General features: G+C 72.6%; 84 protein-coding genes, 1 tRNA gene, 2 rRNA genes, 1 other RNA gene and 2 pseudogenes (1 of these 90 running past the window's edge). 55 read left to right on the forward strand and 35 right to left on the reverse strand.

Annotation, left to right across the window (positions count from 1 at the left end):
* Positions 1–157: ribosomal RNA gene (locus ACH4LD_RS00005) — 23S ribosomal RNA — on the forward strand; the annotation flags it as partial.
* An 82-nt stretch (positions 158–239) separates the two neighbouring features.
* A 5S ribosomal RNA gene (gene rrf / locus ACH4LD_RS00010) occupies positions 240–356 on the forward strand.
* A 96-nt stretch (positions 357–452) separates the two neighbouring features.
* Here the strand turns inward: rrf and ACH4LD_RS00015 are convergent.
* The 5 genes from ACH4LD_RS00015 to ACH4LD_RS00035 are packed head-to-tail and all read right to left on the reverse strand — an operon-like array spanning position 453 to position 6,138.
* The gene (locus tag ACH4LD_RS00015; RefSeq protein WP_398052979.1) at positions 453–1,763 is read right to left on the reverse strand and encodes a DUF58 domain-containing protein; all 1,311 of its coding nucleotides are present in this window, start codon (positions 1,761–1,763) and stop codon (positions 453–455) included.
* The gene (locus ACH4LD_RS00020) at positions 1,763–2,752 is read right to left on the reverse strand and encodes an AAA family ATPase (RefSeq protein WP_398053586.1); all 990 of its coding nucleotides are present in this window, start codon (positions 2,750–2,752) and stop codon (positions 1,763–1,765) included. The genes ACH4LD_RS00015 and ACH4LD_RS00020 overlap by 1 nt, the downstream gene beginning before the upstream one ends.
* Positions 2,752–3,948, reverse strand: coding sequence for a DUF4350 domain-containing protein (locus tag ACH4LD_RS00025; RefSeq protein WP_398052980.1), 1,197 nt, complete (start codon positions 3,946–3,948; stop codon positions 2,752–2,754). Before ACH4LD_RS00025 ends, ACH4LD_RS00020 begins: the two co-directional genes overlap by 1 nt.
* On the reverse strand, positions 3,945–4,733 hold the full coding sequence (locus tag ACH4LD_RS00030) for a DUF4129 domain-containing protein (RefSeq protein ID WP_398052981.1): 789 nt from the start codon (positions 4,731–4,733) through the stop codon (positions 3,945–3,947). The genes ACH4LD_RS00025 and ACH4LD_RS00030 overlap by 4 nt, the downstream gene beginning before the upstream one ends.
* A gap of 4 nt (positions 4,734–4,737) precedes the next feature.
* Positions 4,738–6,138: a glycerophosphoryl diester phosphodiesterase membrane domain-containing protein gene (locus ACH4LD_RS00035; protein WP_398052982.1), complete on the reverse strand. Its 1,401-nt coding sequence runs from the start codon at positions 6,136–6,138 to the stop codon at positions 4,738–4,740.
* 140 nt (positions 6,139–6,278) lie between these two features.
* Between ACH4LD_RS00035 and mtnA the strand changes: the two genes are divergently transcribed.
* The 7 genes from mtnA (at position 6,279) to ACH4LD_RS00070 (ending at position 15,197) form a co-directional block, all read left to right on the forward strand.
* A complete protein-coding gene (gene mtnA / locus ACH4LD_RS00040) occupies positions 6,279–7,424 on the forward strand; it encodes an S-methyl-5-thioribose-1-phosphate isomerase (RefSeq protein WP_132785956.1) in 1,146 nt (381 codons plus the stop codon).
* A 118-nt stretch (positions 7,425–7,542) separates the two neighbouring features.
* Positions 7,543–8,232, forward strand: coding sequence for a two-component system response regulator MtrA (gene mtrA / locus ACH4LD_RS00045; RefSeq protein ID WP_191870552.1), 690 nt, complete (start codon positions 7,543–7,545; stop codon positions 8,230–8,232).
* A 1-nt stretch (position 8,233) separates the two neighbouring features.
* On the forward strand, positions 8,234–10,345 hold the full coding sequence (mtrB, locus tag ACH4LD_RS00050) for an MtrAB system histidine kinase MtrB (RefSeq protein ID WP_398052983.1): 2,112 nt from the start codon (positions 8,234–8,236) through the stop codon (positions 10,343–10,345).
* Positions 10,335–12,167, forward strand: coding sequence for an LpqB family beta-propeller domain-containing protein (locus ACH4LD_RS00055; RefSeq protein ID WP_398052984.1), 1,833 nt, complete (start codon positions 10,335–10,337; stop codon positions 12,165–12,167). Before mtrB ends, ACH4LD_RS00055 begins: the two co-directional genes overlap by 11 nt.
* Before the next feature lie 146 nt (positions 12,168–12,313).
* Positions 12,314–13,240 carry a ComF family protein gene (locus tag ACH4LD_RS00060; RefSeq protein ID WP_398052985.1) on the forward strand — a complete coding sequence of 309 codons (927 nt, stop codon included), beginning with the start codon at positions 12,314–12,316 and terminating at the stop codon, positions 13,238–13,240.
* A 312-nt stretch (positions 13,241–13,552) separates the two neighbouring features.
* Positions 13,553–14,251, forward strand: coding sequence for a ribosome hibernation-promoting factor, HPF/YfiA family (hpf, locus tag ACH4LD_RS00065; RefSeq protein WP_374938323.1), 699 nt, complete (start codon positions 13,553–13,555; stop codon positions 14,249–14,251).
* 202 nt (positions 14,252–14,453) lie between these two features.
* Positions 14,454–15,197: a response regulator transcription factor gene (locus ACH4LD_RS00070; protein WP_132785959.1), complete on the forward strand. Its 744-nt coding sequence runs from the start codon at positions 14,454–14,456 to the stop codon at positions 15,195–15,197.
* 4 nt (positions 15,198–15,201) lie between these two features.
* Here the strand turns inward: ACH4LD_RS00070 and ACH4LD_RS00075 are convergent, their stop codons facing one another.
* Positions 15,202–16,377, reverse strand: coding sequence for a winged helix-turn-helix domain-containing protein (locus ACH4LD_RS00075; protein WP_398052986.1), 1,176 nt, complete (start codon positions 16,375–16,377; stop codon positions 15,202–15,204).
* 85 nt (positions 16,378–16,462) lie between these two features.
* Positions 16,463–17,032: a GNAT family N-acetyltransferase gene (locus ACH4LD_RS00080; RefSeq protein ID WP_103810059.1), complete on the reverse strand. Its 570-nt coding sequence runs from the start codon at positions 17,030–17,032 to the stop codon at positions 16,463–16,465.
* A gap of 253 nt (positions 17,033–17,285) precedes the next feature.
* Here ACH4LD_RS00080 and secA point away from each other — a divergent pair, with 253 nt between their 5' ends.
* Positions 17,286–20,096, forward strand: coding sequence for a preprotein translocase subunit SecA (secA, locus tag ACH4LD_RS00085; protein ID WP_398052987.1), 2,811 nt, complete (start codon positions 17,286–17,288; stop codon positions 20,094–20,096).
* A gap of 267 nt (positions 20,097–20,363) precedes the next feature.
* Here the strand turns inward: secA and ACH4LD_RS00090 are convergent, their stop codons facing one another.
* Positions 20,364–20,843 carry an Rv3235 family protein gene (locus ACH4LD_RS00090; protein WP_398052988.1) on the reverse strand — a complete coding sequence of 160 codons (480 nt, stop codon included), beginning with the start codon at positions 20,841–20,843 and terminating at the stop codon, positions 20,364–20,366.
* A gap of 338 nt (positions 20,844–21,181) precedes the next feature.
* On the opposite strand from ACH4LD_RS00090, the gene ACH4LD_RS00095 reads away from it, so the two are divergent.
* On the forward strand, positions 21,182–21,694 hold the full coding sequence (locus ACH4LD_RS00095; protein ID WP_398052989.1) for a DUF6912 family protein: 513 nt from the start codon (positions 21,182–21,184) through the stop codon (positions 21,692–21,694).
* Between the two features lie 57 nt (positions 21,695–21,751).
* Entirely contained in the window at positions 21,752–22,420 is a 669-nt protein-coding gene (locus tag ACH4LD_RS00100) for an HAD family hydrolase (protein WP_398052990.1), read from the forward strand.
* Between the two features lie 439 nt (positions 22,421–22,859).
* On the opposite strand, the gene ACH4LD_RS00105 is transcribed toward ACH4LD_RS00100, so the two are convergent.
* The gene (locus tag ACH4LD_RS00105; protein WP_132785964.1) at positions 22,860–23,426 is read right to left on the reverse strand and encodes a DJ-1/PfpI family protein; all 567 of its coding nucleotides are present in this window, start codon (positions 23,424–23,426) and stop codon (positions 22,860–22,862) included.
* Between the two features lie 599 nt (positions 23,427–24,025).
* Here ACH4LD_RS00105 and ACH4LD_RS00110 point away from each other — a divergent pair.
* Positions 24,026–28,972, forward strand: coding sequence for an NAD-glutamate dehydrogenase (locus tag ACH4LD_RS00110; protein ID WP_398052991.1), 4,947 nt, complete (start codon positions 24,026–24,028; stop codon positions 28,970–28,972).
* A 249-nt stretch (positions 28,973–29,221) separates the two neighbouring features.
* Positions 29,222–30,640: a hypothetical protein gene (locus ACH4LD_RS00115; protein ID WP_398053587.1), complete on the forward strand. Its 1,419-nt coding sequence runs from the start codon at positions 29,222–29,224 to the stop codon at positions 30,638–30,640.
* 82 nt (positions 30,641–30,722) lie between these two features.
* Here ACH4LD_RS00115 and ACH4LD_RS00120 read toward each other — a convergent pair whose 3' ends face one another.
* The 4 genes from ACH4LD_RS00120 to ACH4LD_RS00135 all read right to left on the reverse strand — a co-directional run bounded on the left by ACH4LD_RS00120 (position 30,723) and on the right by ACH4LD_RS00135 (position 36,503).
* Positions 30,723–32,387, reverse strand: a complete 1,665-nt coding sequence (locus ACH4LD_RS00120) for a glycosyltransferase family 2 protein (protein ID WP_398052992.1) — start codon at positions 32,385–32,387, stop codon at positions 30,723–30,725.
* On the reverse strand, positions 32,384–34,594 hold the full coding sequence (locus ACH4LD_RS00125; RefSeq protein WP_398052993.1) for a CDP-glycerol glycerophosphotransferase family protein: 2,211 nt from the start codon (positions 34,592–34,594) through the stop codon (positions 32,384–32,386). The genes ACH4LD_RS00120 and ACH4LD_RS00125 overlap by 4 nt, the downstream gene beginning before the upstream one ends.
* Positions 34,595–34,696: 102 nt before the next feature.
* A complete protein-coding gene (locus ACH4LD_RS00130; RefSeq protein WP_398052994.1) occupies positions 34,697–35,596 on the reverse strand; it encodes an ABC transporter ATP-binding protein in 900 nt (299 codons plus the stop codon).
* On the reverse strand, positions 35,589–36,503 hold the full coding sequence (locus ACH4LD_RS00135) for an ABC transporter permease (RefSeq protein ID WP_103810068.1): 915 nt from the start codon (positions 36,501–36,503) through the stop codon (positions 35,589–35,591). The genes ACH4LD_RS00130 and ACH4LD_RS00135 overlap by 8 nt, the downstream gene beginning before the upstream one ends.
* Before the next feature lie 201 nt (positions 36,504–36,704).
* Here ACH4LD_RS00135 and ACH4LD_RS00140 point away from each other — a divergent pair, with 201 nt between their 5' ends.
* On the forward strand, positions 36,705–37,343 hold the full coding sequence (locus tag ACH4LD_RS00140; protein WP_132785970.1) for a TetR/AcrR family transcriptional regulator: 639 nt from the start codon (positions 36,705–36,707) through the stop codon (positions 37,341–37,343).
* Between the two features lie 157 nt (positions 37,344–37,500).
* Here the strand turns inward: ACH4LD_RS00140 and ACH4LD_RS00145 are convergent, their stop codons facing one another.
* On the reverse strand, positions 37,501–39,117 hold the full coding sequence (locus tag ACH4LD_RS00145; RefSeq protein WP_398053588.1) for a glycosyltransferase family 2 protein: 1,617 nt from the start codon (positions 39,115–39,117) through the stop codon (positions 37,501–37,503).
* Positions 39,118–39,161: 44 nt separating this feature from the next.
* Complete coding sequence (locus ACH4LD_RS00150) at positions 39,162–40,433, reverse strand: glycosyltransferase 87 family protein (RefSeq protein WP_398052995.1); 1,272 nt, start codon at positions 40,431–40,433, stop codon at positions 39,162–39,164.
* Between the two features lie 225 nt (positions 40,434–40,658).
* Between ACH4LD_RS00150 and ACH4LD_RS00155 the strand changes: the two genes are divergently transcribed.
* Positions 40,659–42,143 carry a glycosyltransferase family 39 protein gene (locus ACH4LD_RS00155; protein ID WP_398052996.1) on the forward strand — a complete coding sequence of 495 codons (1,485 nt, stop codon included), beginning with the start codon at positions 40,659–40,661 and terminating at the stop codon, positions 42,141–42,143.
* On the opposite strand, the gene ACH4LD_RS00160 is transcribed toward ACH4LD_RS00155, so the two are convergent.
* Positions 42,091–42,582: a MarR family winged helix-turn-helix transcriptional regulator gene (locus ACH4LD_RS00160; RefSeq protein WP_398052997.1), complete on the reverse strand. Its 492-nt coding sequence runs from the start codon at positions 42,580–42,582 to the stop codon at positions 42,091–42,093. The two genes, ACH4LD_RS00155 and ACH4LD_RS00160, sit on opposite strands and share 53 nt — an antisense overlap.
* A gap of 75 nt (positions 42,583–42,657) precedes the next feature.
* Here ACH4LD_RS00160 and ACH4LD_RS00165 point away from each other — a divergent pair, with 75 nt between their 5' ends.
* The gene (locus ACH4LD_RS00165) at positions 42,658–43,071 is read left to right on the forward strand and encodes an organic hydroperoxide resistance protein (RefSeq protein ID WP_103810415.1); all 414 of its coding nucleotides are present in this window, start codon (positions 42,658–42,660) and stop codon (positions 43,069–43,071) included.
* A 57-nt stretch (positions 43,072–43,128) separates the two neighbouring features.
* On the opposite strand, the gene ACH4LD_RS00170 is transcribed toward ACH4LD_RS00165, so the two are convergent.
* The 7 genes from ACH4LD_RS00170 to ACH4LD_RS00200 form a co-directional block, all read right to left on the reverse strand.
* Entirely contained in the window at positions 43,129–45,330 is a 2,202-nt protein-coding gene (locus ACH4LD_RS00170) for a CDP-glycerol glycerophosphotransferase family protein (protein WP_398052998.1), read from the reverse strand.
* Positions 45,331–45,336: 6 nt separating this feature from the next.
* Positions 45,337–47,538, reverse strand: coding sequence for a CDP-glycerol glycerophosphotransferase family protein (locus tag ACH4LD_RS00175; RefSeq protein ID WP_398052999.1), 2,202 nt, complete (start codon positions 47,536–47,538; stop codon positions 45,337–45,339).
* Positions 47,539–47,663: 125 nt separating this feature from the next.
* Complete coding sequence (locus ACH4LD_RS00180; RefSeq protein WP_398053000.1) at positions 47,664–49,871, reverse strand: CDP-glycerol glycerophosphotransferase family protein; 2,208 nt, start codon at positions 49,869–49,871, stop codon at positions 47,664–47,666.
* A 157-nt stretch (positions 49,872–50,028) separates the two neighbouring features.
* Positions 50,029–50,937 (reverse strand): carbohydrate ABC transporter permease, encoded by a 909-nt coding sequence (locus ACH4LD_RS00185; RefSeq protein WP_132785977.1) that lies wholly within the window; start codon positions 50,935–50,937, stop codon positions 50,029–50,031.
* Positions 50,934–52,214 (reverse strand): carbohydrate ABC transporter permease, encoded by a 1,281-nt coding sequence (locus ACH4LD_RS00190; protein WP_398053589.1) that lies wholly within the window; start codon positions 52,212–52,214, stop codon positions 50,934–50,936. The genes ACH4LD_RS00185 and ACH4LD_RS00190 overlap by 4 nt, the downstream gene beginning before the upstream one ends.
* Positions 52,215–52,284: 70 nt before the next feature.
* Positions 52,285–53,667 carry an ABC transporter substrate-binding protein gene (locus ACH4LD_RS00195; protein ID WP_398053001.1) on the reverse strand — a complete coding sequence of 461 codons (1,383 nt, stop codon included), beginning with the start codon at positions 53,665–53,667 and terminating at the stop codon, positions 52,285–52,287.
* 275 nt (positions 53,668–53,942) lie between these two features.
* A complete protein-coding gene (locus ACH4LD_RS00200) occupies positions 53,943–57,686 on the reverse strand; it encodes an FHA domain-containing protein (RefSeq protein ID WP_398053002.1) in 3,744 nt (1,247 codons plus the stop codon).
* Positions 57,687–58,082: 396 nt separating this feature from the next.
* Between ACH4LD_RS00200 and ACH4LD_RS00205 the strand changes: the two genes are divergently transcribed.
* The 4 genes from ACH4LD_RS00205 to ACH4LD_RS00220 all read left to right on the forward strand — a co-directional run bounded on the left by ACH4LD_RS00205 (position 58,083) and on the right by ACH4LD_RS00220 (position 63,572).
* On the forward strand, positions 58,083–59,816 hold the full coding sequence (locus tag ACH4LD_RS00205; RefSeq protein WP_398053003.1) for a serine/threonine-protein kinase: 1,734 nt from the start codon (positions 58,083–58,085) through the stop codon (positions 59,814–59,816).
* A gap of 111 nt (positions 59,817–59,927) precedes the next feature.
* Positions 59,928–61,154, forward strand: a complete 1,227-nt coding sequence (locus ACH4LD_RS00210) for a serine/threonine-protein kinase (RefSeq protein WP_398053004.1) — start codon at positions 59,928–59,930, stop codon at positions 61,152–61,154.
* A gap of 81 nt (positions 61,155–61,235) precedes the next feature.
* A complete protein-coding gene (gene prfB / locus ACH4LD_RS00215) occupies positions 61,236–62,342 on the forward strand; it encodes a peptide chain release factor 2 (RefSeq protein ID WP_132785983.1) in 1,107 nt (368 codons plus the stop codon).
* A gap of 294 nt (positions 62,343–62,636) precedes the next feature.
* A complete protein-coding gene (locus tag ACH4LD_RS00220; RefSeq protein WP_398053005.1) occupies positions 62,637–63,572 on the forward strand; it encodes a hypothetical protein in 936 nt (311 codons plus the stop codon).
* A gap of 76 nt (positions 63,573–63,648) precedes the next feature.
* Here ACH4LD_RS00220 and ACH4LD_RS00225 read toward each other — a convergent pair whose 3' ends face one another.
* Positions 63,649–63,849, reverse strand: a complete 201-nt coding sequence (locus tag ACH4LD_RS00225) for a hypothetical protein (protein WP_398053006.1) — start codon at positions 63,847–63,849, stop codon at positions 63,649–63,651.
* 262 nt (positions 63,850–64,111) lie between these two features.
* Between ACH4LD_RS00225 and ftsE the strand changes: the two genes are divergently transcribed.
* The 5 genes from ftsE to ssrA all read left to right on the forward strand — a co-directional run bounded on the left by ftsE (position 64,112) and on the right by ssrA (position 68,133).
* Positions 64,112–64,801 carry a cell division ATP-binding protein FtsE gene (gene ftsE / locus ACH4LD_RS00230; protein ID WP_030610589.1) on the forward strand — a complete coding sequence of 230 codons (690 nt, stop codon included), beginning with the start codon at positions 64,112–64,114 and terminating at the stop codon, positions 64,799–64,801.
* Between the two features lie 42 nt (positions 64,802–64,843).
* Entirely contained in the window at positions 64,844–65,761 is a 918-nt protein-coding gene (gene ftsX / locus ACH4LD_RS00235; protein WP_103810085.1) for a permease-like cell division protein FtsX, read from the forward strand.
* 68 nt (positions 65,762–65,829) lie between these two features.
* On the forward strand, positions 65,830–67,017 hold the full coding sequence (locus ACH4LD_RS00240) for a S41 family peptidase (RefSeq protein WP_398053007.1): 1,188 nt from the start codon (positions 65,830–65,832) through the stop codon (positions 67,015–67,017).
* 68 nt (positions 67,018–67,085) lie between these two features.
* Positions 67,086–67,628, forward strand: coding sequence for an SsrA-binding protein SmpB (smpB, locus tag ACH4LD_RS00245; protein ID WP_103810087.1), 543 nt, complete (start codon positions 67,086–67,088; stop codon positions 67,626–67,628).
* 135 nt (positions 67,629–67,763) lie between these two features.
* Positions 67,764–68,133, forward strand: a transfer-messenger RNA (tmRNA) gene (ssrA, locus tag ACH4LD_RS00250).
* A gap of 65 nt (positions 68,134–68,198) precedes the next feature.
* On the opposite strand, the gene ACH4LD_RS00255 is transcribed toward ssrA, so the two are convergent.
* Positions 68,199–69,545, reverse strand: a complete 1,347-nt coding sequence (locus tag ACH4LD_RS00255) for an MFS transporter (protein WP_398053008.1) — start codon at positions 69,543–69,545, stop codon at positions 68,199–68,201.
* A gap of 84 nt (positions 69,546–69,629) precedes the next feature.
* Here ACH4LD_RS00255 and ACH4LD_RS00260 point away from each other — a divergent pair, with 84 nt between their 5' ends.
* From ACH4LD_RS00260 to ACH4LD_RS00270, 3 genes are all read left to right on the forward strand, one after another.
* Positions 69,630–70,607 (forward strand): LysR family transcriptional regulator, encoded by a 978-nt coding sequence (locus tag ACH4LD_RS00260; RefSeq protein WP_398053009.1) that lies wholly within the window; start codon positions 69,630–69,632, stop codon positions 70,605–70,607.
* A 647-nt stretch (positions 70,608–71,254) separates the two neighbouring features.
* Complete coding sequence (locus ACH4LD_RS00265) at positions 71,255–72,028, forward strand: hypothetical protein (protein ID WP_398053010.1); 774 nt, start codon at positions 71,255–71,257, stop codon at positions 72,026–72,028.
* Between the two features lie 22 nt (positions 72,029–72,050).
* Positions 72,051–74,201: a bifunctional polysaccharide deacetylase/glycosyltransferase family 2 protein gene (locus ACH4LD_RS00270; protein WP_398053011.1), complete on the forward strand. Its 2,151-nt coding sequence runs from the start codon at positions 72,051–72,053 to the stop codon at positions 74,199–74,201.
* A gap of 12 nt (positions 74,202–74,213) precedes the next feature.
* Here the strand turns inward: ACH4LD_RS00270 and ACH4LD_RS00275 are convergent, their stop codons facing one another.
* The 3 genes from ACH4LD_RS00275 to ACH4LD_RS00285 are packed head-to-tail and all read right to left on the reverse strand — an operon-like array spanning position 74,214 to position 75,648.
* A complete protein-coding gene (locus ACH4LD_RS00275; RefSeq protein ID WP_398053012.1) occupies positions 74,214–74,549 on the reverse strand; it encodes a hypothetical protein in 336 nt (111 codons plus the stop codon).
* Positions 74,550–74,581: 32 nt separating this feature from the next.
* Positions 74,582–74,785 carry a DUF397 domain-containing protein gene (locus tag ACH4LD_RS00280; protein ID WP_398053013.1) on the reverse strand — a complete coding sequence of 68 codons (204 nt, stop codon included), beginning with the start codon at positions 74,783–74,785 and terminating at the stop codon, positions 74,582–74,584.
* Positions 74,786–74,796: 11 nt separating this feature from the next.
* The gene (locus ACH4LD_RS00285) at positions 74,797–75,648 is read right to left on the reverse strand and encodes a DUF5753 domain-containing protein (protein ID WP_398053014.1); all 852 of its coding nucleotides are present in this window, start codon (positions 75,646–75,648) and stop codon (positions 74,797–74,799) included.
* 224 nt (positions 75,649–75,872) lie between these two features.
* On the opposite strand from ACH4LD_RS00285, the gene ACH4LD_RS00290 reads away from it, so the two are divergent.
* Positions 75,873–76,337, forward strand: coding sequence for an ATP-binding protein (locus ACH4LD_RS00290; RefSeq protein WP_398053015.1), 465 nt, complete (start codon positions 75,873–75,875; stop codon positions 76,335–76,337).
* 13 nt (positions 76,338–76,350) lie between these two features.
* Here the strand turns inward: ACH4LD_RS00290 and ACH4LD_RS00295 are convergent, their stop codons facing one another.
* The gene (locus tag ACH4LD_RS00295) at positions 76,351–77,502 is read right to left on the reverse strand and encodes a uroporphyrinogen-III synthase (protein WP_398053016.1); all 1,152 of its coding nucleotides are present in this window, start codon (positions 77,500–77,502) and stop codon (positions 76,351–76,353) included.
* 86 nt (positions 77,503–77,588) lie between these two features.
* Positions 77,589–78,962, reverse strand: coding sequence for a nitrate/nitrite transporter (locus ACH4LD_RS00300; RefSeq protein ID WP_398053017.1), 1,374 nt, complete (start codon positions 78,960–78,962; stop codon positions 77,589–77,591).
* A gap of 302 nt (positions 78,963–79,264) precedes the next feature.
* Here ACH4LD_RS00300 and ACH4LD_RS00305 point away from each other — a divergent pair, with 302 nt between their 5' ends.
* The 6 genes from ACH4LD_RS00305 to ACH4LD_RS00330 all read left to right on the forward strand — a co-directional run bounded on the left by ACH4LD_RS00305 (position 79,265) and on the right by ACH4LD_RS00330 (position 86,508).
* Entirely contained in the window at positions 79,265–79,858 is a 594-nt protein-coding gene (locus ACH4LD_RS00305) for a CGNR zinc finger domain-containing protein (RefSeq protein WP_398053018.1), read from the forward strand.
* 229 nt (positions 79,859–80,087) lie between these two features.
* On the forward strand, positions 80,088–80,672 hold the full coding sequence (locus ACH4LD_RS00310; RefSeq protein ID WP_009188888.1) for a sigma-70 family RNA polymerase sigma factor: 585 nt from the start codon (positions 80,088–80,090) through the stop codon (positions 80,670–80,672).
* A gap of 50 nt (positions 80,673–80,722) precedes the next feature.
* Positions 80,723–81,502: an anti-sigma factor family protein gene (locus ACH4LD_RS00315; protein ID WP_398106150.1), complete on the forward strand. Its 780-nt coding sequence runs from the start codon at positions 80,723–80,725 to the stop codon at positions 81,500–81,502.
* A gap of 276 nt (positions 81,503–81,778) precedes the next feature.
* A complete protein-coding gene (locus ACH4LD_RS00320; protein ID WP_398053019.1) occupies positions 81,779–84,112 on the forward strand; it encodes a HelD family protein in 2,334 nt (777 codons plus the stop codon).
* Between the two features lie 377 nt (positions 84,113–84,489).
* Positions 84,490–85,905, forward strand: a complete 1,416-nt coding sequence (locus ACH4LD_RS00325; protein ID WP_398053020.1) for an NAD-dependent malic enzyme — start codon at positions 84,490–84,492, stop codon at positions 85,903–85,905.
* Between the two features lie 321 nt (positions 85,906–86,226).
* Positions 86,227–86,508: an HU family DNA-binding protein gene (locus ACH4LD_RS00330; RefSeq protein WP_014673024.1), complete on the forward strand. Its 282-nt coding sequence runs from the start codon at positions 86,227–86,229 to the stop codon at positions 86,506–86,508.
* 181 nt (positions 86,509–86,689) lie between these two features.
* On the opposite strand, the gene murA is transcribed toward ACH4LD_RS00330, so the two are convergent.
* Entirely contained in the window at positions 86,690–88,030 is a 1,341-nt protein-coding gene (gene murA, locus ACH4LD_RS00335) for a UDP-N-acetylglucosamine 1-carboxyvinyltransferase (protein ID WP_103810102.1), read from the reverse strand.
* Between the two features lie 278 nt (positions 88,031–88,308).
* Between murA and ACH4LD_RS00340 the strand changes: the two genes are divergently transcribed.
* The 10 genes and pseudogenes from ACH4LD_RS00340 to ACH4LD_RS00385 all read left to right on the forward strand — a co-directional run.
* Positions 88,309–88,881, forward strand: coding sequence for a YqgE/AlgH family protein (locus ACH4LD_RS00340; RefSeq protein WP_132786001.1), 573 nt, complete (start codon positions 88,309–88,311; stop codon positions 88,879–88,881).
* A gap of 29 nt (positions 88,882–88,910) precedes the next feature.
* Positions 88,911–89,192, forward strand: coding sequence for a DUF3039 domain-containing protein (locus ACH4LD_RS00345; RefSeq protein WP_030651613.1), 282 nt, complete (start codon positions 88,911–88,913; stop codon positions 89,190–89,192).
* 205 nt (positions 89,193–89,397) lie between these two features.
* Complete coding sequence (locus ACH4LD_RS00350) at positions 89,398–91,035, forward strand: beta-N-acetylhexosaminidase (RefSeq protein WP_398053021.1); 1,638 nt, start codon at positions 89,398–89,400, stop codon at positions 91,033–91,035.
* Between the two features lie 252 nt (positions 91,036–91,287).
* Positions 91,288–92,181 carry a xanthine dehydrogenase family protein subunit M gene (locus ACH4LD_RS00355; RefSeq protein ID WP_103810105.1) on the forward strand — a complete coding sequence of 298 codons (894 nt, stop codon included), beginning with the start codon at positions 91,288–91,290 and terminating at the stop codon, positions 92,179–92,181.
* A complete protein-coding gene (locus ACH4LD_RS00360) occupies positions 92,178–94,349 on the forward strand; it encodes a 2Fe-2S iron-sulfur cluster-binding protein (protein WP_398053022.1) in 2,172 nt (723 codons plus the stop codon). Before ACH4LD_RS00355 ends, ACH4LD_RS00360 begins: the two co-directional genes overlap by 4 nt.
* The gene (locus ACH4LD_RS00365) at positions 94,346–96,655 is read left to right on the forward strand and encodes a xanthine dehydrogenase family protein molybdopterin-binding subunit (protein ID WP_398053023.1); all 2,310 of its coding nucleotides are present in this window, start codon (positions 94,346–94,348) and stop codon (positions 96,653–96,655) included. The genes ACH4LD_RS00360 and ACH4LD_RS00365 overlap by 4 nt, the downstream gene beginning before the upstream one ends.
* Entirely contained in the window at positions 96,652–96,780 is a 129-nt protein-coding gene (locus tag ACH4LD_RS00370; protein ID WP_398053024.1) for a hypothetical protein, read from the forward strand. Before ACH4LD_RS00365 ends, ACH4LD_RS00370 begins: the two co-directional genes overlap by 4 nt.
* 33 nt (positions 96,781–96,813) lie before the next feature.
* Entirely contained in the window at positions 96,814–97,416 is a 603-nt protein-coding gene (locus ACH4LD_RS00375) for an AAA family ATPase (RefSeq protein WP_398053025.1), read from the forward strand.
* A gap of 128 nt (positions 97,417–97,544) precedes the next feature.
* On the forward strand, positions 97,545–98,702 hold the full coding sequence (locus tag ACH4LD_RS00380; RefSeq protein ID WP_398053026.1) for an SUKH-4 family immunity protein: 1,158 nt from the start codon (positions 97,545–97,547) through the stop codon (positions 98,700–98,702).
* 92 nt (positions 98,703–98,794) lie between these two features.
* Positions 98,795–99,196: pseudogene (locus ACH4LD_RS00385) on the forward strand (Scr1 family TA system antitoxin-like transcriptional regulator); the annotation flags it as partial.
* Positions 99,197–99,316: 120 nt separating this feature from the next.
* On the opposite strand, the gene ACH4LD_RS00390 reads toward ACH4LD_RS00385, so the two are convergent.
* The 3 genes from ACH4LD_RS00390 to ACH4LD_RS00400 form a co-directional block, all read right to left on the reverse strand.
* Complete coding sequence (locus ACH4LD_RS00390) at positions 99,317–102,112, reverse strand: tetratricopeptide repeat protein (RefSeq protein ID WP_398053027.1); 2,796 nt, start codon at positions 102,110–102,112, stop codon at positions 99,317–99,319.
* Positions 102,109–102,537 carry a hypothetical protein gene (locus tag ACH4LD_RS00395; RefSeq protein WP_132786010.1) on the reverse strand — a complete coding sequence of 143 codons (429 nt, stop codon included), beginning with the start codon at positions 102,535–102,537 and terminating at the stop codon, positions 102,109–102,111. The genes ACH4LD_RS00390 and ACH4LD_RS00395 overlap by 4 nt, the downstream gene beginning before the upstream one ends.
* A gap of 251 nt (positions 102,538–102,788) precedes the next feature.
* Positions 102,789–102,860, reverse strand: a tRNA-Cys gene (locus ACH4LD_RS00400).
* A 177-nt stretch (positions 102,861–103,037) separates the two neighbouring features.
* Here ACH4LD_RS00400 and ACH4LD_RS00405 point away from each other — a divergent pair.
* From ACH4LD_RS00405 to dapE, 5 genes are all read left to right on the forward strand, one after another.
* Positions 103,038–104,489, forward strand: coding sequence for an MFS transporter (locus ACH4LD_RS00405; RefSeq protein ID WP_398053028.1), 1,452 nt, complete (start codon positions 103,038–103,040; stop codon positions 104,487–104,489).
* Positions 104,490–104,763: 274 nt separating this feature from the next.
* Complete coding sequence (locus ACH4LD_RS00410) at positions 104,764–106,563, forward strand: DEAD/DEAH box helicase (protein WP_398053029.1); 1,800 nt, start codon at positions 104,764–104,766, stop codon at positions 106,561–106,563.
* A gap of 764 nt (positions 106,564–107,327) precedes the next feature.
* Positions 107,328–107,969: an IclR family transcriptional regulator gene (locus ACH4LD_RS00415; RefSeq protein WP_103810113.1), complete on the forward strand. Its 642-nt coding sequence runs from the start codon at positions 107,328–107,330 to the stop codon at positions 107,967–107,969.
* 298 nt (positions 107,970–108,267) lie between these two features.
* Positions 108,268–109,647, forward strand: coding sequence for an amino acid permease (locus ACH4LD_RS00420; protein ID WP_398053590.1), 1,380 nt, complete (start codon positions 108,268–108,270; stop codon positions 109,645–109,647).
* Entirely contained in the window at positions 109,644–110,789 is a 1,146-nt protein-coding gene (dapE, locus tag ACH4LD_RS00425) for a succinyl-diaminopimelate desuccinylase (protein WP_398053030.1), read from the forward strand. The genes ACH4LD_RS00420 and dapE overlap by 4 nt, the downstream gene beginning before the upstream one ends.
* On the opposite strand, the gene ACH4LD_RS00430 is transcribed toward dapE, so the two are convergent.
* On the reverse strand, positions 110,680–112,248 hold the full coding sequence (locus ACH4LD_RS00430) for a PucR family transcriptional regulator (RefSeq protein ID WP_398053031.1): 1,569 nt from the start codon (positions 112,246–112,248) through the stop codon (positions 110,680–110,682). The two genes, dapE and ACH4LD_RS00430, sit on opposite strands and share 110 nt — an antisense overlap.
* A gap of 102 nt (positions 112,249–112,350) precedes the next feature.
* Here ACH4LD_RS00430 and ACH4LD_RS00435 point away from each other — a divergent pair, with 102 nt between their 5' ends.
* The 4 genes and pseudogenes from ACH4LD_RS00435 to ACH4LD_RS00450 all read left to right on the forward strand — a co-directional run.
* Positions 112,351–113,097 (forward strand): chorismate synthase, encoded by a 747-nt coding sequence (locus ACH4LD_RS00435; RefSeq protein ID WP_398053032.1) that lies wholly within the window; start codon positions 112,351–112,353, stop codon positions 113,095–113,097.
* Positions 113,094–114,206 (forward strand): o-succinylbenzoate synthase, encoded by a 1,113-nt coding sequence (menC, locus tag ACH4LD_RS00440; protein WP_398053033.1) that lies wholly within the window; start codon positions 113,094–113,096, stop codon positions 114,204–114,206. Before ACH4LD_RS00435 ends, menC begins: the two co-directional genes overlap by 4 nt.
* Before the next feature lie 11 nt (positions 114,207–114,217).
* Positions 114,218–114,415 (forward strand): annotated as a pseudogene (locus ACH4LD_RS00445) (EF-hand domain-containing protein); the annotation flags it as partial.
* Positions 114,416–114,586: 171 nt separating this feature from the next.
* Positions 114,587–115,343, forward strand: partial view of a S16 family serine protease gene (locus ACH4LD_RS00450; protein WP_398053034.1) — the 5' portion only. It continues 35 nt past the right edge of the window; the window shows 757 of its 792 coding nt (coding positions 1–757); it begins with the start codon at positions 114,587–114,589; its stop codon lies beyond the right edge, outside the window.

The raw sequence follows: 115,343 nt of genomic DNA on the forward strand, positions 1-115,343 counted from the left end.
GCTGAAAGCATCTAAGCGGGAAGCCTGCTTCGAGATGAGGACTCCCACCCACTTGATGGGGTAAGGCTCCCAGTAGACGACTGGGTTGATAGGCCAGATATGGAAGCCTGGTAACGGGTGGAGTTGACTGGTACTAATAGGCCGAGGGCTTGTCCTCAGACGCTCGCGTTCACTGTGTTGGTTCTGAAACCACGACCATGTCGCCCTTCGGGGCGTTCCGGTTGATTGTTTCATAGTGTTTCGGTGGTCATAGCGTGAGGGAAACGCCCGGTTACATTCCGAACCCGGAAGCTAAGCCTCACAGCGCCGATGGTACTGCAGGGGGGACCCTGTGGGAGAGTAGGACACCGCCGAACAATTCTTGAGGAAACCCCCGCACCTTCGGTGCGGGGGTTTTCTGCGTTTAGCGGCCATTCGACGTCCCCGAGGGGACACCGGTGGGCCGGAGTTTTTCAGAGCCGCCCCGCCGCTTTCAGAGCCAGGTATGCGTCCGCGAGCGCCGGCGCCAGATCCTCGGGTGTCGCGTCCACCACCGTCACCCCATGGCGGCGAAGCTGTTCGGCAGTGAGCCGGCGTTCGTTCTGCGCCTGAGCTGCCGCCGCCGCTTCGTACACCGCCTCGGTGGTACCCCTGGCCCGCGCCATACCGGCAATGTGTGGATCCGCCACTGAAGCGACCAGAACCGTATGGCGTTGAGTGAGCTGAGGGAGAACGGGAAGCAGTCCCTGCTCCACCGGTGCCGCGTCCAGTGTCGTGAGGAGCACGATCAGGGAGCGGCGGGGAGCGGTGCGGAGCGCGGCGGCGGTCAGGCCGCGAGCGTCGGTCTCGACGAGTTCCGGTTCGAGTGTCGCCATGGCATTGACCAGGGAGGGCAGCGCATCGCCCGCCGCGCGTCCCTGGACCAGGGCGCGGACCCGGCGGTCGTAGGCCAGCAGCGCCACGCGGTCGCCTGCGCGTGAGGCGAGAGCCGCGAGCAGCAGAGCCGCGTCCATGGAGGCGTCCAGGCGTGGTGCGTCGCCCACCCGGCCGGCCGAGGTACGGCCGGTGTCCAGGACGAGCAGGATGTGCCGGTCGCGTTCGGGGCGCCAGGTACGGACGGCGACGGCCGACTGCCGGGCCGTGGCGCGCCAGTCGATCGAGCGGGTGTCGTCGCCGGGGACGTACTCTCGCAGGCTGTCGAACTCCGTTCCCTCCCCGCGGGTCAGGACGCTGGTGCGGCCGTCGAGTTCACGCAATCGGGCGAGTTTCGACGGGAGGTGCTTTCGGCTGGTGAACGGGGGCAGGACCCGTACTGTCCAGGGGACCTTGTGGGCGCCCTGGCGGGAGAATAGTCCGAGGGGGCCATAGGAACGGATCGTCACGCGGTCGGCGTGGCGGTCGCCGCGGCGGGTGGGGCGCAGTCGGGTCGTCACGCGTCGGCGCTCGCCCGGTGGCACGGTCAGCCGGTGCCGGGAAGCGTCGATCTCGGTGCCTGGCTGCCAGCTGCTCGGTGGCCACGCGTCCCGCAGCCGTGCCCGCAGCGGGCGGCGGGAAGGGTTCGTGATCGTGAGGGTGATGTCGACCGTGTCACCGAGACGGGCCGAGCTGTCGCCCGAGCGGGCGAGCTGGAGACGGCGTACCGGCGCGGCCAGTGCGTAGTCGCAGGCGCAGGCCAGGGCCAGCGGGCCGTTGACCGCGAGGATGCCCGTCCAGCTCGGTTCCAGGATGCCGACGGGGATCGAGCCGAGGGCCGCGAGGAGGGCGGCGCGTCCGGTGAGTGCCATCAGCGGGGGACCGGGACGTGCGCGAGGATGGCGTTGATGACCGAGTCCGCGGTCACGCCTTCCATTTCGGCCTCGGGACGCAGCTGCACCCGGTGGCGCAGCGTGGGCAGGGCGAGGGCCTTCACGTCGTCGGGGATGACGTAGTCGCGGCCGGTCAGCCAGGCCCAGGCGCGCGAGGTGGCGAGCAGGGCGGTGGCCCCGCGTGGGGAGACGCCCAGGGTGAGGGAGGGCGACTCGCGGGTGGCGCGGCAGATGTCCACGACGTAGGCGGTGATCTCCGGGGAGACGGTCGTCCTGGCGACCGCGGTACGGGCCGCCTCCAGGTCGGCGGGGCCGGCGACCGGGCGTACGCCGGCGGCGCGCAGGTCGCGGGGGTCGAAGCCCGAGGCGTGCCGGGTGAGTACGTCGATCTCGTCCTGTCGGGAGGGCAGAGGCACCGTCAGTTTGAGGAGGAAGCGGTCCAGTTGGGCTTCGGGGAGGGGATAGGTGCCCTCGTACTCGACCGGGTTCTGCGTCGCGGCGACGAGGAACGGCTCGGGGAGCGGGCGGGGGGTGCCGTCGACCGTGACCTGGCGTTCCTCCATGGCCTCCAGCAGGGACGACTGGGTCTTGGGCGGGGTGCGGTTGATCTCGTCCGCGAGGAGGAGGTTGGTGAAGACCGGGCCGGGCTGGAAGGAGAACTCGGCGGTGCGGGTGTCGTAGACGAGGGACCCGGTCACGTCGCTCGGCATCAGGTCGGGGGTGAACTGGACGCGTTTGGTGTCGAGTTCCAGTGCGGATGCGAGGGCCCGGACGAGCAACGTTTTGGCGACCCCGGGGACTCCTTCTAGTAGTACGTGTCCGCGGCAGAGGAGGGCGACGACGAGGCCGGTCACGGCGGGGTCCTGGCCGACCACGGCTTTGGCGATCTCTGCGCGCAGGGCTTCCAGGGAGGCCCGGGCGGTGCCCGGGTCCCCGCTCTGCCCGGCGTTGTCAGTGGTCGGGTCCATCATGAACGGCGTACCTCTCTTTCGAGGGCGTCGAGTTGGTCGGTGAGGGCGATGAGGGCCGTGTCGTCGCCGGGTGGCGGTCCGAAGAGGAGGGAGTGCAGGGCCTGTCCGTCGCCGGCCAGGTGGGTGGACAGGGCGGGAAGCAGGGCCTCGGGCGTGTGCGCCTGGGTGACGGGGACGCCGACGAGGGGGGCGAGGCGGGTGCGGGTGGCGGAGCGAAGAGCGGCGGCGGCGCGGTCACGGGCGTTGGCTCTGCGGTAGAGGCGGGCGCGGCCTTCGGCGGTCTCGGAGGCGCGGATCGCGACGGGGAGTTTCTCGGGCACGAGGGGGCCGAAGCGGCGTGCCCGCCAGAAGGCGGCGAGGGCCGCGGCGATGAACAGTTGCAGGGTGGCCCAGAGCCATCCCGAGGGGAGCAAGTCGAGGAAGCTCTTCCGCTCGCCGTTCTCGGTGGCGGAGGCGTCGGACAGCGAGGGGAGGTACCAGACCAGATGGGGGCGGGAGCCGAGGAGCTGAAGGGCGAGCGAGGCGTTGCCCTGCTCGTCGAGGCGGTCGTTGTAGAGGATGTCGGGCGCGCCGAGCACGACGGTGTCACCGCCTCCGGAGGCCGCGGGGACGCGCAGGAGGGTGGCGAGGCGTTCGCTGGGGTAGCAGGAGTCGGCGTCGAGGTGGGCGGTGGTGTAGCGGACGCCGCCGGTGTCGGCGGGGCCCGCGCGCCGGGCCTCGGGCAGCGTGCAGTCCGGGTCGAGGGTGGAGCGGTCGCTGGTGGCGGGGTCCGCGGCGACCCCGGGGGCGAGCCGTTCGACGGACCAACTGCCGGCCGCGACGAGGACGGTCCGTCCGCCGGAGGACGCGGTTGCCGCGTGCAGCTGGGTCTGTTGGCGGTGGGTCAGCAGGTCGGGTACGGCGACGAGCAGGGTGGTGTCCGGACCGGTGGCGGCGCGGGCCGCGCCGAGGGTGGTGACCACGCGGGTGGAGACGCCCCGTTCGGCGAGGAGCCGGGCGACGGCGCGGCTGCCGTAGGGGTCGGGGGAGCGCGGGTCCAGGTCGCCGTGCCGGGTGGTGGAGCGTACGGCGGCCATGGCGACGGCCGCGGTCAGGAGCAGGACGACGGCGAGTGTGATCCCTCGTGTCCGGGTCCACACCTGGCGGCCGGTGGGTGCGGCGGATGTGGTCGCCGGGGCGGCCTCGGTGGTCACTCGGTGGCCCCCTGGCGGGTGTTCTCGGCCTTGGCGGTGGCGCTGGCGGGGCTGCTGGCGAGGGTCGGTCTGGTGTGTTGCAGGTCGCGGTCGAGTTCGGCGAGGCGGTGGTACGACGGCTCGCCGGCCGTGCGCCCGCCGTATGTGATGTCGTCGAACTCACGGGCGGCGGCGCGCAGTCGGTCCGTGTGCGCGGGCAGGACGCGTCCGGCCTCGGCGGCTGCTTCGTCGGCGGTGCGGCCGGGGCGTGCGTCGAGCAGGGCCCGTTCCTCCAGGGAGCGGACCAGGGCCCGCATGCGTTCCTGGACGGCCTGGTTCCAGTGGCCCTGGGCCGCGTGGGCCTCGCTGGCGGCGCGGTGCTCGGCGGCGCTGCGGGGGCGCTCGTCGAAGAGGACGGTGGCCGAGGCGGGCCCGCGGTGGGGGGTGCCCAGGCGCCACCACAGGGCGGCCAGGACGGCGACGACGAACAGGATGACGACGACCAGGCCGACCGTGCCGCCGGGGGTTGCCGAGGCAGCCGAGCCGAGGGCCCGGTCGAGCCAGTCCCAGAACGCGTTCAGGGCGCGCTGGAGCAGGCTGGGGTCGTTCTCGTGGTACATCCCCTTGGACAGCTCGCGCCGGGCCGCCTCGCGCGCGGGATCACGCCCGATGGTCACCGGTGGCTCGTCTCCCGAGCCACCGGCCGCCAGCACGACCCGGTCCGTCGCGCGCAGCAGCCGGCCCGCGACCGCGGTGGCGGTGCCCGGTGGGGGCGCCGCCGTGAGAACTCCCCCCGTGAGGCTCACCGCATCAGCTCCCGGGGACGGGGCCGGGGACGCCGGTGCCGTAGCCCTGGACGCCTGCGGCGCGGGCCAGTTCGAGGTCGAGGGCCTCGCGGCGGATGCGCTGGTCGATGTAGAGGAGCACGGTGACGCCGGCGCTGATCGGAAGGGTGAGCGTGGTGCCGATCAGGGAGCCGATGCCCCGGATGATCAGGAACGCCCAGCCGACGTGCCCGCCGTTGGTGCCGAGGAAGTTGTCCATGCCGTCACCGCTGACGGCGGCGCCGATGACGGCGAAGGGGATGGTGACGATCGCCGAGACGATGTTGGCGATGAGCCAGGCGAGCAGTTGGATGCCGAAGACGCGCCACCAGGAGCCGCGCACCAGCTTCGCGGAGCGGCTCATGGCCTTGGTGACGCTCTGGCGTTCCAGCATCAGGGCCGGAGCGGCCAGGTAGTAGCGGATGGCCAGCCATACCGCGACGACGACGCCTCCGAGGATGCCCAGGGCGAACAGGGCGGCCCCGCCGGCGTCGCTGCCGCCGCTCAGCAGGACCAGGAAGCCGGGCAGTGCGCCGACGACGATCACTCCGATGGTGATCAGGCCGAGCAGGACGAGCAGTCCGGCCAGCCTCGGGATCTGCGGACGAGCCTCGCGCCAGGCCTCGCCGGTGCTGACCGGTCTGCCGAGCACGGCGCGGCTGGTGATGGTCGTGAGCAGGGCGGTGGCGACGATGACGGCGGCCGCGGAGATCACCGTGACGATGCCGGTTCCGATCATGGAGTCGCGCAGGGAGCGGTAGGCGTCGTCGAGGGTGGCGGTCCGGCTGTCGAGCGACGTGCGGGCGAGGGCGTCGTTGACGAAGAAGCCCTGGACGAGGACCAGGCAGGTGTCCGTGACGACGGCGACGGCCAGCGCGATGCCGAGGACCGTGCGCCAGTAGGTGCGCATGGTGGAGACGGCACCGTCGAGGATCTCGCCGACGCCCAGTGGGCGCAGCGGGATGACGCCGGGCTTGGCCGCCGGCGGGGGGCCTCCCCAGCCGCCGCCCCAGGCGGGGTGGCCGCCGGGGTTGCCGTAACCGCCGTGGCCGGGGGGCGGGCCGCCGTAGCCGCCGCCGGGGACACCGTAGCCGCCGGGGCCGGGGCCGGGGCCGCCGGGCTGCCGGCCGCCCCAGCCCGGGCCGGGCGGCGGGGGCGGCGGTGCCTGGTTCGGGCTGGGGGCACCGGTGGGCGCGGACCACTGGCCGGCCGGCGGCTGCGCCTTGGACCACTGCGAGCCTGGGCCCTGCGCGTCCGTGCCCGGCTGCGGCGCGGGTTCGGTGGGGCCGGGGCGGTCTGCGGGCTCGGCGGGGCCGGACGCACCGGGTTCCCGCCCCTCGGACGACGGGGCGGATCCGGGCGAGGCCCAGCCCGGAGTGTCAGTCATCGAAGCTCCTTCTCGGTGCCCGTCCGCGGTCGCGGCGGCAGGTTGGCAGCCATCGTGCCATGGGCCGGTCACCGGGGGACCGGCCACGGTGGGGGCTGGACTCCTTCAATTGTCCGCCGGATCCGGGGCAGACTGACGGCATGGTTGATCAGCAGGCGCGAACCGGCGGGGACAAGCGGCCGACCGAGATACCGGCGATCCGATGGGAGGAGCCACCAGAAGGTCCCGTATTGGTCCTTCTTGATCAGACGAGGCTTCCGGCCGAAGAGGTCGAGTTGGTGTGCACGGACGCGGCGGCGCTGGTGGAGGCGATCCGTTCGCTCGCCGTGCGCGGGGCGCCGCTGCTCGGGATCGCGGGGGCGTACGGCGTCGCGCTCGCCGCCGCGCGGGGCTTCGACGTGGCCGAGGCCGCGCGGGCGCTGGAAGAGGCCAGGCCCACCGCGGTGAACCTGTCCGTAGGGGTGCGCCGGGCGCAGGCGGCGCACCAGGCGGCGCTGGCCCGGACCGGCGATCCCACCGCGGCCGCCGTGGCGGCGCTGGCCGCGGCGCGGGCACTGCACCAGGAGGATGCGGAGGCCAGTGCCCGGATGGCGGCCCATGGTCTGGCGCTGCTGGACGAGCTGCTGTCCGGGGGCGGGCACCGGATCCTGACCCACTGCAACACCGGGTCGCTGGTGTCGGGTGGGGAGGGCACGGCCTTCGCGGTGGCCCTCGCCGCGCACCGGGCGGGCCGGCTGCGGCGGCTGTGGGTGGACGAGACGCGTCCGCTGCTGCAAGGCGCTCGCCTGACGGCGTACGAAGCGGCCCGCAGCGGTATGGCGTACACCCTGCTCACGGACAACGCGGCGGGTTCCCTGTTCGCGGCGGGCGAGGTGGACGCGGTGCTGATCGGAGCGGACCGGATCGCGGCCGACGGTTCGGTGGCGAACAAGGTGGGGAGCTATCCGCTCGCCGTGCTCGCCCGGTACCACCATGTGCCGTTCATCGTGGTGGCGCCGCTGACGACGGTCGACCCGGACACTCCCGACGGGGCGTCCATCGAGGTCGAGCAGCGTCCCGGCTTCGAGGTGACCGAGGTCGCGGCGCCCCAGGCGGCGGGAGCGGGGGGCGGGATTCCGGTGGCACCGCTGGGGACGCAGGCGTACAACCCGGCGTTCGACGTCACCCCGCCCGAACTGGTGACAGCGATCGTCACCGAGGAGGGAGTGGTCTCGCCCGTGACGGCCGAGGCGCTTGCGGAACTGTGCGCCCGGCCGCCGGCTGGTGCTCCGCCGGCGTCGGCCTGACATCGGTGAGCGGCATCCTCGTCGATGGACAGGGGCAGACAGTGACGGCCCCGTACGACTATCGTCACCGGCCAGTGACCTCCCTCACCAGGGCGCCTGTCGCTGTTATGAGAATGGGATGATGTCGTTTATGAAGGGACGAGTCCTTGTCGTCGACGACGACACCGCACTGGCCGAGATGCTCGGCATCGTGCTGCGTGGTGAAGGTTTTGAGCCGTCTTTCGTAGCCGACGGCGACAAGGCGCTGGCCGCTTTCCGTGAGACGAAGCCCGATCTGGTGCTGCTCGACCTGATGCTGCCCGGTCGGGACGGCATCGAGGTGTGCCGGCTGATCCGGGCGGAGTCCGGCGTGCCGATCGTGATGCTCACGGCCAAGAGCGACACCGTCGATGTCGTCGTGGGCCTGGAGTCGGGCGCCGACGACTACATCGTCAAGCCGTTCAAGCCGAAGGAGCTGGTGGCCCGGATCCGGGCGCGGCTGCGCAGGTCGGAGGAGCCGGCGCCGGAGCAGCTCACCATCGGTGACCTGGTCATCGATGTCGCCGGGCACTCGGTGAAGCGGGACGGGCAGTCGATAGCGCTGACCCCGCTGGAGTTCGACCTGCTGGTCGCGCTCGCGCGCAAGCCCTGGCAGGTGTTCACCCGTGAGGTGCTGCTGGAGCAGGTGTGGGGCTATCGGCACGCGGCGGACACGCGGCTCGTCAACGTGCACGTCCAGCGGCTGCGCTCCAAGGTCGAGAAGGACCCGGAGCGGCCGGAGATCGTGGTGACCGTCCGTGGTGTCGGTTACAAGGCCGGACCGAGCTGACATGTCCGGGGACAGCGCCGCTTCGGCTCCCGGCGGTTCTGGGACACGTCCGGGGCGGCCTGTCGGCCGGACGGCGGCGGGTGCGCGCTGGCGGGCGATGTTCGACGGCGGGCTGCTAGAGGGCGGAGTCCAGGGCAGCCCGGTACTTCGCCTGTTCCTGCGCTGGGTGCGCCGTCCGCTGCTACCGGTGATGCGGCTGTGGCGGCGCAACATCCAGCTCAGGGTCGTCGCCACCACCCTGCTGATGTCGCTCGGTGTCGTTCTGCTGCTGGGCTTCGTCGTGATCGGGCAGGTGCGCAACGGCCTGCTCGACGCGAAGGTCAAGGCGTCGCAGAGCCAGGCCACGGGCGGGTTCGCGGTGGCCAAGCAGAAGGCCGACGAGGCGGTCGGCGGGACCGGTACGGGAGCCGGGGCCGGTACCGATGACGGCACGGCGACCGGGGACGGGCGACAGTCGCAGAACGTCATCCAGTGGATGAGCGACCTGGTGGAGTCGCTGTCCAGCGGTGGCGCGGGCGCCTTCGACGTGGTGACGCTGCCCGTGGGCGACGACAGCGGCGGCGGACGCAGCCCCCGCGGCTCCGGGAACGTCAACCCGACCTCCAGCGTGCCCGCCGCCCTGCGCGAGCGGGTCAACAGCGGTACGTCGGCCGTCCAGAGCAACACGCGGATCGTCTATTACGGCGGCAAGGACTCGCAGCCGGGGCTCGTCATCGGCAAGCAGGTCAACGACCCCAACGGCCGCCCGTACGAGCTGTACTACCTCTTCCCGCTCACGCAGGAGGAGAAGTCCCTGAGCCTGGTCAAGGGCACGCTCGCCACCGCGGGGCTGTTCGTCGTCGTGCTGCTCGGCGCCATCGCCTGGCTGGTGGTGCGGCAGGTCGTCACACCGGTGCGGATGGCCGCCGGGATCGCGGAGCGGTTGTCGGCCGGGCGGCTGCAGGAGCGGATGAAGGTCACCGGTGAGGACGACATCGCGCGCCTGGGCGAGGCCTTCAACAAGATGGCGCAGAACCTGCAGGGCAAGATCCAGCAGCTGGAGGACCTGTCGCGGATGCAGCGGCGGTTCGTCTCCGACGTCTCGCACGAGCTGCGCACGCCGCTGACCACCGTCCGGATGGCCGCGGACGTCATCTACGAGGCGCGTGAGGACTTCGACCCGGTCACCGCGCGGTCGGCCGAGCTGCTCGCCGACCAGCTGGACCGGTTCGAGTCGCTGCTCGCCGACCTGCTGGAGATCAGCCGTTTCGACGCCGGGGCGGCGGCGCTGGAGGCCGAGCCGATCGACCTCAGGGAGGTCGTCCGGAGGGTCGTGAGCGGTGCGGAGCCGCTCGCCGAGCGCAAGGGCACGCACATACGGGTGCTCGGTGACCAGCAGCCCGTGGTCGCCGAGGCGGACGCCCGGCGAGTGGAGCGGATCCTGCGCAACCTCGTCGTCAACGCCGTCGAGCACGGCGAGGGCAAGGACGTCGTGGTCAAGCTGGCCGCCGCGGGCGGGGCCGTGGCCATCGCGGTGCGCGACTACGGCGTGGGACTGAAGCCCGGTGAGGCGACCCGGGTCTTCAGCCGCTTCTGGCGGGCCGACCCGGCACGCGCGCGTACCACCGGCGGTACCGGCCTCGGGCTGTCGATCGCCCTGGAGGACGCGCGGCTGCACGGCGGCTGGCTGCAGGCATGGGGCGAGCCGGGCGGCGGCTCCCAGTTCCGGCTGACGCTGCCGAGGACGGCGGACGAGCCGCTGCGGGGCTCGCCGATACCGCTGGAGCCCAAGGACTCCCGCCGCAACCGCGGCCTCGACGACGCCGGCCTGCCCAGGGCGGGCGAGGAGAAGCGGGCGACCGTTCCGGTGCAGCAGAACGGCGTCCAGGCGCCCGCGCTGCCGCCGCGGTCGGAGATCACGCCGCGGCTGGCCACTGCGACGCCGGCCGCCGACCCGACCGCCCTGCCGGGCAACGGCAACGGCGCGCGCGTCGTGCCCCGGCCCACCGCCGGCGTACGGCGTCCGGCCGACGGGCCCGGCGCGCGTCCGGCGCGCGGCGCGAGCGCGGACCGGGCGGACGCGGCCACGCCGGAGGACTCGACCGAGCCAGGGGAGGCATTTCGTGGCCGCTGACCGCGAGGGGGGCGCACGGCGGCGGTCGTGGCGCGCGGTGGCGTACGCCGCCTTGGGTGTCGTACTGCTGGCCGGTTGCGCCTCGATGCCCGACAGCGGGGACCTGCGGGACGTGGAGTCCACGCCGCGACAGGACACCGGGGTCCGGGTGTTCGCCATGCCGCCGGCCGACGGCGCCGGTCCGGGCGAGATCATGCAGGGCTTCCTGGAGGCGCTGACCAGCGACGACCCGGGGTACGACACGGCTCGTAAGTACCTGACGGACGAAGCGGCCCGCGCCTGGCGGCCCGAGCAGTCGACCACTGTCCTCGCGAACGGGCCGACCATCGAGACGGACTGCCGTCCGGGCGGCCGGGAGGAGACCAACAGCGTCACGTGCGTGCTGGCCGGCAGCCAGGTCGCCACGGTCGACGCGCAGCAGGCCTACCAGCCCGCCGACGGCACCTACCGCAAGAAGCTGCACCTCACGAAGGACCCGAAGAACGGGCAGTGGCGCATCGACGGGCTGCCCAACGGGGTCGTGATGGGCAAGTCGGACTTCCAGCGGAACTACACGTCCGTCGACAAGTACTACTTCGCCTCCAACGCGTCCGTCGGGGAGAGCGGCCAGCCGGTGGCGGTAGCCGACCCGGTGTTCGTGCGCAGCAAGGTCGACCCGATGACCCAGCTGGTCCGCTCGCTGCTGAAAGGACCCACCACCTGGCTCCGACCGGTGGTCAGGTCGAGCTTCCCGACCGGTACGGGGTTGCAGAAGGGCGTGTCGGGGCTGGCACCGGACGACCAGAACAAGCTGACGGTGCCGCTGAACCTCAAGCCGTCCCGGGTGGCGCCGAGCAAGTGCACCGAGATGGCGACGCAGATGCTGTTCACGTTGCGGAACCTGGCGCCGACGCTGGACTCCGTCGAACTGCGGGGGACGGGCGGCGACCGGCTGTGCGAGCTGACCGGGGAGCGCGCCGAGTCCGCCGCCTGGCACGGGTCGTACAAGCGGCCCGATTACCTGTACTTCCTCGACGGCAAGCACCGGATGGTACGGATGCAGGCCGGGAGCACCGGGACGGCGTCCGCGCCGGTGCCGGGCCCGCTGGGCGAAAGCGGCAGGGGGCTGCAGTCGGTGGCGGTGTCGCGGGACGAGCACACCGCGGCCGGGGTCGCCGACGAGGGCAGGACGCTGTACGTGACGTCGCTCGCGTCGGACGGATCGCTCGGCGATCCGCTGGTGACCAGCGCCGGTACGACCCCCGACCACCGGCTCGCCACTCCGAGCTGGGACGCCCGCGGCGACCTGTGGGTGGCCGACCGTGACCCGCACCGGCCGCGCCTGTTCGTCCTGGAACAGGGCGCCGACAAACCGGAGCCGGTCGCCGTCCCGGACCTGTCCGGCCGGATCGAGGACGCGCGGGTGGCCGCCGACGGGGCGCGGATCGCGCTGGTCGTGGAGAAGGACGGCAAGCAGTCCCTCTTCATCGGGCGGATCCAGCGCGACGACGGAACCGGGCAGGGCATCTCGGTGGACGGGCTGCGGTCGGCGGCACCGGACCTGGAGCAGGTCAGCGCCATCTCCTGGGCCGGGGACAGCAGGCTGCTGGTCGTGGGGCAGGAGCAGGGGGGCGTGCAGCAGATGCGGTACGTCCAGGTCGACGGCTCCACCCTCGACGGCCCGGCGCCGGGCGCGCTCACCAGCGTGAAGGCGATCGCCGCGTCCGAGGACGAGCGGGTGCCGCTGGTGGCCTACTCGGAGGACGGGATCGTACGGCTGCCGTCCGGGGCGCAGTGGCAGAAGGTCGACAAGGACGGGTCGGCGCCGGTCTACCCGGGCTGAGCACGGGACGGCTGAGACGCTCTGGCCGTGCTGAGCGCGGGACCGCTGTGAGCAGGACGGCCCTCCCGTAGTCGCGCGCCGAGTTGTCCACAGGCCGTTGTCCACAGGGGTGGCCGGCCCGCGGCCGCGTTGGCACAGTGGTGGTCATGCGGGGGTGGTGGCAGGACCTCACCGACCTGGTGCTGCCGGCCGACTGCGCGGGCTGCGGTGCACCTCGTACGGCGCTCTGCCCGCGGTGCCGGGTCGCGCTGCACGGGAGCGCGGCGTGGCGGGTGCGGCCGGTGCCGGAGCCGGCCGGGCTGCCGGTGGTGCACGCGGTGGCTCCCTACGCATCGGAGGTGCGCGCGCTGCTGCTCGCGCACAAGGAACGGGGCGCGCTGACGCTCACGGGAGCGCTGGGCACGGCGCTGGCAGGGGCCGTGCGGGCGGGCCTGGGCGCGGACGACGGAGCCGGTGTCCGGCCGGGCGGCGGTGCTCATGCCGGCGTGGACCGCGGTGCCCCCGTCGGTGCCGGGCCGGCCGGGTGGCCGGGACGCGGGCCCGTGCTGCTGGTTCCCGTGCCCTCCGCCCGGTGGGCCGTGCGGGCGCGTGGGCATGATCCGGTGCGGCGGATGGCGCTCGCGGCGGCCGGGGAGCTGCGGCGCACCGGGACGCCGGCCCGGGTGGCGGCCGTGCTGCGCCAACGGCGGGCCGTGGCCGACCAGGCGGGGCTGGACGCGCGGCGGCGTCTGGAGAACCTCGCCGGGGCACTGGAGGTGAGAGCGGGAGGCGGCCGGCTGCTCGGTGCGGGTTCCGTCGTGCTCGTCGATGACCTGATGACGACGGGGGCCAGTCTCGCGGAGGCGGCGCGGGCCCTGCGGGAAGCGGCCGTGTCCCGTCGCGAGGACAGGTCGGCCGTGTACGAGGCCGCAACTCGGGAAGGTAGGGAGGAACGATGGATCGGTGCGCCGCCGGGCAGAAGGGAGTCGGTGCATAGTGCACCGGAAAATGCGGTGCCGAACGCCCCGCGGTGGATCCTCCATGCCGCCGTGATCGCGGCTCCTCACGATTCTTTCGAAATGAACAGGAACTGATCGTCAACTTGCATCGTTCCAGCTAGTGACAGGGGTAATTCACCTGAATGGAGGTACGTCGCAGTAGAGGGTGACGGCATCCGTCCGGGCGAGATATGTTCGGGTGTGAGGAAAGGCGCAGGCCACACCTCTCATATCCGAATGCCGTGCTGCGGGTTTTACGCAATCACCCGCATCGGTGGGGTGGAGATCTCGCCCATGGGGGAGGAGGAGGTGGAAGTCACCGAGTCCGAGGTCCGGTGATCACCGGACCTGGTGCGAAAGGGAGATGCTCCGCCGATGCAGCGGAGCGATCCGGGAACGGAGTTCTGCGTGGACATCGTCGTCAAGGGCCGCAAGACCGAGGTGCCCGAGCGGTTCCGCAAGCACGTGGCCGAGAAGCTGAAGCTGGAGAAGATCCAGAGGCTCGATGCCAAGGTGATCAGCCTCGACGTCGAGGTGTCCAAGGAGCCGAACCCCCGACAGGCCGACCGCTGTGACCGAGTGGAGATCACGCTCCGCTCCCGCGGTCCGGTGATCCGGGCGGAGGCAGCGGCCAGCGATCCGTACGCGGCGCTCGACCTGGCGGCGGAGAAGCTGGATGCGCGGCTGCGCAAGCAGCACGACAAGCGGTTCTCGCGCCGCGGCGCACGCCGGATCTCGGCGGCAGAGGTCCCCGACCACGTGCCCGGCGCGGCGACACTGAACGGCAGCGGCCTCCCCGTCCAGGAGGAGGAGACGGACGGAGTGCCGACCAAGAAGATCGGCTCGCTGGAGGTCAAGGGCGAGGGCCCCCTCGTCGTCCGCGAGAAGACCCACGTCGCCTCCCCGATGACGCTCGACCAGGCCCTCTACGAGATGGAACTGGTCGGCCACGACTTCTACCTGTTCGTCGACTCCGAGACGAAGGAACCCAGCGTCGTCTACCGGCGACACGCCTACGACTACGGCGTGATCCACCTCAGCACCGACCCGATGATCGCCGAGGCGCAGACGCAGCCCCCCGCGGCGGGTGGCACGCTGGGCGGCTGATCCCCCGGCTGAAGCTGTGCGGGTGCCCCTGGAGCGCGTGTGCGCCCCCAGGGGCACCGGTGTGCGACCACTTCGCGCCCCGCACGTCACCTCGGTGCCGCCCGGGCATGAAATCATGGCCGCACCGGCCCAACCGGTGGGCCGCTGCCTTGGGTTGGCGATGGCACAGGATCACAGGCCACAGCCTTCAGGGGGAGGAACGATGGCGGACACCTTCGGACCGATGCGGGACGGGGACGCCGACGACGATGTCATCGGCAGGGACCCGGACGCGGGCTCGTCACGCGAGCCGATCAGAGTCCTGGTCGTGGACGACCACGCCCTCTTCCGGCGCGGCCTGGAGATCGTGCTCGCGGCCGAGGAGGACATCCAGGTCGTCGGTGAGGCGGGCGACGGGGCGGAGGCCGTCGACAAGGCCGCCGACCTGCTGCCCGACATCGTGCTGATGGACGTCCGCATGCCCAAGCGCGGCGGCATCGAGGCCTGCACCTCCATCAAGGAGGTCGCCCCCAGCGCGAAGATCATCATGCTGACGATCAGCGACGAGGAGGCCGACCTCTACGACGCGATCAAGGCGGGCGCGACCGGATACCTCCTCAAGGAGATCTCGACCGACGAGGTGGCCACCGCCATTCGCGCGGTGGCCGACGGACAGTCGCAGATCAGCCCGTCGATGGCGTCGAAACTCCTCACCGAGTTCAAGTCGATGATCCAGCGCACCGACGAGCGCCGGCTGGTGCCCGCGCCCCGGCTGACCGACCGAGAGCTGGAGGTCCTCAAGCTCGTCGCGACGGGCATGAACAACCGGGACATCGCCAAGGAGCTGTTCATCTCCGAGAACACCGTGAAGAACCACGTCCGCAACATCCTGGAGAAGCTGCAACTGCACTCCCGGATGGAGGCCGTGGTCTACGCGATGCGGGAGAAGATCCTGGAGATCCGCTAGCGCCTCATCCGAGCAGCCCCGCGAGTTCCCTGCTCAGGGGCTCACGCAGCTCGGGCGCGTCCACGCGCTCCACACGGACGTCGGTGCAGTTCACCCATGTCGCCGCCTCGACCAGGGCCTGGGCGACCGCCGGGACCGCCTTCGGACCGTCCAGGGTGACCTGCTTGGCCACCAGCGTGCGGCCCTCCCGGGCCGGGTCGACACGCCCGACCAGCCGGCCGCCCGCGAGCACCGGCATCGCGAAGTAGCCGTGGACCCGCTTGGGCCGGGGGACGTACGCCTCCAGCCGGTGGGTGAAGCCGAAGATCCGCTCCGTGCGCGCCCGCTCCCAGACCAGCGAGTCGAACGGCGACAACAGGGTGGTGCGGTGCCGGCCGCGCGGTGGCGTCGCCAGGGCCGCCGGGTCCGCCCAGGCCGGCCTGCCCCAGCCCTCGACCTCGACCGGCACCAGACCCGAGTCCGCGATCACCGCGTCGACCTGCTCGGCCTTGAGACGGTGATAGTCCGCGATGTCCGCGCGCGTGCCGACCCCGAGCGACTCGCCCGCCAGCCGGACCAGACGGCGCAGGCACTCGGAGTCGTCCAGCTCGTCGTGCAGCAGCGAGACCGGCACCGCGCGCTCGGCCAGGTCGTACACCCGCTTCCAGCCGCGCCGCTCCACGCACACCACCTCGCCGTACATCAGCGCGCGCTCCACGGCGACCTTCGTGCCCGACCAGTCCCACCAGTCGTTCGTCTTCTTCGCGCCGCCCAGTTCGGTGGCGGTCAGCGGGCCCTCCGTGCGGAGCTGCTTGATGACCTGGTCGTAGGCGCCGTCGGGGAGTTCGTGGTGCCAGTGCGGGCGGTCGCGGTAGGCGCGGCGGCGGAAGGCGAAGTACGGCCACTCCTCGATGGGGAGGATGCAGGCCGCGTGCGACCAGTACTCGAAGGCGTGGGCGTCCGTCCAGTAGGCGGCCTCCACGGCCTTGCGGCCGACCGCGCCCAGCCGGGCGTAGGGCACGAGTTCATGGGAGCGGGCGAGCACCGAGATCGTGTCGAGCTGGACCGCGCCGAGGTGGCGCAGCACCCCGCGGACGCCCGCGCGCCGGTCGGGCGCGCCGAGCAGGCCCTGGGCCCGCAGAGCGATCCGGCGGGCGTCGTCCGCGGTGAGAGTGGTGGTCGGGCGCGGAAGGGTCGTCATGCCTCGGACGATAGAGGGTGCCACTGACAGCCCGCGACGAGCTGTCCATTCCTCGGGAACGGCGAATCGGGAACGGCGAACAGGGTCAGGAACGCGCGGGCAGGTACGGGGCCGTGGAGGGCAGGCCCAGGTCGGAGGGGAGCAGGGAGCCGACCCAGCAGTCGCGGCGCACACCCTTGTTGTTGAGGCCGGAGCGCAGGGTGCCCTCGATGGTGAAGCCCGCGTGTTCGGCTACCGCGCGGGAGGCGTGGTTGCCGACCTCGGCCCGCCATTCGACACGGTCGACGCCGACCTCGGTGAAGATCCACCGGCAGGCGGTGAGCGTGGCCTCCACGACGTATCCGTTGCCGCGGTGTTCCTTGGCCGCCCAGAAGCCGACCTCGGCCGTGCCCGGGGAGCGCATCGTCAGGGCGAGCATGGCGACCAGCTCGCCGCCCCTGAGGAAGACGCCGAAGGTGAACGTCGAGCCCTGGGACCAGCCGTCCGGGACGATCTGCTCCGTGAAGCCGATCGCGTGCTCCGGGAGGTAGGGGGAGGGGACCAGTGTCCAGCGCTGGATGTCGGGGTCCTGCGCTGCCGCGTACACCGCGTCGGTGTCGGCGGGGCCGACCGGGCGCAGCAGCAGACGGTCCGTGGTGAGCGTGACGTGTTCCATCGCCCGATTCTGCTCGGGACGTCCTGTCCCGGCCATGGATTTTCGCGATCTGTGAGCGGGTGATCACGTTTCGCGTAATTCCTCGCGCCGACGCGGCACCATCCGGTCGCCCCGTCCGTTGTCCTGGGTGACGCAGCCGTCGGGCCGCCAGGCCTCCCGGCGCAGCCGGGTCCTCGCATACGATGGCCGTTGCTCAGTACGTCAGAAGGAAAACCGACCGTCCCAGGCCCGACCGGCAAGGAGACCAGCCCCCGTGTCCGTCCTCTCGAAGATCATGCGTGCAGGCGAAGGCAAGATCCTGCGCAAGCTGCACCGCATCGCGGACCAGGTCAACTCCATCGAAGAGGACTTCGTCGACCTCTCCGACGCCGAGCTGCGAGCCCTCACCGCGGAGTACCAGCAGCGCTACGCCGACGGTGAGAGCCTGGACGACCTCCTCCCCGAGGCGTTCGCCACGGTGCGCGAGGCCGCCAAGCGCGTCCTCGGCCAGCGCCACTACGACGTGCAGCTGATGGGCGGCGCCGCGCTCCACCTCGGCTATGTGGCCGAGATGAAGACCGGTGAGGGCAAGACGCTCGTCGGCACGCTGCCCGCGTATCTGAACGCCCTGTCCGGGGACGGCGTCCACCTCATCACGGTCAACGACTACCTGGCCGAGCGCGACTCCGAGATGATGGGCCGCGTCCACAAGTTCCTGGGCCTGAGCGTCGGCTGCATCCTCGCCAACATGACGCCGGCCCAGCGCCGCGAGCAGTACGCGTGCGACATCACCTACGGCACGAACAACGAGTTCGGCTTCGACTACCTGCGCGACAACATGGCGTGGTCGAAGGACGAGCTGGTGCAGCGCGGCCACAACTTCGCCATCGTCGACGAGGTCGACTCCATCCTCATCGACGAGGCCCGTACGCCGCTGATCATCTCCGGCCCGGCCGACCAGGCCACCAAGTGGTACGGCGACTTCGCCAAGCTGGTCACGCGCCTCAAGCGCGGCGAGGCCGGCAACCCGCTCAAGGGCGTCGAGGAGACCGGCGACTACGACGTCGACGAGAAGAAGCGCACGGTCGCCATCCACGAGTCCGGTGTCAGCAAGGTCGAGGACTGGCTGGGCATCGACAACCTGTACGAGTCGGTGAACACCCCGCTCGTGGGCTACCTGAACAACGCCATCAAGGCCAAGGAACTCTTCAAGAAGGACAAGGACTACGTCGTCATCGACGGCGAAGTCATGATCGTCGACGAGCACACCGGCCGTATCCTCGCCGGCCGCCGCTACAACGAGGGCATGCACCAGGCGATCGAGGCGAAGGAAGGGGTGGACATCAAGGACGAGAACCAGACGCTCGCCACGATCACCCTGCAGAACTTCTTCCGCCTCTACAAGAAGCTCTCCGGCATGACCGGTACGGCGATGACCGAGGCCGCCGAGTTCCACCAGATCTACAAGCTCGGCGTGGTCCCGATCCCGACCAACAAGCCGATGATCCGCAAGGACCAGTCGGACCTGATCTACCGCACCGAGGTCGCCAAGTTCGAGGCGGTCGTCGACGACATCGCCGAGAAGCACGAGAAGGGCCAGCCGATCCTCGTCGGCACGACCTCCGTCGAGAAGTCGGAGTACCTCTCGCAGCAGCTCAGCAAGCGCGGCATCCAGCACGAGGTGCTGAACGCCAAGCACCACGAGCGCGAGGCGCAGATCGTCGCCCAGGCCGGCCGCAAGGGCGCCGTGACGGTGGCCACCAACATGGCCGGCCGTGGTACGGACATCAAGCTCGGCGGCAACCCCGAGGACCTCGCCGAGGCGGAGCTGCGCCAGCGCGGCCTCGACCCCGAGGAGCACATCGAGGAGTGGGCCGCCGCCCTGCCGTCCGCCCTGGAGAAGGCCGAGCAGGCCGTCAAGGCGGAGAAGGAGGAGGTCGAGGAGCTCGGCGGCCTCTACGTCCTCGGCACCGAGCGGCACGAGTCGCGGCGCATCGACAACCAGCTGCGCGGCCGTTCCGGCCGTCAGGGCGACCCGGGCGAGTCCCGCTTCTACCTGTCGCTGGGCGACGACCTGATGCGCCTGTTCAAGGCCCAGATGGTCGAGCGCGTGATGTCGATGGCCAACGTGCCGGACGACGTGCCGATCGAGAACAAGATGGTCACGCGCGCCATCGCGTCCGCGCAGGGCCAGGTCGAGACGCAGAACTTCGAGACCCGTAAGAACGTCCTGAAGTACGACGAGGTCCTCAACCGGCAGCGCGAGGTCATCTACGGCGAGCGCCGGCGGGTCCTGGAGGGCGAGGACCTGCAGGAGCAGGTCCGGCACTTCATGGACGACACCATCGAGGCGTACGTCCGTGCGGAGACCTCCGAGGGCTTCCCCGAGGACTGGGACCTGGACCGGCTGTGGGGTGCCTTCCGGCAGCTCTACCCGGTGAAGGTCACCATCGAGGAGCTGGAGGAGGCGGCCGGCGACCGGGCCGGTCTCACCGCCGAGTTCATCGAGGAGTCCATCAAGGAGGACATCTACCAGCAGTACGAGGCCCGCGAGGCGCAGCTCGGCTCCGAGATCATGCGTGAGCTGGAGCGCCGGGTCGTGCTGTCGGTCCTGGACCGCAAGTGGCGCGAGCACCTCTACGAGATGGACTACCTCCAGGAGGGCATCGGCCTGCGCGCGATGGCGCAGAAGGACCCGCTGGTCGAGTACCAGCGCGAGGGCTTCGACATGTTCACCGCGATGATGGACGGCATCAAGGAGGAGTCCGTCGGCTACCTGTTCAACCTGGAGGTCCAGGTCGAGCAGCAGGTCGAGGAGGTCCCGGTCGAGGAGGCCCAGCCGGTGGGCGAGGGCGTCCAGGACACGGTTCCGGCGCAGGCGGGCGCGCGTCCCGAGATCCGCGCGAAGGGGCTGGACGTTCCCCAGCGCCGGGATCTGCACTTCTCGGCGCCGACGGTGGACGGTGAGGGCGGCATCGTCGAGCGTGACCTGGAGGAGGACGAGCCGGTGCGATCCGAGTCGGACGGTCTCACGCGGGCCGAGCGGCGCCGGCAGGCCAAGGGCGGGCGGCGTCGCAAGAAGTAACGGTCGCCCGCGGCACTCCAGCGGTTGAGCGGGGCCGGGTTCCTTCACTGGGACCCGGCCCCGTCGTGATGCCGCCGTGCGGTGCCCTGCGCCGCGGCCGGTCGGGGGGCGGGTTCGCCCGCCGGGCGACGGCTGCCGCGGTTCCACCGGGGGCGCGGGGGACCGCGCGATCGGCCATGGTTCCCCTGGGGGCGCGGGGGGCCGCGCGACCGGCCACGGCGCGCCCGCACCTCGACGACTGTCCGCCCTCGACGACTGTCCGCAGCCCTACGTCCTGCCCGTTTCCACCGCCGTGCAGCGCCAGCGGAGGTCCTTGCCCAGTTCCAGCCGGAAGGCCATGGCGCGCAGCTGGTCCCCGGCGGCGATCCGGGCGAAGACCTCCAGGGCGCCCTGGCTGGGGACGTAGTAGCCGATGTCCTGGACGATCGGCCGGGGGCCGAGGGTGCGCAGGGGGCTGTGTTCGGCCAGGCGGGCCAAGTCGTCGTAGGCGCGGCCCGCGGTGTGCCGCAGCATCCAGTGGACGGGCCGCTGACCGCTCAGGACGGCCAGCAGGCGCTCGGCGAAGAGGTCGGTGGGCCGGGGCTGCCGTGCGGCCGTTACGGGCTGCGTACGGGCTGCCTCCGGCCGTGTGGCCGTCGGACGGCTGGGCGTGCGGGGCGGGGCGCCGCCGGGGCGGCGGGAGTCGCGGCGGGTCGGCGGGCGGTGCCGCGGGCGGGGCTGGGCGGTACGGCTCATGACCTTGTTCATGGGGGCGTCCCCGTTCGCCGGGCCCGGGGGATACCGGGCGGTAACCAGATGGTGGGGATCTTGTATGCGGCCCAGGAGAGGGTGGCAAGGAAGCGCCGGGGTGCGGGAGAGGGCACGGAAGGTTCACCTATCCGAGGGACCGGGGGAGCCCCGCGCCCCAGGGTCAAGCGGCCGAGGAGGGTGAATCGACGGCCTGGAGTGGACGCCTCCACGGGGGCGGGCAGGGGCCCGAAAGGGGACGGCCGCACGTATCCTGAAGGCCCTCCGGGAGACGCGCCAGCCGCCCTCCCCGGGGCCCCAGCGGAGCCTTCGACCAGGAACAGGAAAGAGCGGCCAGCATGCGCGTCTACGTCCCCCTGACCCTCCCCGCCCTCGCCGAGGCGTACAAGACGGGTGAGCTGGGGACCGGCCCCTTCGTCGCGTACGCCGTCACGCCCGCGCTGCGCGAGTGGTACCTGTCCGAGGACATCGAGGAGCTGGAGTACGCCGCGCTCAGCCGGGCCGCGCTGGCCTCGCTGCGGCTGCTCGCGGCGGACCCGGACGCGGTACGGCGCCGGGTCGTGGTCGCCGTGGACGTGCCCGACGGTGCCGCGAGCGTCGACCCGGACCGCGCGCTCGAACCCGCCGCGCTCGGCGAGGTCACCGTGAAGGTCGCGGTGCCGCTCGCGAAGGCGGCCTCCGTGCACGTCGACGCCGAGGACGCGGAGCCGGACGTGGCCGCCGCGGCGGACGCGCTGGAGGCGGCGGACGGCGGGGACGACGACGCGCAGTTCGTCGTGGACGGGGCGGACGACCACGAGCTGCTGTGGTACGCCACGCAGGAGATCCCCAACCTGGTCGGGCTGGGCTGAGCTGCGCCGATCCCGGTGGTGCCCTGATTGTCAGTGGGGGCGGGTACGGTCTTGGACATGGGGACGCAGGGAAGCGCGCACATCGTCTGGGACTGGAACGGGACGCTGTTCCACGACAATGACGCGATCATCGGGGCGACGAACGCGGCCTTCGCGGAGCTGGGGCTGGCGCCGATCACGCTGGAGCAGTACCGGGCGCTGTATTGCGTGCCGGTGCCGAAGTTCTACGAGCGGCTGCTCGGCCGGCTGCCGACCGACGCCGAGTGGGAGCTGATGGACGGGGTCTTCCACCGCTACTACGCCGAGCACCAGGTGCGGTGCCGGCTGACCGAGGGGGCGGAGGACCTGCTCGCGGGGTGGCGTTCGGCGGGGCACAGCCAGTCGTTGCTGAGCATGTACGGACACGAGGACCTGGTGCCGCTGGTGCGGGGCTTCGGGATCGAGGCGCACTTCATACGGGTCGACGGGCGTACGGGGCCGTCCGGTGGCAGCAAGGCCGAGCACATGGTGCGGCACCTGGAGGCGCTGGCGGGGATGGTGGCGCCCGAGCGGACCGTGGTGATCGGGGACGCGGCGGACGACGCGGTCGCCGCCCGGCACGTGGGGGCGCGGGCCGTGCTGTACAGCGGGGGGTCGCACAGCCGGGTGAGTCTGGAGGGGGTCGGGGTGCCGGTGGTGGACACGTTGGCCGAGGCGGTGGCCGAGGCGCGGAGGATAGCGGCGTAGCCCCGCGGGGCGTCGGTGGCCCTGCGCGGGCGCCACGTCAGGTGCTGTGACCGGCCGGGGACGGGCGCACCGGCCGCCGCGGCTCCCCGGGGGCGCGGGGAACCGCACGACCGGGACCGGCCACAGCGGACCTGACGCCGTCGGCGTGCCGCGAGCGTGCCGGTATACCGCGGGCGTGGACCTCACGCCGCCGGCGTACGGCGGACCTGACGCCGTCGACGTACGGGCGGGCACGCGCCTGACGCCGTCGGCGTGCCGCGAACGTGGACCTCATGCCGCCGGCGTACGGCGGGCCGCACTCCGGCGACGTACGGGCGGGCGCGGCCCTGACGCCGTCGGCGTGCCGCGAACGTGGACCTCACGCCGCCGGCGTACGGCGGCACCGGCCTGACTCCGTCGGCGTACCGCGAGCCGGGCGGCGGTGCCGCGCGAGCGTTGCTCAGCTCACCGGGGCCTTGGAGCGGAGCACCTTCAGGAACTCCCGCATCCACGCCGGATGGTCCGGCCAGGCGCGGGATGAGACCAGGGTGCCGTCGACGACCGCCTCGGTGTCCTGGAAGCCCGCGCCGGCCGCTTGCATGTCCGGCTCCAGCGCCGGGTAGGCGGTGACCCGGCGGCCCCGCAGGGAGTCGATCGCGGCGGTGAGCAGCGGGCCGTGGCAGATCTGGGCGACCGGTTTGTCGGCGTCGAAGAAGGCCTTGAGGATCTTGCGCAGTTCGGGATCGTTGCGCAGGTACTCCGGAGCCCGGCCGCCGGGGATGACGAGGGCCGCGTAGTCGCCCGGGTCGACCTCGGAGAAGGCCAGGTCGGCGGGCCAGGTGTAGCCGGGCTTCTCGGTGTAGGTGTCGAAACCGGGTTCGAAGTCGTGCACGACGAAGCGGAGGGTCTTGCGGGTGGGGGCGGCGATGTGGACGTCGTAGCCTTCTTCGCGCAGTCGCTGGTAGGGGTAGAGCACCTCCAGGGACTCCGCCGCGTCGCCGGTGACGATGAGGATCTTGGTGGGCATGTCGGCTCCTCCGGGGAGACTCCGCACAGTGTCCTGGGCACCGTGCCTCCGCCGGGCGCCCCTTGCCAAGAGGGCCCGGCGCTTTTCAGGGTGCGACCCCGGACCCGGGGGCGCGACCGGGTGACCCGGAAGGGAACCAGCCGCCGGATACGCCACCCGCCCCCGCCCCGCCGCTGTGCAGAACGTCAAACTTCACCCCTCGGTTTTGTACACATACGGCTCATGACGGGCCCGGGGTAAGTGGCGATAGCCTTGTGGCGTGATCAGCGCGATATCTCGCGGGGGCGATCCTGCTCCTGCCCTGCGCCCGGGTTGCACGGAACACCTCCGTGACCGGGCCGCGGTCGCTGGTCTTCGCGGGCGGGACGGGGGCGCGGACGCCTCCAGGACGCCGAGGACGGCCCGGGGCACGGCGGTGCCGAGAGCAGCGTCACACTCCACGGACGTGCCGAGAATGGCCGAATTCCCCCCGCTCATCTCACCTCGCGGCATAGCGTCGGACCGGACCGGACACCCCGGGCCGTGGCGTCGAGCCGGAGGGAAAGAGACCGTACTTCCTTCTACGTCACGCAACGGCGCGCGACAGGAGCCAGAGGACAATGCAGACCAAGCTGGACGAAGCCAAGGCCGAGCTGCTCGAACGGGCCGCCCGGGTAGCTGAGAACAGCCCGGTCGGGGGGCACCTACCGACCGGGACGACGAGCGAGGGCACCCCCGGCACCCCGGACAGCGAATCCGTGCTCGCGTTCCTCCAGCGCTACTACCTGCACACCGCCCCGGAAGACCTCGCCGACCGCGACCCGGTCGACGTCTTCGGCGCCGCGGTCTCGCACTACCGTCTCGCCGAGACCCGTCCCCAGGGCACCGCGAACGTCCGGGTGCACACCCCGACGGTGGAGGAGAACGGGTGGACCTGCAGCCACACCGTCGTGGAGGTCGTCACCGACGACATGCCCTTCCTCGTGGACTCGGTCACCAATGAGCTGACCCGGCAGGGGCGCGGCATCCACGTCGTCATCCACCCGCAGTTCGTCGTCCGGCGGGATCTGACCGGCAAGCTGATCGAGGTGCTGCCGGACCGGTCCACCGGGCTCACCGGAGACCTCCCGCACGACACGCACGTCGAGTCCTGGATCCACGTCGAGATCGACCGCGAGACCGACCGCGCGGACCTGAAGCAGATCACCGCCGACCTGCTGCGCGTGCTGTCCGACGTCCGCGAGGCCGTCGAGGACTGGGAGAAGATGCGGGACGCGGCGACCCGCATCGCCGACGGTCTGGAGGGCGAGCCCGTCCCCGCCGACCTGCCCGGGCCGGAGGTCGAGGAGGCCCGCGAGCTGCTGCACTGGCTCGCCGACGACCACTTCACCTTCCTCGGCTACCGCGAGTACCAGCTGCGCGACGACGACACGCTCGCCGCCGTGCCCGGCACCGGTCTCGGCATACTGCGCTCGGACCCGCACCACGCCGAGGACGACCAGCACCCGGTCAGCCCTTCCTTCGAGCGTCTCCCGGCCGACGCCCGGGCCAAGGCGCGCGAGCACAAGCTGCTCGTGCTGACCAAGGCCAACAGCCGGGCCACCGTGCACCGGCCGTCGTACCTGGACTACATCGGCGTCAAGAAGTTCGACGCGGACGGCAACGTCGTCGGTGAGCGGCGCTTCCTGGGTCTGTTCTCCTCCGCCGCGTACACGGAGTCCGTGCGCCGCGTCCCGGTCATCCGTCGCAAGGTGGACGAGGTGCTGCGGCGCGCCGGGTTCTCGCCCAACAGCCATGACGGCCGCGACCTGCTCCAGATCCTGGAGACCTACCCGCGCGACGAGCTGTTCCAGACGCCCGCCGCGGAACTGCAGTCCATCGCCACGAGCGTGCTCTACCTCCAGGAGCGCCGCCGGCTGCGGCTGTACCTGCGCCAGGACGAGTACGGCCGCTACTACTCGGCCCTCGTCTACCTCCCGCGCGACCGCTACACCACCGGCGTGCGCCTTCGGATCATCGACATCCTGAAGGAGGAGCTGGGCGGCATCAGCGTCGACTTCACCGCCTGGAACACCGAGTCGATCCTGTCCCGGCTGCACTTCGTCGTCCGGGTCCCGCAGGGCACCGACCTGCCCGAGCTGTCGGACGCCGACAAGGAGCGCATCGAGGCCCGTCTGGTCGAGGCCGCCCGCTCCTGGTCCGACGCGTTCGCCGAGGCGCTGACCGCCGAGTGCGGCGAGGAGCGCGCGGCCGAGGTGCTGCGCCGCTACAACAACGCCTTCCCCGAGGGGTACAAGGCCGACCACAGCCCGCGTGCCGCGGTCGCCGACCTGGTCCACCTGGAGCAGCTCAGCGAGGACAAGACCTTCTCGCTGAGCCTGTACGAGCCGGTGGGTGCCGCGCCCGAGGAGCGCCGCTTCAAGATCTACCAGAAGGGCGGCTCGGTCTCCCTCTCCAAGGTGCTGCCGGTGCTGAGCCGGCTCGGCGTCGAGGTCACCGACGAGCGGCCGTACGAGCTGCGCTGCGCGGACCGCACGACCGCCTGGATCTACGACTTCGGTCTGCGCATGCCCAAGGCGGCGGGCGGCGGGGAGTACCTGGGCGACGACGCCCGCGAGCGCTTCCAGGAGGCCTTCGCCGCGACCTGGACCGGCCAGGCCGAGAACGACGGCTTCAACGCGCTCGTGCTCAGCGCCGGGCTGACCTGGCGGCAGGCGATGGTGCTGCGCGCCTACGCCAAGTACCTGCGGCAGGCCGGCTCGACCTTCTCGCAGGACTACATGGAGGACACCCTCCGCAACAACGTCCACACCACCCGGCTCCTCGTCTCCCTGTTCGAGGCGCGGATGTCCCCGGAGCGGCAGCAGGCCGGTGTGGAGATCACCGACGCGCTGCTGGAGGAGCTGGACGCGGCCCTGGAGCAGGTGGCCAGCCTGGACGAGGACCGCATCCTGCGGTCCTTCCTGACCGTCATCAAGGCGACCCTGCGCACGAACTTCTTCCAGGACGCGCCCGGCGGCAAGCCGCACGACTACGTCTCCATGAAGTTCGACCCGCAGGCCATCCCGGACCTGCCCGCGCCGCGCCCGGCGTACGAGATCTGGGTGTACTCGCCGCGCGTGGAGGGCGTGCACCTGCGCTTCGGCAAGGTCGCCCGAGGGGGTCTGCGCTGGTCCGACCGGCGTGAGGACTTCCGTACGGAGATCCTCGGCCTGGTCAAGGCGCAGATGGTGAAGAACACCGTCATCGTGCCGGTCGGCGCCAAGGGCGGCTTCGTCGCCAAGCAGCTCCCCGACCCGAGCGTGGACCGCGACGCCTGGCTCGCCGAGGGCATCGCCAGCTACAAGACGTTCATCTCGGCGCTGCTCGACATCACCGACAACATGGTGGCCGGCGAGGTCGTGCCGCCGCGGGACGTGGTCCGGCACGACGGCGACGACACCTACCTGGTGGTCGCCGCGGACAAGGGCACCGCGACCTTCTCGGACATCGCCAACGAGGTCGCGAACACCTACAACTTCTGGCTCGGCGACGCCTTCGCCTCCGGCGGCTCCGCCGGCTACGACCACAAGGGCATGGGCATCACCGCGCGCGGCGCCTGGGAGTCCGTGAAGCGGCACTTCCGCGAGCTGGGCGTGGACACGCAGAGCGAGGACTTCACGGTCGTCGGCATCGGTGACATGTCCGGTGACGTGTTCGGCAACGGCATGCTGCTGTCCGAGCACATCCGCCTGGTCGCCGCCTTCGACCACCGGCACATCTTCATCGACCCCACCCCGGACGCGGCCGTCTCCTACGCCGAGCGCCGCCGCCTGTTCGAGCTGCCCCGCTCCAGCTGGGCCGACTACAACACCGAGCTGCTGTCGGCGGGCGGCGGGATCTTCCCGCGCACGGCCAAGTCGATTCCGCTCAACAGCCACATCCGCGAGGCGCTGGGCATCGAGGGCAAGGTCACCAAGATGACCCCGGCCGACCTGATGAAGACGATCCTCACGGCGCCGGTGGACCTGCTGTGGAACGGCGGCATCGGCACGTACGTGAAGGCGTCGTCGGAGTCGAACGGGGACGTCGGCGACAAGGCCAACGACGCCATCCGCGTCGACGGCCAGGACCTGCGGGTCAAGGTCGTCGGCGAGGGCGGCAACCTGGGCCTGACCCAGCTCGGCCGGATCGAGTTCGCCCTGCACGGCGGCAAGATCAACACCGACGCGATCGACAACAGCGCCGGTGTGGACACCTCCGACCACGAGGTGAACATCAAGATCCTGCTGAACGGCCTGGTCGCGGACGGCGACATGACCGTCAAGCAGCGCAACAAGCTGCTCGCCGAGATGACCGACGAGGTCGGCGCGCTGGTCCTGCGCAACAACTACGCGCAGAACACCGCCCTGGCCAACGCCCTGTTCCAGGCGAAGGACATGCTCCACGCCCAGCAGCGGTTCATCCGTCACCTGGTGCGCGAGGGCCACCTGGACCGGGCGCTGGAGTTCCTGCCCACCGACCGGCAGATCCGTGAGCGCCTCGCCCAGGGCCAGGGCCTGACCAGCCCGGAGACCGCCGTCGTGCTCGCGTACACGAAGATCACGGTCGCCGAGGAGCTGCTGCACACCTCGCTGCCGGACGACCCGTACCTGCGCGGACTGCTGCACGCCTACTTCCCGACGGCCCTGCGCGAGCGGTTCGCCGACGCGATCGACAACCACCCGCTGCGCCGCGAGATCACCACGACCGTGCTGGTCAACGACACGGTCAACACGGGCGGTACGACGTATCTGCACCGGCTGCGCGAGGAGACAGGCGCCTCCCTGGAGGAGATCGTCCGCGCCCAGACCGCGGCCCGCGCGATCTTCTGCTCGGCGCCCGTGTGGGACGCCGTCGAGGCCCTGGACAACCAGGTCGACGCGGCCGTTCAGACCCGCATCCGCCTGCACTCGCGCCGCCTGGTCGAGCGCGGCACCCGCTGGCTGCTCAACAACCGGCCGCAGCCGCTCCAGCTCGCCGAGACGGTGGAGTTCTTCGCCGAGCGGGTCGAGCGGGTCTGGCAGGAGCTGCCGAAGCTGCTGCGGGGCGCGGACGCGGAGTGGTACCAGCACGTGTACGACGAGCTGTCCGCGGCGGGCGTCCCGGACGAACTCGCCACCCGCGTGGCCGGCTTCTCCTCCGCCTTCCCGACGCTCGACATCGTGTCGGTGGCCGACCGCATGGGCAAGGAGCCGCTGGACGTCGCCGAGGTCTACTACGACCTCGCCGACCGGCTGAACATCACCCAGCTCATGGACCGCATCATCGAGCTGCCGCGCGCCGACCGCTGGCAGTCCATGGCCCGCGCCTCCATCCGTGAGGACCTGTACGCGGCGCACGCGGCCCTCACCGCGGACGTCCTCGCGGTGGGCAACGGCACCTCGACGCCGGAGCAGCGGTTCAAGGCGTGGGAGCAGAAGAACAGCGCGCTCCTGGGCCGTGCCCGCACCACGCTGGACGAGATCCGCAGTTCGGACTCGTTCGATCTCGCCAACCTGTCGGTGGCGATGCGCACGATGCGGACGCTGCTGCGGACGCACTCGTAGCCGTACGGCAGGAAGAGGGCGCCCCGGGGACCATCTCCCCGGGGCGCCCCTCTTCTTGCCCGCTTCTCGTCCGAATCGTGCGGCGAACTTACCTTTTCCTGCTCTTCGGGATGCTTCGGATAGGGTCGGCGTGTGCACACCGCGCCGTCTGACACCGAACAGGTGAGCCGTACGGCACCACCGGGCGGCTCCGTGTCGCGCGTGGGCCGTGAGCTGCCGCAGATCGCCGCCGCGCTCGTCGTGGTGCTGATGTTCTGGGTCGTCGTCCGCCTGCCGTGGGCGGGCGACCTCGGCATGCACGCGGCCACGGTCCAGCGCTTCCGGCACAGCCTGCTGCATCCCGGCAACCCGCTGGTCGACGCCGACACGCCGAGCCCGTACGACTCGCCCTGGATGCTGCTGCTCGGCACCGTCGCCAAGCTGACGGGCCTGTCGGTCTTCGTGGTCCTGCGCCTGGCCGCGCTCACCGGACTGGGCCTGCTGGTCACGGGCGTCCGACGCTACGTCCGTACGCTGAGCGGCCACCGCGCCGCCCCCGCGCTGGCCTTCCTGAGCCTGGTCCTCCTCTGGGGGCCGCTGTTGTTCAACTGGAGCGGCTTCCTCGGGCTGAACTCCCTCGCGCTGACGGTGTCGTACCCCAGTGTGTTCGCGCTCGGGCTCGCCTTCCACTTCTGGGCCTGGCTGACGCGGGCGGTGCGCGGGGAGGTGACCTGGGGGGTGTGCCTGGGCCTGGGCGCGCTGTGGGCGGTGATCCTGCTGTGCCACCAGTTCACCGGCGTGGTCGCCTCGTTGGGCGGGCTGGCGATGGTGCTCGCGGCGCGACCGGCGCGCGGGGCGCTGCTCCGGCTGGGCGCCGGGTTGCTCCTGGGCCTGCTGGTGCTGTGGCTCTGGCCGTACTACGACTTCTTCTCGCTGTTCTCCGCCGGCGCGGACCTGGAGGCCGTCCACCGGCCGCTGTACCAGCACCTGGCCGGGCGGTTCGGGCTGGTGCTGCTCGGGGTGGTGGCGCTGGCCCTCCGCCTGCGCCGCGACCACCGCGACCCCTTGGTCCTCTTCTTCCTCTTCGGCGCGCTGGTGTTCGCGGCGGGGGGTCTGACCGGCCACTACTCCTGGGGCCGGGCCCTGCCCGCCGCGCTGATCCCGGCGCAGCTCGCGGCGGCGCTGGAGGCGGTGTCGGCGGGGCGGGCCGTGGTGCGGCGGGTGTGGGCGTGCGTGCTGCTCGCCGCGCTGGCGGTGGGGGCGTGGACGCAGGCCGGGACGCTCGGGTACGCGGTGCCGCGGGACGCGCTGCCCGGGGCGGTCGCGGCGAAGTACCGGACGCCGTGGGCCGGTTACCAGTGGATCATGCGGGCGGGGGTGCGGTACGGGGACGTGGTGATGGCGCGCAAGTTCCCGGCTCGGCAGATCCCCGCGTACGGTCCGTACACCGTGGCGCCCGGGTACCCGGATTTCTTCCTTCCGGACGCCGGACGGAGGCAGGCGGCGGTGGACCGGTACTTCTCGCCGGCGGCGGGCGCGGAGGAGCGGCGGGGGATTCTGCGGGAGTACGGCGTGAAATGGGTCGTGGGGGGCACCGAGGCACCGTGGCTCCACCGGACGGCCGTGGGCCCGGGCGGCCAGGTCCTGTACCGAGTGCTCCCCGAAGCAGGCGGCACGGCAGCTCCCTAGGGGCGCGGGGAACTGCGCGAGCGGCCACGACGGTCCCGTGGTCGCCCACGCACGCACACCGCAACGGCGCTCAAGGCCCGAATTACTTCAGCACACTCGCCACCAGCCGCGCAGCGTTCCGTACCCGGGGCCGGGCCAGACGGCGGACGGCGGGCCGGGTGATCCGGGCCGTCACCCCGACCGGACGCCAGCGGAGCTGCAGGCGGCCGGGGTTGCGGCCTTCCGGTTCGACGGTGAGTTCGTGGGGGGCCGCGCCGGAGTGGTAGTCGATGCGGGCCGTGCGGGCCGGGAAGTCCAACGGGGCCAGGAGCAGCCCGGAGTTGGACACGCCCTGCTGGTCCAGGCGGACCACGGGGTGTCGTACGCCCTGGAAGCCGTGGAGCGGGACCGGCGCGGACGCGAGGTCGAGGCGGACCGTGCCCTCGAAGACGCCGGGGCGGACCGGGTCCAGACGGAAGGGGGTCGTCATGCGGCGTCGGCCGGGGCTCAGGAGCAAGGACGCCCGCTGGGGCCCGACCGGCAGGCGCAGACCGGGGTCGTAGGTGCGGATCGCCAGGGTCACGGTCGCCCCCGCACCGGGCGTCAGCTCCGTGATCTCATGACGGAACAGGGCGGTCGGGAACGGCCGGGTGTCCAACTCCAGCTCCGAGAGGTCCAGTTCGCGACGGGCGCGGTCCGTGGAGGGCACGGTGTCACCCCAGTACGGGACCCCCGAACCGTCGGCCGTCACCCGCCGCGGCGCCACCGCGTGCCCCAGTCCGCGCGCCGCCAGCCGGGCCTCGTCCGTGCGGCCGTCCCGCAGCAGCTCCAGCACCACCCGCTCGGCGCGCGGCAGCCGGCCGTACGCCTCGGGGGAGAGCGTGTCCAGGTAGGGGTTCATGATCTCCGCGAAGGACGTCAGCCATTCCTCGTCCCGGTACGGCAGGTCACCGGCGTACATCCGGAAGTCGTGCTTGAGGAACTTGTAGTCCTTGTCCTCCCGCAGCCCCGCGTGCCCGCTGCTCACCAGGAACTCGTCGATCAGCCGCTGGACGTGCACGCGGTCGCTGACGTTGGAGATCTTGTGCCGCTGGTTGGAGATGGACGCGGAGGACGCGTCCGCGAACGGCTCGATGTACCAGACGTACACCGGGTCCGGGATGATCGTGAACGCGTCCGCCAGGCAGTACGCCTGTGCCGAGAACAGCTGGTCCTCGTAGTGGATGCCCTCGGGGAAGCGGAGTTGGTGCCGGTCGAGGAAGGCGCGCGCGTACATCTTGCTCGTCGACAGGTGCTCGAAGAGGAGACGGGGGTCCGCCTCGATGCCCTCCAGTGTGCGGCGCTCGGCGACCAGGTGCGGCATCCAGGTCGAGCGGCGGCCGTTGTCCACCCGGACCCGGCGGACCGCGCCCATGGTGAAGTCGACGTCCCGCTCGCGGTGCGCGGCGAGCAGCGACTCGACGGCGCGCGGCGGGAGTTCGTCGTCGCTGTCGAGGAACATCAGGTACGGCGCCCGGGCGATCTCGATGGCCCGGTTGCGCGGGGCGCTGCACCCGCCGCTGTTCTCCGGCAGCCGGATGTAGCGGATGCGGTGGTCCTGGGCCGCCAGCTCCCTGGCCACCGTGGGCGTCTCGTCCGTCGAGTGGTCGTCGCTGATGACGATCTCGATGTTCGCGTGGGTCTGCGCGCGCAGCGAGGCGACCGCGCGGGGCAGGCGGGCCGCGTCGTTGAAGACGATGACCGTGACCGTGACGTCGGGGCGGGTCATGCCGTGGCCTCCTCGGGCGTCGGGGCGGGGGTGCGGTCCTCGATGGGGAGCACGGGCGGCAGCGCGTCCTCCGGTTCCCCCAGGAACACCCGGCGTACGACGCGTTCGGCGGCGCGCCCGTCGTCGTACTCGCAGAACCGGCGCCGGAACGCGGCCCGCGCCTTGGCCGCGCTCTCGTCGCGCCAGGCGCCGGAGAGGAAGATCTCGGCCAGCTCCTCCTGGGTGCGGGCGACCTGGCCGGGGTGCTCGGCCATCAGGTCGAAGTAGACGCCCCGGGTGGTGCGGTACGTCTCCCAGTCGTCGGCGTAGATCACGATCGGGCGGTTCAGGTTGGCGTAGTCGAACATGATCGACGAGTAGTCCGTGACCAGCGCGTCGGCGGCCAGGCACAGCTCCTCGACGGGGTCGTAGGAGGAGACGTCGATGATCCGGCCGGAGCGGCGCAGACCGGTCAGCGGGGAGGCGGCGCCGCCGTAGAAGTAGTGGGCGCGGACCAGCAGGACGGTGTCGTCGCCGAGGCGGTCGGCGAGGGCGGCGAGGTCGAGGCGGGGGGTGTAGCCGGCCTCGTAGTCGCGGTGGGTGGGGGCGTAGAGGACGGCGGTCCTTCCCGGGGCGATGCCGAGGCGGTCGCGGGCCGCGCGGACGTCGGCGGCGGTGGCCGTGTAGAAGACGTCGTTGCGCGGATAGCCGTGGTCGAGGGACGTGTAGCGGGACGGGTAGGCGCGCTCCCACATCCGGGTGGAGTGGCTGTTGGCGCTGACGCTGTAGTCCCACTTGTCGATCCGGGTCAGCAGGGCGGCGAAGTCCAGCCCCTTGGCGGCGGCCGGGTGGTCCATCTGGTCCAGGCCCATCCGCTTGAGCGGGGTGCCGTGGTGGGTCTGGAGGTGGATGGCGTCCGGGCGTTTGACCACCGCGTTCGGGAAGTTGACGTTGTTCGTCAGGTACTTGGCGGTGGCGAGGGTCTCCCAGTAGCGGCGGGTGCCGGGGACGACGTGGTCGGTGCCGGGCGGCAGCAGGGCCTCGTTCTGCTTGTTCACCACCCACACCGGGCGGATGTGCGGGGCGAGTTCGGCGAGCTTGGCGGCGATGGCGGCCGGGTTGCAGGCCACGCCGCGCTCCCAGTAGGCCGCGAACACGGCGAGGTGCGGGTCCACCGGGCGGCTCAGGGCGCGCTGGTACTGGTGGTCGCGGATCCTGGTGCTCAGCTGCCGCTTGCGGGTGCGTACGGCCTTGCGGGCGGCGCGGCGGGTTCGGTTGGCGGCCTGGAACGCGCGGTACCTGGTGTACGCGCCCTCCTCCAGCAGCGCGTGCCGTACGCCTTCCAGGCCCGCGGGGTGCCGGTGGCCCTCCGGGCGCCAGCGGACCGCGGCCACGGAGGCGCGGCGGAAGAACTCGCGGGCCACCGGGTCGGGCAGCTCCTCGCGGGCGAAGGTGCGGATGAGGTCGCGCACCATCAGGTCGTACAGCACCGTGCGGGGGGCGCGGCGGTCCCTGGCGAGCGCGAGCAGGGACTCGTAGCGGTCGATGAGCCGGAGCCGGTCCTCGGGGGCGCGCGGCGGCAGGCTCTCGGGGCGCAGCACACGGTGCTCGTACGCCGTCTGGTTGAGGCAGGCGACCCGGCCGGCGTGCAGCAGGGCGGCCTGGGCGGCGCGCTGCTCGTCGTCGGTGTTCAGCCGCTCCTCGTGGGCCCGCCAGAACGCGGTGCGCAGGGCGCGGTTGCCGAGCAGCGGGGTGAGTCGCAGCAGGTCGGCGGCCTCGTCCAGGGGCCGGCCCGCCCGGCCGACGGCGGCGAGGTGGCGGCCGTCGCGGGAGGGTCTGGCGGCGGTCTGCCAGGTGGTGGTGACGTGGTCGAAGAGGAGGACGTCGACGGGCTCCGCGGTGGCGGTGGCGTCCAGTTCGGCGGTCCGCTCGGCGATCAGGCGGGCCGCTCCGGCCGGCAGGCCGTCCTTGGCGTGGACGAAGTGCAGCCAGCGGCCGGACGCGCGGGCGGCGCCGGCCGCGCGGGCCGCCGGATCACCGGTGCCGTCCGGCAGCGGGACGACGATCGTCTCGGGCGCGTGGTGCTCGGCCGTCTCCTGGGCCCAGTCACCGACGGCGGCGACGATCACCTCGACGTCGGTGAGGGGGTGGGCCTCCAAGGAGTCCAGCAGATCGGTCAGATGCCCCTGTGCGTTCGGCCCGTGGACGATCACGCTCAACTGGGGCATCGCGATGGACTCCTTCGACTCGTCGTCTCCCGGCGCACCCTTCATAACATACTGTCATTAAGCGGATGAAAGGGATAACTACGGTTGGCGTAAGAGCTGCGCTCAGGAAGGAAGACCGGCTTTCGGGGCATCCGGTTGCGGTGTGTCCGTTTTTATGGCAACCGGCTTCGCTTTCGGGGCATCCGCCTTCGGTGCGGGCTTCTTGGGGGCCGGTTTCTTGTCGCCGGTGAACGCCTCGTACTCCTTCATCACGTCCTCGGTCGGCCCGTCCATGCGCAGCTCGCCGCGTTCCAGCCACAGGACCCGCTCGCACGTGTCACGGATCGACTTGTTGTTGTGGCTGACCAGGAAGACCGTGCCCGCGTGCTGCCGCAGCTCGCGGATCCGCGCCTCGGAGCGCTTCTGGAAGGAGCGGTCGCCGGTGGCCAGCGCCTCGTCGATCAGCAGGACGTCGTGGTCCTTGGCGGCGGCGATGGAGAAGCGCAGGCGCGCCGCCATGCCCGAGGAGTACGTGCGCATCGGCAGGGTGATGAAGTCGCCCTTCTCGTTGATCCCCGAGAAGTCGACGATGTCCTGATAGCGCTCCTTGATCTGCTCCCGGGACATGCCCATGGCGAGCCCGCCGAGGAAGACGTTGCGCTCGCCCGTGAGGTCGTTCATCAGAGCCGCGTTGACGCCCAGCAGGGAGGGCTGGCCGTCGGTGTAGATACGCCCGTTCTCCACCGGGAGCAGGCCGGCGACCGCCTTCAGGAGGGTCGACTTCCCGGAGCCGTTCGTCCCGATCAGCCCGATCGCCTCACCCTTGTGGGCGACGAACGACACCTTCTTCACGGCGTGCACCTTGCGCACGCCGGCCGCCTTCTCGGTCTGCTTGCGGCGGAGGATGCGGTTGAGGGCGGCGGTGGCGGAGCCCCGGCCGGCGCCGGTGCCGTTCACCCGGTAGACGATGTCGACGCGGTCGGCGACGACGGTGGGGACCTTCTCTTCGCTGCGCTCAGCCACGGCCGTACGTCTCCTCAGCCTTCCAGAAGTAGATGAAGCCGCCGATGCCCGCGGCCAGGGCCCAGCCGATCGCCGCCGCCCACACGTGCGGGGGCAGCTGGCTCGCGTGGAAGCTGTCGATCAGCGCGAACCGCATGAGGTCGATGTAGACGGCGGCCGGGTTGATCTCCAGCAGGACGGTGACGACGTGCGGCAGGTCGTCCTTGTCGGCCAGCTTGTCGATGCTCCACATCACGCCGGACACGTACATCCAGGTGCGCAGCACGAACGGCATCAGCTGGGCGATGTCCGGGGTCTTCGCGCCCATCCGCGCCATGATCATCGACACGCCGGCGTTGAACGTGAACTGGAGCGCCAGGGCCGGGAGGGCCAGCACCCAGGAGACGGCGACCGGAACGCCGAAGCAGAGCAGGATGACGACCAGCGCGGCCATCGAGAACAGCAGCTGCTGGAGCTGCTGGAGGCAGAAGGAGATCGGCAGGGCGGCGCGCGGGAAGTGCAGGGCGCGGACCAGGCCGAGGTTGCCGGAGATCGCGCGGGTGCCCGCCATGATCGAGCTCTGCGTGAACGTCCAGATGAACACGCCCGTGACCAGGAACGGGATGTAGTCGGGCACGCCGTGCTTGGTGCCGAGCAGCACGCCGAAGATGAAGTAGTAGACCGCCGCGTTCAGCAGCGGGGTCATGACCTGCCAGACCTGGCCGAGCTTCGCCTGGCTGTACTGCGCGGTGAGCTTGGCGGTGGCGAAGGCGCTGATGAAGTGGCGCCGGGCCCACAGCTGGCGGACGTACTCCGGCAGGGTGGGGCGGGCGCCGCTGACCGACAGGCCGTGCCGGGCGGCCAGCGCCGCGAGATCGTCGTCTGCCGGGGCCCGGGTGGGGGGCGGTGTGTGGAGGACCTGGCTCACATCCGCTGCTTTCGCTCGGGGGAGGGGGTGCTGCGCCCGACTGTCGCCGGATCGCCGCGTCCGTGCCCGTCGTCCGGCGTTTCCTTACGCTTCTCTTCACGTTCTCTTACGTCGGGACGGGACCGTATCGTCGCAACGCGAGCGTAGGCCCAACAGACGTCGGAACGCAACCGTTTCGTCGTAACGCCCTATGCTGTGGGTATGACGACGAACGCCGCCGAGTCCGCCGACGAGCCGCCGGCGCGTGCGCGCCGCCGGGCGCCCGCCGGGGCGGCCGTGCTCCGGGAGGACGTGACCGAGGCGATCCGCGCGGCCGTCTTCGAGGAACTGGCGGCCGTCGGTTACGCGCGCATGTCCATCGAGGGGATCGCCCGGCGGGCCGGGGTCGGCAAGACGGCGGTGTACCGGCGGTGGCGTTCGAAGCTCCACCTGGTCCTGGACGTCGTCTCGGCGATGGCGGTGACCGGGTTCCCGGTGCCCGACACCGGCTCCCTGGAAGGTGACCTGCGGCTCCTGTACGAGCTCACGTCCCGTGCCCTGCGCCATCCGGTCGCGTCCCAGATCATCCCCGACCTCCAGGCCGAGGCGGCCCGCAGTCCCGAGATCGCGGACGCCTTCCAGAAGGCGCTGCGCGACGGGCAGCAAGGGGTGGCCAGCGGGATCGTGGCGGCGGCCGAGGAGCGGGGCGAGGTCCGTGCGGGCGTCGATCCCGACCTGGCCCTGGACCTGATCTCCGGGCCGCTGTACTGGCGCTCGGTGGTCATCCGCTCCCCGAAGCTACCGAAGGGGTACCTGGAGAAGCTGGCGCGGGCCACGGCGGGTGCGCTCAAGGCGCTGTGAGGCGCCCCGAAGGGGTGAGGGCAACCGCGCGAGCAGCAACGGGGGGCCCGCGGCCGGCGTACGGCCCGGGCCCCGGCGCCGGGTCGCCCGCGACCGCGCCGCCTCCGGATGCCGCGGTACCCGTCGTGCCCGTCGTGGCAGTCGTACCCGCCGTGTCTCAGTGAAGCAGCCGGCGGAGCCGGCCGCGGGCCACGGTCAGCAGGCCGTGGAGCCCGGTGGCCACCCGCAGGGCCAGTGCGCCGGAGTGCGTGGCGTACGGCTGGGCCAGGAGCACGCCGTGCAGGGCGCTCGGCACGGCGCGCCGGCGCAGCCGGCCGGCGCCCGTGAGGGCGTGCGCCGTGACCTCGCGCCGGGTGCCGTCCGGGAAGCGGAGGGTCAGCCGCAGGTCCCAGGTGCCCGAGCCGAGCCCCGCCAGGTCGACGGGTACCTCGGCGGACCAGCTGTCCGGGCCGGAGGGCGTGAGTGCCACCGTCGTGCGCCCGCGCCCGCGCTCGTCCTCGCGCGCGTGCCATGCCACGTCCACCTCGGGCGGGCCGGCCTCGGCCACCTTCCCGTACAGCTCGTGCAGCCGCAGACGCAGCAGCGAGGCCCGCGCGCGGGGGCGCAGTTCCGCGTCGACCGCGAGCGGCAGCGCGGCGACGGGCCGGGTCAGCAGGGGGGCCAGGGAGACCTCGGGGAGGTCGGCGGACCAGACCGGTTCGCCCTCGGGGGTGCGGGCGTACGGCGGGAGCAGGCGGGCCGGGCGGGCGGCGAGCTCGCGCAGGCGGGGCAGGTCGCGTGGCTCTGGGGAGGCCAGGACGACCCGGGCGAGCAGCGGGCCGGTGGCGGCGGGGTCCGGCTCCCGGGCGGCCGCCCCGTGGCGCGCGAGGTACGCCCGGGTCTGCGCCCACCAGGCACGCTGGTAGTGCGCGTCGCGCAACCCCAGCTCGCGCGCGTACATGCGCACGTCGTGGTCGAGGAACTTGGCGCGGGCAGCCCGCGCCAGCTCCTTCTGCCCGGCGTCCCGCAGGACGTCGTACGCCAGCGCGCACGCCTGGAGACGCGCCGTCCAGTTGTCGATGCCGCCCCGGTCCAGGGAGAGCGACAGCCGCCCGGCCGACCGGCGCACCTGCCAGACGTAGACCCGGTCCGGGACCAGCGCGATGCGCGGAGACGCGGCCAGCACGCGCGCGGTGAAGACGAAGTCCTCGTAGAGGAAGCGGCCCTCGGGGAAGCGGATGCCTCGGTCGCGCAGGAAGTCGGTGCGGTACAGCTTGTTGACGCACAGCGTGTCGTGGACCAGCCGGGGGTGCTGCGAGGGGCGCGCGAGGACGGTGTGCGCCGTGTAGAGGGGCGCCTGCCACGGCTGTTCGCGCCCCGACGGCAGCTCCCGGCGCACACACAGACCGCTCGCGACCTGGGCGCGCGCCTCCGTGGCCGCGGCCAGCAGCGCGTCCACCGCGCCGGACGGCAGCACGTCGTCGCTGTCCAGGAACATCACGTACGGCGCGGTCGCCGCGTCGATCCCGGTGTTGCGCGGACTGCCGCAGCCGCCGCTGTTCACGCTCCGGCGCACCACCCGCAGCCGCGGCTCACCGGCGGCCAGCGCGGCGAGCAGTGTGTCGCTGCCGTCCGTGGAGCAGTCGTCCACGGCGATCACCTCGGCGACCGCGGGCCCCTGCGCCAGCGCCGAGCGGACGGCCTCGCGCACATGGGCGCGGTCGTTGTAGCCGATGACGACCACGGCGACCTGAGCCGCCCGTGCCGGGTGCGGGTCTGGCGGTTCTCGATGCATGGGGTCCACGGGCCGGGAGCGTAGGAACTTTCAGTAAAACGCCGTCAAGAGGCGCTCAGTGCTCGCTCCGGAAGACGGTCGGAACCGGGCCGGGGTTGCGTCCTCGGCACCGGCTTTCCGGCCGGCGGCCGCGTGGACCGCCACAGCCGTACGAAGGACAGCACGGCGGCGGCCGTCAGCAGCCCGTTCCGGGACAGCATCAGCAGGCACCCGGCCCAACTGCCGTCGATCACCTCGCGGTAGTACATCGGGTACGCCACCGTGCTGAGCGCGGACGCCAGGAGGATCAGCACCGTCACCGGCCGCTGGCCGGTGTGCCGCGAGGTCAGGCACACGGCGGCCAGCCCGATCAGCCAGATCATGTACTGCGGGCTGATGACCCGGCTGGTCACGGTGAACAGCAGCACCGCGCTCAGCGCCGCGTCGTACGGCGTCGCCTCGTTCCAGCGCCGCGCCCGCACCCGCCACAGCAGCAGCAGCCCGAAGGAGACCGCCGTCAGCGTCAGCGAGGCGGTGGCGACGGCGTGCACGTGGGGGCCGGTCATCTCCATCGCGCCGTACTGGTAGCGGACCCGGCCCGGCCAGCCGAAGCGCCGGGCCAGATTGAGCGCCGTACCGCCGAGCGACTCGATCTGCACGCCCCGGCCGCCCTGCTCCCGCAGGAAGGACAGCGGATGCGTGAAGAGGGCCGCGAGCACGGCCAGGGACGCCACCCCGGCCCACGCCCCCCACGCCCACGCCGTGCGCGTCGGCCGGCCCCGGGGCGTGCCCAGCAGCACCAGCGCCGGCCACACCTTCACCAGCGCGCCCAGCGCCCCGAGCACACCGCCCGCGCGCGGGGAGCGCGCCGAGGCCAGCAGGGACAGCACGGCCAGGGCGGTGACCTGGACGTCGTACCGGGCGAGCGGCATGTGCAGCAGCAGCGGCAGACCGCCCGTCCACAGGGCCGCACCGAGCAGGCTGCGTCCGGGCCGGGCGCCCGCGCGGAGCAGCGCCGCCGCGGTCAGCGCGTCCAGGGCCAGCGTGAGCGCCACGAACGCCTCGAAGTACGTCAGGCCCGGCAGCAGGCCCGGTGCCAGCAGCACCGCGCCCGCGCCCGGCGGGTACTGCCACAGCGTGTCGTGCACCGGGAAGGAACCGTGCGCGAGGACGCCGTACCAGTGGAAGTACAGCCGCCACACCTCACGGGTCACCGAACCGCCGCCCAGCAGCCGGGCGCCGCTGTGGACGAGCAGCCAGAGCATCAGGGCGCGGGTGGTGAGCCACAGGACGGCGAGGGTGAGGACCGGGCCGGGGGTGACACGGAGACGGTTCATCACATGGGAGCCTAAGCGGTAGGGATGGTGTATTCATGCTGATACGCCGTCAAGGACCGCAAATATTGGCTAATCGCAAGAGATCGGGCCATGGTGAACGTCGGGCTTCCTGCGAAACCGCAGTCGCGTCGGGCGGCTGGAACGACCACGGACGTACCGACCGGTGCAACGAGCCACCCCCCGCCCGGGGCACTGGGGCGCACCCGCCTCCACCGGGCCGTCGTCGTGGGCGTGCCCGCCGTGGTGATGCTCGCGCTCGGGCTCTGGGGCCTGGACCGGGGCGGCATGTGGCGCGACGAGGCCGTCAGCTTCCAGGTCGGACGCCGGACGGTGCCGCGGATCTGGCTCCTGCTGCACGACGTGGACGCGGTGCACGGCCTGTACTACCTGCTGCTGCGGCCCGTCCTCGCCGTCCACCCCGGGGAGGTCGCCCTCCGGCTGCCGTCGGTGTGCGCGGCGACCGTCACGGCGGGCCTGGTGGCGGCCCTCGGCGCCCGGCTGGCCCGGCCGCGGGTCGGTCTGTGGGCCGGGCTGCTGTACGCCGTCGCGCCGATGGCCGGCCACTACGCGCAGGAAGGCCGCTCCTACGCACTGGTCGCGGCCGGCGCCACCGCGGCGACCCTGCTGTTCGTCCGGGCCGTGCGGGGCGGGTCATGGTGGCCGTACGGCGCGGTCCTCGGACTCACCTGCTGGCTGCACGAGTTCGCGGTGCTGCTGTTCCCCGCCCACGCGGTGTCGCTGGCGCTGGCGCGGGTCGGGGCGCGGGTGTGGCGGGGCTGGGGGAGCGCGGCGGCGGCGGTCGTGGTCGCGCTGGTGCCGATGGTGGTGGTCTCGCGGGGGCAGTCGGCGCAGGTGGCCTGGTTGCGCACGCCCACGGCGGATACGGCGGAAAGGTTGCTGCGCAGGTTCCTGGGGCCGACGGACGAAGTGTTCTGGGTGTGTCTCGCCCTGGCCGTGGTGGGGCTGGTCGGGTTGGTGGGGCCGCGCGGTGAACTGACGTGTGCGGGAGTCGCGTTGCCGGTGGTGGTGGTGCCGCCGGCGGTGCTGATGCTGGCCTCCCAGTACTCGCCGTTGTACGTCGACCGGTACGTGCTGTACGCGCTGTCGGGGGCGCCGTTGCTGGTGGCGTCGGGGGCCGAGCGGGTGGCGGGGGCGGTCCGGCGGCGTCCGCCCCCGCGGTCCCCCTCCGTCCCGCTCACCGGCGTCGTCGCCGTCGCCCTCTCCCTCCTGCACCAGTTCCCCCTCCTCCGGGAGGACCGCGACCCCGGGAGCCGGCCGGATGATCTCGGTGCCGTCTCCCGCGCTGTCGCGCGCAGGGTGGAGCCCGGCGATCCCGTGCTGTTCGTGCCGGCGTCGGCGCGGAACGTGGCGCTCACGTACCCGGGGGCGTTCCGCGGGACCCGGGACGTGGCGCTGGTGGCGGGGGCCGCCGGGTCCGGGACGCTGTACGGGCGGGAGGCCGGTCCGGCGGAGGTGCGGCGCAGGCTGGCGCGGGTGGACCGGGTGTGGGTCGTCGGGGACCGGAAGCTGCTCGCCGGCCGCTGGGCCCCGGGCGATCCCGCCGAGCGGGCGAAGACCGACGTGCTGGGGCGGGAGTTCCTCGCCCAGGACGAGGCGGTGCGGGGCGGGATGACCGTACGGCTGTACGTCCGCCCGGTCAGCCCGCTGCTCGCGCCTCAGCCTCCGCCGCCGCGTCCAGGGCCGTCGTGAGCCGCTCCAGTCGGGCGTGCAGGTCGACGACCTCCGCCAGGTCGAGGCCGGTCGCCGACATGATCCGGCGGGGCACCTCCAGGGCCCGCTCGCGCAGTGCCGTGCCCTCCTCGGTGAGGTGGACCCGCACCGAGCGCTCGTCCTCGGCGCTGCGCTCGCGCCGCACCAGGCCGGCCCCCTCCAGCCGCTTGACGAGCGGGGACAGCGTGCCGGAGTCGAGCCGCAGCTGTTCGCCGAGCCTCTTGACCGGCAGGTCGCCCTGTTCCCACAGGACCAGCATCACCAGGTACTGCGGGTAGGTCAGCCCCAGGTCCTTGAGGATCACCCGGTAGACGCTGTTGAAGGCGCGTGACGCCGCGTGCAGCGAGAAGCAGATCTGGCGGTCCAGTCGCAGCCACTCCGTGTCGGTCATGCCTCCATGGTAGCTCTTGCAGTCCATTTAGTTGTACGCAACTCAGTTGTGTGCTCTACTTGTGCTCGCAACGAACCGCGAACCCCGAGAGGGATGGTCTTCATGGACGCGCTCTACACCGCTGTCGCCACCGCCACCCACGGCCGCGAGGGCCGCGCCGTCTCCTCCGACGGCAGGATCGACCTCAAGCTGGCCCCGCCGGTGGAGCTGGGCGGCAACGGCGAGGGCACCAACCCGGAGCAGCTCTTCGCCGCCGGTTACGCCGCCTGCTTCGGCAGCGCCCTCGGGCTCGTCGGCCGCCAGGCGAAGGTCGACGTCAGCGACGCGGCCGTGACCGCCGAGGTCGGCATCGGCAAGCAGGGCGAGGGCTTCGGGCTGAAGGTGACCCTGCGCGTCGAGCTGCCCGACACCGTGGACCAGGAGACCGGCCGCAAGCTGGTCGAGAGCGCCCACCAGGTCTGCCCGTACTCCAACGCCACCCGCGGCAACATCGACGTCGACCTGGTCATCGAGTAAGCACCGCGCACGCCCGAGGGGGCCGGCCCGGTCGGACCGGCCCCCTCGGTGTCCCCGCTAGGCCGACGTCAGCGCGTCCGGGGAAGCCGCCTGACCCGGGATCCGGGGCACCGGAGCGGGCATCGGCTCGCCCAGCAGCAGGGTCCGTACGACCCGTTCGGCGGCCCGCCCGTCCTCGTACGCGCAGAACCGGGCCCGGAAGTCCGCGCGCAGCCGCGCCGACTCCTCGTCCCGCCACCCGCCCGAGGCGAACAGCCGGGCCAGCTCCCGGTACGAGTGCGTGACATGGCCGGGCGGCTCGGCGGTGATGTCGAGGTACGTGCCCCGGCTCGCCGTGAACGCCGCCCAGTCGTCGGCGTGCACCACGATCGGCCGGTCCAGGTTGGCGTAGTCGAACATCACGGACGAGTAGTCGGTGACCAGCGCGTCCGCCGCCAGCAGCACGTCGGACAGCCGTGGTTCGTCGGTCGCGTCGACCACGACCCGGCGCCGGGCCAGCTCGGTGAGGCCCATGCCGCGCGCGGGACCGTTCGCCAGCGACGGGTGCAGCCGGACCACGAGCGTGTGCCCCTCGCCCAGGTCGGCCGCGAACCGGGCCAGGTCGATCCGCTCCACGTACCCGCTGCGGCGGTGGTCCCGCCGGGTCGGCGCGTACAGCACGACCGTGTGGTCCGCCGGGATGCCGTGCCGCTCCCGGAAGTCGCTGTGACCGCCGTTCACCAGCACGTCGTTGCGCGGGCTGCCGGTGCGCACCGAGGTGAAGTGACAGGGGTAGGCCCGCTCCCAGACCAGCTCGGAGTGGCGGTTGGCGACCAGGCTGTAGTCCCAGCGGTCGGCCCGGCGCAGCATCTGCGGCACGTCGAAGCCCAGCCGGGCGCCCGGCTTGTCCAGCAGGTCGGCGCCCAGGTGCTTCAGCGGGGTGCCCTGATGGGTGTGGATGTGCACGCTGCCGGGGCGCTTGGCCAGGCTGCCGGGCCAGTTGACGTCGTTGACGAAGAACTTCGCGCGCGCGGTCACCTCCAGATAGCGACGGGAGCCGACGATCACGTGCTCGACGTCGGCCGGCAGCCGCGCGGCCGTCTCCGCGTCCCCCACCACCCACACACCGCGCAGCCGCGGGGCGAGCTCGCGCGCCGTGTGATGGATCGCCGCCGGGTCGCCGAGCAGACCCCGGTGCGAGGACGCCGAGTAGACCACGAGGTTCTCGTCGAGCGGCCGGCGGGTGTGCAGGGCCGCCCAGCCGGTGCGGGCCCGCGCGCCGGCGGCCCGCCGCGCCCGGTCCGCCCGCCGGGCCGCCTCCCGTCCGGCCCGCGCCGCCTGCCGCTTGACCCGGTACCCGGCCCAGGAACCGGTCAGCACGGCGACCTCGCCGTCCACCGGGGCGCCCTCCGGCCGGTGCCGACGGAACATCTCCGCCGTACGCCGGAAGAACTCGGCCCTGTCGGCGGGCGGCAGCCGGTCCGGCTTGGCCAGGATGTCCAGGCAGTGCTCGCCCATCTTGCGGTGCAGGTACGGCCGCCAGGCCGCCAGCTCCGGACGCTCGGCCACGAAGGCGAAGACCCGCTCGTACTGGTCGTGGATGTCGAAGTGCTTGCGGCTGGTGGTGGACAGGATGTTGCCCTGCCGGCGCTGCCGGTAGTTCAGGCAGATCCGGTCCAGGGCGGCGATCCGGCGGGCGCTGAGCATGACCGGGAACGTCCAGGGGGTGTCCTCGTAGTAGCCCGGCGGGAACGCGAAGCCGTGCTCCGTGACGAACGCGCGCCGGTAGACCTTGTTCCACACCACCATCAGCAGGTCGAGGATCTGCGGGTACTCCGAGACGGCGAACGTGCCGGGGGCCTGGGCCAGGACGTGCGCGAGGACGTTGCGCCGGGTGCCGCCCCACCAGTAGGTGCGCGCGTAGTCGAAGACGAGCACGTCCGGGTCCTCGGCCTCGGTGAGCCGGTCGGCGACGGCCCGCAGCGCGCCCGGGGTGAGGGTGTCGTCGCTGTCCAGGAAGAAGAGGTAGTCGCCGGTGGCGTGCGGCATGCCGGCGTTGCGGGCCCGGCCCAGGCCCACGTTCTCCGGCAGGTGCAGCACCTTCACGCGCGGGTCGCGCTCGGCGTACTCGTCCAGGATCGCGCCGCAGCCGTCCGGGGAGCGGTCGTCCACGGCGATCAGCTCGAAGTCGCCGAAGGACTGCCCGAGCACCGAGTCCAGGCACTCGCGCAGGAAACCCTGCACCTTGAAACAGGGCACGATCACACTGAAGCGGGGCACGGCGGATCAGCTCCTCACGAGGGTCGCGGCGGCGGGGGCGGGGATGCGCTCCGCGAGCGGGATGACGGCCGGGACCGCCTCCGGCGGCTCGCCGAGCAGCACCCGACGCACGACCCGCTCGGCGGCCAGCCCGTCGTCGAACTGGCAGAACCGCTCCCGGAAGGCGGACCGCAGCGCCCTGGCCTCCGGGCCCGCGTACGAGCCGTCGCGGAAGACGGCGGCCAGCTCCTCGGGGGTCCGGGCGACCAGCCCGGGCGGCTCGGCCATCAGGTCGAAGTACACGCCCCGGGTCTCCCGGTAGACCTCCCAGTCGTCGGCGTACACGACGATCGGCCGGTCCAGGTTGGCGTAGTCGAACATGATGGACGAGTAGTCGGTGACCAGCGCGTCCGCGGCCAGGCACACGTCCTCGGAGGAGCGGTGGGCGGTGACGTCGATGATCCGGCCGGAGCCCCGGACACCACCCCGGTCGTAGAAGTAGTGGGCGCGCAGCAGCACGACGACGTCCTCGCCGGCCGCCGCGCAGAACGCCTCCAGGTCGAGGCCGGGCTCGAAGCCGGTGTGGTGGTCGCGGTGGGTCGGCGCGTACAGCACGGCCGTCCTGCCTTCCGGGACGCCCAGCTCCCGCCGGATCCGGGCCACGTCCCGCGCGGTCGCCGTGTAGTAGACGTCGTTGCGCGGATAGCCGTACTCCAGGTGCTCGTAGGAGCCGGGGAAGGCGCGCTCCCACATCTGGGTGGAGTGGCGGTTGGACGACAGGTTGAAGTCCCAGCGGTCCACCCGGCCCAGCAGCTTGGTGAAGCTGCCGGACTGCGCGGCCACCACCGGGTACGTCGACTGGTCCACGCCCATCGTCTTCAGCGGGGTGCCGTGCTGGGTCTGCACGTGCACACTGCCCGGCCGCTTGACGACGCCCTCGGCGAAGTTGGCGTTGTTGATCAGGTACGTGGCGCGGGCCAGCACCTCCCAGTAGCGGCGGGAGCCGATCACCGCGTACTCCACGTCCTGTGGCACGGCGTGTTCCTGGCCGGCCTCGACCAGGAACACCGAGCGGATGTGCGGGGCGAGTTCACGGGCCTTGGCGTGGATCGCGGCCGGGTTGCAGGCGTAGCCGCGGCCCCAGTAGGCGCAGTACACCGCGAGGTTCGGGTCGAGCGGGCGGCGCAGGTCGCGGGCGTAGCGCAGCCGGGTGCGCAGCATGTGCGGGCGGGGCAGCCGGGCGGCGGCGCCGCCGGCCGCCCGGTTGGCGCCGCGCAGGGCGCGGAACGCGGTGTACGCGCCCGCCGCCAGCAGCCGGTGCTGCACGCCCAGGCTGCCGCCCGGCACCCGGTGGCCGGCCGGCCGGTGGCGCCGGTAGAGGCGGGCCGCGCGCCGGAAGAACGCCCGGTGTCCGGAGAGCAGCCGCTCCGGGCGGGACGCCGTCTTCAGCACCACGGCGAACAACTGGTCGAACAGCGGCCCGGTCCGCTCGGCCGGCAGGGCGCGCTCGGCCGCCCGCGTCAGCACCCGCTCCACCTGGTCCAGCAGGGTGTGCTGGTGCGGGCCGGGCAGATTGAGCCGGCTGCCCTGGCGGCGCAGCCGGTGCCGTACGACGGTCCGGCGCAGCACCGCGACCCGCTCGGCGGCGACGGTGACCAGCCCGCCCCAGCCGAGGTCGGTGAAGTGGCCCTCCGGGAAGGCCAGTTCCCGCTCGGTGAGGAAGGCGCGGCGGTAGACGGCGCTCCACGCGGGCAGCTGGACGCCGGTCAGCGCGGGCCGGTCGGCGGGGGCGAAGGCGCCCTTCGGGGCCCCTGCGAGCAGCGGCGCGGCCGGGTTCGTCGGCTCGCCCTCCCACCAGGGGGCACGCTCGTGCTCGACGTACAGCACGTCCACGCCGGCCGTCTCGGACAGCCGGGCGTCCAGCGCCGCGAGCGCGCCCGGCAGCAGCAGGTCGTCGCCGTCCAGGAACAGCAGATACGTGCCGGTCGCCGCCCCGATCCCGGCGTTGCGCGCCCCGCTCAGCCCGGCGGACGGCGGCGAGTGGACGGGGGTCACCCGGGAGTCCCGCTCGGCGTACCCGGCGGCGACCTCGGCGGCCGGAGCGTCGGGGGCGTCGCAGACCGGGATCAGTTGCAGGTCGCCGAAGGACTGGCCGAGGACCGAGTCCAGTGCCTGGGACAGCCGGCCGGTGACCCCGTGGGACGGGACGATGATGCTGAAACGGGGCATTCTGTTCTTTCTGTCGTCTTGCGGACACGGCCGGGCCGTCCCGCCGGACGCCAGGTGGACGGCCGGCTCGGGGTGGGCCGCGTCGAGCCGAGGGGCATGGGAACTCCCGGTATGACCAACGCCGTTCAGCGGCTCTCGGTGACGGGGACGGGGCCGGAAGGTTGCGGCACGGTGGCCAGCGGGGAGCGCGCGCAGGACGACGGGGCCGGGGTGCGGTCCGCCAGCGGCACCACCGGCGCCGGCTCCGTCTCGCCCAGCACCACCCGCCGCGCCACCCGCTCGGCGGCGTGCCCGTCGTCCCACGGGCAGAACCGCTCCCGGAACGCCGCCCGCAACTGCGCCGAGCGCGAGCCGCGCCAGTGCCCGGAGGCGAAGATGTCGATCAGCTCGTCCTCGCCGCGGGCCACCGCGCCCGGCGGGAACTCCCGCAGGTCGAAGTAGGCGCCACGGCACGCCTCGTACGCCGCCCAGTCCTCGGTGTGCACCACGATCGGCCGGTCCAGACCCGCGTAGTCGAACAGGACCGGCGCGTAGTCGGTCAGCAGCGCGTCCGAGGCGAGGCACAGCTCCGCCAGGTCCGGATGGCCGGAGACGTCGATGATCCGGGTGCCCCGGACGGGGACGGGGGTCCGGGCCAGGACCACGAAGCGCGGGCCGAGGCGGCGCACGATCCGCTCCAGGTCCAGCAGCGGGCGCTGGGTGCGCCGGTGGTCGCGGTGCGCGGGCGCGTACAGGACGGCGACCGCGCCCTCCGGGACGCCCAGCGACGCCCGCAGCCGGGCCACGTCCGCCGCGGTCGCCCGCTGGAGGACGTCGTTGCGGGGCAGCCCGTACTCCAGCGTGGTGTAACCGCCCGGCAGGACCCGCTCCCAGGTCAGGGTGGCGTGCCGGTTGCCGGACAGGACGTAGTCCCACTGGTCGACGTCCCGCAGCAGCTCCGCGAAGTCCAGGTCACGGGCCGCCGCCGGGCGCTCCAGCAGGTCCAGGCCCGCGTGCCCGAGCGGGGTGCCCTCCAGGGCCCGCACGACGACCTGCCCCGGCCGCTTGCGCAGCCGCCGCTCGAAGCGGACGTCGCTGACCAGGTAGCGGGAGCGGGCCAGCGCCGTCCAGTAGGCGGCCGTGCCGGGCGTCAGCCGGCGCGGGCCCGGCGGCACCGCGCGCCCGGGCGGGGCGACCCACGCCGTGCGCAGCCGCGGGGCGAGCGCCCGGAACGCCTCCTCCAGCGCGGCCGGGTCGCCGTACCCCTCCCGGGCGGCGAACACCGCGCGGTCGGACCGCAGCGGCAGCCGCAGCTGGACGCCGTAGTGCAGCCGCAGCGCGCCGGTGCGCAGGGCGCGGGCGAGCTTCAGTGCCGTCCTCAGCACGCGCCGGCGGACCGCCGCGGCCAGCCGGAGCGCGCGGAACGTGCGGTGCAGCCCGAAGCGGATCAGGCCGTGCCGCAGTCGCGGGCGCGCCCCCGGCACGCGGTGCCGGCGGTAGCGGGCGCGGGCCCGGCGCAGGAACTCGCCGTGGCTGCCGCGCGGCAGCCGGCCCCGCCGGGTGAACACCACGGCGAAGTGGTCGACCATCCGCAGGAACAACTCAGGCCGCCAGCGGGCGAGTTCGGGCCGCTCCTCGACGTACGCGAACACCCGGTCGTACTGCTCGAACAGGTCGAAGTGGCCCCGGCTGGTGGTGCCGAGGATGCTGCCCCGCCGGCGCTGCCGGTAGTGCACGCACACCCGGTCCAGGGTGGCCAGCGACTCGGCCGTCAGCAGCACCGGGAAGGTCCAGGGGGTGTCCTCGTAGTAGCCCGGCGGGAACGTGAAGCCGTGCCGGGCGACGAACTCCCGCCGGTACGCCTTGTTCCAGGCCACCATCAGCACCCGCAGCAGCCCCGGCCGGTCCTCCAGCCGGAACGGCGCCGGGCCCTGCTCGCTGAGCTCGGCGGCGAGCTGGTTGCGCACCTGGCTGCCGTCCCAGTAGGTGCGCGCGTAGTCGAAGACCAGGACGTCCGGGTCGCCGGTCTCCTTCAGCCGGTCGGCCACCGACCGCAGCGCGTCCGGGGTGAGCGTGTCGTCGCCGTCCAGGAAGACCAGGTAGTCGCCGGTCGCCTCGGCGAGCCCCGCGTTCCGGGCCCGGCCCAGGCCCTGGTTCACGTCCAGGTGGACGGGCTTCACCCGCGCGTCCCGCGCCGCGTACTCGTCGATGACCGCGCCGCAGGCGTCGGGTGAGCAGTCGTCCACGGCGATCAGTTCCAGATCGGGATACGACTGCGAGAGCACCGAGTCCAGGCACTCGGGGAGATACGCCTGGACCTTGTACGCGGGGACAATGACACTGAACCTGGGCAAGGGACATCCATGGGTCGGTCGGCGCGGGCGTTCTGCCCGGGAACGGCCGATGGAGTGACTTGGTTACGGCCCGCTGCGGCATTCGGGCTACATCCGGCGAACGCGAAGGGGCGGGCCGCCGGCGGCCCGCCCGTGTTGAATCGCTCCTCCTCCGCCGCTACTTGACCGCGCCCGCCATCACCCCGGACACGAACTGCCGCTGGAACGCGAAGAACACGGCCAGCGGGATCACCATGGAGATGAACGCACCGGGCGCCAGCACGTCGATGTTGTTGCCGAACTGCCGTACCTGCGTCTGCAACGCCACCGTGATCGGCTGGGTGCCCGACTTGGTGAACACCAGGGCCACCAGCATGTCGTTCCACACCCACAGGAACTGGAAGATGCCGAGGCTCGCGATGGCCGGCCCGCCGAGCGGCATCACCACCCGTGCGAACAGCCGGAGTTCACCGGCGCCGTCCAGCCGGGCCGCCTCCAGCAGCTCGCGCGGGATCTCCGCGAAGAAGTTCCGCAGCAGGAACACCGCGAACGGCAGACCGAAGCCGGTGTGGAACAGGATCACCCCGAGGATCGTCCCGAACAGCCCTATCTTGCCGAAGAGTTCGGCGATCGGGATCAGCGCCACCTGCACGGGCACCACCAGCAGGCTCACCACGCCCAGGAACCACCAGTCCCGGCCCGGGAACTCCATCCACGCGAACGCGTACCCGGCCAGCGCCCCGACCACCACGACCAGGACGGTCGCCGGAACCGTGATCAGCACCGTGTTCACCAGGGAGCCCGTGATGTCGGAGTTCTCCAGCAGCTTCTGGTAGCTGTCCACGGTGAGCTGGGACGGCTCGGTGAACACCGTCCACCAGCCGCTCGCGCTCATGTCCTGCGGGGTGCGCAGCGAGGAGACGAGCAGGCCGATGGTCGGCACCAGCCAGAACAGACCCACCAGGATCAGGACCACCCGGACCAGTCCGCCGCTCAGCCGCTCCGTGATCCGGGACGCGACCGACTGCCTGGCCTTCACCGTCCCCACCGGGTCGGCCTTCCCGATGCTTCCGGCGGTCGCCGTCATCGCCGCACCTCCCGCCTGAGCCGACGAATGTTGAACAGCATCACCGGGATCACCAGCAGCAGCAGGAACACCGAGATCGCGCTCGCGACGCCCGGCTGGCCCTCCGCGAAGCCCTTGCGGTACAGCTCCAGCGCCAGCACGTTCGCGTCGTCCTGGGAGGAGCCCGGCGCGATGATGAACACCAGGTCGAACACCTTCAGCACGTTGATCATCAGCGTGACGACGACGACCGCCAGCACCGGCGCCAGCAAGGGCACGGTGACCTTGCGGAACACCTGCCACTCGCTGGCGCCGTCCACCCGTGCCGCCTCCAGCAGCTCCTGGGGCACGCCCGCGAGCCCGGCCGCGATCAGCACCATCGCGAAGCCCGCCCACATCCACACGTACGACCCGATGATCGCCGGTGTGACCAGCGACGGGCCGAGCCAGTCGACCCCGTTGTACGGCTCCCTGAAGTTGCTCGCCGGCAGCCGGAGCAGGGCCCCGTCGGCCGCCGCGGGCAGGGTGAAGGTGCCGTCGCCGGACGCCTTCGTCGAGGCGACCACCTTGCCGTCCTTCACCGCCTCGATCCGCATCCCGGCATAGCCCACCTCGGACGGATCGGGCGCGCCGAGCTTCCCGACGCCCTTGCCGCGGGTGAAGTCCTGCCAGGTGGTGCCGGTGACCTTGCCCGGTTCCGGCCGCGCGGCGGCGGCCTCCTTCGCGTCGTCCGGCAACTGGTCCGGGGCGACACCGACGAGCGGCAGGACGACCGGCTGCCCGGCGTGCACCGCGGCCCTGGTGACGAAGCCCCCGCCCTCGGCCACGAGCGGCGACTCGCGGCCCGGGTGCGCCTTCGGGAACGCCGACGACTGCGCGAACGTGTCGTGCACGCCGACCCACACCGCGTTCGCGACGCCCTTGTCCGGGTCCTGGTCGTACACCAGCCGGAAGATGATCCCGGCGGCCAGCATCGAGATCGCCATCGGCATGAAGACGACCAGCTTGAACGCCGTTCCCCAGCGCACCCGTTCGGTCAGCACCGCGAAGACCAGACCGAGCGCGGTGGAGACCGTCGGCGCGAACACCACCCACAGGACGTTGTTCTTCAGCGCGGTGCGGATGCCGTCGTCGGTGAAGAGGGTCTCGTAGTTGTCGAAGCCGGCGAAGCCGTCACCGGAGGCGTTGTAGAAACTGCGGACGAGCGAGTACCCGATCGGGTAGACCACGAGCGCGCCCAGCAGCACCAGCGCGGGCAGCAGGAACAGCGCCGCCACGGTCCTGCGGGTGCCGGTCACGCTCTTGCGACTGCGGGGCGCGGCGGGGCCCGGTGGGGCCCCGGCCGCCGCTGCCGACGCCATGACCGGATCAGCCCCCGTTCCCGTACGCCGCCGCCGCGTCCTTCTCCAGCTTCGCCTGGGCGCCCGCGACGTCCGCGGGGTTCTTCAGGAAGTCCTGGAGGTCCTTCCACTCGCCCTTGCCGGGCGTCCCGCCGAAGGCCTGCGGGGCCTGGTCGGACATGTCGAAGCGGAAGTCGTCACCGGACGCGATCAGCGCCTTGGCGATCTTCTGCTGCACCGGGTTCGGGTACGCGGAGATCTGCACGTTCTTGTTCGGCGAGAGGTACCCGCCGAGCTTCGCCTGGATCGTGGCCGCGTCCGGGGAGGCGAGGAAGGTGGCGAGGGCCTGTGCCGCCTCGGAGTCCTTCAGGATCACCGCCGCGTCACCGCCGGAGACCACCGGCGCCGACTGCCCGACCGCCGGGAACGGGAACACCTTCGCGTCCGTGCCCACCTTCGCCTTGGTCTCCCCGATGTTCACCTGCACGAAGTCGCCCTCGTAGACCATCGCGGACTTCGGCTGGTCGCCGCCGGTGAAGGTCTGGGTGACCGACTGCGGGAACTCCGTCTGGAGCGCGCCCTTCTGGCCACCGGCCAGGTAGTCCTTCTTGCCCCAGAGCTCGGCGAGGGTGGTCAGCGCCTGCTTCACCGACGGATCGGTCCACTTGATCTTGTGCTGGGCGAGCTGGTCGTACTTCTCCGGCCCCGCCTGCGACAGGTACACGTTCTCGAACCAGTCGGTCAGCGGCCAGCCGTCCGCGCCGGCCACCGAGAACGGCGTGACACCCGAGTCGTACACGGCCCGCGTGGCGGTCAGCAGGTCCTTCCAGGTCTTCGGCTCCTGGGCGCCCGCGTTCTCGAAGACCTTGGCGTTGTACCAGATCAGCGACTTGTTGGCGGCCTTGTAGTACACGCCGTACTGCTTGCCGCCGACCTTGCCGATGTCCTGCCAGCCCTGTGAGTAGTTCTTCGCCAGCTCCTGCTGCGCCTCGGCGCCGAGCGGCTTGGCCCAGCCCTTCTCGACGGCCTGCTTGATCGCGCCGGGCTGCGGCAGCAGCGCCACGTCCGGCGGCTGGCCGCCCGCGATCTTCGAACCGAGGAAGTTGATGATCGGGTCCTGCGCGGGCACGAAGGTGACCTTGGCACCGGTCCGCTTCTCGAACTCGGCGAGGACCTTCTTGAAGTTGGCCTGCTCCCCGCCGGTCCAGACGGCGGCCACCTCCAGATGGGCGCCGTCCAGCTTCGGCAACGTGACGGTGGAGCCGGCGGATGCCCCGCTGCTCTTGTCCCCGTTGTCCTTCTTGTCGTCGTCACTGCCGGAGCAGGCGGAGAGCGCGAGCGCTCCCGTGAGCAGTGCGGCGAGTGTGGTGACGGCCCTGTGTGTCCGGAACGTGCTGCTCTTGCTGTGCATCACTTCCCCGTTCGTCGTTCTCCGTTGAACGTTGTTGAACGTCAGAACTCTGTCCCGTGCGGTCCGGTGTACGCCGGGCCGCGACGGGTGGGCAAGAGCGCCTGCGGTGTCCACCGGCTCATCGTGACCGGCTCGTGACCAGGGCCGCATGCCCGCGGATTTCCGCCGGCGCGGGGGCCGGGCGGGTTCGCCGGGGGAGGGGCCGGGTTCACCGGGGAAGGGATCGGGTTCGCCGGGCAGGGACCGGGTTCACCTGGAGGGGGGACGGGGGTCCGTCAGAGAAGGGAGGGCACCTCCGCCGCCGCGACCTCACGGGCCGCCCGCTCCACCGCGCTCGCCAGCAGCGCCAGGTCGGTCGGGCCGTTGCCCAGCTCCCGCACGGGCCGGCGGGCCGGCGGGTCACCCATGCGCTCCCAGTCCAGCGGGACGACCGTGGGCCGCTGCGTCGCGGTCCGCGGGATACGGCCCGTCACCCGGCCGCCCTGGAAACCGGTGGCCCGCCCGTCCGCGTACACCAGCGTGCCCCGGCCCGGCGCCGGCTGGTCCGGCCCCGGCTGCGGGGCGTCCAGCGTGACCCGCAGCGCGGCCCGGCGCGCCGGCTCGGACTCCGCCGTACGGCCGCCGGTCCCGGCCGCCGCCACCAGCTGGACGCCGAGCCGCTCGCCCTCCCGGGCCACCGCCTCCAGCGCCCGTATCACCGACCCGGCGGCGGGCCGGCCCGGCGAGCCGAGCGCCGGGGAGACCAGTGCGTCCAGGTCGTCCACGACCACCACCAGCCGGGGCAACGGCGAGACGGCCGCGGCCCGCTGCCGGGCGGCGGCGCCCGGCCGCAGCCGGAGGGTGGAACTGGGGGGCGTCTCGATGTCACCGGAGGAGGGCGCGGCACCGGGGTGGGGCGTGCGCTGCGCGACCAACCGGCCGGAGACCTCCTGTCCGGCGTGCCACTGGGCGAAGTCGGTCCGGCCCAGCAGCTCCGCCCGGCGCTTGAGCTCGGCGGCCAGCGACTGCGCGAACTCCCGCATGCGCACGGGGTCGTTGGCGATGAGGTGCGTGGTCACATGCGGTATGTCCGTGCACACGCGCAGGCCCTCACCGCGGCCGGCGCCCGTCCCGACCCCGTCCCGGCCGTCGAGCAGGACCATGGCCAGCCGGTCCGGCCGCTCGGCGGCGGCCAGCGAGGCGACCACGGTCCGCAGCAGCTCGGTACGGCCACTCCCGGCCGGCCCCTCGATCAGCAGATGCGGCCCGTCGGCCACGAGGTCGACGGTGACCGGGCCGCGCGGCCCGGCACCCAGCACCGCGCGGGCCCGGCCGCCCAGCGACCGGGTGTCGTCGGCCGCGTCGGCCCAGCGGGCCATCAGCGACGCCGGGGTGGCCCGGGCCAGCCCCAACTCGTCCAGCAGCCGGGCCGACCGGGGCAGCGGCGCGGCCACGCGCGCGTGGTGCTCGCCGGCGGGGCCGTCCGGGCGCAGCGGTGCGAGTGCCCGCGCGAACCGCTCGGCCCAGGCGGCGGAGACGGCGTCGACGGTGGCGGGCGAACCGGGGCCGACGGGACCGCCCGGCGCGACCCGCGTCAGCCGCAGCGTGGCGGCGACGTCTCCGCCGAGCAGCGCCACGGCACCGCAGTGCCGGAACGTCGGCGTCACCGCGCAGGCGGCCTCGTACGTCTCCGTCACCGGGGAGGCGGGCGACGCGGCCGGGGTCTCGGCGAGACACACCACGTGGACCCCGGCCCGGGGTCCGGCCACGGCCAGCCGCGCGAGCGCGTCCCGCAGCGCGGCCCCGCCCGGGTCCCCGTCGACGACGACAACGGTGAACGGTCCGCCGAAGCCGCCACCGGCACCGGGGGCTTCCTTGGCCCAGGAGGGGCGGCGGGCGGGGGACTCGGTGGGAGAGGGGGTGGCGGCCGGGGCGGGCGTGCCGGGGCGCACCGCGTGTCCGGGGCCACCGTAGGTCCCGTAGGTCCCAAATGTCGCTTGGGTTCCGTCGTAGGTCCCGTGGGTGGCGTCCGGTCCGTGGTGGGCGTCGGTGCCGGCCGGGCCCGGGACGGTCGGGGCGCCGGAGGCCGCGGCCGGCCCCTGGGCGCCCGTCGCCCCGGCCGTGGGAGCCGCGTCGCGCCCGGGCGTGGGGTGGGCCGTCGTGCGGCCCGTCGCCGCGTGGTCCTCCACCCGTCGCAGCAGTTCCTCCGTGCGGGCCGCCGCCTGTTCACGGTCGTAGGCCAGCAGCAGCCGGCAGTCCTGGCCGTGGCCCGGCCGGACGTGCGGGAGCCAGCCGAGCCAGGCCCACTCGGCCGTACGGTCCGCCACCGGCCGTGAGTGGTCCGCGCTGATCAGCACGATCTCCAGCAGGTCGGGGGAGTGCAGCGCGGCGAGCTGGGCCAGCACCGCGCGGGCCAGCCCGGACAGCCGGGGGCGCGGACCGGCCAGGCCCAGCGCGCCCGCCTCCCGCAGCGCGGCCGTCACCGGCACCGCCGGCAGCAGGCCCGAGCCGTCCGGCGGGTTCCGGTCGGCCGTGCCGAGCCGTACGGTCAGCGCCTCGGGGTGTCCCGGCCCGCGCTCCCACAGCCGGGGCCCGGGGCCCAGCGCGGTGAGCAACAGTGCGGCGGGGTCCGGCCAGGTCTCCGGCTGCCGTGGCACATCGGCCGCCGGGGCGCCGCCGGCGGGCGCGGTCGTGCCGTCGTACTCGTCCGCACCGGCCGGCTGTTCCCCGCGTCCGCCGGCCAGCCGACGCGCCCAGGCGCCCAGCCCGCGCCGCCGGGCGCCCTGCGGGAGGTCGGTGCCCCTGAGCGGGGTCCCCTTGCGCCCGCGCGCCCGCGCGTCCTCGTCACCGGTCCCGGCGACACCGAAGCGGCCCGCGTGCGTGTCCGCACCGGACGCCGCGCCCGGCGCACCGGCGGAGCCACCGGCGAGGCCCTCCACGCTCGGCGCGCCGGCCTGCCCCGGCACCACGGGCGACGGCCCACGCCGGTGCTCCTGGGCCCCCGCGTCCCAGCCGGCGGAGCCATGGGGGTCGTAGGCATGCTGAGCACCGCCGGAGGACCCCCACCCACCGGCCCGCCCACTGACGTAAGGCGCCCCGGAGTCGGGGGAGTGCCCCGCACCCCCGGCCGCGGCTCCTGCCCCGCCGTACCCACCGCCGGCACCGGAAGCCGCCCCGCCGGGACCACTCCTCTCGGTGGGACCCGCCATGCCCCCGCCGGAAGCCGTTTCCGCCCCGCCGGCACGCCCCGCACCCGCCGCAGGAGATCTCCAGTCCCCGGAGCCACCCGCATCGGACGTGGCAGCACCCGGGCCGGCGGAACCGGCCCCCAGTGGAGCCGCGTCCGACGACGACCCCCGCTCCCCGCCCACGGCGACCCGCACGCACCCCTCGCCGTCGGCCACCGCCCGCACCCGCATTCCGGGTCCCCCGGACGGAGTAACCCGCAGGGCGGACTCGCCGATCCGGAGCAAGCCCCCGGCAGGGACCCGTACCGGGCGCTCCGTCACCCGTACGCCGTCGAGGGACGTGCCGTTGGTGGAGCCGAGGTCGGCGACCGAGACCCGGCCGTCCGCGCCGACGGTGACCACGCAGTGCAGACGGGAGACGTCGGGGTCGTCCAGCGGGACGTCGGCGTCGGCGGAGCGGCCGACCGTGATCCGGCCGCCGTGCAGCAGATGGACCCCGCCCGCGTCGGGGCCGGCGACCACGTGCAGCTGGGTCGGCGCGTCGTCCAGCTCGGGATGCGGCTCGGGCGCCGCCGGGGCGCTCAGGGACAGCACGGCACCGTCGACCAGCGGAGGCTCGCCGAGCGTGCTGCGGCGCGGGTCGAGCCGCTCGGTGCCCGCGTACAGCACCACGGACGCGCCGCCGGCCTCCCGGCCCGTGCCGCCCTCTCCGGTGACCGCCCCGGCCAGCGCCGACGCGACCGCGGCCAGCTCCGTGCCCGCGGGAGCCGTGACCAGCACGTCGCGGCTCGCGGCGCGGCCCCGCTGCGGGGACGGGCCGAGCGGGTCTACGACGGTCAGCCGGATCTGCATCGGCGTCAGCGGTCCCTTCTGCGCGGATCTGCGCGGGCGCGGACTTCCCCCCACCCCCACACGAGCACGTCGGCCAGCAGCCACTGAAGGCATCCCAGGGAGCTGCTGCACGCATCCTCGCACCTGCCACCGACAACGCGCCCGTGACCCGGGCAGAAGTGATCTTGATTGGTCGGCTCTGCCCCCAAAAATGCCTGACCAATACGTCACCGGCGATCAGTTGAGATCGGTCACGTCCATCCCCGGCAACCAGCGGACCGGGCCGCGCGTCTTCCCGTCGAGCCCGCGAACGTGCTCCGGAACGCGTACGTGCTGCCGTGGAGCACGGCCTACAGTGGGTCGGAACACCGGAACGCAGGCAAGCGAAGCAACAGCAACCAGCAGGGAGCGCGAGACGTGCGGCCAGTCGGCAGCAAATACCTGCTTGAGGAACCGCTCGGACGCGGCGCCACAGGCACCGTCTGGCGTGCCCGCCAGCGCGAGACCGCGGGCGCCGAGGCGGCCGTGCCCGGGCAGCCCGGGGAGACGGTCGCGATCAAGGTCCTGAAGGAGGAGCTGGCGAGCGACCCGGACATCGTGATGCGCTTCCTGCGCGAGCGTTCCGTGCTGCTCCGGCTCACCCACCCGAACATCGTCCGGGTCCGCGACCTGGTCGTCGAGGGAGATCTGCTGGCGCTGGTCATGGACCTCGTCGACGGCCCCGACCTGCACCGCTACCTGCGCGAGAACGGCCCCCTCACCCCGGTCGCCGCGGCCCTGCTGACCGCCCAGATCGCCGACGCGCTCGCCGCGAGCCACGCCGACGGCGTCGTCCACCGCGACCTGAAGCCCGCCAACGTGCTGCTCATGCAGCACGGCGGTCAGATGCACCCGATGCTGACCGACTTCGGCATCGCCCGCCTCGCCGACTCCCCGGGCCTGACCCGTACCCACGAGTTCGTCGGCACGCCCGCGTACGTGGCACCGGAGTCCGCCGAGGGCCGCCCGCAGACCTCCGCCGTCGACGTCTACGGCGCCGGCATCCTGCTGTACGAGCTGGTCACCGGGCGTCCGCCGTTCTCCGGCGGTTCCGCGCTTGAGGTCCTGCACCAGCACCTGAGCGCCGAGCCGCGCCGCCCCTCCACCGTCCCCGAGCCGCTGTGGACGGTCATAGAGCGCTGCCTGCGCAAGAACCCGGACGAGCGGCCGAGCGCAGAGAACCTCGCGCGCGGGCTGCGGGTCGTCGCCGAGGGCGTCGGGGTGCACGCGAACGCCGCGCAGATCGCCGCCGCCGAGGGTGTCGGCGCGCTGCTCGCCCCCGACCCGGCCCCGGCCGCCGTCCCGGGCGTGCCCGGTGCCGCCGACCCCACGCAGGTGCTGCCGACGAACGCGCCGCAGGGGGCGTACGACCCGAACGCCGCCACCAGCGTGCTGCCGCACACCGGCGGCCCGGCCGGTGCCGCCGACCCCACCGCCGTACTGCCGAACACGGGCGCGGCGGACCCGACGGCGGTCCTGCCGCCCGTCCCGCAGGGCCAGCAGGGGCAGTACGGCCAGCAGCAGGGGCAGTACGGCCAGCAGGGCCAGCAGGGGCAGGGCGAGCAGCCGCATCCCTGGCAGACCCAGCTGCGGGCCGCCCGCGACCGCAACGAGCAGACGCAGATCCAGTACCTGGACCCGGACGAGGACCCGCTGCGCCGCCGCCCCCAGCGGCAGGTGGCCCGGCCCCAGCAGCAGCCGCGCCCGGCCCCGCAGGGCCGCCCGCAGCAGCCGCAGCCGCGCGGCCGGCAGCAGGGCGCCGGGTACGGCCCGCCGCAGCAGCAGCCCCAGCAGTACGCCCCGCCGCAGCAGCCCCACCAGCCCCAGCGGTACGCGCCTCCCGCCCCGCCCGCGCCGCAGCGGCCCGCGCGGGAGCCCCGGGAGCCGCGGCAGCGCAGCGCCAACCGGATGAAGATCCCCGGGCTGGGCTGTCTGAAGGGCTGCCTGTTCACGATCGTCATCCTGATCGTGGCCAGCTGGCTGATCTGGGAGCTGACCCCGCTGCAGGACTGGATCGGCACCGGCAAGGGCTACTGGGACCAGATGAGCGACTGGATCGGCAAGGTCGGCGGCTGGATCAAGGATCTGGGCGGTTCCGGCAGCGGAAACTGATCGCTGGTTCGGAGATTTGTCGACATCTGCCGGGTGATTTCCGTCTCCGCGGTGAAGGTTGGCTCGTCGGACGCGTAGTTTTGGCGACAACACGCGTCTGTAGGAGCAGTCTTGGCACGGAAGATCGGCAGCCGGTACACCGCGAACCAGATCCTGGGGCGGGGGAGCGCCGGCACGGTGTGGCTGGGCGAGGGACCGGACGGCCCCGTCGCCATCAAGCTGCTGCGCGAGGACCTCGCCTCCGACCAGGAGCTCGTCGGACGCTTCGTGCAGGAGCGCACGGCGCTGCTGGGCCTGGAGCACCCGCACATCGTCACTGTGCGCGACCTGGTGGTCGACGGCAACGACCTGGCCCTGGTCATGGACCTCGTGCGCGGCACCGACCTGCGCACCCGGCTGGAGCGGGAGCGGCGGCTCGCCCCCGAGGCGGCCGTGGCGATCGTCGCCGACGTCGCCGACGCGCTCGCGGCGGCCCACGCGGCCGGGGTCGTCCACCGGGACGTCAAGCCCGAGAACGTGCTGCTCGACATGCGGGGCCCCATCGGGCCGGGCGGCTCCCACCCCGCCCTGCTCACCGACTTCGGCGTCGCCAAGCTGATCGACTCGCCGCGGCGGACCCGCGCCACCAAGATCATCGGTACGCCGGACTACCTGGCCCCGGAGATCGTGGAGGGCCTGCCGCCCCGGGCGGCCGTGGACATCTACGCGCTCGCCACGGTCCTCTACGAGCTGCTGGCCGGCTTCACCCCCTTCGGCGGCGGCCACCCAGGCGCCGTCCTGCGGCGGCACGTCACCGAGACCGTCGTACCGCTGCCCGGCATCCCCGAGGAGCTGTGGCAGCTGCTGGTGCAGTGCCTGGCCAAGGCCCCGGCCTCCCGGCTGCGCGCCTCGGAGCTCGCGGCGCGGCTGCGCGAGCAGCTGCCCACGCTGGCCGGGATGCCGCCACTGGACGTGGACGAGCCCGACCTCTCGGAGGAGGCCGCGGAGGAGTCCGTGCCGTCCGCTCCGCAGGGTGAGCCGGTACGGCGGCGAGGAGCGGTGTCCCTCGTCCCCGGGGCCGAACCGGACTCCAACCGCGACACCCACACCTCCATGCGGGTGCCGGGACCGGACGAGCTGGCAGGGGGCGCGCACGGGACCGCCCGCGCTCCTCGGGCCACTGGTGCGCCCCGGCCGGGCTCGGCCCGCCACAAGGCCGCGGTGCGGCGCCGCCGGGTGACCCTGGGGGTGGCCGGGGTGGTGGTGGCCGCCGTCGTGGCCGTCGGCGCCTGGTTCGCCTCCTCCGGCGGGGACGACGACGAGCCGGCCCCGGCCACCCACAGCACGTCGGCCCCCTGACCCGAGTCCTGCCCGCCCGGCCGACTCGGCCGGGCGGGCAGGCGGGCCAGGTCGCTTGCCACAGCCGTTACGCTGGATGGCGTGGCAGTCGTCGATGTATCCGAAGAGCTGAAGTCCCTCTCCTCGACCATGGAGTCGATCGAGGCCGTCCTGGACCTCGACAGGCTGAGGGCAGATATCGCCGTGCTTGAGGAGCAGGCGGCGGCCCCGTCCCTGTGGGACAACCCGGACGAGGCGCAGAAGATCACCAGCAAGCTCTCCCACCTCCAGGCCGAGGTCAGGAAGGCGGAGGCGCTGCGCGGCCGCATCGACGACCTCGCGGTCCTCTTCGAGATGGCCGAGGAGGAGGACGACCCGGACACCCGCGCCGAGGCCGAGTCGGAGCTGACCGCGGTGAAGAAGGCGCTGGACGAGATGGAGGTCCGCACCCTCCTGTCCGGCGAGTACGACGCCCGTGAGGCGCTCGTCAACATCCGCGCGGAGGCCGGTGGCGTCGATGCCGCCGACTTCGCCGAGAAGCTCCAGCGCATGTACCTGCGCTGGGCCGAGCAGCACGGCTACAAGACCGAGCTGATCGAGACGTCGTACGCGGAAGAGGCCGGCATCAAGTCGACCACCTTCGCCGTCCACTCGCCGTACGCCTACGGCACCCTCTCGGTCGAGCAGGGCACGCACCGCCTCGTGCGCATCTCGCCCTTCGACAACCAGGGGCGCCGGCAGACCTCCTTCGCCGGTGTCGAGGTGCTGCCCGTGGTCGAGCAGTCCGACCACGTGGAGATCGACGAGTCCGAGCTGCGCATCGACGTCTACCGGTCCTCCGGCCCCGGCGGCCAGGGCGTCAACACGACCGACTCCGCGGTCCGCATCACGCACCTGCCCACCGGCATCGTCGTCTCCTGCCAGAACGAGCGGTCGCAGATCCAGAACAAGGCCACCGCGATGAACGTCCTCCAGGCCAAGCTGCTGGAGCGGCGCCGGCAGGAGGAGCAGGCCAAGATGGACGCCCTCAAGGGCGACGGCGGCAACTCCTGGGGCAACCAGATGCGTTCGTACGTGCTGCACCCGTACCAGATGGTCAAGGACCTGCGCACCGAGTACGAGGTGGGTAACCCGGAGGCCGTGTTCAACGGCGAGATCGACGGGTTCCTGGAGGCCGGGATTCGCTGGCGCAAGCAGCAGGAGAAGTAACTTTGTCGACATGACAACTGCCGCCCGAGAGGCGGCAGTTGTCGTATGTCTGGGTTTTACGTCACACTCACAGGCTTCAACTCTCCGCAAACGCCGACCCACCGGACATTGCGCCCGCAACGCCCTTGACGTTGCTTTGAAAAATCGGAAGGGTGAGGCGCGGCATGCGTACCTTGGGGCGCATGTGAACCGGGGGATCGAGTTGACGCCACTTCGTCACCAGCTGCCTCCGTCGATCACGGCACGCCCCACGCGCCGCCTCATTGACGAACAGCTACTGGGGGTAGCAACCATATGACGAAGAAGACGCGGATCCGGGTCGCGCGGATAGCCGCCGGCGCCGTGATCGCGGCCGGTGCGTCGCTGACGGCCGCCGGCGCGGCTTCCGCCCTGGACCTCGATGTCCAGGCGGGCCCGATCAGCCTCGGCGTGAGCGGTGTGGGTGCCGACGGGGGCAACACGGACGGTGGCTCCACCGACGGCGGCTCGATCGAGGGCGCCACCATCGGCGTGACCGAGGGCACGACCCTGGGGACCGACGGTGGCTCCGTCACCGGCTCGGCCGGCACCGACGGCTCGGCCGCCAGTGGCGGTGACGTCACCTCCGGCGGCGACGCCTCCATCGGCGGCGATGCTTCCATCGGCGGCGACGCCTCGATCGGCGGTGACGCTTCCATCGGCGGCGACGCCTCGATCGGCGGTGGCGACAGCACCTCCGGCGGCAACAACAGCGGCGGTGACGCTTCCACCGGCGGCGACAACGGCAACTCCGGTGGCAACGGCAACTCGGGTGGCAACGGCAACGGTGGTGGCGACAGCACCGACGGCGGCAACGGCAACTCGGGTGGCAACGGCAACAGCGGTGGTAACGGCACCTCCGGTGGCGACAGTGGCACCAGCGGTTCCACCGACGGCGGCGACAGCGGCACCAGCGGTTCCACGGGCGGCGGTTCCACCGACGGCGGTTCCGGCAGCACCGGCGGTTCGACCACCGGCGGCAACCACACCGGCCCCGACGGCGGTAACAACAACGTCCCGCAGGACGAGGGCTCCTCGGCGCTGACCGACACCGGCTCCGACACCTCGGCGCAGGGCGGCGACAAGCAGCTCGCCGAGACCGGTGCCGGCCAGACCGCGTTCCTGCTCGTCGGCGCCGCGACGATGATCGCCGGCGGCATCGGCTTCCGTATCCTGCCGCGCCTGGTGAGTGGCCGCGGCGCTGCCGCCTGACCGTAACCGCCAGGTCACGCACGGCACACGCGCGAGGGCCCGGAGCCTCGGCTCCGGGCCCTTCGTGACGCTTCGGTCAGACGGTCTGGTGCGCCAGCAGTGCCACCGCGGCGATCAGCACCGCCAGCAGCGCGATCAGCGCCATCGGATTCACACCGCTCAGGCCTCCGAAGAAGCCCTCCTGCTGCAGTCGCTCGCGGTTGGCACGGCACACCGGGCACCGGCCCTCGCTCACGGGCGACGCGCAGTTCGCGCACACCAACCGGTCGTACGTCATGCGCTCGCCCTCCTTGCACCGGCCATCACATGCACAACGCTCACGGGGACGAGAACGTTCCCCCGCGTTCCCGTCGTCCTTCGTCTCCCTTCCACTGTGCCAGGTTCCCGCGACGCGTGCGCGGGGCCTCCGGGAAGGGGGTGTGGGAAGCGGCCGGTACAAAAACGTACAAGTCTTGCCCAACCTCAACCCGCGACTGCACTTGCACACCCGGTTCGCGTATGGTCACGCTCATCTACCCCCGGCGACCCGTGGTGCATCCGTGATCCGATTCGACAACGTCTCCAAGGTCTACCCCAAGCAGACCCGCCCCGCACTCAGGGATGTCTCCCTGGAGGTGGAGAAGGGCGAGTTCGTCTTCCTCGTGGGGTCCTCCGGCTCCGGAAAGTCCACCTTCCTGCGGCTCATCCTCCGCGAGGAGCGGTGCAGCCACGGTCAGGTGCACGTGCTGGGCAAGGACCTCGCGCGGCTGTCCAACTGGAAGGTGCCGCAGATGCGCCGCCAGCTGGGCACCGTCTTCCAGGACTTCCGGCTGCTGCCGAACAAGACGGTCGCGGAGAACGTGGCCTTCGCCCAGGAGGTCATCGGCAAGTCCCGCGGCGAGATCCGCAAGTCCGTGCCGCAGGTGCTCGATCTCGTCGGGCTCGGCGGCAAGGAGGACCGCAGGCCCGGCGAGCTGTCCGGTGGTGAGCAGCAGCGCGTCGCCATCGCGCGCGCGTTCGTCAACCGGCCGAAGCTGCTCATCGCCGACGAGCCCACCGGCAACCTCGACCCGCAGACCTCCGTCGGCATCATGAAGCTGCTCGACCGCATCAACCGGACGGGCACCACCGTCATCATGGCGACGCACGACCAGAACATCGTGGACCAGATGCGCAAGCGCGTCATCGAGCTGGAGAAGGGCCGCCTCGTCCGCGACCAGGCCCGCGGCGTCTACGGCTACCAGCACTGACCGCACCAGCACCCAGTTCCGGAAAGGCCTGAAGAACCCGCCATGCGCGCCCAGTTCGTCCTGTCGGAGATCGGTGTCGGTCTCCGCCGCAATCTGACGATGACCTTCGCCGTCATCGTCTCCGTCGCCCTCTCCCTGGCCCTGTTCGGCGGTTCGCTGCTGATGAGCGACCAGGTGAGCACCATGAAGGGCTACTGGTACGACAAGGTCAACGTCTCGATCTTCCTGTGCAACAAGCACGACGCCGAGAACGACGTCCACTGCGCCAAGGGCGCGGTCACCGAGGACCAGAAGAAGCAGATCCTCGCGGACCTGGACAAGATGCCGGTCGTCGAGAAGGTGACCTACGAGTCGCAGGACGAGGCGTACAAGCACTACAAGGAGCAGTTCGGCAACTCCCCGCTGGCCGGCTCGCTGACGCCGGACCAGATGCAGGAGTCGTACCGGATCAAGCTCAAGGACCCGCAGAAGTACCAGGTGATCGCGTCCGCGTTCAACGGCCGGGACGGCGTGCAGTCGGTGCAGGACCAGAAGGGCATCCTCGACAACCTCTTCCAGTTGCTGAACCTGATGAACCGGGGCGCGCTCGGCGTGATGGCGATGATGCTGATCGTCGCGCTCCTGCTGATCGTCAACACCGTGCGCGTCTCGGCGTTCAGCCGACGGCGGGAAACCGGGATCATGCGTCTGGTCGGCGCCTCGGGCTTCTACATCCAGGCGCCGTTCATCGCGGAGGCCGCGGTCGCCGGTCTCATCGGCGGCGGCCTCGCCTGCGTGGCGCTCGTCGTCGGCCGGTACTTCACCATCGACCACGGCATGGAGCTGTCCCACAAGCTCACGCTCATCAACTTCGTCGGCTGGGACGCGGTGTTGACCAAGCTGCCGCTGATCCTCGCCACCAGTGTCCTGATGCCGTCGCTCGCCGCGTTCTTCGCGTTGCGCAAGTATCTGAAGGTGTGACGCATGCCAACGGGGTCGTACGGTCATCGGGCCGTGCGGCCCCTTCGCGTTGCCCTAGACTCGCCGCCATGTCAGGCCGTGACCCGTTCTGTCAGCCCCGCCGCGTCCGCCGCGGGGCCACCCTGACATTGGTCTTCGCCGGAGTGCTCATCGCCGGTGCCGCCACCGGTTCCTTCCCGGAACCCGACGTTCCCGCACGGAAGGCCGCCGCCGGCCCGGCGGGCCCGGCCGCCCGGCACGAGGCCGTCGAAAGGGCCGCCGCGGAGGCGATGGCCGACGGCAAGTCCCCGATGGAGGCGGCGGAGAGGGCGGTCAGCCGCAGCGGGGACCGCTGGGCCGCGGTCTACTCCGAGGGCGAGTACGAGGAGTTCCAGGACGCGCTCGACGGCCGGTACACGGGTGTCGGCCTGTGGGCGCGGCAGGAGGCGGACGGCGGGATCGAGGTGACCCGGGTGCAGCCCGGCTCGCCCGCCGCCGACGCCGGGATCCGGGTCGGCGACCGGTTGCGCAGCGTTGACGGTACGAAGGTCGACGGGCGGCCGGTCACCGAGGTGGTCGCTCTGCTCCGCGGCGACGCGCTGCGCGGGGACGGCGATGACGCCCCGGCCGGTACGACGGTCGCCCTCGGCCTGGAGCGCGGCCCGCGCGCGTGGACCGAGACCCTGCACCGGGCCCGGCTGTCCACCGACTCCGTGACCGTGCGCCGGCTGCCCGACGGCGTCACTGTGCTCAAGATCGCCGCGTTCACCAAGGGCTCCGCCGGCGCGGTCCGCGAGGCGCTGCGCGCCGCCCCGGCCGACGGCCGGACCGTCCTGGACCTGCGGGGCAACTCCGGCGGCCTGGTCACCGAGGCCGTGGACACCGCCTCCGCCTTCCTGGACGGCGGACTGGTCGCCACCTACGACGTCGACGGCGCCCAGCGCGCCCTGCACGCCGCCTCCGGCGGCGACACCGCCCGTCCCCTGGTCGTCCTCGTCGACGGCGGCACCATGAGCGCGGCCGAGCTGCTCACGGGTGCCCTCCAGGACCGGGGCCGCGCGGTGGTGATCGGCTCGCGCACCTTCGGCAAGGGCTCGATCCAGATGCCGACCGAGCTGCCCGACGGCTCGGTGGCCGAGCTGACCGTCGGCCACTACCGCACCCCCTCCGGCCGCGCGGTGGACGGCCGGGGCATCACCCCCGACCTGGAGGCGGGGCCGGAGCAGGCCCTGCCACGGGCGGAGAGGGTCCTCACCGGGCTGGGCGACCCGTCGTAGCCACGCGTAATCGGCTGTACGCACACCCCCTGTGTGGTGCGAAAATGGTGGGCACTATGAGCAAGGGAATGTACGTACCGAAGGAGTCCCAGCCCAAGCAGGGCGGCGGGGCCGCCAAGGCCAGGGACGGCGAGAAGGGCGGCAAGCGCAAGATCGTCGCCCAGAACAAGAAGGCCCGGCACGACTACGCGATCATCGACACCTACGAGGCCGGGCTCGTGCTCATGGGCACGGAGGTCAAGTCGCTGCGCGAGGGACGGACCTCGCTGACCGACGGCTTCGTCCAGATCGACCGGGGGGAGGCGTGGCTGCACAACGCCCACATCCCCGAGTATCACCAGGGCAGCTGGACCAACCACTCCGCGCGCCGCAAGCGCAAGCTGCTCCTGCACCGCGAGGAGATCGACAAGCTGGAGTCGAAGTCCCAGGAGACGGGACACACCATCGTGCCCCTCGCCATCTACTTCAAGGACGGCCGGGCGAAGGCCGAGATCGCTCTCGCGCGGGGCAAGAAGGAGTACGACAAGCGGCAGACGTTGCGGGAGCAGCAGGACCGGCGGGAGGCGGACCGGGCGATCGCGGCGGCGAAGCGCAGGCAGCGCGGCTACTAGCCGGCCGACGGGCCGACGGGCCGACGGGCCGACGGGAATAGGCTGGCATCGTCGGGCGTTGGTCACGTACGATGGCAGTGCACTCCACAGAGGGTGCGCGAACCCTCCTCCGGGAGGGGTTTGAAAAATCAACATGGGGATGATCGGTTTCGACAGCGGCTGTCGAAGCAGGGGAAGCGTGTCGAGGAAGCGGCAATGATCTCGTAAACCATATGTCGCAAAAAATAATCGCCAACACCAAGCGCGATTCCTTCGCCCTCGCTGCCTAAGTAGCGACTTGCGAAGTGTCAGCCCGGGGCTGTTCCCGACCCGGATCCTGGCATCAGCTAGGGAACTAAACCTCTAGGCCCGGTCACGGGGTGTAGAGGGAAATCAAACAGTGACTGAGCCCGTCGGAGACTTGTCCGCGTGATCTCCGGGGCCGAGAAAATCGCAGCGGACTGCACACGGAGAAGCCCTGATTCCGCACCGTTGGACGCGGGTTCGATTCCCGCCATCTCCACGAGGCCCCCTTGGGGGCCGACCCCATGTGGGCACAGGCCCCGCCGCTTTCGAGCGGCGGGGCCTTTGTCATGGAGTGGCACCCCGGGGGTGCGGGTCTGCTCCCGGCCGCGGGTCCGTCGTGGCTGGTCGCGCAGTCCCCCGCGCCCCTTCGGGGCGCCTTCGCACCCGGCCGGCGCCGGTGAGCGCGGCCAGCCCCAGGGCGAGGGTGGCGGCGGCCACCGGTGCGGCGTACGCGGTGGCGGGGGAGAGGTGCTCCGCCGCCCAGCCCCCCGTCGCCGAGCCGCACGCGATACCGGTGAGCAGGCCGGTCACCATCAGACTCATCCCCTCGTTGAGCCGGTCGGCCGGGGTCCGCCGCTGTACCAGCGTCATCGCCGTCACCATGGTCGGTGCCGTCGCCATCCCCGCCACCAGCAGCGCACCCGCCAGCGCCGGCAGGGACCGGGTGCCGGCCGCGAGCCAGGGCAGGGTCATGAGCCCGGCCATGGCCGCCAGACACCAGGAGAAGCGCGCCCCGGCAGGCTTCCGCGCCCCGTACACCAGCCCCGCCGCGCACGAGCCCGCCGCCTGGAGCGCGAGCACGGCACCGGCCGCCGCGCGGTGCCCCTGCGCGTCGGCGTAGGCGATCGTGACGACCTCCATGGAGCCGAACACCGCGCCGGTCGCGGTGAAGCAGGCCAGCAGGGGCGGGACACCCGGGCTGCGCAGGGGCGAGGGTCCCTGCGCACGGGGCGTCGGCGGCGGCTCGGTCGCCCGCTGGGCGAGGAAGAGCAGCATGCCGGCGAGCAGCAGCACCGCCCCGGTGAGCGTGCCCGCCTCCGGGAAGAACGTGCCGGTCAGGAAGGACGCGAGCACCGGCCCGAGCATGAAGCACAGTTCGTCCGCGGCCTGCTCGAACGCGTTCGCCGAGTGCAGCGCGCCCGGCTCGTCCCGCAGCAGATGGGCCCAGCGGGCGCGGGACAGGCCGCCGATGTTGGGGGTGGCCGCGGTGCCGGCGTAGGCGGCGAACAGGGTCCATTCCGGGGCGTCGTAGCGGACGCACAGCAGCAACGCGAGGCTGCCCAGCACCGACACGACCGTGGCCGGCAGCGCGACCCGGGCCTGCCCGTGCCGGTCGACCAGCCGGGCGAGCCAGGGCCCGGCCAGCGCGGTCGCCGCGAGCCCCGTCGCGGTGACGGCACCGGCGAGGGCGTACGAGCCACGGGAACCGGCGATCATCACGACCGCGCTCACGCTGAACATGCCCATCGGCAGGCGGGCGAGGAGGTTGCCTGTGGTGAAGGCGCGGGCGCCGGGGAGACGGAACAGGCGGCGATACCCGCCGACTTGGTCTCTCTCACCGTCTGTTCGGCTGTCTTGAGCGTATCGGGCGTCTTGAACGTCTTGGGCGTCTTGGGCGGTCTCATGGGGCATGCCTCAACGGTCGCCCGGAGTGGATCACCGGGTCCAACACCTTCTGCGTCCCGATCCACGCGCTCACGTTGTAAATTCGCCGCCATGTCCGCCCCCGCCGCCCACATGGACCCCCGCCTGCTGCGTGCCTTCGTCGCTGTCGCCGAGGAACTGCACTTCACCCGGGCGGCGGCCCGGCTGTACGTCGCCCAGCAGGCGCTCAGCCGGGACGTACGGCGGCTGGAACGGGAGCTGGGTGCCGAGCTGTTCGTACGGACCACCCGGCAGGTCACACTGACCCCGGACGGCGAGCGTCTGCTGCCGCACGCGCGCCGGGTCCTCGCCGCCCAGGACGACCTGCTCGCCGCGTTCGCCACCGGCCAGGCCCGCCCGCTGCTGGTCGACCTCAACTCGCCGGGCCTGGCCACCGGCCGCCGCGTACTGCACCGGGCCCGCGAACTCGCCCCCGACTGCGAGCTGATGGCCCGCTACGAGAGCGGTCTGACGGGAGCCGCCGCCGAGTTGCTCGCCGGCCGCCTGGACGTCTCCTTCGGCCGGTTCGCCGGTCTGGACCCGACGCTCCGCTCCTCCCTGGCGCAGCAGCCGGTGCGGTACGAGCCGATGGCCGTCGTGCTGCCCGACGACCACCCGCTGGCCGCGTCGGCGCGGGTACCGATGTCCGCGCTGGCCGGTGAGACGGTGTACGCCGGTGCCGGGAACCCGCGCACCCGGGAGTGGACCGACCTGGCCCTGCGCCTCTTCCGGGACCGCGCCATCCGGCTCGCCCCGCCGCTCCCGCTGGCCGTCGGTGACGAGGAGTTCGGCCGCATCATGGCGAAGACCCGCAATCCGGTGCTGGCCGTCGTGGACTTTCCACCCCTGCCCGGCACGGTACGACGGCCCCTCGTCGAACCCGTCCCGCTGTCGCCCGTCTCCCTGGTCTGGCGGAAGGGACTGGTACATCCCGGATTGACCGCACTGCGGAAGGCGGTGGCCGAGATCGCACGGGTGGAGGGGTGGCTGCGGCGGCCCGCCGACGGTTGGATTCCGGCCATGGATGAGGACGTGATGAACAGCGTGTGACCTGTGGGGGCGGGTGTCCGCTCCTACCCGGCCCGGCGCGTGGCACTCCTCCGCGTGCGTTACATTCTTGGCCCGGGCACAGGGTGGTAGTGGGGCGCTCGGGCCGGGTGGGGGTCTGGTCCGGTCGAGGGGTGCCCGGGATCGAGAGCGCGCCCGTGACTGTCCCGTGGGGGGGATGAACGCGCGTGAAAATGTGTCCTGAAGACGCCCAACCCAAGGGGCGAGAGATGGCGTCCGAGGGACGTGGTGAGCCGGTGGGCGGGGGCGACGAGCGGATGAAATCGGACGCGGTGGCTGCGCAGGGTGCGGAGTCTGGTGTCGGTACCGGTGGTGACGCGAGTGCCGTTGATGACTCGGGTGCCGTTGATGATTCGGGTGCCATTGAGACTGGTGGGGCCTCCGAGGCTGTTGAGGCCGTAGCCGAGTCGGCCGGGTCAGAGGGGCCCGCCGAATCGGAGCGGTCTGCCGAATCGGAGCCGCGTGCTGAGTCGGAGCCGCCTGCTGAGTCGGCCGAGCCCGGGGGACCCATCGAGCCCGGCACGCCCATCGTCTCTGCCGAACCCGACGGCCGCGCCGCGTCTGCCGATTCCGCCGAAGCCGGCAAGCGCGCCGCGTCTGCCGATTTCGCCGACGCCGACAAGCCCGGCGTGCCCGCTCACCCCGCCGCGCAGGAGCTCTCCCGGACCTCCGCCGACCCCTCCGCGCAGGAGCTCTCCCAGACCTCCGCCGACCCCGCAGAAGCCCCGGCACCCTCCTCCGCCCCCAGCCCCACTCCTGCCCCGGCTTCCACCCCGCAGGACGCGACCATCGAGCTGGGCGACGTACGACTCGGTGCCGCGGGTGGGGAGTCGGCCGTACGGGAACCCCGTGGCTCGGACGGGCCGGTCTTCGTGGACGAGTCGGGCCGTCGTAGCCGCCGTTTCCGCCGGCTCGGCGTGGCCGTGGCCGTCGCCTGTGCCGGTTACGCCGCCGTCATCGTCGCCACCCTGCTGTCCGGCAACTCCGCCGCCCCCTGGCTGCCGGTGCCGGGACAGCACGAGGACAAGCCGGCCGGCAAGGTGGACACCTCGCCGCTGCCCAGCGTCTCCGCGACCCCGACCACGACCCCGCCGGGAGCCGGCACGGTGACCGCACCGGTCGTCGGCGCCGAGGCGGGCGGCACGGCCGTACCGGCCGGCGGAGCGCCCGCCGGTGCCGACGCCTCCGCGTCCGCCGAGCCGGAGGACGGCACCGCCTCCGCGCCCGCCGCCGACGCCGGCACCACCGGCTCCCCGACCCCGTCGGCACCGGCCACCGACGTGTCCCCGGCACCGTCCGCCACCGGCACCGCCACCGCTCCGGCACCCACGGCGACCCCGCCGGGCCGTACCCACACCCCGCCCGGTCACACCCGGCGCCCGCACCCCAGGCTCTCCCTCTGACGACCAGGTGGAACACCCCCAGATGGCCTCACACCCCCGCCGCCGTACCCGGCTGCCGCTGCGCTACCTGCTCCCGCTCCTGGTCCTGGTGGCGACCCTGGCGATGCTCATGCTGCGCGGCTACGTGCACAACGAGATCCTCGCCGATCACCGCATCCGGCCTTCGGCGGCGAACGACAGGGTTCCGCGGCGCATCCTGGACGGCGGTCCGGTCATCGACACGCGCGACGGCCGCAGCGACAGCCTGCGCATACCCGACCACCGCATCGTCCTCACCTTCGACGACGGCCCCGACCCGACCTGGACCCCGAAGGTGCTCGACGTGCTGAAGAAGCACCACGCGCACGCCGTCTTCTTCGTCACCGGCACCATGACCTCCCGCCACCCCGAGCTGGTGAGGCGCATGGTCGCCGAGGGCCACGAGGTCGGCCTGCACACCTTCGGCCACCCGGACCTGTCGTACCACTCCACGAAGCGCATCGACTGGGAGCTGTCGCAGAACCAGCTCGCGCTCGCCGGGGCGGCCGGTATCCGCAGCTCGCTGTTCCGGCCGCCGTACTCCTCCTCCGCCAACGCGATCGACAACCGGTCCTGGCCGGTGACGCGGTACATCGGCAGCCGGGGCTACCTCACGGTCGTGGACGACACCGACAGCGAGGACTGGCGCAAGCCGGGAGTCGAGCGGATCATCCGCAACGCCACGCCCCACGGCGGCCGGGGCGCGGTCGTCCTCATGCACGACTCGGGCGGCGACCGGCACCAGACCGTCCAGGCGCTCGACCAGCTCCTGCCCCGGCTCCAGCAGCAGGGCTACACCTTCCAGACCCTCACCGCGGCCCTGCGGGCGCCGAGCGCCGACACCCGGGTCACCGGGCTCGACCTGTGGAAGGGGAGGGCCTGGATCTTCCTGGTGAAGGCGTCCGACAACATCACCACGGTGCTCGTCGCCGGTCTCGCCGTCGTCGGCTGCCTCGTCTTCGCCCGCTTCGGCCTGATGCTGCTGCTGTCCGGCGCGCACGCCCGCCGCACCCGGCGCCCCGGCTTCCGCTGGGGCGAGGAGCCGGTGACCGAGCCGGTGTCGGTGCTGGTGCCCGCGTACAACGAGGCCAAGTGCATCGAGAACACGGTCCGTTCGCTCATGCGCAGCGAGCACCCCATCGAAGTGCTGGTCATCGACGACGGCTCGGCGGACGGCACGGCCGACATAGTCCAGGCGCTGGACCTGCCGGACGTACGGGTGATCCGCCAGGCCAACGCGGGCAAGCCGGCCGCGCTCAACCGGGGTCTGGCGAACGCCCGTCACGAGCTGGTCGTGATGATGGACGGGGACACCGTCTTCGAGCCGGCGACCGTCCGCGAACTCGTCCAGCCCTTCGCCGACCCGCGTGTCGGCGCCGTCGCCGGCAACGCCAAGGTCGGCAACAAGAACCGGCTCATCGGCGCCTGGCAGCACATCGAGTACGTGATGGGCTTCAACCTGGACCGCCGCATGTACGACATCCTGCGCTGCATGCCGACGATCCCGGGTGCCGTCGGGGCGTTCCGCCGCTCGGCCCTGCGACGGGTGGGCGGCATGAGCGACGACACGCTCGCCGAGGACACCGACGTCACGATGGCCCTGCACCGCGACGGCTGGCGCGTGGTGTACGCCGAGAAGGCCCGCGCCTGGACGGAGGCGCCCGAGTCGGTCCAGCAGCTGTGGTCCCAGCGCTACCGCTGGTCGTACGGCACCATGCAGGCCATCTGGAAGCACCGCCGCGCGGTGTTCGACCGGGGGCCGTCGGGCCGTTTCGGCCGTGTGGGCCTGCCCCTCGTCTCGCTCTTCATGGTCGTGGCCCCGCTCCTGGCCCCCCTCATCGATCTCTTCCTGGTCTACGGGCTGGTCTTCGGCCCGACGGCCAAGACGGTTCTGGCCTGGTGCGCGGTCCTGGCCGTCCAGGCGCTGTGCGCGGGGTACGCCTTCCACCTGGACCGCGAGCGCCTCACCCCGCTGCTCTCCCTCCCCCTCCAGCAGTTGCTCTACCGCCAGCTGATGTACGTCGTCCTGCTCCAGTCCTGGATCACCGCCCTCACCGGCGGCCGACTGCGCTGGCAGAAGCTCCGCCGCACGGGCGGGGTGGCGGCACCACCGGCCGAGCGTCCGCCGGTCCCGGAGGCGACACCGGTCGGCTGAAGCCGCGGCTCCCTAGTCCTGGTGGGTCACGGCGTCCTTCTGCAACTGCACCGCCGCCAGCAGGCTCAGACCCGGTTCGGCCTGACGCAGTGCCTTGACGGCGGCGACGGAGGCGATGTCCCCGGTGAAGCCGACGTCGGCCAGCCGGGCGCGGACCCAGTCGGCACGGAGTCGTGCCTCGCTGGCGCCGGCGGTGGCCCCGACGAGCGCGACGGCCCGCTCCAGCCCCGCCCGCTCCCCTTCCGGGGCCCCGTCCAACGCGTCCCGCAGCGCCGCCGCGACCAGGTCCGAGTCCCGGATGACCAGCACGAGGTCTTGCTTCTTGCCGAATCCCGCGAGTCCCTTCATACGACCAGGGTGAACACCACGGGCCGCCGTCATCAAACCACTTGAGCAGTTCCAGAGCCTTGGCCCGCCCGGAGGTGGGGAAGGAAGTCCGCCCAGGCGGAGTGGGCGAGGGTGAGGTGGCCGGCGGTGGGGGTCTTGGAGTCGCGGATGTGGATGGTGGTGGGGGTGGCGGCTATCTCCAGACAGTTGGAGGCGTCGCCGCTGTAGGTGGACTTCTGCCAGGTCAGTTCGGGCATGGTGGGGTTCCTCAGAGTTCCTGTGCGATGCGGTGGATGACGTCGCGGGACGCTTCGGGTCGGAGGGCGCTCGCCTCCATGTGGTCCACCACCGCGCGGTACTTGTTCAACTGCGCCTCTCCGTCGAGAAACTCGCAGCCATGGTGGGTGTCCAGCTGCACCGTGTCGAGCTGGGGGACCGCTCCGGCGACGTAGTCGATTCCCTGGCCGGTGCCGTGGAAGCTCGCTCTGCCGAAGGGGATGATCCGGACGGTGACGTCAGGACGTTCGCTCATGCTCAGCAGGTGTCTGAGCTGAGCGGCGGCCACGTCCCGGCCGCCGAACCCCATTCTGAGTGCGGCCTCATGAATGGTCGCGGTGTACGGGGTGGGACTCTCCCGGTGGAGGATGTTCTGCCGCTTGATGCGGTGGGAGAGGCGGTGCTCGATCTCGTACTGCTGGAGCGGCGGGAAGACCGTGCGGAACAACGCCCGGGCGTGGTCGGTGGTCTGAAGCAAGGCGGGGATGTGGATGACGAGAGCCACCCGCAGCTTAGCGGCGTGGTGCTCCAGTTCGGCCAGGTCGATCAGGCTGGCGGGCAGGTGATCCCGGTACTCGTCCCACCAGCCGCGCGTGCGTCCGCCGGTCATCGCCGCGAGGGCCTCCACCAGGGCGGTGTCCGCACAGCTGTAGGTGCGCGCGAAGGTGCGTACCCGGTCGGCGCTGACGGCGTAACGGCCTGACTCGATGTTGCTGATCTGCGCCTGCTTGAGGCCGAGCAGTGCCGCGGCGGCCGTAGTCGTCAGGCCCGAGTGCTCCCTGAGCTTGCGCAGTTCGGCGCCGAGGCGCTGCTGACGCAAGGTGGGGGTGGTGCTGGGCGGCACTGAGTCCTCTTCCGTCGTCGTGTACGCCGTGAGTCACCCACAGGAGGGAACTATCAACCGTTCCCTTCAATCGATGTCAATTATGACATCCCCGCACTCTATGGTGATGCTGCGTTGCTCAACTCCCCGCGCCCATAAGCCGGAAGCGCACCCGACCAAGGCAGAGCCACCGCCCGGCGCGACCAGTTGAGCGAGCCCGTTCCCTTCTCTCACCGGAGGTTTTCATGGGCACCGTATCCCTGCCCGACACCTGGGTGTACGCCCTTCGGCTGCCGCATGATCCCCGCGCGGCACGCGTCGCACGTGTGACCGTACGGGCCGTGCTGAACGGGCACGGCAGACACGAAGTCCTCGACGCGGTCGAACTGCTGACGTCCGAGCTGGTCGGCAACGCCTACCGGCACACCACCGGCCCCGCCTCCCTCCGGCTCACCGCGCTCGCGGACGGCCGGCTGCGGGTCGGCGTCTGGGACAGTCACCCGCGCGTCCCGGCACCCTTCGGGGATCCGCCCTGGGACCGCGTACCGGCGGCTCCGGTGGACGCCGAAGAGGGGCGCGGGCTGCACCTCGTGCAGGAGTACGCCGACTCCTGGGGCGGCCTGTCCCTGGCGGACAGCCCGCTGGACCGGGGCGCCGGGAAGCTGCTGTGGTTCGAGGTGGGCGGTCAGGGAGCCGCTGGTGCCGGCTGAGCGGCGCCGCCCCTCACGCGTCCGCGTACTTCGCGTCCGCCGCCGGGTCCAGGGCCAGGCGGTAGCCCCGTTTCACCACCGTCTGGATCAGCTTCGGGGCGCCGAGGGCCGTGCGGAGGCGGGCCATCGCCGTCTCGACGGCGTGTTCGTCGCGGCCCGCGCCGGGGAGGGCGCGCAGGAGTTCGGCGCGGGGGACGACCCAGCCGGGGCGGCGGGCCAGGGCGCGCAGCAGGGACATGCCGGCCGGGGGGACCGGCTTGAGGTCGCCGTCGACCAGGACCGCGTGGCCGCGGATCTCCACCCGGTGCCCGGCGATGGGCAGGGACCGGGCGCGGGCCGGGAGCTCCTGGCAGAGGAGCTGGACCAGCGGGCCGAGGCGGAAGCGTTCCGGCTGGACGGTGTCCACCCCGCGGGCCTGGAGCGGGATCGCGGTGACCGGGCCCACGCAGGCCGGGAGGACGTCGTGGGCCAGGGCGGCCAGCAGGTCCTCCAGCAGGCCGCGGTCCTCCGCACGGGACAGGAGGGAGGCCGCCGCGGGGGCGCTGGTGAAGGTGAGGGCGTCCACGCCGCGGGTGACGGCCGCGTCCAGGAGCCGGTCGAGCGGGCCGATGTCCTCGGGGGGCATCCAGCGGTAGACCGGGACGGGCACCACTTCCGCCCCGGCGGCGCGCAGCGACTCCACGAAGCCGGGGAGCGGCTCGCCGTGGAGCTGCACGGCGACGCGGTCGCCGTCGACGCCCTCCTCCAGGAGGCGGTCCAGGACCTCGGCCAGGGATTCGGAGGAGGGTGACCATTCCTCGGTGAGGCCCGCCGCGCGGATCGCGCCCTTCACCTTGGGGCCGCGGGCCAGCAGGCGGACCCCGCGCAGCCGGCCCAGCAGCTGTTCGCCGAGGCCCCAGCCGTCGGCGGCCTCGACCCAGCCCCGGAAGCCGATCGCCGTGGTGGCGACCACGACGTCCGGCACCTGGTCGATGATCTCCTTCGTGGCGGCGAGCAGTTCGCCGTCGTCCGCGAGCGGCACGATCCGCAGGGCGGGGGCGTGCAGAACGGTGGCGCCGCGCCGCTGGAGCAGGGCGCCCAGCTCCTCGGCCCGGCGCGCGGCGGTGACGCCCACGGTGAACCCGGCGAGGGGGCCGTGCTCGGGGTGCTGCTCTTCGTCGTACATGGGCTCTCCTAGCTGACCGGCACGCCGATCGAGCCTGTCAACGATGCGTGACAGGCTCGGTTCGGCCCGATGTCGCCGGTGTTACGTCACACCTCGGCATAGCTGAGCTGGGCCTTCGCCTCCGACGCGGCAGTCGCGGCCGGAACCCGCGCCGCCGTACGACGAAGGTATACGGCCCAGGTGACCGCGAAACAGACGCCGTAGTAGACGAGGAAGGCGACGAACGCGCCCGTCCCGGAGCCGTAGGAGAGGAAGGACTGGCGGAAGGCCAGGTTGATGCCGACGCCGCCGAGCGCGCCGACCGCGCCGATCAGGCCCATGGACGCGCCGGACAGCCGCCGGCCGTGGGCGACCGCCGCCTCGCCCTCCAGGCCCTTGGCCAGCGCCTTGGCCTGGAAGATGCCGGGGATCATCTTGAACGTCGAGCCGTTGCCGAGTCCGCTGAGCACGAACAGGACGACGAAGACCGACACGAACAGCGGCAGCGACTTCTGCATGCTGGCCACGATGAGCACGGCGGTGGCGGTGGCCATGCCGACGTAGTTCCACAGGGTGATGCGGGCGCCGCCGTAGCGGTCGGCGAGCCAGCCGCCGAGGGGGCGGATCAGGGAGCCGAGCAGCGGCCCGATGAAGGTGAGGTACGCGGCCTGGAGCGGCGTCCGGCCGAACCCGTTCGTCAGCACCTGGCCGAAGGCGAAGCTGTAGCCGATGAAGGAGCCGAAGGTGCCGATGTAGAGCAGGGACATGATCCAGGTGTGGGCGTCCCGGGCGGCGTCCTTGGCCGCTCCGGTGTCGTTCTTCACCGAGGACAGGTTGTCCATGAACAGCGCGGCGAGTGCGGCGGCCACGACGATCAGCGGGATGTAGATCCCCAGCAGCACGCGCGGGCCGCCGCTCGCGCCGATGATGGCGAGGGCGGCGAGCTGGATGACGGGGACGCCGATGTTGCCGCCGCCCGCGTTGAGGCCGAGCGCCCAGCCCTTCTTCCTGAGCGGGAAGAAGGCGTTGATGTTGGTCATGGAGGAGGCGAAGTTGCCGCCGCCGATGCCGGCCAGCAGGCCCACCAGGAGGAACGTGGAGTACGACGTCCCCGGCTCCATCACCACGAACGCGGCGACGGTCGGGATCAGCAGCAGGCTCGCCGAGATGATCGTCCAATTGCGGCCGCCGAAGACGGCCACGGCGAAGGTGTACGGCACCCGGACCACCGCGCCGACCAGCGTGACCACCGACGTCAGCAGGAACTTGTCGGCGGGTGTGAGGCCGTACTCCGGGCCCATGAAGAGGACCAGGACCGACCACAGGGTCCAGACGGAGAAGCCGATGTGCTCGGAGAGGACGGAGAACCAGAGGTTCCGGCGGGCGATCCGCTCCCCGGTCGCCTGCCAGAACACCTCGTCCTCCGGATCCCAGCGCTCGATCCAGTGGCCACTGCGACGGGTTGGGGCTGGGCCTGTCATCACGCCTCCACGGTGCTCCGGCTGCTCGGTCTGCCGACCACTGACTCAGCCCGAAGGTAGGGAGGACGCGTTTCCGGCCTGTGGCTGTGGGTGACCGGAAGGGAACGTTGCTCTCACTCGGCCGGGGAAGGGCCGGTGAGGCGGGACGCCGGTCCCCGGATTCCGCGTGACAGGCGGGACGCGGCCCCCGGGATTCCCCCGGGATCCCACCGCGAGCGCGGCGCGAGGGGTTCCGGTGTCTCCTCCGCGCGGGCACTGTGGGAGAGACCCCGCACGGTTCCTGCCCAGGCGGTGACTGGCACATGGCACTCGGTAGCGCCCCCTCCGCGTACGCGCCGCGGTTCGACGCCGGGCGGGTGTGCCTGGACCTCCTCGCCACCACGCATCCGGCCGAACGGCTGGACGGCGTCGGCGCGTTGTGCGCGTGGATCGGGAGCGCCGGACTCGTGCCCGACGGTACGGCGCTCGGTCACGCCGACGCGTCCTGGCTGGCCGGGTTCCGGGAACTGCGCGGATGCGTGGGGGTGTTGGTCCGCGGGCCGGGTCCCGGGGACGCGTCGTCGTACGGGCGGGCGCTCGGGCGCGTGAACGAGCTCGCCCTGGGAGTGCCCCCCGCGCCCGTCGCCGTACCCACGGAAGGCGGCGGGCTCGTGCGGGGGTTGGCCGGGCCGCCCGGCCCCGCGGCGCTGCTCGCCCTCGTCGCCCGGGACGCCGTGGAGCTGCTCACCGACCCCGTCGCGCGGGCCGCCGTCCGGGAGTGCGAGGGGGACGACTGCCCGCTGGTGTACCTGGACACCTCCCGCGGCCGGCGCCGGCGCTGGTGTTCCAGCGAGGTGTGCGGGAACCGGGAGCGGGTCGCCCGGCACCGGCGGCGGGCGGCGCTGGCGCGCGCCTGAAGGCAGGAGTGATTTCTGCAACACCGGGTTTGGATGGCCTGTGCACGGGAATCGCCCGCCGGGTTCGCCCGCGTGTCGGAGATGTGAAGATCGCGCGGTGGGAATGTGCGCGCATGTCCCGCTCGTCACGTCAGCCTCAAGAAATCTGTCACTCGGGTTTGAACACCGGGCCGCCCCCGTCCGTACGGGTGGGCGAGCGACCGACTGGGGGAACCCCCGGACACCGGAGGTGGGCGTGCGCAAGGATGCGGCCGTGGCCAATGAACGTGGAGCGAGGGCCCGACATCGCATGTCCTCACAGCCCTCGGAGCCGGATGAGGAGCTGATGCGTGCCCTGTACCGGGAGCACGCCGGACCTCTGCTCGCGTACGTCCTGCGGCTGGTCGCCGGTGACCGGCAGCGCGCCGAGGACGTCGTGCAGGAAACGCTCATCCGTGCCTGGAAGAACGCCGGTCAGCTCAATCGGGCGACCGGTTCGGTACGCCCCTGGCTGGTGACGGTCGCGCGCCGCATCGTCATCGACGGCCACCGCAGCCGGCAGGCCCGGCCGCAGGAGGTCGATCCGTCGCCGCTGGAGGTCATCCCCGCGGAGGACGAGATCGACAAGGCGCTGTGGCTGATGACGCTGTCGGACGCGCTCGACGACCTGACCCCGGCCCACCGGGAGGTGCTCGTCGAGACGTACTTCAAGGGGCGTACCGTCAATGAGGCGGCGGAAACACTGGGCATACCCAGCGGAACTGTCCGTTCCCGGGTGTTCTACGCCCTGCGGTCGATGAAGCTGGCACTGGAGGAGCGGGGGGTGACGGCGTGATGAGCAGCGGGTACGGGGGTATGCAGGGATTCGGACCGGGTGGTCCGGGTATGTCTGGGCCCATGAGCCCCAGTCAGGGATCTTCGGTGCCGAGCGAGCACGAGACCGTCGGCGCCTACGCCCTCGGCATCCTCGACGACGCCGAGGCAACCGCTTTCGAGGCCCATCTCGCCGGCTGCGAGTGGTGCGCCCAGCAACTGGACGAGCTGGCCGGGATGGAGCCGATGCTGGCCGCGCTCGCGGACCTGCCGGGCACCGGCAGCACGCCCGCGATCGGCGAGTCGCTGTCCGCCAGGCCCAGCCCGCGGGTGGTGGAGAAGCTGGTGGACGAGGTCGCCGAACGGCGGGCCCGGAAGCGCCGGCGCAGCATGTACATGATCGCGGCGGCCGCCGCGCTGATCATCGCCGGGCCGCTGGCCGCGGTGGCGGTGAACGGCGGCTCGGACGGGGGCGGGCAGGTCACCGCGACGCCGGCCCAGGCGACCTTCCGGACCATGTCCGACAAGAAGTCCGCCACGGACGCGTCGACCCACGTCAGCGCGACCGTCGCCATGGCGGGGAAGGACTGGGGCACCCAGGCGGTCCTGGAGCTGAAGAACGTCAAGGGCCCGCTGAAGTGCTCCCTGGTGCTCGTCGCCAAGAACGGGCAGCGCGTGACCATGTCGTCGTGGTCCGTGCCGGACTGGGGGTACGGCATCCCGGACGCCAAGACGGAGCAGTCGAAGCAACCGCTGTACATCGGCGGGGCCGCGGCCTTCCAGCCCAACGAGATCGATCACTTCGAGGTGGTGACGTTCGAGGGCAAGAAGCTGGTCCAGGTGGACGCGTGACGCCCGCGGCGGTCGGGGCCGAGCCACGGGTGCGCCGGGCCGCCGACGCCCTCCCGGTCCCCGCCCCCCGGGCTCCCGGCGGATCGCGGGCGGGTGCCGCGCCGTAGCCGCGCCCGGCGTGTCGTCGTGGTGCGCGGGGACTCCCCGCGCCCACTGCCCGCGGGCCTCGGTCCGTCCGCGCCGTCTCCCGGGAGGCCGCCGGAGTACCTCCCGTAGCTTCGACGGGCCCCCTTCGCGTACGGTTGACGGCTGCCCAGCACGTCAGAAGGGGGCCCGGTGGCCGCTCAGGTACAGCAGTCCGCGGTCGGCTCGGTACACGACGCACAGGATTCCGTCCGTGACCGGGAGATCAGCGTCGAGCAGGAACACCTGGACCGGGTGTACCAGCGCCTGGAGGAGAAGATCCACGAGGCCGAGTTCCTGATGCACGACGCGGCCAAGCGCGGCCAGGTGGGCACCCCGGGCGCGCTCGCCGAACGGGACGCGCAGGTCTTCCGGGCCGGTATCCACCTGAACCGGCTCAACAACGAGTTCGAGGACTTCCTCTTCGGGCGGATCGACCTGCTGCTCGGCAAGGACGGCAAGAAGGGGCCCGACGGGGCCTACACGGCGGTCGAGCCGGCCGAGGGGGCCGTGCGGCCGGACAACACCGCCGACATCGCCGAGACGCTGCACATCGGCCGTATCGGCGTCCTGGACGAGGACTACTCTCCGCTGGTCATCGACTGGCGCGCCCCCGCCGCCGCCCCCTTCTACCGGGCCACGCCCGTGGAGCCGGGACGGGTGGTGCGGCGCCGGGTCATCCGCTCCAAGGGGCGCCGGGTCCTCGGCGTGGAGGACGACCTGATGCGGCCCGAGCTGACGGCCTTCCTCGACGGCGACCAGCTGCCCGTCATCGGCGACGGCGCCCTGATGGCCGCGCTCGGCCAGGCCCGCGGCCACACCATGCGGGACATCGTCTCCTCCATCCAGGCCGAGCAGGACATGGTCATCCGGGCCCCCGCGGCCTCCATCACCTACGTGGAGGGCGGCCCGGGCACCGGCAAGACCGCCGTCGCCCTGCACCGCGCGGCCTACCTGCTCTACCAGGACCGCAGACGCTACGCGGGCGGCATCCTCATCGTCTCCCCGACCCCGCTGCTCGTCGCCTACACCGAGGGCGTGCTGCCCTCGCTCGGCGAGGAGGGCCAGGTCGCCATCCGTGCGATCGGCTCGCTGGTCGACGGCGCGGAGGCCACGCTGTACGACTCCCCGGCGGTGGCCCGCGCCAAGGGCTCGTACCGGATGCTGAAGGTGCTGCGCAGGGCCGCCCGGGGCGCCCTGGAGCTGGGGCCGGCGGCTGCGGAGGGGGACACCGTCACCGGCCCGCCCGCCCGGCTTCGCGTCGTCGCCTTCGGGCGCCGCCTGGAACTGGAGGCCGAGGAGCTGGGACGCATCCGCCGTACCGCCCTCGGCGGTACCGCGCCCGTCAACATGCTCCGCCCGCGCGCCCGCAAGCTGCTCCTGGACGCCCTGTGGGACCGCTCCGGCGCCGCCTCCCGGCACACCGACCCGGAGCTGGCCGCCGAACTGCGCTCCTCCTTCGACGAGGACATCACCAGCGAGGACTCCTTCATCGCCTTCCTCGACGCCTGGTGGCCCGAGCTGACCCCGAAGGCCGTGCTCGCCGCCATGGCCGACGAGAAGCGGCTCGGCCGGTGGGCCCGCAGGATCCTCAACCCCGGTGAGGTCCGCAAGGTCGCCCGCTCGCTGCGGCGGGACGGGTACTCCGTGCACGACGTCGCCATGCTCGACGAGCTCCAGGCGATCCTCGGCGCCCCGGCCCGGCCGCGCAGGAAGCGGGAGCTGGACCCGCTGGACCAGCTCACCGGCCTGGAGGAGCTGATGCCGGTGCGCGAGGAGTCGCAGCGGGAGCGGGCCGAGCGGCTGGCGCAGGAGCGCACCGAGTACGCGCACGTCATCGTGGACGAGGCGCAGGACCTCACGCCGATGCAGTGGCGCATGGTCGGCCGCCGCGGCCGGCACGCCACCTGGACGGTCGTCGGCGATCCGGCGCAGTCCTCCTGGTCCGATCCGGACGAGGCGGCCGAGGCCCGCGACGAGGCCCTCGGCACCCGGCCCCGGCGCCGCTTCCAGCTCACCGTGAACTACCGCAACCCGGCCGAGATCGCCGAGCTGGCCGCCAGGGTGCTGGCGCTCGCCATGCCCGGCTCCGAGGCCCCGTCGGCGGTGCGCTCCACCGGCGTACAGCCGCGCTTCACCGTCGTACGGGACTCGCTGGAGAGGACCGTGCGCGCGGAGGCCGAGCGGCTGCTCGGGCTGGTGGACGGCACGGTCGGCGTGGTCGTCGCGATGAACCGGCGCGAGGAGGCCCGGCGCTGGCTGGCCGGGCTCGGCGACCGGGTGGTGGCCCTCGGCAGCCTGGAGGCCAAGGGCCTGGAGTACGACGCGACGGTCGTGGTCTCGCCCGCGGAGATCGCCGACGAGTCGCCGGCCGGCCTGCGCGTGCTGTACGTGGCGCTGACCCGGGCCACCCAGCAGCTCACGGTGGTGTCGGGGGAGCGGGACGAGCCGGACGCGTCGGGGGTCCCGGATCTTCTCAGGGACTGAACCTCCCGTACGGGAATGGCCTTACGGGATCCGTTTGTTAGCCTTGGTGTGGCACCGGCCCGATCCAAGCCCCCGGGCCCAACCTTCGTCCCTTCGAGGGACCACTTGCCGCGAGGCGAGCATGGCGGGTCGGTGTCATGAACGTGTGAGAGACCCACGTCACCCAGTGACGTGGGTCTCTTTCTTTGCCCCGCGCGCCTCTTTCCTCCACTGATCGAATCTCGTATGGTGGAAGTCGTTTTCCGAAATCAGCACCTGTCGTGGAACCCCGCGTGAACACAACGTCCGTAACCCAGGGCGACTACCACGTACTCAGCGGTAGGTGCGACGATCGGACGGCACAACCCGCGACACGGTGAAAGCAGAGGAAGTCGGCCATGGCAACGGCGCCCAGCGTCTCCTACTCGATGACGATCCGGCTGGAGGTGCCCGCGAGCGGAACCGCCGTCTCGCAGCTCACCACCGCCGTGGAGTCCTCCGGAGGCTCGGTGACCGGCCTCGACGTCACCGCGTCCGGTCACGAGAAGCTCCGCATCGACGTCACCATCGCGGCCACCTCCACGGCCCACGCCGAGGAGATCGTCGAGAAGCTCCGCGGCATCGAGGGCGTCACCCTGGGCAAGGTCTCGGACCGTACGTTCCTGATGCACCTCGGCGGCAAGATCGAGATGGCGTCGAAGCACCCCATCCGCAACCGTGACGACCTCTCCATGGTCTACACGCCCGGTGTGGCCCGGGTCTGCATGGCCATCGCCGAGAACCCCGAGGACGCCCGCCGCCTCACCATCAAGCGCAACTCCGTTGCGGTCGTGACGGACGGTTCCGCCGTGCTCGGCCTGGGCAACATCGGCCCCAAGGCCGCGCTGCCCGTCATGGAGGGCAAGGCGGCCCTCTTCAAGCGCTTCGCCGGCATCGACGCCTGGCCGATCTGCCTGGACACCCAGGACACCGACGCGATCGTGGAGATCGTCAAGGCGATCGCCCCCGGCTTCGCCGGCATCAACCTGGAGGACATCTCCGCGCCGCGCTGCTTCGAGATCGAGGCCCGGCTGCGCGAGGCCCTCGACATCCCCGTCTTCCACGACGACCAGCACGGCACCGCCATCGTCGTGCTCGCCGCGCTGACCAACGCCCTGCGGGTCACGAACAAGACGATCGAGAACATCCGGGTCGTCATGTCCGGCGCAGGCGCGGCCGGCACGGCCATCCTCAAGCTGCTGATCGCCGCCGGCGTGAAGAACGCCGTCGTCGCCGACATCCACGGGGTCGTGCACGCCGACCGCGAGGACCTGGTGAACGCCCCGGCCGACTCGCCGCTGCGCTGGATCGCCGACAACACCAACCCCGAGGGCCTCACCGGCACCCTGAAGGAGGCCGTGCGCGGCGCCGACGTCTTCATCGGCGTCTCCGCCCCGAACGTCCTGGACGGCGCCGACGTGGCCGCCATGGCCGAGGGTGCCATCGTGTTCGCGCTCGCGAACCCGGACCCCGAGGTGGACCCGGCGATCGCCCGGCAGACCGCGGCCGTCGTGGCCACCGGCCGCTCCGACTTCCCGAACCAGATCAACAACGTGCTGGTCTTCCCGGGCGTCTTCCGCGGCCTGCTGGACGCCCAGTCCCGCACGGTCAACACCGAGATGATGCTCGCCGCCGCGAAGGCCCTCGCCGACGTGGTGACCGAGGACGAGCTGAACCCGAACTACATCGTCCCGAGCGTCTTCAACGACAAGGTCGCCGGCGCCGTGGCCGGGGCGGTCCGCGAGGCCGCCAAGGCGGCCGGGGCGACCGTCTGATCAGGGCGTGGCGTAATGTGCAGGGGGCTGTGAGCATCACCACGGCGGCCCCCCGCACCGGCGCGTCGTGGAACCCCGCGATGCCGGGCGCACTCTAGGGTGACGGCCGAGCAGGCGCTTTTCGTGTGACTCCCCAGGGTGTTCTCACGACTCCTACGGGTGCCGGATTGGCTTTCCCGCCGCAGGTAGGGGCAGGATGCTCCCTCGGGACTTCGTTCCAGGGGGCACCCCCAAGGGCGCGAGCGCATCGGCATCGCAGTGCCTCGGGCGGCTCCGCCGCGTGGCACACCCCAACGGCAAGAAAAACACGGGAGTAACAACATGAACCGCAGTGAGCTGGTGGCCGCGCTGGCCGACCGCGCCGAGGTGACCCGCAAGGACGCCGACGCCGTGCTGGCCGCGTTCGCCGAGACCGTCGGCGAGATCGTCGCCAAGGGCGACGAGAAGGTCACCATCCCCGGCTTCCTGACCTTCGAGCGCACCCACCGTGCCGCTCGCACCGCGCGCAACCCGCAGACCGGCGAGCCCATCAACATCCCGGCCGGCTTCAGCGTGAAGGTCACCGCGGGCTCCAAGCTCAAGGAAGCGGCGAAGGGCAAGTAAGCGGAACCGCTCCGCTTCGGCGCCGTCCACTGGAGCGCCGCGGCATGGAGCGCCGTGGGTGACTGCGGGCCGGTCGTGGCTGGTCGCGCAGTTCCCCGCGCCCCTTCGGGCGCGAACCGCTCAAGACGTCGAAAGGGCGGCCTCCCTCCGCGGGAGGCCGCCCTTTCGACGTGCGTGGCGCCTAGCCGAGCGCCTTGCCGGGCAGCTCGACCTTCGCTCCGAGTTCCACGAGCTTCTCCATGAAGTTCTCGTAGCCGCGGTTGATCAGCTCGATGCCGTGGACGCGGGACGTGCCCTCGGCCGCCAGGGCCGCGATGAGGTACGAGAAGCCGCCGCGCAGGTCGGGGATGACCAGGTCGGCGCCCTGGAGCTTGGTGGGGCCCGAGACGACCGCGGAGTGCAGGAAGTTGCGCGCGCCGAAGCGGCAGGCGGAGCCGCCCAGGCACTCCCGGTAGAGCTGGATGTGGGCGCCCATCTGGTTCAGCGCGGAGGTGAAGCCGAGGCGGGACTCGTAGACCGTCTCGTGGATGATGGACAGGCCCGTGGCCTGGGTCAGGGCCACCACCAGCGGCTGCTGCCAGTCGGTCTGGAAACCGGGGTGCACGTCCGTCTCCAGCGCGATCGACTTCAGCTGGCCGCCCGGGTGCCAGAACCGGATGCCCTCGTCGTCGATCTCGAAGGCACCGCCCACCTTGCGGTAGGTGTTCAGGAACGTCATCATCGAGCGCTGCTGGGCACCGCGGACGTAGATGTTGCCGTTGGTCGCGAGCGCCGCGGAGGCCCAGGACGCGGCCTCCAGGCGGTCCGGAAGGGCGCGGTGGGTGTAACCGCCGAGCTTGTCCACACCCGTGATGCGGATCGTGCGGTCGGTGTCCATCGCGATGATCGCGCCCATCTTCTGCAGCACGCAGATGAGGTCCTCGATCTCCGGCTCGACGGCCGCGTTGGACAACTCCGTGACGCCTTCGGCCAGTACGGCCGTCAGCAGCACCTGCTCGGTGGCGCCCACGGACGGGTACGGCAGCCGGATCTTCGTGCCGCGCAGCCGCTGCGGAGCCTCCAGGTACTGCCCGTCGGCCCGCTTCTCGATGGTCGCGCCGAACTGCCGCAGCACGTCGAAGTGGAAGTCGATGGGCCGGCCGCCGATGTCACAGCCGCCGAGGCCCGGGATGAAGGCGTGGCCGAGGCGGTGCAGCAGCGGACCGCAGAAGAGGATCGGGATGCGGCTGGAACCCGCGTGGGCATCGATGTCAGCCACGTTGGCGCTCTCGACCCGCGTCGGGTCCAGCACCAGCTCGCCGGGCTCCTCGCCCGGACGGACCGTCACCCCGTGCAGCTGGAGCAGACCACGGACGACCCGCACGTCACGGATGTCCGGAACGTTGCGCAGTCGGCTCGGCTCGCTGCCCAGCAGGGCGGCGACCATGGCCTTCGGTACGAGGTTCTTCGCACCGCGGACACGGATCTCGCCCTCCAGCGGGGTTCCGCCGTGGACAAGCAGGACATCGTCGTTGACGGTCATGAATCTCGCGTTCCGATGAGTTGGTCAGGGGCCGGCCGATCACTGTGCGCACGGGCCGGGAAGACAGGGTAATCGCCGATCACCCCCCGCCCGTAAGTCCAAGTACCGCCCAGCCGCGTCATAGCTGTGTCACAACACGAACCGTTCCCTGTCGGCCACATGGGGTCACCGGCGCGGGCACGTGCGCCGGGGCCGCTCCCGTACGCCCTGAGCTGCCTTCACTCCCGTGCCCCCGATTGGCTCCCCACTCCGGGGGAAGATGCGGGATCATGTCTGGCATGACCGAGGTGTCCTCGCTCACAGGGCGGCTGCTCGTGGCCACCCCCGCCCTGGCGGACCCGAACTTCGACCGTGCGGTGGTGCTCCTTCTCGACCACGACGAGGAGGGCTCCCTCGGTGTCGTCCTCAACCGGCCCACCCCGGTGGGCGTCGGCGACATCCTGGAGGACTGGGCCGACCTCGCCGGTGAGCCCGGCGTCGTCTTCCAGGGCGGCCCCGTCTCGCTGGACTCGGCGCTCGGCGTCGCCGTCATCCCCGGCGGCGCGAACGGGGACGGCGCGCCGCTCGGCTGGCGGCGGGTGCACGGCGCCATCGGACTGGTCGACCTGGAGGCCCCGCCGGAGCTGCTCGCCTCCGTCGTCGGCTCCCTGAGGATCTTCGCCGGGTACGCCGGCTGGGGCCCGGGCCAGCTGGAGGACGAGCTGGTGGAGGGCGCCTGGTACGTCGTCGAGTCCGAGCCGGGCGACGTCTCCTCCCCGGCCCCGGAGAGACTCTGGCGCGAGGTGCTGCGCCGGCAGCGCAACGAGCTGGCGATGGTGGCCACGTACCCGGACGACCCTTCGCTCAACTGATGCCTGGGAGCTTCAGTACCCTTGCTGATATGAGCACTCTTGAGCCCGAGCGCGGGACTGGTACGGGGACCCTCGTAGAGCCGACGCCACAGGTGTCCCACGGCGACGGCGACCACGAGCGCTTCGCCCACTACGTCCAGAAGGACAAGATCATGGCGAGCGCCCTCGACGGCACCCCCGTCGTGGCGCTGTGCGGCAAGGTCTGGGTGCCGGGCCGCGACCCGAAGAAGTACCCCGTCTGCCCCATGTGCAAGGAGATCTACGAGTCCATGGGCAGCGGCGGCGACGAGGGCAAGGGCGGCGACAAGTAGGTCGCGCCCCTTCCGCCCGCCGACGGTGAGGTCCCCGGGACGCGCGCGAGGCGCGTCCCGGGGACCTTCGTGTTCTCCGGCCGCCGAGTGGTCCAGACCTCTTGTGGGGTCCGCAGGCAGTCCCTAGCCTTCGAGAGGACCGGGCACGCGTTGTGCAGGGCGACAGGAGCGTTGCGTCACATGCAACGCGGGAGGGGCTGATGTCGTGGAACTGATTCCGGCGCCGCGCGCGATCGAGGGACCGGAGGGGTCCGCCGTACCCTTCGGCCCGGACACCACGCTGTGGGCCGGCCCGGGCACCGAGCGCACCGAACGCTGGCTGCGCGCCACCCTCGGGGCGGCCCTGGGCCTGCCGCTGCGCCCCGGGCCGCGGGACGCCCGCGACGGTCTGCGGCTGCTGCTGGACGACACGCTGGAACCGGAGGCGTACCGGCTCGGCGCCGCCGCCGACCGGGGCGTGGAGATCCGCGGCGGCGGACCCGCCGGAGTGTTCTGGGGCGCGCAGACCCTGCGCCAGCTCCTCGGCCCCGACGCCTTCCGGCGCGCCCCCGTGCGCCCGGACACCGCCCTCGGCGTCCCGCAGCAGGTCATCGAGGACGCCCCCCGGTTCCGCTGGCGCGGGCTGCTCCTCGACGTCGCCCGGCACTTCATGCCCAAGGAGGGCGTGCTGCGCTACCTGGACCTGATGGCCGCGCACAAACTCAACGTGCTGCACCTGCACCTGACGGACGACCAGGGCTGGCGCATCGAGATCAAGCGCTATCCGCGGCTGACCGAGGTCGCCTCCTGGCGCACGCGGACGAAATTCGGCCACCGGGCGTCACCGCTGTGGGAGGAGAAACCCCACGGCGGCCACTACACCCAGGACGACGTCCGCGAGATCGTCGCCTACGCCGCCGAGCGGCACATCGCCGTCATCCCCGAGATCGACGTACCGGGCCACTCGCAGGCCGCCATCGCCGCGTACCCCGAACTCGGCAACACCGACGTCATCGACACCACCGCCCTCTCCGTCTGGGACACCTGGGGCATCTCGTCCAACGTCCTGGCCCCCACCGACGCCACCCTGCGGTTCTACGAGGGGGTGTTCGAGGAGGTCCTGGAGCTGTTCCCCGCGGACGCCGCCGCGTTCTCGGAGTTCGTCCACATCGGCGGCGACGAGTGCCGCAAGGAGCAGTGGGCCGAGTCCGTCACCGCCAAGACCCGCATCGCCGACCTCGGCCTCGGTGACGAGGACGGGTTGCAGTCCTGGTTCATCGGGCACTTCGACGCCTGGCTCGCCGCGCGCGGGCGCCGCCTCATCGGCTGGGACGAGATCCTGGAGGGCGGCCTCGCGCCCGGCGCCGCCGTCTCCTCCTGGCGCGGCTACGGAGGCGGCGTCGCCGCCGCGCGGGCCGGCCACGACGTGGTCATGTGCCCCGAGCAGTACGTGTACCTGGACCACCGTCAGGCCCCGGGCGAGGACGAGCCCGTGCCGATCGGCTTCGTGCGCACCCTGGAGGACGTCTACCGCTTTGAACCCGTGCCGGACGGGCTCACCGACGAGGAGGCCCGGCACGTGCTGGGCACCCAGGCCAACGTGTGGACCGAGGTGCTGGAGGACACCGCGCGCGTGGACTACCAGACCTTCCCCCGGCTCGCCGCCTTCGCCGAGGTCGCCTGGAGCCCGCTGCCGGCCCCCGCGGACCGGGACTACGCCGGCTTCGAACGCCGGATGGCCGCCCACTACCGGCGACTTGACGCCCTCGGCGTCGCCTATCGGCCACCGGCCGGTCCCCGCCCGTGGCAGAAGCGCCCCGGCGTGCTCGGCCGCCCGATCGAGGGGCCGCCCCCGAACAGGTGACAGCGCCGGACCGGCCCCCGACCGGCAACGGAAAAACCCCGGCAGCATCACCGAAGAGTGGCAATCCGTGCACACCGGTGATGCCGTGCGAAAACGGGCCACCTCCCTGGTGAGGTGGGCGAATGCCTCCTAGCGGACCCCTGCGTTCGGGCGTTGCGAAGATGTGCCAGAGTTGCGTCGTCCGCCCTGTCAGCACGTACCGTACGGCAACACAGGCGGGACCAGGTGGGGCAGCGGGAAGGGGCAGCCGGTTTGACCACGCACGCACCGCAGGCGGCGCAGGCCGTCACCTTGCCCACGACGCTGGACGAGGCCGTGACGGCCCTCGCCGCCATGCCCACCGCCGTCCCCGTGGCGGGCGGCACCGACCTGATGGCCGCCGTCAACTCCGGACAGCTCAGGCCCGCCGCCCTGGTGGGCCTCGGCCGGATCAGCGAGATCCGCGGCTGGCAGTACCAGGACGGCCACGCGCTGCTCGGCGCCGGCCTCACGCACGCGCGCATGGGCCGCCCCGACTTCGCGGCCCTGATCCCGGCGCTCGCCGCCGCCGCGCGCGCCGCGGGCCCCCCGCACATCCGCAACGCGGGCACCCTGGGCGGCAACATCGCCTCCGCCGCCCCCACCGGGGACGCGCTGCCGGTGCTGGCCGCCCTGGAAGCGACCCTGATCATCGCGGGCCCGGGCGGAGCCCGCCGGGAGATCCCGGTGTCGCACCTGCTGGCCGGCGTGGAGATGCTGCGCGGCGGCGAACTCATCGGCTACGTGCGCGTACCGCTGCTGCACGCCCCGCAGGTCTTCCTGAAGGCGACCGGACGCACCGGCCCCGGCCGCGCGCTCGCCTCCGTGGCGCTCGTCCTGGACCCGGCCCGGCGCGGCGTGCGCTGCGCCGTCGGAGCCATAGCGCCGATGCCGCTCCGGCCGCTGGAAGCCGAGCAGTGGGTCGCCCAGCTGATCGACTGGGACAACGACCGCGCCCTCGTCCCGGAGGCCCTGCACGCCTTCGGCGAGTACGTCGCCGCGGCCTGCATCCCCGACCCGGCCCCCGAGCCCGACGGCTCGGTGACCCCGCTTCCGCCCGCCGTACTGCACCTGCGGCGCACTGTCGCCGCGCTGGCCCGACGAGCACTGGGGAGGGCGCTGTCGTGACCGACGACCAGCACGGAGAGGGCACGCCCCAGGGCGGCGGACGCTGGGACCCGTTGCCCCAGGGCGACTACGACGACGGCGCCACCGCCTTCGTCAAGCTCCCCGAGGGCGGCATCGACGCCCTGCTGTCCGGCGACAGCCCGCTGGCCGCGCCCGGACACGGCTACGTGCCGCCGCGGATCACGGCCACGCACACCGACGGCACGCACGCCGACGGCACGCACGCCGACGGCACGCACGCCGACGGCACCACGGGCACCTGGCCCGCGCCCGACGGCGGCGGCCGGTGGCCCGACCCGAACGCCACGCCGGCCCCGCCGCACGCCGCGGACGACCGGTTCACCTACCAGCCCGCCGCCACCCAGCACTGGACCTTCGAGGAGCCCGCGGCACCGGCCGCCCCGGGGCACGACGTCACCGGGCAGTGGTCCATCCCCGTCGCCGGGGGCGACCTTCCGGACGAGTCCGGCGAGTTCACCACGTCCTCGCTGGTCGAGCAGTGGGGCGCCGCGCCGCCCGCCACCCTGCCCGGCGGCGCGCCGGCGCCCTGGGCGACGGACGGCACGGGTCACGCGTATCCCTCCGGGGGCGCGCCGGACGCTCCGGCGGGTGGTGCTCCGGCGGGCGCGCCGGACGCGTACGGGGCGGACGACGGGTACGGACCGGAGGAGGCGTACGGCCCCGAGGGCGCGTACGTCCCGGACGACGGGTACGGCCCCGTGGAGGCGTACGCCCCGGAGGACGGGTACGGGCACGCTCCGGCCGGTCGCCCGGAGGGTGTTGGCGCCGGGGCCGGTCATCACGAGGGCGGGCACCCGGACGCCGGTCATGTGCACGCCGGTCACGACGAGGGCGGCCACGACGAGGGCGGGCACGACGGAGCCGGTCACGCGGAGGGCGTTCGCGCCGCGGCCGGTCATCACGGGGACGGGCGCCGGGACGCCGGTCATGTGCGCGCCGGTCACGACGAGGGCGGCCACGACGGGGCCGGCCGTCAGGACGCCGGTCACGCCGGTGCCCCCGGCGCCGACACGCCCGCCGGTACGGCCGCGCCCGCCGAACCGGTCCCGTCCGCACACGAGTCGGCCGGGCCCGGTACGGCGCCGGAAGGTGACGCCCACGCCGGTGACGCCCACGACCCCGCGGACGCCTCTGCACGCCCCGCTGACGCCCCGGCGGACCACGGGCGACCGGCAGGCCCGGCGACCGCGTCCCGGCCCGCCACGACGCCGGAGACGGGCGACGCGGAGGCGCCGGTGGCACCAGCAGACTCCGCGGCCCCCGACACACCCGGCACCCCCGACTCGCCGCCGGAGGCAGCCGCACCCGAGCCCGCCGTCGACGCGTCCGCGCCCGACGACCCTTCCGAAGGCACCGGAGCCGAGGAGGAGGCCGAGGGGGCCGCCGTACCCCTCCCGCCGAACGACGACCACCCGCTCGCCTCCTACGTCCTGCGCGTCAACGGCACCGACCGCCCGGTCACCGACGCCTGGATCGGCGAGTCCCTGCTGTACGTGCTGCGCGAGCGGCTCGGCCTCGCGGGCGCCAAGGACGGCTGCTCGCAGGGCGAGTGCGGGGCCTGCAACGTGCAGGTCGACGGCCGTCTGGTGGCCTCCTGCCTGGTCCCGGCGGTCACCGCGGCCGGCAGCGAGGTGCGCACGGTCGAGGGCCTGGCCGCCGACGGGCAGCCCTCCGACGTACAGCGCGCGCTCGCCCGCTGCGGAGCCGTCCAGTGCGGTTTCTGCGTGCCCGGCATGGCGATGACCGTGCACGACCTGCTGGAGGGCAACCCCGCGCCGACCGAGCTGGAGACCCGGCAGGCCCTGTGCGGCAACCTGTGCCGGTGCTCGGGCTACCGGGGCGTCCTGGAGGCCGTCAAGGAGGTCGTCGCCGAGCGCGAGGCGTCCCACGCGGGCCCCGTGACGGACACGGAGGAGGCGCGCATCCCGCACCAGGCGGGCCCCGGCTCCGGCGGCGTCCACCCGTCGGCGTTCGAGGCGCCCGGCGCGTTCGACACCCCGCAGCGGCCGAACCCGTACGACACGCCGGACACGTACGACACGCCCGACGCGTACGGCGTACCGGACGGGTACGACGCACCGGACCCGTACGGCACGCCGCCCGGACCGCACGACCAGCACTACGGCCAGGACGGAGGCCAGGCGTGAGCAACGAAGCCGGCACCGCGATCACCGCCGCGGAACCCGCACCCGCCGCCGAGGAGTTGCCGCACGGCCTCGGCGCCTCCCTGCCGCACGCCGACGCCCGCGCCAAGACCGAGGGCACCTTCCCGTACGCGGCCGACCTGTGGGCCGAGGGCCTGCTGTGGGCGGCCGTCCTGCGCTCCCCGCACGCGCACGCGCGCATCGTCTCCATCGACACCACCCACGCGCGCGAGATGCCCGGCGTCCGCGCGGTCGTCACCCACGAGGACGTGCCCGGCACCCCCCGCCACGGCCGGGGCACGCCCGACCGCCCGGTGTTCGCCTCCGAGGTCGTACGCCACCACGGCGAGCCCATCGCCGCTGTGGCCGCCGACCACCCGGACACCGCGCGGATGGCCGCCGCCGCCGTCATCGTCGAGTACGAGGTGCTGGACCCGGTCACCGACCCTGAACAGGCCTTCGAGGCCGAGCCGTTGCACCCCGACGGCAACCTGATCCGGCACATCCCGCTGCGCCACGGCGACCCGGAGGCGGCCGGCGAGGTGGTGGTCGAGGGCCTGTACCGCATCGGCCGCCAGGACCCGGCCCCGATCGGCGCCGAGGCCGGTCTCGCCGTACCGCGCCCGGACGGCGGGGTGGAGCTGTACCTGGCCTCCACCGACCCGCACACCGACCGCAACACGGCCGCCGCCTGCTACGGCCTGTCCCCCGACCGGGTGAAGATCGTCGTCACCGGGGTGCCCGGCGCCACGGCCGACCGCGAGGACCAGGGCTTCCAGCTCCCGCTCGGCCTGCTCGCCCTGAAGACCGGCTGCCCGGTGAAGCTGACGGCGACCCGCGAGGAGTCCTTCCTCGGCCACGCCCACCGGCACCCGACCCTGCTGCGCTACCGCCACCACGCCGACGCCGAGGGCAGGCTGGTGAAGGTCGAGGCGCAGATCCTGCTGGACGCGGGCGCGTACGCCGACACGTCCTCCGACGCCCTGGCCGCCGCCGTCTCCTTCGCGTGCGGCCCGTACGTCGTCCCCAACGCCTTCATCGAGGGCTGGGCCGTCCGCACCAACAACCCGCCCTCCGGCCATGTGCGCGGCGAGGGCGCCATGCAGGTGTGCGCCGCCTACGAGGCGCAGATGGACAAGCTGGCGAAGAAGCTGGGCCTGGACCCGGCCGAACTGCGCCTGCGCAACGTCCTCGCCACCGGTGACGTGCTCCCGATCGGCCAGACCGTGACCTGCCCGGCCCCGGTCGCCGAACTCCTCCAGGCCGTCCGGGACTTCCCGCTCCCGGCACTGCCCAAGGACAGCCCGGAGGAGGAGTGGCTGCTGCCCGGCGGCCCCGAGGGAGCGGGCGAGCCGGGCGCGGTGCGCCGGGGCGTCGGCTACGGCCTGGGCATGGTCCACATGCTCGGCGCGGAGGGCGCCGACGAGGTGTCGACCGCGACCGTGAAGGTGCACGACGGCATCGCGACCGTGCTGTGCGCGGCCGTGGAGACCGGCCAGGGCTTCACCACCCTGGCCCGGCAGATCGTCCAGGACACCCTCGGCGTCGAGGAGGTCCACGTCGCCCCCGTCGACACCGACCAGCCGCCGGCCGGCGCGGGCTGCCGGGGCCGGCACACCTGGGTGTCGGGCGGCGCGGTGGAACGGGCGGCCAAGATGGTCCGCACGCAACTCCTCCAGCCCCTGGCGCACAAGTTCGGCATGTCCACCGAACTGCTCCAGATCACGGACGGCAAGATCACCTCGTACGACGGCGTGCTGTCGACCACCGTCGCGGAGGCGATGGAGGGCAAGGAGCTGTGGGCCACCGCCCAGTGCCGCCCGCATCCGACCGAACCCCTCAACGCCTCCGGCCAGGGCGACGCCTTCGTGGGCCTCGCCTTCTGCGCGATCCGCGCGGTGGTGGACGTCGACGTCGAGCTGGGCTCGGTCCGGGTCGTGGAGCTGGCGGTCGCCCAGGACGTGGGCCGGGTGCTCAACCCCGCGCAGCTGGCCGCGCGCATCGAGGCGGGCGTCACCCAGGGCGTGGGCATCGCCCTCACCGAGAACCTGCGCACGCCCCGCGGCCTCATCCGCCATCCCGACCTGACCGGCTACGCCCTGCCGACCGCCCTGGACGCCCCCGACATCCGGATCGTGAAACTGGTGGAGGAACGTGACGTGGTGGCCCCCTTCGGCGCCAAGTCCGTCAGCGCGGTCCCGGTGGTGACGGCCCCGGCGGCCATCGCCTCCGCCGTCCGCGCCGCCACCGGCCGCCCGGTCAACCGCCTTCCGATCCGCCCGCAGGCCGCGGTGGTGACGGACCGGTGAGCACGCCGCCGCCCGGGGAGCCGCGCTATGAACCCGCGCCGGGCGCGGGCAAGTTGTTCCTGTGGGTCCTGCTGTTCGTGGTCGCGGCGCTGGCCGTGGTCCTGGGCGGGATCTACTTCACCTGAGGGGCTTGTCCCGATGGACGCGGACGCGGCCTGATGGACGGTGTCGTCCTGGTCACCGGGGTGATGGCGGCGGGCAAGTCGACGGTGGCCCAGCGCCTGGCGGAGGCGCTGCCGCGCGCCGCGCACGTCCGGGGCGACGCGTTCCGCCGGATGATCGTGTCGGGGCGGGTGGAGTACGTTCCCGGGGAGGACGGGGAACCCACGACCAGGGCGGGTGCGGAGCGCGCGTCCGGGGCGGGCGGCGAGCGCGCGTCCGGGGTGGACGGGGAGGCGGTGGCCCAACTGCGGCTGCGGTACCGGCTGTCGGCGGCGACGGCGGACGGGTACGCGGCGGCGGGCTTCACGGCGGTGGTGCAGGACGTCGTCCTGGGCGAGCACCTGCGGACGTACGTCGGCCTGGTCCGCACCCGCCCCCTGTACGTGGTGGTTCTGGCGCCCGGCGCGGCGGAGGTCGCGGCCCGTGAGGCGGGCCGGGCGAAGACCGGGTACGGCGGCGGATGGACCGTGGCCGCCCTGGACGACGAACTGCGTCTGCGCACCCCGCGCATCGGCCTCTGGCTGGACACGTCCGGCTGGACGCCGCACGAGACGGTCGAGGCGATTCTCGCGGACGCGCAACGGGCGCGGGTCGCCTGACGTCTTTCCTCGTGAGGTCGTTGTCAGTGGGGCGGCGTAGTGTGCTCGGAAGTGGGGGGCACCTGCCCGGAGGCCGCGTACGACGGGGTACGCGTGCCTGCCACGCACCGGGAGATCGCGGGGGAGCGATGAGCACGACGGACGCCGAAGTTCCGGCGATCACGCTGACCGAGGCGGAACTGGACCGCTACGTCACGCACGCGCCGACGCGCGGCCTCCTCGCGGGCGCCGGACTGCCCACGGAGACCGCCCTGCTGACCTTCTCCCCGCTGCGCACGTACGGCCTGCGCACACTCGCCGACGCCGCCGACAGCCCCTTCCACCTGGCGGAGGAGCTGCGCGGCCGTCTGGTCATCGGCGAACTGCTCACCCCGGCCGGCATGGAGCGCCGGTCGATCCTGCTCGACGGCGCCACGGGCGAGCTCACGACGGCCTACCTCTTCGACCCGTCCCACCCGCGCCCCTTCGCGCCCTCCCTGAACACGCTGCTGCGCTTCGCCGCGGTCACCGAGGAACTGGCGGGCCTGCGCGGCCGGTTCGCCTCCCTGGCGGGGCAGTACGGCCCCAGGACCGTGACCGAGGCGTCCCGCCGCCTCCTCACCCTCTTCGAGGAGGGCACGGACGGCGAGGTCCCGCCGTACTGGAAGGCGGCGGCCCTGATCCGCCCGCTCTCCCTCATCGCCGGCCCCGGCACGGCGTCGGGCCTCACCCTGGACGTCCCGGCACGCGTCCTGGACCAGCAGTTCGGGCACGGCAGGGTGGCCCGCTTCGAGGAGGTCGACTTCCCGAAGACGCTCACCCACGAGCCGACCCGCCGCTTCCTGCGCGAGACGGGCCTGCCGGAGGAGGCGGTCTTCTTCCACGCCGACACGGACGTCCCGCTCCCCACGCTCCGCGAGTACTTCACCCAGGAACGCCCCGACTACCCCCTCGCCGAACTCCCGGCCCACTGCGACCACTTGATCCGCCTCGGTCACCTCCTGGAGGACAACAGCCTGGTGATCGACGGCAGAACGGGCGCGGTCCTCACCTTCAACGAGCCGGAGGCGACGCTCTACCCCCTCAACACCGACGTCTCCACCCTGGCCTTCACCCTGTGGCTCATCCACCACGAGCGCACGATCGACGCCCACCTGGCCCACGAACTGTCCACCCACGCCTACGACCACCTGGTCGCCCTGATGATCCACACCCTCCACTCGATCGACCCGACGGGCACCGCACCGGAGACGACCTGGCACTACTGGACGAACCTTTTCCAGGACGAGACGGGCGGGGTGTTCTGAGATCCGACCGCAGTGATTCTCCCGATTCCGGTCACTTGGCGTGGCCGCACATCCCTACCGTGAACCGTGACGATGCGGACACGCACGGTGACAGGATCGAGAGCGGTAGGCGGATTCCCCGGCCCGAGTACTTGGACAGGGCCGATGACGTCCTGGGGGCCGGCGGCCTGCTCTCGGCGATGAAGGAGGACGTTCAGAAGGTCCGCTACCCGAAGAAAGTGCGGGCCCCGGCGGAGATGAAGGCCGAGGCGGTCGAGATCGGCCTGTACGAGTGCAACATCATCGCCGGACTTCTGCAGACGGCCGGGCACGCGCGAGCCGTGATCGGGGCAGCGCAGCCGCCGTACTCGCCGGACGACGTGGAACGCATGGTGGCCGCCCGCTCGGCCCGGAGGTCGGTATTCGAACGCGTACCGGCCCCATCGATCCACTTCGTGCTGGAGGAGGCGCCGCTACGCCGCCAAGTCGGAGGCGCCGCCCTCTCGTTCGCCTGGCCAAGGCGTCAAAGGCCGTGGCCGGAATCGAACCCGCGTAACTCGCCGGTCGCAATGCGATCACTGGAGTACCGCGCTGAGAGGCCGACGTCCTGGATCGGCTCCGGGGGTCGCCCCGCGTCACGGCTGCGGGCAGTCCTGCTTCCTCTTGCGCGACGCCTCCGTCAGGAGGCCTGCCACCAGACTGGTGACGGGATGGTCTGTGCCGACCAGCTCGGTGAGACGGGCGAGTGTGGATTCGTACAGCGGGACCGCTCGGTCGAGTTCGCCTGACGCCTCGTACACCCGGGCCAGGCCGGCGCGGCTGCTGAGGGTGTCCAGGTGGTCCGGGCCCAGAATCCGTGTGCGCTGCTCCAGGACGGTGGTGAACAGCGCTTGTGCCCGATCCAGGTCACCTGCCGCCCGGCAGGCCGCCGCGAGATTGTTGCGGCTGATCAGGGCGTCCCGGCTCTCGGCTCCGAGCAGCCGTTCCTGTTCGGCCAGCGCGGTTTCGAGGAGGGGGACGGCACGGGCGGCGTCCCCCAGCTTGTGGAAGCAGGTGGCGAGGTTCATCAGGCTGCGCAACGTGTCGGGGTGAGCATCGCCGAGCACCTTCCGGCGCAGGCGGAGGGTCTCCTCGAAGAGGGGGACCGCGTGCTCCGGTTCCCCGGCCGCGTCATGGGCCGAGGCGAGCATGCTGAGGCTGACCAGGGTGTCAGGGTGTTCAGGGCCGAGGACGCCCGTGCGCTGCACCAGTGTCGTCCGGCACAGATCGAGCCCGGTCGGGACGTCGCCCGTCACCAGGCAGAGGTAGGCGAGGTTGCTGCGGCTCAGCAGGGTGTCGGGGTGTTCCTCGCCGAGAGCTTGCTCCCGTCGTCTCAGGACCTCCTGGTACACCTCCTGCGCCCGGCCCGGATCTCCGGCCGACTCGTAGGCGTATCCGAGATTGCCCAGGCAGCTGAGGGTGTCCGGGTGGTCGGAGCCGCAGACATCTTCGAAGCCGGCCAGGACCTCCTTGTACAGGGCGATGGCCTCCTGGAGGCGGTCGGCGCTCTCGTATGCCCCGGCGAGGTTGTTGCGCAGCCGCAACCCGTTGAGTTTCAGCGAGGGCACCAGGTTCTCGTAGCCGGACGTGTCGACATCCCGCTGGACGATGTCCTCGTAGATCCCGATCGCCTGGCCGATACGGCCGGCCGACTCGTAGGCGCCCGCCAGGTCACCTTGCAGGGTCAGGGTTTTGAGGTGATCGGGGCCGAGGGCGTCCCTGCTCGCAGCTGCGGCCGTCTCGTACTCGTCGATCGCCCGTTCCAGTCTCCCGGCGGACCTGTGGGCGGAGGCGAGCCTGCTGCGGAGATTCAGGGTGGTGAGATGTCCGGGGCCGTGGACCCGCAGGCTCTGCTCAAGGGCCGGTTGCAGGATCTTGACGGCGTCGTCCAGGCGACCCACCGTCTCGTACACCCTGCCCACAGCGCAGTGGGCCACCAGCGCGTACGGGTGGTCGTGGCCGAATACGCGCTCGATCTGAGCGCTGTACGCCTCGTACAACCGCAGCGTCCGGGTGCTCAGGCCCTGGCCTTCCAGGTGCACGGCGGTGCTCACGTAGAGCGCGGACACCGGCGTGCTGTAGCAGTCCTTCGGGTCGGTCGCCGCCAGTGCGCACACCTGTCCGGCGAGGCGCGCGAGTTCGTGGGCGTCGTGCGCTTGGTCCGCTCCCCTCGGGTGGACCGCCTGGAGCAGTGCCTGCTCGGCCTCGTGCCGCCCGCGCGGCCGGCCGGGCGCGGACTCGCCCGGGTGGGCGCGCTGTGCCGCGGTGACGGCGTCGGCGCGAAGCACGCTCTGCACCAGGCGGTGGACGGCTACGTCCCGCCCGGTGAAGGTGATCATGCTGTAGGCGTGCAGGACACCCAGGGCGTCGTCAGCCGCGATCTCGTCCGGCGCCAGTCGGGTGACCAGGTCGCGTGGGCACCCGTCGGGGTCCAGCCAGGCCAGGGCGTAGAGGAGTTCGACCGCCGACGGGTCGTCGTCGGCGATCGCCGCCAGGGTCACCTGCCAGATCCGGGCGACGGTCTGTCGCGGGTCCCTGCGCGCAGGGGTTCTGGAGAGGTGGAGTCCGAGGCGGAGCCGGTAGGCCGCGACCGTGGTGCGGGTCCGTTTCAAGTAGGCGCCGGCCTGGTCCAAGGCGAGCGGGAGGCCGTCGAGCTCCCGGGCCAGCTGCCCGGTCTGCCACCGCGATGCGTCGGACGGGTCCCCTTCGGACACCCAGGACCACAGGAGGTCCGCCGCCTCGCCCCGTGGGAGAACGCGGAGCGGGAGCAGTGCGCTGCCGACGGCGCCGAGGTCGTCCCAATCGTCGGCCAGCCTGCTGGTGATCAGGTGGTGTCCGCTGCCGAGACTGCCCAGGAAGGGTCTGAGAAGCGCGGGATCCTCGACGTTGTCGTACACCAGCAGCCATGTGGTGTGGCGCTGAAGCCAGGCGAGGGCCCACGAGGTGAGCTCGGGCTCTTGCGCCGTTCCGGCCCAGACGGGGCTCAGGAGCCGGGCGATGCCGGCCAGGGCCTCCTCGATCTTCCCCGGGGAGGAGGCGTCGATCCACCAGACCAGGTCGTACGTCTCCCGGAAGGTGTGGACGTACTGCCGCGCCAGTGCGCTCTTGCCGACCCCGCCCAGCCCGTGGACGACCACGGCAGACACACCCGGACCGGCGCGCTCGGCGGTCAGCATGTCGCGGATCGAGGCGAGTTCGTGCTGTCGTCCGGTGAAGCGGTGGCTCGGCGGCTGGTCCAGGTGGACGACTCCTTCGGCCCGAGCGTCGGCAGCCGATCGCAGCGCCTCGGCCGACAGCACGACCGTCGTGACCGTGCTGTGCATCTCGCCGGTGTTGATGCCGAAGTTGATGACCTGCCCGGTACCGCTGAGATCGAACGGCGCCGATGTCACTGGGAGTTGCCGCCGTGGATCGTGGTGGTGGAGGTCATCGACCCGTAGTTGACGCCTGGGTTGACCACGGAGCCCGGGCCCGACACCGTGACGTGGGCCGGCTGCGGCTCCGGCCGCGGCAGCAGCTCGGCCAGCTCCGCCAACAGCTCCGGGTGCTCCCGCAGGGTGCGCTTGACGGCTTGCCGCAGAGTGGCCTGGGCGTCGGCGTCCTCGCTCTCCTCCGCCGCCTCGCGGACGTCCGCCTCCAGCACCTCACGCTGCCGCTCGTCGCGCCGCTGCCACACACGCTGGAGGATGCGCCGCCCCAGGTTCACGGTCGCCCCCGCCGCCGCGTCCTCGGCCTGAGTCAGTACCGCGACGCCGTAGGCGGACATCGCGGCGCCGATGGTCGGGCCGGCCAGCTGCATGAACGTGTCGAGTTCCATGGACCCCCCTCGAAGCTCGTGCCGGGGCACGCAGACGACTGAGTGGGCCCAGCGTAGGGAACCGGCGACGCACGTGGCCGGAGATGTTCGAAATGATCGATCTCGTTCCGGTTCCGGGTCGGCAGACGGACGGCGGGCGGCGGCCGGGAAGAGCCGGGAGGGGAACCGGCCGCTCTTCCCGGACGAGCACGGTCGCAGCCAGCATCGGAGAACCGCGACGGACGAGCGACGGCACGAACCGAAGGCATCAGAGGCCGTGGCGGGAATCGAACCCGCGTAACTCGCTTTGCAGGCGAGTCCCTGAACCACTCGGGCACACGGCCGTGTTCGTGAGAAGAACGTACGGGGCGGGCCGTAAGGGGCTCAAGGACAGTGAGGGTGCCGCAACGGGACTGCCATGTGCCGTTCACGAAGCGGGGCGGGACGTACGACCAAGGGCGTACCGCCGGTCGGACTCCTGACAGGGGCCAAAGTCGGTTGTGGGCCTTACTCTGTCGCACATGAGTGCCCTTGGATCCCGTGAGCCCGATGTCCTCGATCCGCCCGCCGAGCAGGACGGCGGTGTGCTGAGCAGGGCGTACCGGGCGCTCAGTGTCGGGATCGTGTCCGTCGTGGTGCTCATCGCGTTCGAGGCGACGGCCGTGGGGACCGCCATGCCGGTCGCCGCGCGGGAGCTGGACGGACTGGCGCTGTACGCGTTCGCCTTCTCCGGGTACTTCACCACCAGCCTCTTCGGGATGGTGCTCGCCGGGCAGTGGTCCGACCGGAGGGGTCCGCTCGGGGCGCTGACGACCGGTATCGCGGCCTTCGCGGTGGGGCTCGTCGTCGCCGGGACCGCGCAGGTCATGTGGATCTTCATCCTGGGGCGCGCCGTGCAGGGGCTCGGCGGCGGGCTGGTCATCGTGGCGTTGTACGTCGTCGTGGGACGCGCCTATCCGGAGCGGTTGCGGCCCGCGATCATGGCCTCCTTCGCCGCCGGCTGGGTCGTCCCCTCGATCGTCGGACCCCTCGCCTCCGGCGCCGTCACCGAGCACCTCGGCTGGCGCTGGGTCTTCCTCGGCATCCCGGCCCTCGTCGTGTTCCCCCTCGCCCTCGCCCTGCCCCAGATACGGCGGCGGGCGGCCGGCCCGGTGGACACGGAGGCCGGCGCCGGCTCCTTCGACCGGCGGCGGACCGGGCTCGCTTTCGGGATCTCCCTCGGCGCCGGGCTCCTCCAGTACGCCGCCCAGGATCTACGGCCCCTCGCCCTGCTCCCGGGACTGGCCGGGGCGGCCCTGCTGGTGCCGGCCGTGCTCGGGCTGCTGCCCCACGGCACCTACCGGGCCGCCCGCGGCCTGCCCAGCGTCGTACTGCTGCGCGGACTCGCCGCGGGGTCCTTCATCGCCGCCGAGTCCTTCGTGCCGCTGATGCTGGTCACCCAGCGCGGGCTGTCCCCGACGCTCGCCGGGTTCTCGCTGGCGGCCGGCGGCGGGACGTGGGCGCTGGGCTCGTTCGTGCAGTCCCGGCCGCGCCTGGCGCCGTACCGGGAGCGGCTGATGACCCTGGGGATGGTGCTGGTCGCCGCCGCCATCGTCACCGCGCCGAGCGTGCTCCTGCACTCCGTGCCCGTGTGGAGCGTGGCCGTCGCCTGGGGCGTCGGCTGCTTCGGGATGGGCCTGGTGATCTCCTCCACCAGCGTGCTGCTGCTCCAGTTGTCCGCCCCGGAGGAGGCCGGCGCCAACTCCGCGGCGCTCCAGATCTCCGACGCCCTCTCCAACGTCGTCCTCCTGGCGGCCACCGGCGCGGCCTTCGCGGCCCTGGGCGGCGGCAGCACCGCGCACACCACGGGGGCCGGGGGCGGGCATCCCGCGGCCTTCGCCGCCGTCTTCCTGCCGATGTCGGTGGTGGCGGTGGTGGGTGCCTGGGTGACCACGCGGGTGCGGGAACGGCCGGAGCCGGCGTCGGCGCGGTGAGTGCCGGGGCGGTGGGTGCCGGGGGGGAAGAGTGCCGTGGGGCGGTGAGTGCGGTTCCGTGCAGTGCGGTGGGCTGCGATGACTCCGGTGGGCTGGTGACTGTGGTGGGGTGCGGTGACTGTGGTGGGCCGGTGAGCGCGGTGGGGCCTTCGGGGGTGTTGTGACGTCGCTCCCACCCGTGGGCGACCCGGGGTCGTCCGCGCGTTGAGCGGAGGGCGGCGCCGGTAGGGTGGCCCGGTTGTCATACGTAGCCGCCCTACCCCGCTCGGAGACCGTGACTACCACCGCCGCCTCGTCCGCTTCCTCCCACCACCTCTCGCCCGCCTTCCCGGGCCGGGCCCCCTGGGGTACCGCCAGCAAGCTGCGCGCCTGGCAGCAGGGGGCGATGGAGAAGTACATCCAGGAGCAGCCGCGTGACTTCCTCGCCGTCGCCACGCCCGGCGCCGGCAAGACGACCTTCGCGCTGACGCTCGCCTCCTGGCTGCTGCACCACCACGTCGTACAGCAGGTGACCGTGGTCGCGCCCACCGAGCACCTGAAGAAGCAGTGGGCCGAGGCCGCGGGCCGGATAGGGATCAAGCTCGACCCCGAGTACAGCGCGGGCCCGCTCGGCAGGGAGTACGACGGCGTGGCCGTGACGTACGCCGGTGTCGGGGTCCGGCCGATGCTGCACCGCAACCGGGTCGAGCAGCGCAAGACGCTGGTGATCCTGGACGAGATCCACCACGCCGGTGACTCCAAGTCCTGGGGCGAGGCGTGCCTGGAGGCATTCGAGCCGGCGACGCGGCGCCTCGCGCTGACCGGTACGCCGTTCCGGTCCGACACCAACCCCATCCCCTTCGTGACCTACGAGGAGGGGGCGGACGGGATCCGGCGGTCCGCCGCCGACTACACGTATGGCTACGGGTCGGCGTTGTCGGACGGGGTCGTCCGGCCGGTGATCTTCCTCTCCTACAGCGGCAACATGCGCTGGCGGACCAAGGCCGGTGACGAGGTCGCGGCCCGGCTCGGCGAGCCGATGACCAAGGACGCGATCAGCCAGGCCTGGCGTACGGCCCTCGACCCGCGCGGCGACTGGATGCCGAGCGTGCTGCGCGCCGCCGACCAGCGGCTGACCGAGGTCCGCAAGGCCATCCCGGACGCGGGCGCGCTCGTCATCGCCTCCGACCAGGACTCCGCGCGCGCGTACGCCAAGCTCATCCGGGAGATCACCGGGACGAAGGCGACGCTCGTGCTGTCGGACGACGCCGGGGCGTCGAAGAGGATCGACGAGTTCAGCGCGAGCGACGACCGGTGGATGGTCGCCGTGCGGATGGTGTCCGAGGGGGTCGACGTGCCGCGGCTCGCGGTGGGCGTGTACGCGACGACGATCTCGACGCCGTTGTTCTTCGCGCAGGCCGTCGGGCGCTTCGTGCGGTCCCGGCGGCGCGGCGAGACCGCGTCCGTGTTCCTGCCGACCGTGCCCGACCTGCTGACCTTCGCCAACGAGATGGAGAAGGAACGGGACCACGCCCTCGACAAGCCGAAGAAGGAGGGCGAGGAGGACCCGTACGCCGAATCCGAGAAGGAGATGGAGGAGGCGAACAAGCAGCAGGACGAGGACACCGGCGAGCAGGACATGCTGCCGTTCGAGGCGCTGGAGTCCGACGCCGTGTTCGACCGGGTGCTGTACGACGGCGCCGAGTTCGGCATGCAGGCGCACCCCGGTAGTGAGGAGGAACAGGACTACCTGGGGATTCCGGGGCTGCTGGAGCCCGAGCAGGTGCAGTTGCTGTTGCAGAAGCGGCAGGCCCGGCAGATCGCGCACAGCCGTAAGAAGCCGGACACCGAGGCCGACCTGCTGGAACTGCCGGCCGAGCGGCGGCCGGTGGTCACGCACAAGGAGCTGATGGAGCTGCGGAAGCAGCTGAACACGCTGGTCGGCGCGTACGTCCACCAGAGCGGCAAGCCGCACGGGGTGATCCACACCGAGCTGCGGCGGGTGTGCGGGGGGCCGCCGAGCGCGGAGGCCACGGCGGGGCAGTTGCGGCAGCGGATCGAGAAGGTTCGGGAGTGGGCCACCCGCATGCGGTGACGCTGCGCTGGGCTTTGGCGGACGGCCTTTGCCCACCCGCCCACCCGACTCGGTCCGCCGGGAGGGCACCGCCCAGGGGCACCGCCCAGGGGCTCCGCCCCGGACCCCGGCTGGGGGCTCGGGTGGGTGAGAGGTTCCCGCTCGGGGCTCCGCCCCTGGGCTCGGGTGGGCGCGGGAATCGGGTGGGTGAGAGGGCGTGCGGGGTCTCTACCCCTGCCCCGGGTGGGTGTGGCTTGGGTGGATGGGGGCGCTGTGCGGGGCTTTCCCCCGCCTCCCCGGGTGGGCGGGCGGCTCGGGTCGGTGAGAGGCCGCCGTTCAGGGGCTTCCCCCGGCCCCCGGGTCGGTGGGGGACTCGGGTAGGTGAGAGGTTCCCGTTCGGGGCTTCGCCCCGGCCCCCCGGCGGGTGCGGGGCTCAGGTGGGTGAGAGGGGCGTGCGGGCGCTTCGCCACGCGGCTCGGGGGATTCGGGGTGGGGAAGTGCCGTGTCTTCGTGCGTGCGTATCCGGACGAATGGAGGCAGGCCGGATCTGGGCTTGCCCGGATTCTGGACGAAGACTTCCGCTGAGCGAACCGGCTTCGCTACTGTCCGGCTACGCACACGCCCCGTGGCAGCGCCGCCGCGGAGCGCAGCCGTGAAGCGACTCGGCCCGGGAGCCGCCGGGCCGTCCTGCCGATCGGCGGCCTCTGAAGCGCGTCGCCGACGGGACTCGGTGACGCATCCGCCGGACAGGGGCTGCCGACCTCACCGCCAAAGGAGTGGGCGTCGTGACCGCGGAGACCTCTCAGACGCTCGACCGGGGACTGCGCGTCCTCAAGCTGCTGGCCGACACGGACCACGGGCTGACCGTCACCGAGTTGTCCACCAAACTGGGCGTGAACCGCACCGTGGTGTACCGGTTGCTCGCGACGCTGGAGCAGCACGCGCTCGTACGGCGTGATCTGGGCGGGCGAGCCCGGGTCGGACTCGGCGTGCTGCGGCTCGGCCGGCAGGTGCATCCGCTGGTGAGGGAGGCCGCGCTGCCCGCGTTGCGGTCGCTCGCGGAGGACATCGGGGCGACGGCGCACCTCACGCTCGTGGACGGGTCCGAGGCGCTGGCCGTCGCGGTGGTGGAGCCCACCTGGACGGACTACCACGTGGCCTACCGGGCCGGGTTCCGGCATCCGCTGGACCGGGGTGCGGCCGGCAAGGCGATCCTCTCCGCGCGGCAGTCGCCGTCCTCCGATCCCGGGTACACGCTCACGCACGGGGAGCTGGAGGCGGGGGCGAGCGGGGCCGCCGCGCCCCTGGTCGGGGTGACGGGGGTCGAGGGCAGTGTGGGCGTGGTGATGCTCGCGGACGCCGTGCCGGAACGGGTGGGCGCGCGCGTGGTGGAGGCGGCGAGAGAGGTCGCGGAAGCGCTGCGCTGAGTTCCCAGGCGGCCGACGGCATCGCAGCGCCCCGAAAGGGGCGCGGGGAACCACGCGAGCAGCCCCCCGTGAACAGCCCCGACCAGCCCGCATCCGGCCACGACCCTTGGCCGCCCCTCCAACCCCGCACGCCAACCTTTGGCCGATCCGCACACCCCCCGGCGCCCGCCCCTCCGCATCATCAAGGGCCAGGCAACCTTGAGGCGGAGGGAACGGCACGGTGGACAGAGTGGGGACGGTCGCCGCACCAGGTCGGCGGACAGGACGTACGGCGGGCAGGCTCACCCGGCGGCAGACCATGGGAACCCTCGTCGGCGAGGCCGCCGGGAGCCCGCTGAAGCGGACGATGGGCGTCGCCCAGCTCACCCTGCTCAGCGTGGGCGCCACCCTGGGGACCGGCATCTTCGTGGTGCTGGGGCAGGCCGTGCCGCAGGCCGGGCCCGCCGTCGTCGTCTCCTTCGTGCTGGCCGGCGTCACCGCCCTGTTCTCCGCGCTGTCGTACGCGGAGCTGGCCGGCATGATCCCCGGTTCGGGGTCGTCGTACAGCTACGCCTACGCCACCCTCGGCGAGCTGGTCGCCTGGGTCTGCGGCTGGTGTCTGATCCTGGAGTACGGGGTGTCGGTCGCCGCCGTCGCCGTGGGCTGGGGGCAGTACGTCAACGAGTTGCTGGAGCTCACCCTCGGCGTCTCCCTGCCCGCGTCCCTCAGCGCGCCGCCCGGCGCCGGTGGTGTGCTCAACGTCCCGGCCGCCCTCATCGTCGTCCTCGCCATGGTGGTCCTGCTGCGCGGCGCCAAGGAGAGCGCCGTCGCCAACACCGTCATGGTCGCCGTCAAGATCGCGGCTCTGCTGCTGTTCTGCGCCGTCGCCTTCACCGCCTTCCGGGCCGGCAACTTCCGGCCCCTGTTCCCGCTCGGCGCGGCCGGCATGAGCGCCGGAGCGGCCTCCCTCTTCTTCTCCTACATCGGGTTCGACGCCGCCTCCACGGCGGGTGAGGAGGCACGGAATCCGCAGCGGGACCTGCCGCGCGCGATCATCCTGTCGCTCGTCCTCGTCACCACCCTGTACGTCCTCGTCGCCGTCGCCGCGCTCGGCGCGATGCCCTGGCGGGAGTTCGCGGGGACCGAGGCGACGCTGAGCGAGGTGCTCGTGCGGTCCGTCGGCGGCGGCAGCCTGTGGCCGGTCCTGCTGTCCGTCGGGGCCGTCGTCGCGACCACCAGCGTCGTGCTCACCGTGCAGTACGGGCAGATCCGCATCCTGTTCGCCATGGCCCGGGACGGACTCGTGCCGCCGCTGTTCGCCAAGGTGCACCCGCGCACCGGAGTGCCCCGCGCGGGCACCGTCATCGTCTCCGGCTTCATCGCCGTCCTCGCCGCCCTCGTCCCGCTCGGCAGCCTCGCCGACGCCACCAGCATCGGCACGCTCTTCGCGTTCATGCTGGTCAACCTGGCGGTGGTGCTGCTGCGCCGGCGCGACCCCGGCGCGCCCCGCTCCTTCCGGGTGCCGTTCTCCCCGGTCACGCCCCTGCTCGGCGTCGTCTTCTGCGGCTACATGCTGTGCAGCCTGGGCGCCGACACCTGGATCGCGTTCGGCGCGTGGCTGGCGGCCGGGCTCGTCGTCTACGGCCTCTACGGCATCCGGCACTCCAAGCTCGCCCAGACCCGGGAAGACCCCGCATGACCGCCCTCGACCTCACCGCCGACGTCGTCACCCTCACCCGTGCCCTCGTGGACCTGCCCTCCGAGAGCGGGGAGGAGGAGGGGATCGCCGACGCCGTCGAACACGCCCTGCGCGGCCTGCCGCACCTCGCCGTGGACCGGGTCGGCAACTCCGTCGTCGCCCGCACCGGCCTCGGACGCGGCGAGCGGGCCCTGATCGCGGGGCACATGGACACCGTGCCGGCCGCCGGAAACCTGCCCTCCCGGCTCGCCGACGGGCGGGTCCACGGGCTCGGCGCCTGTGACATGAAGGGCGGCGTGGCCGTCGCGCTGCGGCTCGCGGCCACCGTGCCGGAGCCCGCCCGCGATCTCACCTACGTCTTCTACGAGTGCGAGGAGGTCGAGGGGGAGCGCAACGGGCTCGGCCGGATCGCCGCCGCCCGGCCGGGGCTGCTGGAGGAGGCCGGCCTCGCGATCCTCATGGAGCCCTCGGACGCCGGTGTCGAGGCCGGCTGCCAGGGCATCCTGACCGCCGACATCGTGGTCAGGGGCGCCCGCGCGCACACCGCCCGCGCCTGGCAGGGCACCAACGCCGCGCACAAGGCGGGGCAGGTGCTCCAGCGGCTCGACGCACACGTCCCGGAGCGGGTCGTGATCGACGGGCTGGAGTTCCGGGAAGGGCTCAGCGCGGTCGCCGTACACGCCGGGGTCGCCGGGAACGTCGTACCCGACGAGTGCGTCGTGACGGTCAACTGCCGTTTCGCTCCCAGCCGTTCCCCGCAGGAGGCGGAGGCGTACGTGCGGGGGTTCTTCCCGGAGTACGAGGTGCGGGTCACCGAGGTGGTCGGCGGGGCGCTGCCGCACCTGGACCGGGTGGGGCCGCTCGTCGCCGCCCTCGGGGCCGAACCCCGGGCCAAGCTGGGGTGGACGGACGTGGCCCGGTTCGCCGCGCTCGGGGTGCCCGCGCTCAACTACGGCCCCGGCGACCCGTCGCTCGCGCACACGGCGGGGGAGTACGTGCCCGTGGCGCACCTGGAGCGGTGCGAGGCCCGGCTCAGGGCGTGGCTGCGCCGATCCCGGCCAGCGTCCGCAACTGGAGCCACAGCACCAGCCGTTCGTCGGGGTCGTCCAGGTCGACCCCGGCGTGCTGCTGGAGCTGCTTGAGGCGGTAGCGGCAGGTGTTGGGGTGCACGGCCAGCAGTCTTGCCGCGCCGGCCATGTCGCAGCCCGCGTCGAACCAGCAGACCAGCGTGCGCGCGTACTCGGTGCCGTGCCCGGCGTCGTAGGCCAGCACCCGCCGCCACGCGCCCGCGCTCAAATCCCGGCGCTCCCGCATCACTTCGGCCAGCCGCAGCAGCGTCACCCGGGCCCGCACCTCGTCCACCACGGCCACCGGCAGGTCCGCGTCCAGCACCCGCAGCACCAGGTCGGCGTCCGCCCGCGAGTCCGTGAGCCCGTCCGCGCCCGGCACCAGCTCGCCGAGCGCCGCCCGGACCGGCACCCGCAGCGCCTGCCCGGCCCGCGCCACGATGTCCTCGGCGAGCGCCCGGTGCCGCTCGCCCGGCCCGGGCAGCACCGCGTACACCACCCCGTCCAGCAGGACGCACGCGTGCCGGCCGTAGCGGGCCTCGCACTGGAGGCGTACGACGTCCAGCAGGCGCAGTGCGGTGCGTTCGGCGTCCGGGACGCTCGCGGCGGAGTCCAGGACGAAGGCCGCCACCCGGGCCGGGCCGTCGACGCCGAGCCGGGCGGCGGCCGTGGCCGGGTCGTCCGCCGTGCCGTCCAGGAGCCGGCGCAGCAGGTCGCCGCCCCGGTGCCGGGCCAGCTCCCGGGCCGCCCGGGCGCGCAGCAGGAGCAGCGCGGCGGTGGACGCGCCCTGGGCGAGGGTGGCCTCGGCGTCCGGGGCGAGCGAGCCGCCGTCGATCACCCACACCGAGCCCAGGGTCTCCCCGCCGGCCCGTACCGGCATCGCCAGCCGGGGCAGGCCGCTGCCGGTCAGCGCGGGCAGCCGCACCGGCCGGTCGGCGGCGAACAGCCGCCGGTACTGCTCGGTGTTCTCGGCGCTGGCCGGCACCTGCCGGCCGAGGATGCCCTGCCGGCGGTCCTCGTCCACGGGCTGGCCGGGGACCGTGGAGTAGGCGAGGATCCGCTGGCGCGGGTCCTCGATGGCGGTGGCCCCGCCGGTCGCCGTCGCGATGGCGTCGGCCAGCGCGAACAGATCGCCGAGCCCGCTGTCGCCCGCCCCGGCGTCGGCGGCGAGGACGGCGGGCCGGGCGGCGACGGCCGAGGCCAGCAGCAGATGGACCCGGTGCCAGGCCGCGTCCTCGGCGACCGACAGCAGGGCCACGCCGTGCTCCCGCGCCGCCGCCACCGGCCCGTCCGCGCCGCGCACCACCACCCCGGTCAGCCCGGCCTCCGCCGCCGCCCCCAGCAGCGGTCCCGCCTCCGCCGCCGGCACCCCGACCGCCAGCAGCAGCGCGCCGGGCAGCCGGGGCAGAGGGGTGCGGCCGTCGTACAGGACCGCCTCGGTGACCGGTGCGGTCAGCCCGGCGGGGGCGGTGTGCAGGCGCAGCGCGGGGGCGCCGACGACGTCCAGGAGGTCGCCGAGGGTGCAGGCGTCCATGAGGGTCCTCAGCTTGCCGGTTGGCGGATGGTGCAACGAACGTACGCGTGCCTTGGCCGCTCGCACAACACATGCGCCGCCGGTGCCTCCGAGACTCGTCCCATGACAGGAGCCACCATCCGTACCGTCCACGACGTCGCCGGGCTCGCCGCCGTCGCCGACCACTTCAGCGACGTCTGGCGGACACCCCGCACCGCCCCGCCCTACCCGGCCGAGGTCCTGCACAGCCTGGTGCACGCCGGCGGCGCCGTGCACGCCGCCCACGACGGGCAGCGGCTCGCCGGGGCGTCCGTCGCCGTGCTCGGCCCGGACCGGAGCACGTACTCGCTGGTGGCCGCAGCCGAGCGCGGTCTCGGGCACCGGCTGAAGCTGGCCCAGCGGGACTGGGCGCTCGCCCACGGCGCCCGCACCATGCGCTGGACCTTCGACCCGCTGGTCGGCCGCAACGCCCGCTTCAACCTGGTCAAGCTCGGTGCCGTCGGCACCGAGTACCTGGTCGACTTCTACGGCCCCATGACCGACGGCGTGAACGACGGCGACGAGAGCGACCGGCTGACGGTCACCTGGGACCTGACGGCGGAGGGGCCGTCGTACGACCCCGAGCCGCACGGGCCCGTCCTGCGCAGCGCCCCCGACGGCGGGCCGCTCGTCCGGCGCGCCGGACGGCACCTCTGGTGCCGGGTCCCTCAGGACGTCGTCGCGCTGCGCGCCGCCGATCCCGCCCTGGCGCTGCGCTGGCGGCACGCGGTGCGCGAGGTGTTCCTGGAGGCCTTCGTGGAGGGGTTCCGGGCCACCGGGATGTCCCGCGACGGCTGGTACACGCTGACCGGGACGGAGGAGGCCGCGTGAAGCTGGAGCGCGTGGAGATCGTCCATGTGGCGATCCCGCTGGTCACCCCGTTCCGCACCTCCTTCGGGACCATGACGGCGAAGGACACCTTCCTGCTGCGCGTGGTCACCGACACGGCCGAGGGCTGGTCGGAGTTCGCCGCCGACCCCGAGCCGCTGTACTGCTCGGAGTTCGTCGCCGGCGCCGAGATCGTGCTGCGCGACTTCCTGCTGCCCCGCGTGGCCGCGCTCCCGCGGCTCACCACGGCCGCGCTGGCCCCCGCCATGGCGAAGGTCAAGGGCCACGAGCTGGCGAAGGCGACCCTGGAGACGGCCGTGCTCGACGCCGAGCTGCGCGGCCACGGCATGCCGCTCGCCACCTACCTGGGCGCGGTGCGGGACCGGGTGCCCGCCGGGGTCTCCGTCGGCATCAAGAACTCGGTGCCCGAGCTGCTGGACGATGTCGAGCGGTACCTCGCCGAGGGGTACGTCCGCATCAAGCTGAAGATCGAGCCCGGCTGGGACGTCGAACCGGTGCGGGCGGTCCGCGAGCGCTTCGGCGACGACCTCCCCCTCCAGGTCGACGCCAACACCGCCTACACCCTCGCCGACGCCGAGCACCTGCGGCGGCTCGACGCGTTCGGGCTGCTGCTCGTCGAGGAGCCGCTGGAGGAGAACAACCTGCACGCCCACGCCCAGCTCCAGAAGCGGCTGCGCACCCCGGTCTGCCTCGACGAGTCCCTGCACCACGCCCGGGACACCGCGTCCGCCATCGCCCTGGACGCCTGCCGGGTGGTCAACGTCAAGCCCGCCCGGGTCGGCGGCTACCTGGAGGCCCGCCGGGTCCACGACGTGGCCCACGCGCACGGCGTGCCGGTGTGGTGCGGCGGCATGCTGGAGACCGGCATCGGCCGCGCGCCCAACCTCGCCCTGGCCGCGCTGCCCGGCTTCACCCTGCCCGGGGACACCTCGGCGTCCAGCCGCTACTTCGCGGAGGACATCACCGAGCCGTTCGTCCTCGACGCGGACGGCCATCTGCCCGTCCCGGACGGCCCCGGCATCGGCGTCACACCCCTGCCGGACGCGCTGCGCCGGTTCACGCGGGCGCGACGGGACCTGTACCGGGCGTGAGGGGACCGGCGGCGGCCCTGGCGGTGGCCGACACGGACGCCGACGGCCGGCTCGGCACCGCCGACACCGCGCGCGTGCTGCGCGTGTTCCACGTCCCGGAGGAGACCGCCCGCCAGGCCACCGCCGCCCTCGACACCGACGGTGACGGCAGGATCGGCGAGGCGGAGATCGTACCGGCGTTCGCGCGCTACTTCACGGTCCCCGAATAACGGCCGCGGTCCCCGACGGCTGAAACCACCGCCGTCCCGGCAGGTCCTCGATCCCCAGCGGCGTGGCGGGGCCCGTACGCGGCAGACCGGGACCGTACGCGGACGGGTGCCTCCGCACATGGACCCGCACGCGGCAGAAGGCGCACGTGGCCGTCACGTTAGATTGAACTCGTGCTCTCACGTCTCACACGCCCCCAGGCCCTCGCCGTCTGCGCGCTGCCCGTGGTGGCCCTGCTCGCCACGGCGGCGTTCGCGCCGCTGCCGTTCTCGGTGGCGCAGCCCGGCATGACGGCGAACGTGCTCGGGCGGAACCAGGGCACCCCGGTGATCACGGTCTCGGGGGCGGAGACCCGCAGGACCAGCGGGCAGCTTCGGATGACCACGATCGAGGCGACCGGTCCGGACGCCCGGGTGAGGCTCGGTGACGTGGTCGACAGCTGGTTCCGCACCGACCGCGCGGTGCTGCCGCGCGACTCGGTCTACCCGAGCGGCGACACCGTCAAGGAGATCGAGCAGCACAACGAGGCACAGATGCGGCAGTCCCAGGACGCGGCGACCCAGGCGGCGCTGAAGTACCTCGGCCTCGGCGCCGGCAAGGTGAAGGTCACGCTGAAGCTCGCCGACGTGGGCGGGCCCAGCGCGGGGCTGCTGTTCTCCCTCGGGATCGTCGACAAGCTGGACGGTGACGGCAGCGGCGGCGACCTCACGGGGGGCCGCGTCATCGCCGGCACCGGCACGATCGACCCGGCCGGCAAGGTGGGCGCGGTCGGCGGGGTGGCCCTGAAGACCCAGGCCGCGCGCCGGGACGGGGCCACCGTCTTCCTGGTGCCGAAGGCGGAGTGCGCCGACGCCAAGGCGGAGCTGCCGAAGGGGCTGCGACTGGTCCCGGTGACCACACTCAAGGGCGCTGTCGACTCCCTGGTGGCGC

Origin of the sequence: Streptomyces sp. NPDC017676 (assembly GCF_044329325.1) — a bacterium.
Lineage (GTDB): Bacteria > Actinomycetota > Actinomycetes > Streptomycetales > Streptomycetaceae > Streptomyces.

What these genes read in the sequence shown, in the direction of transcription:
- ACH4LD_RS00015 (WP_398052979.1), bottom strand. Translation starts at nt 1,763, where the DNA reads ATGGCACTCACCGGACGCGCCGCCCTCCTCGCGGCCCTCGGCTCGATC.
- ACH4LD_RS00020 (WP_398053586.1), bottom strand. Translation starts at nt 2,752, where the DNA reads ATGGACCCGACCACTGACAACGCCGGGCAGAGCGGGGACCCGGGCACC.
- ACH4LD_RS00035 (WP_398052982.1), bottom strand. Translation starts at nt 6,138, where the DNA reads ATGACTGACACTCCGGGCTGGGCCTCGCCCGGATCCGCCCCGTCGTCC.
- mtnA (WP_132785956.1), top strand. Translation starts at nt 6,279, where the DNA reads ATGGTTGATCAGCAGGCGCGAACCGGCGGGGACAAGCGGCCGACCGAG.
- mtrA (WP_191870552.1), top strand. Translation starts at nt 7,543, where the DNA reads ATGATGTCGTTTATGAAGGGACGAGTCCTTGTCGTCGACGACGACACC.
- mtrB (WP_398052983.1), top strand. Translation starts at nt 8,234, where the DNA reads ATGTCCGGGGACAGCGCCGCTTCGGCTCCCGGCGGTTCTGGGACACGT.
- ACH4LD_RS00060 (WP_398052985.1), top strand. Translation starts at nt 12,314, where the DNA reads ATGCGGGGGTGGTGGCAGGACCTCACCGACCTGGTGCTGCCGGCCGAC.
- ACH4LD_RS00070 (WP_132785959.1), top strand. Translation starts at nt 14,454, where the DNA reads ATGGCGGACACCTTCGGACCGATGCGGGACGGGGACGCCGACGACGAT.
- ACH4LD_RS00075 (WP_398052986.1), bottom strand. Translation starts at nt 16,377, where the DNA reads ATGACGACCCTTCCGCGCCCGACCACCACTCTCACCGCGGACGACGCC.
- ACH4LD_RS00080 (WP_103810059.1), bottom strand. Translation starts at nt 17,032, where the DNA reads ATGGAACACGTCACGCTCACCACGGACCGTCTGCTGCTGCGCCCGGTC.
- ACH4LD_RS00090 (WP_398052988.1), bottom strand. Translation starts at nt 20,843, where the DNA reads ATGAACAAGGTCATGAGCCGTACCGCCCAGCCCCGCCCGCGGCACCGC.
- ACH4LD_RS00095 (WP_398052989.1), top strand. Translation starts at nt 21,182, where the DNA reads ATGCGCGTCTACGTCCCCCTGACCCTCCCCGCCCTCGCCGAGGCGTAC.
- ACH4LD_RS00100 (WP_398052990.1), top strand. Translation starts at nt 21,752, where the DNA reads ATGGGGACGCAGGGAAGCGCGCACATCGTCTGGGACTGGAACGGGACG.
- ACH4LD_RS00105 (WP_132785964.1), bottom strand. Translation starts at nt 23,426, where the DNA reads ATGCCCACCAAGATCCTCATCGTCACCGGCGACGCGGCGGAGTCCCTG.
- ACH4LD_RS00110 (WP_398052991.1), top strand. Translation starts at nt 24,026, where the DNA reads ATGCAGACCAAGCTGGACGAAGCCAAGGCCGAGCTGCTCGAACGGGCC.
- ACH4LD_RS00115 (WP_398053587.1), top strand. Translation starts at nt 29,222, where the DNA reads ATGTTCTGGGTCGTCGTCCGCCTGCCGTGGGCGGGCGACCTCGGCATG.
- ACH4LD_RS00120 (WP_398052992.1), bottom strand. Translation starts at nt 32,387, where the DNA reads ATGACCCGCCCCGACGTCACGGTCACGGTCATCGTCTTCAACGACGCG.
- ACH4LD_RS00125 (WP_398052993.1), bottom strand. Translation starts at nt 34,594, where the DNA reads ATGCCCCAGTTGAGCGTGATCGTCCACGGGCCGAACGCACAGGGGCAT.
- ACH4LD_RS00140 (WP_132785970.1), top strand. Translation starts at nt 36,705, where the DNA reads ATGACGACGAACGCCGCCGAGTCCGCCGACGAGCCGCCGGCGCGTGCG.
- ACH4LD_RS00145 (WP_398053588.1), bottom strand. Translation starts at nt 39,117, where the DNA reads ATGCATCGAGAACCGCCAGACCCGCACCCGGCACGGGCGGCTCAGGTC.
- ACH4LD_RS00150 (WP_398052995.1), bottom strand. Translation starts at nt 40,433, where the DNA reads ATGAACCGTCTCCGTGTCACCCCCGGCCCGGTCCTCACCCTCGCCGTC.
- ACH4LD_RS00160 (WP_398052997.1), bottom strand. Translation starts at nt 42,582, where the DNA reads ATGGACTGCAAGAGCTACCATGGAGGCATGACCGACACGGAGTGGCTG.
- ACH4LD_RS00165 (WP_103810415.1), top strand. Translation starts at nt 42,658, where the DNA reads ATGGACGCGCTCTACACCGCTGTCGCCACCGCCACCCACGGCCGCGAG.
- ACH4LD_RS00175 (WP_398052999.1), bottom strand. Translation starts at nt 47,538, where the DNA reads ATGCCCCGTTTCAGCATCATCGTCCCGTCCCACGGGGTCACCGGCCGG.
- ACH4LD_RS00185 (WP_132785977.1), bottom strand. Translation starts at nt 50,937, where the DNA reads ATGACGGCGACCGCCGGAAGCATCGGGAAGGCCGACCCGGTGGGGACG.
- ACH4LD_RS00195 (WP_398053001.1), bottom strand. Translation starts at nt 53,667, where the DNA reads ATGCACAGCAAGAGCAGCACGTTCCGGACACACAGGGCCGTCACCACA.
- ACH4LD_RS00200 (WP_398053002.1), bottom strand. Translation starts at nt 57,686, where the DNA reads ATGCAGATCCGGCTGACCGTCGTAGACCCGCTCGGCCCGTCCCCGCAG.
- ACH4LD_RS00220 (WP_398053005.1), top strand. Translation starts at nt 62,637, where the DNA reads ATGACGAAGAAGACGCGGATCCGGGTCGCGCGGATAGCCGCCGGCGCC.
- ACH4LD_RS00225 (WP_398053006.1), bottom strand. Translation starts at nt 63,849, where the DNA reads ATGACGTACGACCGGTTGGTGTGCGCGAACTGCGCGTCGCCCGTGAGC.
- ftsX (WP_103810085.1), top strand. Translation starts at nt 64,844, where the DNA reads ATGCGCGCCCAGTTCGTCCTGTCGGAGATCGGTGTCGGTCTCCGCCGC.
- ACH4LD_RS00240 (WP_398053007.1), top strand. Translation starts at nt 65,830, where the DNA reads ATGTCAGGCCGTGACCCGTTCTGTCAGCCCCGCCGCGTCCGCCGCGGG.
- smpB (WP_103810087.1), top strand. Translation starts at nt 67,086, where the DNA reads ATGTACGTACCGAAGGAGTCCCAGCCCAAGCAGGGCGGCGGGGCCGCC.
- ACH4LD_RS00255 (WP_398053008.1), bottom strand. Translation starts at nt 69,545, where the DNA reads ATGCCCCATGAGACCGCCCAAGACGCCCAAGACGTTCAAGACGCCCGA.
- ACH4LD_RS00260 (WP_398053009.1), top strand. Translation starts at nt 69,630, where the DNA reads ATGTCCGCCCCCGCCGCCCACATGGACCCCCGCCTGCTGCGTGCCTTC.
- ACH4LD_RS00270 (WP_398053011.1), top strand. Translation starts at nt 72,051, where the DNA reads ATGGCCTCACACCCCCGCCGCCGTACCCGGCTGCCGCTGCGCTACCTG.
- ACH4LD_RS00275 (WP_398053012.1), bottom strand. Translation starts at nt 74,549, where the DNA reads ATGAAGGGACTCGCGGGATTCGGCAAGAAGCAAGACCTCGTGCTGGTC.
- ACH4LD_RS00280 (WP_398053013.1), bottom strand. Translation starts at nt 74,785, where the DNA reads ATGCCCGAACTGACCTGGCAGAAGTCCACCTACAGCGGCGACGCCTCC.
- ACH4LD_RS00290 (WP_398053015.1), top strand. Translation starts at nt 75,873, where the DNA reads ATGGGCACCGTATCCCTGCCCGACACCTGGGTGTACGCCCTTCGGCTG.
- ACH4LD_RS00295 (WP_398053016.1), bottom strand. Translation starts at nt 77,502, where the DNA reads ATGTACGACGAAGAGCAGCACCCCGAGCACGGCCCCCTCGCCGGGTTC.
- ACH4LD_RS00300 (WP_398053017.1), bottom strand. Translation starts at nt 78,962, where the DNA reads ATGACAGGCCCAGCCCCAACCCGTCGCAGTGGCCACTGGATCGAGCGC.
- ACH4LD_RS00305 (WP_398053018.1), top strand. Translation starts at nt 79,265, where the DNA reads ATGGCACTCGGTAGCGCCCCCTCCGCGTACGCGCCGCGGTTCGACGCC.
- ACH4LD_RS00315 (WP_398106150.1), top strand. Translation starts at nt 80,723, where the DNA reads ATGTCTGGGCCCATGAGCCCCAGTCAGGGATCTTCGGTGCCGAGCGAG.
- ACH4LD_RS00325 (WP_398053020.1), top strand. Translation starts at nt 84,490, where the DNA reads ATGGCAACGGCGCCCAGCGTCTCCTACTCGATGACGATCCGGCTGGAG.
- ACH4LD_RS00330 (WP_014673024.1), top strand. Translation starts at nt 86,227, where the DNA reads ATGAACCGCAGTGAGCTGGTGGCCGCGCTGGCCGACCGCGCCGAGGTG.
- murA (WP_103810102.1), bottom strand. Translation starts at nt 88,030, where the DNA reads ATGACCGTCAACGACGATGTCCTGCTTGTCCACGGCGGAACCCCGCTG.
- ACH4LD_RS00340 (WP_132786001.1), top strand. Translation starts at nt 88,309, where the DNA reads ATGACCGAGGTGTCCTCGCTCACAGGGCGGCTGCTCGTGGCCACCCCC.
- ACH4LD_RS00345 (WP_030651613.1), top strand. Translation starts at nt 88,911, where the DNA reads ATGAGCACTCTTGAGCCCGAGCGCGGGACTGGTACGGGGACCCTCGTA.
- ACH4LD_RS00375 (WP_398053025.1), top strand. Translation starts at nt 96,814, where the DNA reads ATGGACGGTGTCGTCCTGGTCACCGGGGTGATGGCGGCGGGCAAGTCG.
- ACH4LD_RS00380 (WP_398053026.1), top strand. Translation starts at nt 97,545, where the DNA reads ATGAGCACGACGGACGCCGAAGTTCCGGCGATCACGCTGACCGAGGCG.
- ACH4LD_RS00395 (WP_132786010.1), bottom strand. Translation starts at nt 102,537, where the DNA reads ATGGAACTCGACACGTTCATGCAGCTGGCCGGCCCGACCATCGGCGCC.
- ACH4LD_RS00405 (WP_398053028.1), top strand. Translation starts at nt 103,038, where the DNA reads ATGAGTGCCCTTGGATCCCGTGAGCCCGATGTCCTCGATCCGCCCGCC.
- ACH4LD_RS00420 (WP_398053590.1), top strand. Translation starts at nt 108,268, where the DNA reads ATGGGAACCCTCGTCGGCGAGGCCGCCGGGAGCCCGCTGAAGCGGACG.
- dapE (WP_398053030.1), top strand. Translation starts at nt 109,644, where the DNA reads ATGACCGCCCTCGACCTCACCGCCGACGTCGTCACCCTCACCCGTGCC.
- ACH4LD_RS00430 (WP_398053031.1), bottom strand. Translation starts at nt 112,248, where the DNA reads ATGGACGCCTGCACCCTCGGCGACCTCCTGGACGTCGTCGGCGCCCCC.
- ACH4LD_RS00435 (WP_398053032.1), top strand. Translation starts at nt 112,351, where the DNA reads ATGACAGGAGCCACCATCCGTACCGTCCACGACGTCGCCGGGCTCGCC.